Source organism: Ruegeria sp. YTSA168 (assembly GCF_059610045.1).
The window spans coordinates 339271-451829 of sequence record NZ_JBXWMW010000001.1 but is presented as its reverse complement, the minus strand read 5'-3'; the positions used below and the strand labels follow the sequence as shown (position 1 = coordinate 451829).

Here is a 112559-nt window from a genome sequence, read left to right as displayed (position 1 = left end):
AATTGATCCAAATTTCGTCAACGCCTTGTGCCCCGATGATCTGGACCGGGTGACAGATGTTTTGGAAGGGGCTTTTGCCCGGATGCCCGCCCTGATGGAGGTTGGGATTCATACTGTCGTTAACGGCCCGATCACCTACACGATAGACGGCGCGCCTTTGGTCGGGCCGATACCGGGCAAGCGCAATGCATTTTGTATTATCGGTCTGCGCGCCGGTCTGGGTGAGGGTGGCGGGCACGGCTGGCTGTTGGCTCAACAGATCGTGCATGGCGAGGCCTGCTATGACACCTGGTGTCTCGACCCGCGGCGCTTCACCGGTCATGCCAATGTCGAGCTTACGGCCCTGAAAGCGATCGAGGATTATCAGAACGAATTCCGGTTTCACTTTCCGCACGAACATCGCCCGGCTGGACGCCCGGCCAAAACCACGCCCTTAACCCCGGTTTTAGCGGCGGAAGGGGCGGAATTCACTGTGGTGAACGGGTGGGAACGTGTCGACTACATCAAACCCCATCCAGAGTTCGAACCGACCCTTGGTTTCGACTTTGACGAAAGCTTCGACATCGTCGCAACCGAGGTCCAGAACGTTCAGGCAAATGTTGGATTGGCCGAAGTCAACGGATTCAACCGGATCGAGATCACCGGCGCAGATCGCCATGCCTTTCTGGACCGCATGTTCTGCGGCGCTGTGATGAAACGCGAAAGCCGGGTGGGGCTGGGGTATCTTCTGAACCATCAGGGCATGATCAAAGCTGAGGCGACGGTTGCGAACCTGCCCGCCAGTGATCGCGGCCCTGCGCGGGTCTGGTACGGCTCGGCGGCGGCCAGCGAATATCATGACATGGATTGGCTCAACCAGCATCTGCGCGCGGACGAGGATGTGCAGCTCAAAAGCCTGACCAATGATCAGACGATCCTTGTTTTGGCAGGCCCCAACGCCCGCGCGGTTTTATCCGGTTGTGCCCGTGGCGATTGGTCGGCAGACGCGTTTCCTTGGCTCAGCGTGCGTGAGTGTTTTGTCGGCATTGCACCCGCGACAGTGATGAACTTGAGCTTTTCGGGCGAGCTTGCCTATGAAATCCATGTTCCCAATTCATCGCTCTATGCCGCATACTTAGCCTTGCGCCAGACGGGGGCCGCGTTTGATATGCGCTTGTTCGGCGCGCGCGCGGTTGAGTCGATGCGAATGGAGAAAGGTTTTCTGCATTGGAAAGCCGATCTGATCACCGAATTCGATCCTTATGAGACGGGTTTGGCCCGTTTTGTGAAACCCCTGAAAGGTGATTTTATCGGGCGAGAGGCCTTGGTGGAACGGTGCGATAAGGGGCCGTCCAAATGCCTTGTGACGTTTGCCGTGCAAACCAACCAAGCGCCAGCACATGGCGGGGCCTCCGTGATGCATGAGGGGCGTGTGGTCGGGACGGTGACGTCGGGCGAATGGGGGCATCGGACAAGGTTGAACCTGGCCTATGCCTTTGTCGAGCCTGACTGCGCCGACATCGGCACCAAACATGAGATCGACATGTGTGGAACGCGGGTTGAAGCAATAATCATCGCGCCATCACCCTATGATTCACAGTTTGAGCGAATGCGGAGCTAGGCGCTAAATCGCGCAATTTGGCTATTTAAGCCGCCTTCTCGGCCCCAAATCTAATTTCCGCATTGCTGTCTCTGCGATTCTCTGTTTCGGTTTTTCCGAAACAGTGAAGCGGGAGGAGACACGCGGATGTCGAAATCGCTAAGTTTGCGCTGGCTGGAGGTGTTCCAGTTGATCGCCAAGTCCGGATCCATCCAGCAAACGGCGTCTGAAACGGGTCTGTCGATCAGTACCGTTTCGAACCATCTGCGCAGTCTGGAAACCGCGCTGGGGATCGATCTGGTTGATCACGGGCGCCGCCCGATGGGTCTTACCCCTGCGGGCGAAGTGTTCGCGCGATATGTGCGCGAGGGGTTGACCGTGCTGAAACGGGGCGAGGCGGAAATCCGGTCTGGGAACTGGCTGCACGCCACATCACTGCGATTGGCGTTGGTTGATGATTTTGACAACCAAGTCGCGCCGGAACTGTTCCGCTATCTGGCGCAGACGCTTCCCCGGTGTAACTTTCGGCATTTCACCCGTCCGAGCCATGAAATCATTGTTAAGTTGCAGGAACATAAGCTGGACGCTGGTGTTGCCACACGCCCCCCGGGCCGCACAGAGGGGCTGATCGAATACCCGCTGCTGCGCGATCCGTTCCTGGTCATCTTGCCCAGGACCTATTCCGGCACGGTCGAAGATGTTCTGAAACCGGATGCTGATCTGCCGTTCCTGCGATATTCCCGCGACTACACGATCGGAAAGCAGATCGAAATTCAGCTGACGCGCAGCAAAATCAATCTGCCCAACCGGTTCGAGCTAGAGTGCAACCAGTCTATCGCCGGTCTGGTTGCCGAAGGCAGTGGATGGGCCGTGACCACCGCCGCCAGCTTTCGACGCGCGCGCCGGTTTCACGACAATATCAACGTGCAGCCCTTTCCCGGCAGAAACTTTGCACGCACCGTGTCTTTGTTCACGACCGAGGTCTATCCGTCCTCAACTTCGATGCTGATCCACCGTGTGCTGAGCAAGCTGATCAAGCAGAACTATTGCGACCCGATCTGCACCAGATATCGCTGGATCGAACAGGACTTTCGCGTTTTGCCGCTTGAATCCGCATAGCAAGCACGGGCGCAGATCAGAACAATCCCTTTGTCCAATGCGTGGATCGTGCCAGACTGACACGCATAAGCAGTGGGATCGTGTGGATGTCTGAATCGAAGTTAAAAGGCTGGAACCACATTCCAGAGGTTCCAATACAGGTTTCCCCCTTTTTCAGGTGGCCGCTCAGACCGCTTTCAATGTTGCGCTGGGTTTGGGAATCCTGGCTTCTGATTTCTGAAAAACTCATCATCCTTGCAATCTCCTACGCCTGCTACCTGTGGCTCAGCCCCAGCTTGGACGAGGCGGCACAGCTACAGGTTGGATGGATCGCGCAGATCTATGTTCGAAATCTGGTTCTGATCTTTTGCATCGCGGGGTTGCTGCATCTGTGGTTCTACAAGTATTCGGCGCAGGGGGACCAACTAAAGTATGATCCCCGGCCTTTGATGCTGAAGGGTAAGCAATTTACCCTGGGCGGGCAGGTGCGCGACAACATGTTCTGGACGTTAGGGTCAGGAGTGTTTTTCTGGTCTGCCTACGAAGTGTTGATGTATTGGTCGCTGGCAAATGGCTATGTCCCGCTGGTGACATGGGGGGCAAATCCGATCTGGTTTGTGGCGATCTTCCTGCTGATCCCGCTTTGGGAAAGCTTCTATTTCTATTGGATTCACAGGCTGATCCACATCCCGTTTCTGTACAAACACATCCATGCGGTCCACCACAGGAACGTCAATGTGGGGCCATGGTCCGGGCTGTCTATGCATCCGGCGGAACATGCGATCTATCTGGGCTCGGTGCTGATTCACTTTGTGGTTGGCGCGCATCCGCTGCACATCATCTTCCACCTGCAATACTACACGCTGACAGCGGTGACGACGCATACGGGCTTTCAGGGGTTGGTGATCAAAGACAAAAACAGGCTGGCCTTGGGCACGTTCCACCACCAAATGCACCATCGGTATTTCGAATGTAACTACGGCTCGCTTGAGATACCTTGGGATAAATGGTTCGGATCGTTCCATGACGGCACGGTTGAGGCCAATGAGCGTATGCAAGAACGCCGCAAGTCGATCATGGGCAAATAGTCAGACAGCCGGGCCCAATGACTCGCGGTTGATCACATTGGTTTCCAACCGCAGCGATTGGCCGGTTGAGCCTGTTTCGATCATATCAATCAGTTCGATTGCCGCTTTGCGACCCATTTCACGATGGGGGACATGCACGGTGGTCAAAGATGGGCTTATGATCCGCGCCAATTCGATGTCATCGAACCCGGTGATCGAGACTTCATCCGGTATAGAGATGCCCATCTTTTCTGCCTGACGTACTGCACCGACGGCCAGAACGTCATTGCCGCAAAGAACGGCGGTCGGGCGTTGGGGCAGGGACATCAGCTGTTCGAAAGCAGCAGCACCATTTTCGATTTCATAGGTGGTTTCGATCACGGACAACGACGCCTCGGGCAGGCCCTTTGCCCGCATTGCATCCCTTATCCCATCGATCCGGAACCGCGCACGGTCATTGCCTTGCGTAAACGCAGATATCGCCGCTAAGCGCGTGTGACCAAGTTTTATCACCTGTTCTGCGAGGGTTTGCATTGCCTCACGGTTGTCGAATCCAACCGATGGGGCGCTTTGGTTCGGGGCAAAAGACCAGGCGACAACGACCGGAATTTTCTGCCGATCCAGATAGTCGAATATGCGCGGATCACGATCATGGCCGATCAACAAGAGCCCATCTGCCCCGCGCGCGACGAGGGTGCGAATCTGCTCTTCTTCAGTCTCGGGCTGATAGGCCGAACTGGACACCAGAAGGGTATAGCCCCGGTTGTGAATTTCTTCCTGAAAAGCCTGTAACCCTCTGGCGAATATTGCGTTTTCCATCGTTGGGATGATAGCGCCGATGGTGAAAGATCGTTTTGCGGCCATCACTCGTGCTGCGAAATTCGGGGTATAGCCCAGTTCTGAAACCGCAGTCATCACCCGGGTGCGCGTCGCCTCAACCACGCGCTTTGGGTCGTTCAGGCATCGGGACACCGTGGCCGTAGAGACGCCTGCCTTTTTAGCGACGTCATCCAAGGTAGGCGCTGACCGGGTTTTTGGCATTTTCAAACTCAAGCTTCGATTTCTTTGAACTCTATCCTGTTCGCGGGGTAGGGGGAAGCACCAATGTAAGCGCTTGCATTTGCGATGTAAGCGCTTACAAATGAAGATGGGCCGATTCTATAGGGAGTCCCGGAAATGTATCTTGCAGCCTCAATCCTCGTGTTCGCCATCTATTTTGCGAACGTTGCCTTGGGGGCCTTCGCAAATGCTGCAGTTTTCGGAGATGTCGGAGAAATGTTGGTCCTGTTCGCGGCGTCGATCCTGTTCGTTGTCGCAATTCTGAAAAAAGAGGCTGACCGCGATACTGAAAACGGCGGCTGAATTTTCTGCTTGGGAGGGCACTTAATGCACAACGACAAAAACGAACTGGCGTCCGCGGAGCGCCGCAATTTCCTGAAACTGAGCGCCAGTGGCGCATTCACAGCCGCCCTAGTCGCGGGCGCTGGTGGGGTACTTTGGTCATCCGAGGCTGCAGCACAAACCGCTAAGGAAGAGAGCGAGCGTGAAAAGGCGGCCGATCATGTGATGACCGTTGCAACCGCCTATGTGCTGGGCGCGTCGCGCAGCTATCCGATCATGCAACTGGACCTGAAAGAAAACATCCAGAATGCCACAAACGGTAAGGTTTATGTCAAACTCGCGCCGGGCGGTCAGCTGGGCGCGGGTGGCTCACTTGTGCAGAAAGTGCAGGGTGGCACCATTCAGGCTGCGCAGCATTCACTATCGAATTTCGCGCCTTTTGCTTCGACCGTTGACCTGATCAACATGCCGTATCTCTGCGGTTCGAACCAGCGCTTCACCAACCTGGTCCACTCTGACACCTGGAAGAATGAGGTTCACCCAAAGGTCGAGGCCGCGGGTTTCAAGGCGCTGTTTTACGTTGTCATCGACCCCCGGGTCGTTGCGGTGCGTCAAGGCGGCGATGCTGTCATCACACCGGGCGATATGAGCGGGATCAAGTTCCGCGTACCGGGCTCGAAAATGCTGCAGCAGTACTACCGTATGGTCGGTGCCAATCCGACGCCTGTTGCTTGGGGTGAGACCCCCTCGGCCATCAAGCAGGGCGTTGCAGATGCGCTCGATCCCTCGGTCGGCGCGCTTTATGTCTTTGGCTTCAAGGACATCCTCAGCCATGTGACCTTTACCCAGGCGGTGCCGGACAGTCAGGTCTATTCCTGTAATCTGGAATGGTTCAACTCGATGCCCGCTGACGTGCAGGAAGGCATCATGTGGGGGTCAGAGATGACCAGCCACCAGAACCTGTCCAAAGTGCCGTCGGCCCGCGCCTATGCCATGGCCGAGCTTAACAAGGCGGGCGTGCAGTTCCACTCACTCAGCGACGATCAGTTGGCCGAGTGGCAGGACGCAGGCGGTTATCAGAACGCCGACTGGGATCCGTTCAAGACCGAGCTGGCCGGTTCGATGGACAACTTCGAGAAACTGGTCGAAGCGGCGGGTACGCAGGGCAAATACTACGTCCACGACGCCTAAAGCGATCTAGGCGGGTGCGCAGTGGCGCGCCCGTTTGCTCCACGACATGCAGCCTTTGGCAGCGGTTTTTGCAACCGCATTCAGAAGTGCTGCCAAGTATTTGGAACCGGACATGACTGTACTTCAGAAAATAGACCGGGATGCCGAGCGCTGGCTGTTGCTGGTGTTCTACGTGATGCTGGTCATCACCATGGCAATCGAGGTGCTGCGACGCGAGATTTTTGCCTATTCCTCGATCTGGGGCGAAGAGATCGTCCGGTATTCCTTTATCTACCTCGCATGGATCGGTGCCGCTGCCGCTGTGAAAGAGCGTGCGCATATCCGTATCGATGTGATCATGCATTACCTTGGGCCGCGCCCCAAGGCGCTGCTGTATATCTTTGGCGATCTGGTGATGTTCGTTGTCGCGATCATCGCGCTTTATTGGTCTTACGAGGCGGTGCATGTCTCGGCCAAGTTCGGCTCGGTCACCGATGGGCTGCGGATTTCGAAAGTCTGGTTCCTTATGGCAGTACCAACCGGATTTGCGTTGATGATCTGGCGCCTGATCCAATCCCTGATGCGCGACTTGAAATCACTTCGTGACGGCACGCCCGTTTTCGAAGGCGACAAGCTGTTTGACTGAGGAGACCCGCAATGCTTTGGAATTCCCTCAATCAAACAGTTGAACTGGGCTGGGATTTTTATCTACCGGTGATCCTGTTCGTAGGTCTGATCGCCATGGCGGTGCCCGTCTGGGCAGCGATCGGGTCGGCAGCGATCCTGATGCTGGTCATGTCCGGCGACCTGCCGCTGAGCTTGGTGGGCGAGAGCCTGTTCACCGGCATTGACGCGTTTGCCCTGACGGCTGTGCCTCTGTTCATCTTGACCGGAGACGTGCTGGTCCGCACTGGACTGTCCCGAAAGTTCCTGGACGTGGCCGAGGCGCTGACCTGTTTCGCCAAGGGTGGTTTTGGCTCAGCGACCGTTCTGGTCTGCGGTATGTTCGCGGCCATTTCGGGCTCGGACGCGGCGGGCGCTGCCGCGGTGGGGCGCATGACGATCAACCGTCTGGTCGAAAGCGGCTATCCGCGCCCCTATGCATGCGCGCTGGTTGCGGCGGGGGCCTGTACCGGCATCCTGATCCCGCCTTCCATTGCCTATATCATCATCGGGCTTGTGCTGGGAATTTCCGCCTCAACCCTGTTCTTGGCCGCGCTGATCCCGGGTCTGGCCATTCTGGTCTCGATCCTGATCACCAATATCATCATGAACCGCCTGTATTCTTACGAGGGCGGCGGCATGATGACGATGGGTGAGTGGCTGGCCAATCTGGGCAAGGCGCTGAAGTCCGGCTGGTACGCTTTCATTGTGCCGGGCATCATCTTCTACGGCATCTTCTCGGGTCGCCTGACCCCGACCGAGGCCGGTGCGACCGCCGTTGTTGTTACGATCATCATGGGTTTCATCATGCGCACGCTGTCGCTGGCCGATTTTCCATCGATGCTGGTCAGTTCAGCCAAGGTGAACGGGGTGATCCTGCCGATCATCGCCTTTTCGGCCCCGCTGGCCGAGGCGCTGGCGATCATGGGTGTGCCGCAGGGCTTTGTGACCTCGGTTACCAACCTGACCGATGACCCGTACCTGCTGATCCTCTTGATGATCGGCATTCTGATCGCGGCAGGCTGTGTGATGGAAACAACGCCGAACATCGTGATCCTTGCACCTATCCTGAAACCTCTGGCCGACAATATCGGCATGAACGAGATTCAGTTCTGCATTATGATGATCACTGCATTGGGTGTGGGCTTTATCACACCGCCGCTGGGCCTGAACCTGTTTGTTGTTTCCGGGATAACCGGAGAATCAATTCTAAAAATTGCAGCCCGCGCCGTTCCCTTTGTCTTGACCATGCTGATTGTGGTTTTGTTGATCGCGTATGTACCCGCAGTTTCAACCACATTGCTCCCTGAAATCTACCAATAGGATTTGCTGAATATGCCGCGTGACTATCTGAAAAAGGCAACCCTGACGGCGCAATCTCATGCGTCCGAGGTGCACGATACGGTCAAAACCATCCTGTCCGATATCGAGGCAGGGGGTGACGCCAAAGCGCTGGAATATGCCGCCAAATTCGACAAGTTCGAAGGCAATGTCCTTATGACTCAGGAAGAGATCGACGCAGCCATTGCCCTGGTGTCCGAGAAACTGAAGGCAGATATCCGCTTTGCACACGATAACGTGCGCCGCTTTGCCGAAACGCAAAAAGCCACCGTGTCGGATGTGCAGACCGAGATCGTGCCAGGTGTTGTCGCTGGTCAAAAGGCCATCCCCGTCGATGCAGCAGGGTGCTATGTGCCTGGTGGACGCTACAGCCATATCGCCAGTGCGATTATGACGGTAACCACAGCCAAGGTGGCCGGGTGTCGACACATCACGGCATGCTCGCCACCCCGTCCGGGTGAGGGCGTCGCACCTGCGATCGTCTACGCCGCGCATATCTGCGGGGCCGACAGCATTCTGGCGATGGGCGGTGTGCAGGGCGTGGCTGCCATGACCTATGGTCTGTTTGGTTTGCCGCGCGCAAACATACTTGTGGGTCCCGGCAACCAATTCGTGGCCGAGGCGAAGCGGATTCTATACGGCAAGGTCGGTATCGACATGATCGCGGGGCCGACGGACAGCCTGATCCTTGCCGACAGCAGCGCCGATGCGCATGTGGTTGCGACGGATTTGGTCAGTCAGGCGGAACACGGGTATAACTCTCCCGTCTGGTTGGTGACTGATGATCGGGAACTGGCGCAAAAGGTGATGGAGCTTGTGCCGGCCCTGATCGAGGATCTGCCCGAACTGAACCGCGAAAACGCATCTGCCGCGTGGCGCGACTATGCCGAGGTGATCGTCTGTGCAGATCGCGAGGAAATGGCGACCTGTTCTGACGATTACGCGCCCGAACACCTGACTGTTCAGGCCGAGGATCTGGATTGGTGGCTGGACCGGCTGACCTGCTATGGCTCGCTGTTTCTGGGTGAGGAAACCACCGTGTCCTACGGCGACAAGGCCACCGGCACCAACCACGTCCTGCCGACCTCGGGCGCGGCCAGCTATACCGGTGGCCTGAGTGTTCATAAATACATGAAGATCGTGACATGGCAGCGGGCAACGCGTGAAGGGTCCAAGCCCATTGCAGTGGCTACCGCCCGCATTTCGCGTCTGGAAGGGATGGAGGGTCACGCCCGCGCCGCCGATGTGCGTCTGGCCAAGTATTTCCCGGATGAGCAATTCGACTTGACCGCAGATGGATGACCCACGCGCGCTCTTTGATCTAACAGGGCGCGTGGCCTGCGTCACCGGCGCCAGCTCGGGATTGGGGCGGCGCGTGGCTTTGGTTCTGGCACAAGCCGGGGCCAAGGTTGTCGGCGTTGCGCGGCGGGGCGATGCCCTTTATCAAATGTGCGATGAGATCGGGCCAATGGCCGCCGCAGTAACAGGGAATGTTGCGGATCGTGAGAATGTGGGCGCACTGGTGAGAGAGGTCTCATCCCATTTCGGCGCGCCCGATATCATCGTCCACGCCGCTGGTGTGAATACCCGGGAGGCGGCGGATGATGTGACCGGGCAGGGGTGGGACACGACACTGGCCCTAAACCTGAGCGCGCCGTTCTTCCTGAGCCAGGCGATGGTGCCCGCGATGAAGGAAAAAGGCTGGGGTCGGATTGTGAATTTCGCCTCGCTTCAAACCACGCGCGCTTTTCCCGGCGGCATCGCCTATGGCGCGACCAAGGCTGGGATCGGGCAATTGACGCGCGCGATGGCCGAGGCATGGTCGCCTCACGGTATTACCGCCAACGCCATTGGGCCGGGGTTCTTCCCGACTGAGCTGACGCAGGCCGTGTTTGACGACCCAGATCGCGCGGCCCGTAATGCGGCGCAAACCTGCACTGGGCGCAATGGCCGGATGGAAGATATGGACGGGCCGATTCTGTTTCTGTGCTCGAAAGCCTCGGATTATGTCACCGGGCAGGTCCTTATGGTCGATGGGGGGTTCACCGCGAAATGAAAGCGCTTGTGTATGAGGGGATCGAAGAGGTTGCGTATCGGGATATGCCCGACGCTGTACCCGGCACGGATGAGCATCTGATCCGTGTCGAGGCGGCTGGCATCTGCGGCTCGGATATGCATGCCTATCTGGGGCATGATGCCCGGCGTCCGGCACCGCTGATCCTTGGCCACGAGGCGGCGGGTGTGATAATCGGTGGACCGCGCGACGGTACGCGCGTGACGATCAACCCGCTTGTGTCCTGCGGGCTGTGCTCGGCCTGCACCTCGGGGCGGGAAAACCTGTGCCCGCAGCGCCAGATCATCTCGATGCCTCCACGCGAAGGAGCTTTTGCGCAATATGTGTCGATGCCCGACCGCAATCTGGTCGAAGTGCCTGAGGGTGTACCGCTGGACAAAGCCGCCTTGGCGGAGCCTTTGGCGGTCAGTTGGCACACTGTGCGAATGGCCATCGAAACGCTGCATCCAGCCAGCGAGAAACGCGCCCTGGTTCTGGGCGGCGGTGCCATTGGTCTGGCTGCGTCACTGGCTTTGAGTGCGATGGGCGTCAATGATGTGACCCTCGCCGAGCCAAACCCCGGACGGCGCGCTTTTCTGAAAAAGCTTGGTCTGCGCGTTGCAGATGAGGCCACCGGAACCTATCCGATTGTGATTGATGCGGTCGGTTATGCAGCGACGCGCGCGACAGCTTCGGCCTGTGCAGAACCCGGTGGGATGATTGCGCATGTCGGTTTGGGTGAGGATACCGGCGGGCTGGATATCCGTCGCATGACCTTGCAGGAGATCACCTTTATCGGCACGTATACCTACACGGCTGAGGATTTCCGCCAAACGGCGCAGGCCATTTTCGATGGGCGTTTGGGTGCACTGGATTGGACCGAAACCCGACCCCTGTCTGAAGGGGCGCAGGCGTTTCGCGACCTGCGCTCTGGCGCGGTTGCCGCACCAAAGATTATCCTGGACCCGTGGGAATAGACCGGGCTGAAAAGGAGTTTGATATGTATAAGAAAGTTCTTGTTCCTATGGCGCTGGATCACGGCATATCGCAGCATACGCTCGAGGTTGCCCGCGCCCTGTCCGAAGATGGGGCGAAGATCATTGCCTTGCATGTCTATGAGATGCCTCAGGGCTCGGTCAGTGCCTATCTGGACAAAACTCTGGTTGCCGAAGGGTTCGAGCGTGCCCGCCGCCAGTTGTTGGATAAGGTCGAAGGGCTGGACGGCGTGACTGCTGAGATTGTCAAAGGGCACACGGCGCGCACGATCATCGACTATGCCGACAGCAACGGTATCGACTGCATCGTGATCGGCTCGCATAAGCCGGATCTGAGCGACTATTTTCTGGGATCGACCGCCTCGCGCGTCGTTCGCCACGCCCATTGCGCGGTGCATGTACACCGCCGAACCTAAACATCATCAATCGCGCATACCGCGCCCTAAACAGGACCAAAAGCTGGACCATGAACATAGACAAGAAAATCACTGACGATCTGGTGGCGAACGACATCTCGTTCGTGACGACCGTCCCCTGCAAACAATTGGCGGGAGTGATAGAAGAGATCGACCAACGCGACGAGATTTTTCACATCCCGTCGAACAAGGAAGACGAAGGTATGGGCCTGTGCGCCGGTGCGTGGATGGGTGGGAAACGCCCGGCGATTATCATGCAGAACACCGCCATCGGCGTGACGATCAACACGCTGGCAACGCTGATACAGTACTACCGGATGCCGCTGCCCATGCTGATCTCATATCGTGGGGAATTGCGTGAACCGGTGGCCTGTCAGGTCGAGATGGCTGTGCACACCAAGGCGCTACTGTCACAGATGAACATCCCTACCTACCACTTCCATAAACAATCCGATGTCGAAGAACTCGACATGATCCTGAAATACACATTCATGTGCAACAAACCGGTTGCCATTCTGACCGATGCGAACTTCTGGGGAGGCTATGGCGACCAATGATCCGATCCGAGATTCTGAAAGCAATCGCCCCGATCCTGCGCGACCAACTGGTGGTCTGCAACATTGGCATCCCCAGCCAGGAACTGCATGCCATCGACGACCAGCCGACGAATTTCTACATGCTGGGCACCATGGGTCTGGCTTCGTCCATTGGTCTGGGGCTTGCACTGGCACAGCCGAAACCGGTGATCGTGATTGATGGGGATGGCTCTGTCCTGACCAATCTGGGCACGCTTCCGACCATCGCCAATAACGTGGCGGATAACTATATCCTGCTGATCGTCGACAACGGTTCTTACGGCTCGACCGGAGACCAGCCAACCTATGCGGGCCAGAAAACCTCGCTGACGAAAATGGCGCAAGCTGCCGGGTGTGAGCGGGTAATCGAATGTGCCGCGGAAGATACCGGTCGCGTCTTACAAGAAGCGCTGGACAGCAAACAGATGACCATTATCGTCAGCAAATGTGAAAGCGGCAACGCCAAGATGCCAGTTATCACAATGGACCCGGTGGTGATCCGTGACCGCTTTATGAAAGCTGTTGAGGCCTGATGGCCGCAAGCGACATTCACAGCGCAGAAGACGCCCGCCGCCTCGCGCGGCGGCGTTTGCCGTGGATGGTATTCGACTATATCGATGGTGCCGCGGGGGATGAGGTCGGGGCCGTGCGCAATCGGGCCGCCTTGGATGCGATGACCCTTCGCCCGCGTATTCTGCGGGATGTGAGTGAGCGGTCATTGGCAAGCTCTGTTTTTGGCAAATCCACACAACGCCCCTTTGGCATAGCGCCAATGGGGATGTGCAACCTGTCCGGCCCGGGTGCTGATCTGATGCTGGCCCGTCTGTCTGCGTGCTATTCGGTACCGTTGGGCGTATCGACCGTGGCCTCAACCCCGATGGAAGAGATGCTGGAAATCTCCGAGGGCAATGCCTGGTTTCAGCTGTATTTCAGCGGGGATGGATCAGGAACCATTAAGCTCGTGGATCGAGCCAAGGCTGCGGGATACGACACCCTTGTTCTGACTGTCGATGTCCCGGAGGTTGGGCGCAGGCCCCGAGAGTTGCGGCACGGGTTCCGCATGCCGTTCCGGTTGGGTCCACGTCAGTTTCTGGACTTCGCGCTGCATCCGCGCTGGTCCTTGTCGACCCTCGCGCATGGTAAGCCGCAAATAGCCAATTTCCTTATGGACGGGTACGAGTTTGACCGAACCGAAAGCCGCGCCAAAGCAGATTGGGACACGCTGGCAAGGCTCAGGGATAAGTGGTCGGGGCATCTGGTGGTCAAAGGCGTGCTGGACGTTGAAGACGCAGTTGCGCTTAAGGCTGCCGGCGTGGATGCGATACAGGTCTCAAGCCACGGCGCTCGGCAACTTGAAAGCGCGCCAGCCTCATTTTCCGTCCTGCCCGAAATCCGTGCCGCAGTCGGAGAAACATTTCCGCTTTTCTATGATAGCGGCTTGCGTTCCGGCGAGGATGCGTTGAAAGCCCTTCTTACAGGCGCGAACTTCACCTTCTTCGGCCGTATCCTGCAATTCGCTATCGCAGCGGGGGGCGAAGAGGGGCTGCACCAGCTATGGCAGGTTCTGAGTGACGAGATGAGTATTGCCATGGCACAGATTGGCACGGTGGATGTGGCGTCTCTGGGGGGCATAAACACGCACTCTGCACATCAAATTTGAACGGCGGCCATTGTGCCAGGCTGGAATAGCGTGTCTGGTCAAGCGGAACGCCCCTGATCGGGTGGTCCGGTGGCAACGACAACAGGATACAGGTTTGGCGAACTCATCCGCAAACGAAGCGATTTTCCTGAACGGTAGCCTGATGCGCCATGTGACGCGCATGTCGCTGACCACCAGCATCGGATTGATGGCCATTTTCGCCGTTGATTTCGTAGATATGGTCTTCATTTCAATGCTGGGAAATGACGCCTTGGCAGCGGCCGTTGGGTATGCCGGTACGCTGCTGTTTTTTACCAACGCGATCAATATCGGGCTGTCGATTTCAGCTGGCGCTCTTGTCGCGCGAGAGCTTGGCGCTGGCCAGTCAGAACAGGCCCGCAACTATGCGTCCAGTGTGGCCGTGATTGGGTTGATCCTAGGTTTAGTTGTCTCTGCTTTGGTGCTGCTAAACATCAGTTTTTTGTTGTCCCTGCTTGGAGCCAAGGGTGAGGTTTTGCGGCTGGCAACCCGCTATGTCTCGATCATTCTGCCCACGATGTGGGTGATGTCGATTGCGATGGCGTCGATGGCGGTTCTTAGGGCCCATGGGGATGCGCGCCGGTCAATGATGGCGACGATCTATGGTGGCGTGGTGAACGCGGTTTTGGACCCGCTCCTGATTTTCGGGGTTGGGCTTGGGCTGGATGGTGCTGCGATTGCATCCGTGATCGCGCGCGTATGTATGCTGGCCGCCGCTCTGTGGCCCGCCTTGCGCGTGCATCAGGCCTTTGCGCGCCCCTCATTGAGACAAGTGGTACAGGATATCCGGCCTGTTCGGGCCATTGCGATCCCGGCAGTGTTGACCAACGTAGCCACACCAATTGGCAACGCCATTGTTGTGCGCGAGATTGCACAATACGGAACAGACGCCGTAGCCGGTATGGCAGTGATCGGACGGTTGTTACCCGTGGCATTTTCGGTGATTTTTGCGCTGTCGGGGGCCATTGGTCCCATTATCGGACAGAACTACGGGGCCGAGAGATTCGACCGTGTTCGCGCCGCATATCTGGCGGGCATCAAATTCACCGCGATCTATGTTCTGGGTATGGCCGCGATCCTGTTTCTGCTGCGTGCGCCAATCGCGGATTTATTTGCAGCCCAAGGCGAAACCCGCACCTTGATTTATCTGTTCTGCGGCCCATTGGCGTTAGCGTCTTTCTTCAATGGGGTTATCTTTGTCGCGAACGCAAGTTTCAACAATCTGGGTCATCCGATCTATTCAACCTGGATCAACTGGGGCCGTCACACGGTGGGCACCTGGATATTTGCGACGATCGGGTCAAGCTTTGCCGGGGCATCAGGGGTCCTGCTGGGTCAAGCGTTCGGAGGCGTCATTTTCGCCGCGATCAGCTGGGGTCTGGTCATGCGCGTGGTGTCCGGTTTGCAGCGGACGCAAACGGCTGAGCCCTTCGCGGATCAGAACCGCATCCATTCGCTGTTTGGTCGACGGGGCTGGTAGCTGCTTCAGTTCCCCTGATTGCGCGCTTGCAGGCGCTCAAGATTCACAACGGTCGACAGCATCAGCCGATCATGGCTCCAGTCGTGCCTTTGCTGAACAGAGGCAGAACCGATGGCCAGCAGGCTGGCAAAGATCAGCGTCAGACCCAGAAAGAACACGGGCAGGGGGGCTACGACCTGCGGCGCTTCGGTCAGGGCCAGAACCCTCTGACGCAGTACATGTTTGGCCTTGCCACCGGTGACCAGCGCAACGTTCAGAACGCGCGGGTGACCCATCGAGACGGTGCGTGCGCAATAGTCCAGCAAACAGGTTGTGTATTCGCGCGAGTCGATCCGTTTGCGTGCGACGACAGACTGATCGCAAGCCAGCTCGCGCAGGCGATCGAACTGGTATTTCAGGATCAGATAGGCCGGATTCCAAAACAGAAGCGGACGCAGCAGTTCGAACCCGAGCTCCCATTCCACATCGCCCGCGCGGATGTGCTGAAATTCGTGTGCCAGCGCAAAGCGTAACTCGCGCGGGGTATCCAAAAGATGGCTGGGCAATACCACGTGACGACGACGCAGGCCGCGCACGGCGAACGGAACGGTGATGCCATCAGACAGGCGGATATCCACCTTGTTTGACTGCCGCCAGAGAAAGCTGGTCTCGACCGTGGCGCGGATGGCAAGCGCGTCGCGCGCGACACGCAGCGCCAGCATAACGGCTACACAGGCCAATATGGCCAACATAAGAGTGATGGCGGTCGACTGACCGGACAGGACCTGATCCAACCAGCGTTCGCGGGTGTTCAGCAACGCTTCAAATTGGGTCGCGGGCATTGCAATCTCGCCGCGCAGATAGGCCGCGACTGCAATATCTCCAAGTGCTACAGCCCGATCCGGCCAGATCATGCTGGCCAGTGCGGACACACCAAGCGCCAGCAGCGGACTGACCAGAACGCAGAGACACAGCACTTTGAACGCGCGCAACTGAGCGATATAGCCGCCGCGCAGCGATGTGCGGTGCAATGCCGCCCGTGCGATCATCCAGATCACAGCGGACAGGCCCAAAACGATATTCATTTCCAGATAAGCGTCGAGTACCGGTTTAACCGCGGTCATGTTGCAGTCTCCTCTCTACCAGTGCTCGAATCTCCTCCAGATCGGTTTCGCTCAGACCTTCATCATCCACCAGCCGGGCGACCAGAGAGGCGGGCGTGTTGTCAAACAACGTCCGCGACAGGTTCTGAAGTGAGCGTGCCTGATACCTGTCCTTGTCCAGAAGCGGCCGATAGATCAGCGTCTTGCCGTCCTTGCGACTTTCGACAAATCCCTTTTCGTCGAGGATGCGCAGGATCGTGGCGCCTGATGTATAGGCCAGATTCCGTTCCGGGGGCAGGCGACCCAAAACATCACGCACCGAACCTTGCCCAAGTGCCCAGAGCTCGTTCATGAACTCCAGTTCAACTTCGGTCAGCAGGTTTGTCGTCTTTTTCTTACGCATTGATCTCGGTGTCGTCATGTTTGGTCTGCCTGTCAGACAAGCATCCTTTCGCTGTTTCGCAAAGCTTAAACTTTCCAGAAGACGAAGATGCCCCAACCGATGGAGAGGAAAAGCGGCGTCCAGACGGGCTGACCGACCAGCCCGAGCCAGGCGAGGAAGATATAGGCTGAACCCAGAAGGGTAATGAACAGCCGATCGCCCAGCGTGGTTGTCAGGCCCAACACGCCGCGCCGTTCGATTCCATCGCGGAACTTGAACCCTTCAAGCAGGCCAATTAGCGCGATGGCTGAGAATATACCGACGAACAAGGCCAGCGTGGCCGGGGTCCAGGCCATCCAGAAATCGGGCCATAGAGGATCAGTCCACGAAAAGCCTTTCTCTGGTTGCTGCCCAACACTGCCCCAACCGGCCTGTTGGGCAGAGGCCATCGAAGGAAGGAAGAGGAGGGTGAGAAGAAGTTTACGCATATCGAACCTCACACACGTCCCATCGCGAAACCACGCGCGATGTAGTTGCGGACAAACCAGATGACGATGGCGCCGGGGATGATGGTCAGGGTTCCGGCTGCTGCCAGCAGGCCCAGCTCATACCCCGCGCTCGATGCAGTGCGAGTCATCACCGCGGCGATGGGCTTGGCCTCGACCGCCGTGAGTGTCTTGGCCAACAGCATCTCGACCCACGAGAACATGAAACAGAAGAAGGCTGCTACACCCACGCCCGCTTTGATGTTGGGCAGGAAGATCGTCACGAAGAACCGCGGGAAGGAATAGCCATCGACATAGGCCGTCTCATCCAGTTCCTTCGGGATGCCGCGCATGAAACCTTCCAGGATCCAGACCGCAAGTGGCACGTTGAACAACGTGTGAGCCAGCGCTACGGCCAGATAGGTGTCGAACAGTTGGATCGATGAATAAAGCTGGAAGAAGGGCAGCGCGAAGACCGCCGCCGGGGCCATCCGGTTGGTCAGCAGCCAGAAGAACAACTGCTTATCGCCCAGAAACCGATAGCGTGAGAACGCATACGCCGCAGGCAGCGCCACGCAGACTGAAAGCACCGTGTTCAAAGTCACATAGATGATTGAGTTGATGTAGCCCCAGTACCATGTCGGGTCGGTGAAAATGGTGATGTAATTCTCCAGCGTAAAGGTCTGGGGAAACAGGGAAAAGCCCGACAGGATCTCGTTCGTGGTCTTGAAGGACATCGCCACCAGCCAATAGATCGGCAACATCAGGAACGCGATATAGAGGATCGGAATAAGAGACCGCTTCTTCATTGCGCGTCATCCTTTGTCATCAGAGTGTAGAAGACCCAAGAGACCAGCAGCGTAATGGCGAAGTAGATCAGGCTCATCGCCGCCGCAGGGCCAAGGTCGAACTGTCCCAGCGCGATCTTCACGAGGTCGATCGACAGCAGGGTGGTTGAGTTGCCGGGGCCACCACCGGTCAGCACGAAGGGCTCGGTATAGATGTTGAAACTGTCCATGAAGCGCAGCAGAACGGCGATGGTCAGAACGGTTTTCATCTTGGGCAGCTGGATATAGCGGAATACTGACCACGGGCTGGCTCCGTCAATCTTGGCCGCTTGGTAATAAGCGTCCGGTATAGACACGAGGCCCGCATAGCACAGCAGCACAACAAGCGACGTCCAGTGCCAGACATCCATAACGACAACTGTGATCCAGGCCGAAAGGGGCTGTTGCGTCATGTCATAGTTGATACCCAGAACGTCATTCAGGAAATAGCCTAGCAGGCCGATTTTGGGCAGAGTGAAGATGTTCCACATTGAGCCAACCACGTTCCACGGGATCAGCATCGGCAGCGCCATCAGGACCAGACAGACCGGCACCCAGAAGCCTTTGCGAGGCATGGACAGGGCCACGATGATGCCCAAAGGTACCTCGATCAGAAGGATCAGGAAGGTGAACAGGAACTGCCGTCCCAGCGCGGCCTGAAAGCGATCCGAGCGTAGGATTTGCTCGAACCAGCCCAGCCCTTCCCAGAAGAACTGGTTGTTGCCAAAGGTTTCCTGCACCGAATAGTTGACCACCGTCATCATCGGCACCAGCGCATTGAACGCGACCAGCGCCAGAACCGGCAGGACAAAGAACCATGCCTTTTGGTTTTCTGTTCTCATTGCGCGCGTCCCTCAGTTGCGATCCAGCCGTCGCGGTAAACGCGAGAGTGTTCTGGTTTGAATTGCAGGAACACTTGCGAGCCCGGATTGGGCGCATTGTGTTCGGTCACGGCTTTAAGGGCTGTGTTGCCGACCATGGCGCTGACCACGTAGTGGCGACCAATGTCGGACACTTTGGTCACCTGCGCCGGGATGCCAGTGTCGCCGAAGCCCACATATTCGGGGCGGATACCCAGATCGGTGCGCCCGCCGTCTCCATGGGTTGGACCTTCGAGTAGCACCTCATGGCCTTCGAACACGGCACGGTCACCTTTGGCCTCACACGGCAGAACGTTCATGCCGGGCGAGCCGATGAAATGGCCAACAAATGTGTGCTGAGGGCGTTCGAACAGGTCAACTGGCGTGCCGATCTGAACGACTTCACCTTCCTGCATCACGACCACTTCGTCGGCGAAGGTTAGCGCTTCGGTCTGGTCGTGGGTCACATAGATCATCGTCGCTTTAACGCGCTGGTGCAGTTCCTTCAGCTTCGACCGAAGCTTCCATTTCAGATGCGGGTCGATCACGGTCAGGGGTTCATCGAACATAACCGCGTTCACGTCGTCCCGCACCAATCCGCGCCCCATCGAGATCTTTTGCTTGTTATCCGGGCTCAGGCCGCTGGCGCGGGTGTCCAGCATGTCCGTGACGTCCAGCATTTCGGCAATCTCATCGACGCGGCGCTTGATCGTCGCGGCATCGACGCCGCGGTTCTTCAATGGAAACGCCAGGTTCTCGCCCACCGTCATCGTGTCGTAGATCACTGGGAACTGGAACACCTGCGCGATGTTGCGCTGATCGGGGGGCAGGGCAGTGACGTCCTGATCATCAAACAGAATCCGACCTTCCGAGGGGGTAAGAAGGCCGGATATGATGTTCAACAGCGTGGACTTGCCGCAGCCCGACGGCCCCAGCAAAGCATAGGCACCACCATCGCGCCACGTGACGTCGATTTCCTTCAGCGCATAATCCTCGGGGCCTTGGGGCGTGGGTATATAGCTGTGGCGCAGGTTTGAAAGCTTGATCTGTGCCATGTCAGGCCACCCTTTGGCCGTCTTGGCCGAAATACCGGCAATGGGCCGGGTTCATGTAGAAACTGTGATCTTCGCCGACCTCATAGGGGTGCACCCCTGCGGCCAAGGACACCCAGTCATCCGATCCATGCCGGAAATGTGCGCTGGAATCTGAGCCAGACAGCTCGGTCACGATCACGCGGCCCGTCAGTTCAACATCCGCATCCGATGTGCGGAATGGCGTTACACGATGAGGGCGCACGGCGACCATATAGTCACCATCTGCCATATCGCTGACCACCCAGCCTCCGCCGCCAGCCAGCTGCGCCTGAGCACCTGATACAGTGATATGGGCAACATTGATTGGAGGGTCTGAGAACACGCGAGCGGCCGCGATGTTTTCAGGATTGCGATAGATATCTGCGGTCGGTCCGAATTGCGTGACGCGACCGTCTTCCATCAACGCAGTGTAACCACCCAAAAGCAGCGCCTCTTCGGGCTCAGAAGTCGCGTAGACGACGACGGCGCCGCGCCCGGCGAATAGATCCGGCAACTGCTCACGCAGTTCTTCGCGCAGCTTGTAGTCGAGGTTTGCCAGCGGCTCATCCAAGAATACAGCGCGGCTCTCTTTCGCAATCGCACGCGCCAATGCGGTTCGTTGCTGTTGGCCACCCGAAAGCTCATGCGGGCGGCGGTGCAGCATCGGGCGCAGTTGCAAGAGGTCAGCAGCCTCTTCCACGCGGCCTTCGATCTCTGATTTTGCCATGCCGACCACGCGCAAAGGCGAGGCGATGTTGTCGAAAACGGTCATGTGGGGGTAGTTCACAAAGAACTGGTGCACGAGGCTGATCTGACGCTTTTGCGTGTTCAGCCGTGTGACGTCTTGCCCATCCATGAAGACCTTGCCCGAGGCAATAGGGTCCAGCCCCGCCATCATCTTGATCAGAGAGGTCTTGCCCGATCCGGTCGCCCCCAAAAGCACGTTGAAATGGCCAGTGCGCAAGGTCAGGGTCGTGGGTTTGATATGGATGGCGTTGCCAACCCGTTTGGTGGCATCTTGTAGTTCGATCATCGGGGAAACTCGTCGGGAAATCCGGTGGGTATTCATCGGCAGGCCGGGCTGAAGCCCGGCCTACGACGTTGCGTTTACTGAGACTGCCAGCGCTGAACCAGTTCGTCATAGTTGACGGTCTGGCCTTGCGGCTTTTCGTTCTCAAGCTTGGCCTTGGGCGAGCCCGGCTGTTCCAACCAGAAGGCTGCATCCTGCGGCTCGTTCAGGCGTGGACCACAACCGCCATAGACGTTGGCGGCTTCATCTGCGGCCTGCATGCGGGACATGGTGATGTCCATCTCTTCGGCCAGACGATCCATCGCCTCTTGCGGGGTGAACGCGCCCGAGTTCACATCACCGATTTGCTGCCACCAGATCTGGGCCAGCTTCGGATAATCCGGCACGTTGATGCCGGTCGGCGACCATGCCACACGGTCAGGCGAGCGGTAGAACTCGACCAGACCACCCAGCTTGGGTGCGCGTTCTGTGAACGACTCGTGATTGACCGAACTGTCGCGGATGAAGGTCAGACCCACATGGGACTTTTTCACATCAACAGTCTTGGACGTCACGAACTGGGCATAGAGCCAGGCTGCCTGAGCACGATCCGATGGGGTCGATTTCAGGAAGGTCCAGGACCCCACGTCCTGATAGCCAACCTTCTGACCTTCTTCCCAATAGGGGCCATGCGGGCTGGGCGCCATGCGCCAAAGTGGCGTGCCTTCGTCATCCACGGTGTTGTTGCCTTCGGACTTCGGCTTCACCATGTCGGCGGTAAAGGCGGTGTACCAGAAGATCTGCTGGGCCACGTTGCCTTGGCTGAGCGCTGGCAGCGACTGGTAGAAGTCATAAGACGCTGCACCCGGAGGCGCATAGTTCCGCAGCCATTCGTCCCATTTGCGGATCGCATAGACCGCAGCCGGACCGTTAGCCGCACCACCGCGCGAGACGGAGGCTCCAACCGGGTTACAGGTGCCCGCTTCCATCCGGATGCCCCATTCGTCGACGGGCACACCGTTCGGCTCACCCACGTCACCGGCACCGGCCATGGATAGCCAGGCGTCGGTCATACGCCAACCAAGGTCAGGCGCACGCTTGCCGTAATCCATGTGGCCATAGATCGCGACGCCATCGACTTCTTTCACATCGTTGGTGAAGAACTCGGCGATGTCCTCATAGGCCGACCAGTTGACCGGAACACCCAGATCATAGCCGTATTTCTCTTTGAACGCGGCCTTGTTGGCTTCGTCGTCAAACCAGTCCTTGCGGAACCAGTAGAGGTTCGCGAACTGCTGGTCGGGCAACTGATACAGTTTGCCATCCGGACCGGTGGTGAACTGAATGCCCATAAAGTCATCCAGATCCAGCGTCGGCGAGGTTGTCGCCGCCCAATCGCCGCCCATCATGTCCGTCAGCGGGTAGGCCAGCTGCAGGCGCGAGTGCGTGCCGATCAGGTCGCTGTCGTTGACATAGCCGTCATACAGGTTTCGACCCGTTTGCATCTGGGTCTGAACGGCCTGCACCACTTCACCTTCACCCAGGATCTGGTGGTTGACCTTGATGCCGGTGATTTCCTCGAACGCCTTGGTCAGAACCTCGGATTCATACGAGTGGGTGGGAATGCCTTCAGACAGGACGTTAATCTCCATGCCCGCATAGGGTTGTGCAGCTTCGATGAACCACTGCATCTCACCCATCTGTTCGTCTTTCGACAAGGTCGATGGCTGGAATTCGTCGTCAATCCAACGTTGTGCTGCGGCTTCGTCGGCCCACGCAGGACCGTGCCCCGCAATGACGGCAGCCGCCGCCACTGCGGAAAGTAGATGTCTCCGCATCTGTCTCCTCCCAAAGATTTTGGTTGTGTCCGGCGCAAACCGGATGAGGGGAAGCATCAGCGATTTCTTGCGTATGTGTCAAACTAAATTTTTAGTAATTGACCTTCGGGCATTCTGAAACGCTCGACGAGATGCGAAAATCTAATTAAAGAATGTAGGGTAACATTATGATATAAAATCATTAAATATATGGCCTTATACAGTGATCATTGGCGCTCGTGGCACGCTTCTACCATCTGGTTCTGCGCATTTGGCGTGCGCCATCCGCTGTTGCCTCCGTTGATCCTGCTGTTGCCAAAACAACCAAGGCCTGTGCCTGATATGACCGATTAAAGGCAAAGATGCTGGATTTACCGACCCTGGTTTGTAGTTTGTGAGCCAGTTCGATTCTCCGGAGCGGAATGTGAAAAAGCACGCACTCAACACCCATCGGGAGCTTGAATTGCTTGAGGCGCTGAAACGTCTTGGTGGCACAGCCCGAAATACCGAACTGGCCACAATGCTCGACGTCTCGGAAGAGACCGTGCGCCGCACCATCAAAGCCCTATCCAAAGCCGGGACCGTGGAACGTGTCCATGGCGGCGTGTTTTTGGCCGGTGCGCAGGGTGATCCGGGCTTCTTTCGCCGGATTTCGCAACACGCTGATGAAAAACGCGTTATCGCGCAGCATCTCGCGCCGATGATCAAGGATCAGATGACCGTTTTCCTGGACGTCGGATCAACGACCGCCTTTGTCGCGGAAGAGTTGCGTCAGGCCCAGAACCTGACAATTGTCACCAATTCAATCGTCGTGGCGCTTACATTGGTCGGGGTTAACGGCAATCGGGTGCATTTGCTGGGCGGTGAGATGCAAAGCGATGAACGCGGCACGTTTGGCCATGTCGCGCACAGGCAGTTGCAACGCTATGCCTTTGATCTGGCGGTTCTTAGCACTGATGCGATTTCGGATAGCAAAGGGTTTTTGTACCAAAGTGCGGCCGAGGCGGACTTAGCGTCCGCAGTTGTCCATCATGCCGATCACGTGGTGATGGCAGCTGATCAGCACAAATTTGATGCGTCTGCGCCTTATGTCGGGCCGGATCCTCGGATGGTTCATCTGCTGGTTACGGACAGGGCCCCAAAGGAGGCATTTGCCGACCAAATCACGAATTGGGGGATCAAGCTGCAGGTTACGTCGGAGTCTTAGCCAGCTTGGCTGGCAAAGTTCAGAACTACGGTATCCAAAGTCTAGCCAAATGGTAGCCCGTAGGGGAATCGAACCCCTCTTTCCAGGTTGAAAACCTGGCGTCCTAACCGATAGACGAACGGGCCATTTGGTATCTGGCGCAAGCACAAGTGGTAGCCCGTAGGGGAATCGAACCCCTCTTTCCAGGTTGAAAACCTGGCGTCCTAACCGATAGACGAACGGGCCACGCTGGCTTGTGGAGGGCCTTTTACGGTTTCGCCCCGACCCCCGCAAGCCGAAAAACGCAAGGATGTGAAAGTTTTTGAACGAAGGAAAAGGCGGTCAGAACCCCGATCAATTGGCGTCGGCGGCGTCTTCAAGCCGAAGCTGCACATTTTGTCGTCCACCCCAAGTGTTCACCTCAAGTCGACCGGCAAAGTGAAACCGTGCGCCGCCGTGGTTTGAAAGCCGTTCACCAAGCGGCCCGTCGAAGGCACCAAAGGCAATGGCATCCAGCCCGCCGCTCATTCCGTCCGACAAGGACAGTTTCAGATGTGTCTCACCTACGCGCTTGGCAAATCGCACCTGCAAATCGGGCAAGGCATAACGTGGGGCAGGGGCGCTGGCCCCGAAAGGCCCTGCCTTTTCAATCTGTTCAATCAATTCCACCGTAGCCGCGCCGGGCATCAGGGCACCATCCAGCCGAACATCCGCCGGCCCACCTTGGCCGGCGCCCTGCTTCTCCAGTAGTTCCGAGAGACGGGCCATTGCAGGCTCCAACTGATCCCGCATCACCGTCAGACCTGCCGCCATTTTGTGCCCGCCGCCTTTAACCAGCAACCCCTCGGCTGCCAGACGTTGGATAGAGGCTCCCAGATCGACGCCTGAGACTGATCGGCCCGAACCTTTGCCCTCATCTCCGTCAAATCCGATGACAATCGCTGGCCGGTTTGCCGCCTCTTTCAGGCGCGAGGCGACGATGCCGACAACACCGGGGTGCCAGCCTTCGCCAGCCGCCCAGACCAGGGGGGTATCAAGACCTCGATCCTCGGCCTGTTGCAAAGCGGCAGCGCGCACGGCGTTTTCGATGTCGCGCCGCTCGGTGTTCAGTGTGTCCAGCCGTTGCGCCAGAGCTTCGGCCTCCGAGCTCGAGTCGGTGCTGAGCAATCGGGCACCCAGATCGGCCTGACCAATGCGCCCCCCGGCATTGACGCGTGGACCCAGCAGAAATCCAAGATGGTAGCTGTTTGGCGCCGCATCCATGCGCGCGACATCGGATAGGGCGACCAGACCGGGGCGTTGTCGCCCGGCCATGACCTTTAACCCCTGCCGGACCAACGCTCGGTTGGCCTCGATTAGCGGGGCAACGTCGGCCACGGTGGCCAGCGCGACCAGATCAAGCAGAGAGAGCAAATCCGGCCCCTTAGCGCCTGCCTCGCGCATTTGACGCCCGGCCTCCACCAGCATCAAAAAGACCACACCCGCCGCACAGAAATAGCCCAGATCGCCGTTTTCATCCTGCCGGTTCGGGTTCACGACGGCGACGCATTCAGGCAGCGTTTCCGAGCCCAGATGGTGATCCAGCACGATCACATCCGCTGCCTTGGCGGCGGCGATGGGTTCGTGGCTGAGAGTGCCGCAGTCGACGCAGATGATCAGGTCATGCGTTACCGCCAGTTCCTGCATGGCAGGCACATTCGGCCCGTATCCTTCGTCGATCCGGTCCGGCACATAAAGCGTCGCTTGCAACCCCATCTGACGCAGCCAGACCAAAAGCAACGCCGCTGAACTGCCGCCATCCACGTCATAATCTGCAAAAATCGCGATCCGCTGCCTTTCGCGCACCGCTGTCAGAAAGCGCGCCGCCGCGACCTCCATGTCTTTTAGGTTGCGCGGGTCTGGCAAGAGCTCCTTGAGCTTTGGCTCTAGAAACCCAACTGCTTCCATCGGAGGCACGCCGCGTCGTGCCAGAACCTGGCACACTGCGCGCGGCAGGTCGGCCTGTTGCACCAGCATTTCGGTCGCGCGCTCTACCTCGGGCGAGGGGCCAACCCATCGCCGACCTGTCAATGAATGCTCAACCCCTAGAAAACTCATCCTGCCCCTCATATGCCAAGGCCGGACCCATGTGGATCCGGCCTCTTCATCTTTTGTAAATACTCTCGCCGAAGGTGGCGGCGCAAGCCGCTTAGGCGTCGGTGTGCGACCACATCGGCGTGCGGTAGGACATGCGGCGCACAGATCCGGTTTTGGACCGCATCAGCAAGGTTGTTGTCTCAAGCCAGCCGGGTTCGCGCTTGATGCGCGGCAGAAGCGATCCGCCGGTCACGCCGGTTGCGGCAAAGATCACATCCGCCGTCACCATCTCATCGCGGGTGTAGATGCGGTCCAGTTCCTTGATACCCGCCTTAGCGGCGCGCCCACGTTCGTCATCATTGCGGAACAGCAACCGGCCAAAGATCTGACCGCCCATACATTTCAGTGCCGCTGCGGCCAACACGCCCTCGGGCGCGCCACCCTGGCCCATATACATGTCGATCCCTGTGGTTTCGCTTTCGGCGCAATGCATCACACCAGCCACATCGCCATCGGTGATCAGGCGGATCGAAGCGCCGGTTTCGCGCACTTCGGCAATCATCGCTTCATGACGCGGGCGTTCCAGAATGCAGACGGTGATGTCGGCGGGCTCGCACCCCTTGGCCTTGGCCAGGGCTTCCACACGCTCGCGCGGGGACATGTCCAGCGAAACAACGCCGTCATCATAACCCGGACCCACGGCCAGCTTGTCCATGTAAACGTCGGGCGCGTGCAGCATCGAACCGCGCGGGCCCATGGCGATGACGGTCAGCGCGTTGGGCATGTCCTTGGCGGTCAAAGTGGTCCCTTCCAGCGGGTCCAGCGCGATGTCCACGCCGGGGCCATTCCCGGTGCCAACCTCTTCACCGATATACAGCATCGGAGCCTCATCGCGCTCACCTTCGCCGATGACGACGACGCCTGCGATGTCCAGCAGGTTCAACTGCTCACGCATCGCATTGACTGCGGCCTGATCTGCAGCTTTCTCATCCCCGCGCCCCACCAACGAGGCAGAGGCAAGCGCCGCCTGTTCTGCGACGCGCGCAAGCCCCAATGACAACAGGCGGTCGTTAAAATCGATCTTGGCAGCACTCATGCGATGTATTCCTTTGGTCGGCAATGACGTTACGTCTGGCATAGCCTGCACGGGGCGCAGGCTGCAAGGGGTCAGACCTGTTCGATCCGCAGCGCGACGGGCTCTCCCGCAACAACATCAGTTGCCCGGAACCCGTCCAGGGCCACATCCAGTGTCGCCCGTGTTGTCTTATGCGTTACGATCAGAACCGGTGCGGTGCTTTCGCTGTGTCCATACTGGCGCATCCGGTCGATCGAGACGCCCGCATCGCCCAGAATGGCGGCGATCTTGGCCAACGCACCGGGTTTGTCCAGCAAGGCCAGACGCAGATAGTAGGGCGCAGGCAGGCCAGTGACGGCGGGGGTTGCGACCTCAAGCGAGCTTGCGGGTCGGCCAAAGGTCGAAATCTGAAGGCCGCGTGCCAGATCGCAGACATCGCCCATCACCGCGCTGGCGGTGGGGCCTTCACCAGCACCGGGGCCACGCAGGACAACCTGATCCACTGCGTCGCCTTCGATCACCACCATATTGGTGCCGCCTTCCAATTGGCCCAGCGGCGAGTCGCTGGGGACCAGGCAGGGCTGCATGCGCTGTTCAAGACCGCGCGCGGTGCGTTGCGCCACACCCAGCAGTTTGATGCGGAAGCCCATGTCATGCGCCTGATCGATGTCATCCAGGCTGATCTGCTGAATACCTTCGATCTCGATCCCGTCGAAATTCGGTTTGGTGCCGAACGCAATTGACGACAGCAGCGCCAGTTTATGTGCTGCGTCGATGCCACCGACATCCAGGTTCGGATCGGCCTCAAGATATCCCAGTTCAGCGCATTCATCGAACAGCGCGTTATAGCCCTGACGTTGAGACTGCATCCGGGTCAGGATGTAGTTGCAGGTGCCATTCATGACGCCCATAACGCGCGTAATCTCATTGCCCGCCAGACCCTCGGTCAGGGATTTGATGACGGGAATTCCACCAGCAACAGCCGCTTCAAACCGGATCACCCGACCCGCGGCTTCGGCCTGTTCAGCAAGCGCCTGACCATGGATGGCCAGCAGGGCTTTGTTTGCGGTGACGACGTCTTTGCCACTGACCAAAGCGGCCTCGACCGACGCTTTCGCGGCGCCGTTTTCGCCGCCCATCAGCTCGACATAGACATCGACATCATCACGCTGGGCCAAGGCGACCGGATCGGTCTCCCATGCATAGTCGGACAGGTTCACGCCCCGGTCTTTGTTGGGGTCGCGTGCGCCCACAGCCACGATTTCGATCCGACGCCCCGTGCGCGCCTCAAGCAGATCGGCATGACGACGGATGATCTTGACGACACCCACGCCAACTGTTCCCAAGCCCGCAATTCCAAGCCGCAGCGCCTGTGTCATTCCGTGGGTTCCTTTCCGCATGACATACTCTGAAACCGGACTGTCATCCGGTCAGCGCTGCCTTAGCGGGTTCAGGCCGGGGGTGCAATCCGTCACAGGGTTGCCAAGGCGTCACGTGTCAGTTGGTTGGCGCGTTTTGAAGCGCTTCGGCCTTTTTCCTGAGCGCTTCGGCGCGCGCGTTTAAGTCTTCCTCGACCTCGGTTGCTTCGAGGGCCGGATCAACCGGTGTGCCAAGCGAGTCCTGCAGCGGGATCAGGGGCGGGTAAGCGGCCTTTTGCACCGAACGCGACTCAGAGCCGTCCAGCTCAGGAATATCCGCGCAGCCCGTTAGGGTCAGCGTCAGGATCAGCAGGGGCAGGGCTTTGGTTGGCATAGGCTCTCGCGGTCACAGTCTGGTTCCGTGATGCACGTTTTAACGCATTGTTTCAAGCGGGCTTCTATCTGAACATTTGTTCAGATACGGTATCTGTTATGGCACGTACCCAGGGTTCTCACTCCGACATCACAGGCCCGCGTATTCGCAGCGCGGCGCTCAGGCTTTTTGCCCGCCACGGCTATGCGGCGGTGTCGATGCGGCAGATCGCCAAAGAGGTCGGCGTGCAAGCCGGGGCGCTGTATAACTATACGCCGGATAAGCAGAGCCTGCTGTTCCGCCTGATGCGCGAGCATATGCACGACCTGTTGCAGGCCTATGCCGCGTTGAATACGTCCTCTGATCCGCAAGAGGCATTGCGCGGCTTTGTCGGCTTCCATATCCGTTTCCATCTGGAGCGCCCAGATGAGGTCTTTATTGCCTATATGGAGTTGCGCAACCTGACCCCTGAGAATTTTGCAGAGATCGAGGATTTGCGCCGAAGCTATGAGGACGCGGTGGAAAAGATCCTGCGTGATGGGCAGCGGTCCGGGCTTTTTGCCATTGCGGATACCAAGATCGCCACACTCGCTGTTATCGCCATGCTAAACGGCGTGATGACGTGGTATCGCGCTGGTGGGCGCTTGTCGCTGGATGAGGTCGAGCAGGTCTATTGGGACATGGTGCGCCGCGCGGTGACGGCCTGACGGGGATCAGGCCGCCCCATTGATCAATGCGCCGGACGAATGAAAGTGCCGTTGCGCAGTTCCTTGAAAGCCTGTTCCAGCTGGGCCCGCGTGTTCATCACAATAGGACCATGCCAGGCGACAGGCTCATCAATTGGCGCGCCTGATATCAGCAAAAAACGCACACCTTCAGGCCCGGCCTGAACGGTGACCTCGTCTCCTGTGCCAAAGCGCACCAGCGTACGATCCCCGGACATGTCGCGGATGTTTACCTCTTCCCCGGCAACCTCTTTCTCAAGCAGCACGCCGGTTGGCCGAGACGCATCGGCAAAGGCAGCTTGTCCTTGAAAGACATAGGCAAAAGCGCGGCGATACGTGTCTATGCGAAAGGTCTTTTTGACGCCGGCCGGTATCTGTATGTCCAGGTACTGAGGGTCCGCCGCGATGCCATCCACCGGGCCGGTTCTGCCCCAGAACTCTCCGACAATCACGCGCACGATTGTACCGTCATCATCAATGATCTCAGGGATATCCTTGCTTTGCACATCCTGATAGCGCGGCGCGGTCATTTTCTGGGCCGAGGGCAGATTCCCCCAAAGCTGGAAACCGTGCATCTGACCTGTACTGTTTCCGTGTGGCATCTCCTGATGCAGAATGCCAGAGCCAGCGGTCATCCACTGCACATCGCCAGCACCCAGCGAACCGCTATTGCCCAGCGAATCCGAATGCTCGACCGTTCCAGCCAGCACATAAGTGATGGTTTCGATCCCGCGATGAGGATGCCAGGGAAAACCGGCCTGGTAATCCTGTGGGCGTTCGTTGCGGAAGTCATCAAACAACAGAAACGGGTCCAGTTCGGACGGATCCTGAAAGCCGAACGCGCGATGCAGTTTGACGCCAGCGCCTTCCGTGGTGGGCATGGCTTTGCGGGTTTCCAATGTGGGTCTCAGGGACATGGGTGCCTCCTATTCCTTTGCCCAGCATGTAACCTTTGCTTGGTCGCGGTCAATTCGCACGGATTCACCGGCTTTGTGCGATTTTGCGCGTGTATCAGGCCCCTGTTGTTCTGCTGCGAATGCGGGTAAAGGAAGGCCCGAGCTTACAGGAGAACAGAATGCAGGACGAAGTACTGGCCACAATTGAGGCCTCAGCGCCAAGACGTTGGATCGGGGTTCTTATGCTTGGCACGGTTGGTGTTTTGGTTTTGTACGTCGCGCTGTCCACACCGCCCGAGCTGGTCTGGCAGGTGTTCTTGATTGTTGTCGGTGGTGTGGCGCTGTGGCTGGCCTATAGTGTCTGGCAGGCGACCCAAGACCGGATCGAGCTGACGCGCACGGAACTGCGCACCGGGGCAGGGCGTCTAATTGCGCGTGTCGATGAGATTGAGGCTGTCGACCGGGGCGTGTTCGCCTTCAAACCCTCCAATGGGTTTCTGGTGCGTACGCGGGCAAAAACCTCCAACAGTTGGGCGCCGGGACTTTGGTGGCGCCTCGGACGCCGCGTTGGCGTAGGCGGCATGACTGCCGCCTCTGAGGCGAAGTTTATGTCAGAGATACTCACGGCCCTATTGCTTGAAAGGGATGAGGCTTAGCAGTCGTCTGGGTCGGCCACTGTTATATTGGTGAGCCCACGCGGCTGAGTGAACATGAATTTGTTAATCGCAAAGGAATGGTCTCCATAGCCGATCTTGAACGGACGGGTGTACCAGTCTTTTGTTTCAACAAGGATCATCACCGCCCTGTCGGCCATGACAGGTATTCTGTCTTTGTATTCAGTCAGCAGTGTCGCGTTGTCCAGCTTCTCAAAGCTCTCGCCGCGCGGGCAGGTCCAAAGCACAAAGTGGCGATCTTGGTCCTGATCATACCGTACGAATGAGATACGCATCGATACTGCCGAGCGGTCGGAGATCATGAATTTTTGAAGTTCGTACAGGTTTGTAATGTACTGCTTCGTGATCTGCTGATCTTCACGCGAAATAATATCCGCAACAGCAAATGCAGCCTTAAGGTTGCTGGCGCTTTGCCGGTAGCTGTCGAAATAGGTGTATGACGTCCACATCGACCAGAACAGAAGCGGAAAGACCATTACCGCTTCAATACTGACGATGCCGTCTTCCTTACGCCAGAAGCGACCAAGCCAGCTGGCGGCGGTACGGGGAAGGGATGCGTTAAAACGGTTCATGGACAAACACCGTTGCTACATGCAGTTCATACTGGTCATCAATGGGATCATGGCGTGCCAGTCGGCCCAGAGTGGTCCCGAAGAACAGAGGATCAATCTCGGCACATGCCCGAATGATCATCAATTGGTTCGAAGTGCCTGGATCAAAAAATGGCTCATCCCCGTCGCCACCACGGATATCTTCAGGCGTGTCAACGCAGTAGGGTTGCTGAAAGCTACCGTTTAGAACCGTGCTGGCGGCGAATGGATTGATCGAGGTCATCTCGATTGCCAGGTTGTCAAAGCATTTCGGGATAGCTCCGGCCTTATCACAAACGACTTGCTTCAACAGCGTATGAGTCCACTGCGCACCGGGCGTTTGATCATAGACTTCGATCCTGTTCATACGGACATCTTGGATGGTTTCATCCAGAGCACGCTCAAGGTTTGCATGGTTGTAGGCCACGATTCCGATCTCGACGCCTGAATAGGTGGTGATCATGAAGATCGGGAACCAGAACACGAACTCGATCGTGGCCATGCCCTCTTCGTTGCGGCGAAACCGGCGCAGTTTTTGGGTCAGGCGTTTGATCATTGCGTCAACCTCAGATTCCGGATGCTCGATGTAATCGAAGCAAAGACATTAGGCAGATCGTCTGGGCTGGCCTCGTAGTAGGTCGCGTCGGTTGTTTTGCAGTGTTGCATGATAGCGCGGCCTGCGGATGGCGCTTCCAGCGAGATCGTAAAGATCACGACACCCATCTGCTGTTTAGCATAGTCGCACATCGATCTGACGCGCGGATCCTTGGTGCTACGGCCACTGGAAGAGACAGCATCATAGTAGAAGTCATACGCCCAGCTCGAGCCGTAGTAGTCACGGAACTGGTAGTACAGGTTTAGGCGTGTGGTTCGTTCCCAAAGATCGGGCCAGGTCAAGTGCACGGATGGTTCAACGTCCAGTTCTTGGTAGGTTTTGACACGTCGCGTATCTCGATCAACATTGTAGCAAGTGCCAGAAGAGAACGAGAGGCAGCGGTACTGAATGAACCCACGTACGTAGCTACCTGTCGGATCGTCTGCTTGTGCCTCTTCCAAGCTGCCGGCATCTTCATATGTCAGAGTCGAATTGTTCACGATCGTGTTGCCATAACCGCTGGGCTGAAGCCGATCTCTGACCCAATAACCGCCCCCATCTGACGAATCCCATTCGACTGTTTCGACGCCAGGCCAGATATAGTCGGTGCCAAACTCAATAGTGATCTCATCGCTTTCATCAAGATCAGCATAAGATACGTAGTCGTTAATCCGATCATTCCACCACACGCCTGACTTACCATCGCGATAGGGATCGTTAGTCAGGTATTGGGTTGTGTTCGCACCATCGGTCATCAGGATCAAGACCTTAAGGGTGTCGCCGCTTCTTGGATTGTCTGGACGGGTTGCAAATTCCGCAGGGACATCGCCAGCCGCGGCCATTTGCTGAATAACCGGTTGCATGTTATTGTCGAGCAGAGCCAGGCCCCACTTAACACCCAGGTCAATAGATGTGTTACCTGCCGCCTGGAACGACGCAATTTTGCCTTTCAGCAAATCCGCATCTTTTTGGAAAACCATCGCCTCGCGATTCTCATCGGTCTCACAGATTTCACTGTAGACAAGATTGTCGTTGTTGGGACGCTGGTCGTAGTTGCCCCATGCCGTGAAGTGCAGCGTGCGATCATAAACAAGGTTCAGATCAAACACGCCGCCCTGAAGCTGACTGCTGGTAAAGTTGATGCAGTTGGCATGCGGGTTCACACCAGACGTGTTGATATAGTCCATCATCGAGTCGGGCAGGGCGACTTGGGTCGCATAAGGAACGATAGAGATCGACATTTTGCCGTCTTCGGATTTGTCGACCATTTCCTGCACGAAATCTTGCGCCGCAAGCTTCAGTGTCGTCAGTCGGCTGTTGCTGTTCATCGAGCCTGACACATCGAGAACCATAGAGATTTCTACATTCCCAAGGGCTTCTTCTGCCGCGCTAAATACAGAAGTTGTGATGTAGTCAACATCCCACCACTGCATGAAATGCATCGCCACGTCCATCTCCGCACGCGCTTGTACGCGGCGGAAGCCTTCGATGGTCACGGCACTCGAACCACACAGATTGGCAGGTTCGATAACGATAGATTCTTCAACAAGAAACTGGCCCAGATTCTCTTTTTCGAGATAGTCTTTGATTACGACGGTTGGGCAAAGGTCCTGTCGAAGATCAGTGGCCGCAAGCACTGCGCGGTCCATGGAATATTGCAGGCGTGCGCGCTCGTGGTCGAAACGCTGAATATCAACTGCGAAGCCGCCGACGGCAAACACGATCATGATCAGGCCAAGTGTAAAGATGGTCATCGTTCCATCTTCGGACCGGGCAAAATCGCGCGACGGCAAACCACGCTCGTTTGCTCGCTTTGATTTCTCCAGAATCGACTTCCCTTTTAACATCTTCATCCCGCGTTCCTCTGCCGGCTAGGCACACTGCTTCCAGTCGTTCGCAACTTTAATTTTTTAGCCTTGGAACGTGGCGAGAATTGGGCACTTATGTCACTATGATGCTATTATTGAATGGAAAACAGCCTCAGTTTCGCGGTCGTGCGCAGCTTTGTTTCGCTGAGGTGGACAATTTGGTCAAAAGTCTTAACCGGGCGACTCAGGGAAGGTCTTGGTAATCCCGCGTTCATAAAGTGATGAAAAAAAGTGCAGTTGTTGATTGCAGCCCGCTGCAAGTGGTGCGACAAAACGTCATGACGTTTGTCAGTTCCCGGTATGGAGGATTTTATGACCGGTATCAAAGAGCCCAGCTTTCGTGAGAGTGTTGATCTGATGTTCAACAGGGCGGCGTCCCTGATGGATTTGCCCCCGGGGCTGGAAGAGAAGATACGGGTCTGTAACGCAACCTACACAGTTCGTTTTGGTGTGCGCCTGCGGGGCGACATTCATACCTTCACCGGCTATCGCTCGGTCCATTCCGAGCATATGGAGCCGGTGAAAGGCGGTATTCGCTATGCTTTGGCGGTGAATCAGGACGAGGTCGAGGCACTGGCAGCGCTGATGACGTACAAATGCGCGCTGGTCGAAACGCCGTTTGGTGGTTCGAAGGGCGGGCTTTGCATCGATCCCCGAAAATACGAAGAGCATGAGCTGGAGCAGATCACCCGTCGTTTCGCCTATGAACTGGCCAAGCGTGACTTGATCAACCCATCCCAGAACGTACCCGCGCCCGACATGGGCACGGGCGAGCGTGAGATGGCGTGGATGGCTGACCAATATGCGCGGATGAACACAACCGACATCAATGCGCGGGCTTGTGTGACAGGTAAGCCGTTGAATGCCGGCGGAATCGCCGGGCGGGTCGAGGCCACCGGGCGTGGCATCCAATATGCGCTGCGCGAATTCTTCCGCCATCCCGAAGATGTGGCCAAGGCCGGTCTGTCGGGCAAGTTGGATGGCAAGCGCGTTGTGGTTCAGGGGCTCGGCAATGTGGGCTACCACGCGGCCAAGTTCCTGAGCGAAGAAGACGGCTCGACTATCGTGGGTATCATCGAATGGGATGGGGCGCTCTATAACCCCGATGGCATCAATGTCGAAGCTGTGCGCCAATGGATCGTCAAACATGGTGGCGTGAAAGACTATCCGGATGCGACGCATTCGGCCGAAGGAGGCGCTGTGCTTGAGGCGGAGTGCGACATTCTGATCCCGGCTGCCTTGGAAGGTGTGATCAATCTGGAAAATGCCGAACGTATAAAGGCCCCGCTGATCATCGAGGCTGCGAACGGCCCGGTCACCGCTGGTGCGGATGAGATCTTGCGAAAGAAGGGTACGGTGATCATTCCGGATATGTATGCCAACGCCGGTGGTGTGACGGTGTCCTATTTCGAATGGGTCAAGAACCTCAGCCATATTCGCTTTGGCCGGATGCAGCGGCGTCAGGAAGAGGCGCGGCATGAGTTGATCGTCAGCGAGTTGGAGCGGCTGGATCGCTATCTTGGCGATGCCTGGACGATGTCTCCGGATTTCAAGTCGAAATATCTGAAAGGCGCGGATGAGTTGGAGCTTGTTCGGTCGGGCCTCGATGACACCATGCGCATTGCCTATCAGTCGATGCGTGAAGTCTGGCACAGCCGTGACGATGTCGAGGATCTGCGAACCGCAGCCTATATCGTTTCGATTGATCGTGTTGCAAACAGCTATCGGGCCAAGGGCCTTTGATTGCATATGGATGGGGCGTGCATCTCGCTCCATCCTGAACTGCCGGTCAGAAAATGGGCAATGGCAGGCCCGGCGCAGGGCGGCTAAGCTACCGCTAGTTCAACGATTCCCGGAGACCCCAATGTTGCGTATCGCCATCGCTGCCGCCGTTCTTGCCACACCTCTGGCCGCGGCAGAAACCAAGGAACAAAGCTGCCAGTATCAGGCGGATGTGGTGGCCGCGATCCAGCAAGCGCGATTGGATAAGGTGAAAGAGCGAGACGTTCCACAAGCGGTCGCGGATAGCAGCCCCACCTGGCCCGAAAACTACAATGCTGCGGTTCCATTGATCACGCCTTGGGTATACGAACAGAAGATGCGCGATGTCCGCAAAAAGGACCTAGGCGCGGCTTGGCTGGAGCTCTGCCTGCAGCAATAATCCACAATCGGATCATTTCGCTGTGGATAAGCGCGCCATCCCCTTGGCGCGCGTTTTCATTTCTGGCAGGTTTGATAGATGTCTTTGCCCCCCGGATTTCTGGATGAATTGCGCACCCGGCTCAGCCTGTCTCAGGTCGTCGGGCGCAAGGTCATGTGGGATCAGCGCAAGTCCAATCAGGGCAAAGGGGATATGTGGGCGCCATGCCCGTTCCATCATGAAAAAACCGCCTCATTCCATGTGGATGATCAGAAAGGGTTTTATTACTGCTTTGGCTGCCACGCCAAAGGGGATGCGATTAGCTTTGTGAAAGAGTCCGAGAATGTCTCGTTCATCGAAGCGGTTGAGATTTTGGCGCGTGAAGCCGGGATGCCGATGCCCGCGCGCGACCCCAAGGCGCAAGAGAAACAGGATCGCCGGTCTCAATTGGCTGAGGTGATGGAGCAGGCAGTGCAATTCTTCCGTCTGCAACTCAAAACCGGGGCGGGGGGTGCCGCACGCGATTACCTGACGCGCCGGGGTTTGGATGCGCAAGCATTGGACCGGTGGGAAATCGGCTTTGCCCCCGATGGTTGGCAAGCACTTTGGGATCACTTGCGCGGTAAGAACGTGGCAGAGGAATTGATCCTGGATGCCGGGCTGGCGAAACCGTCGAACAAGGGCAAAAAGCCCTATGATACGTTCCGCAACCGCATCATGTACCCGATCCGCGACCCGCGTGGGCGATGCATCGCCTTTGGCGGTCGGGCGCTGGACCCAAGTGACAACGCGAAATATCTGAACTCACCTGAAACGGCGCTATTCGACAAAGGCCGGAGCCTGTACAACCACGGCCCCGCACGGCAGGCGGCTGGGAAGGGCCAGCCGCTAATCGTGGCCGAGGGTTACATGGATGTTATCGCGCTGGCCGAGGCTGGTTTCGGGGCGTCTGTGGCCCCGCTGGGTACTGCGATAACCGAACATCAGTTGCAGCTGCTCTGGCGGATTTCTGATGAACCTATCATCGCTTTGGATGGCGATACGGCGGGCCTGCGTGCCGCGATGCGGGCGGTCGATTTGGCCCTTCCTTTGTTGGAGGCCGGAAAGTCCCTGCGCTTTGCGCTGATGCCCGAGGGCAAAGATCCAGACGACCTGCTGCGCGCCGAAGGGGCAGGGGCCGTACAAAAGGTGCTGGACGGGGCTATTCCGATGGTTAAGCTGCTGTGGCAGCGTGAAACCGAAGGCAAAGTCTTTGACAGCCCGGAACGCAAGGCCGCATTGGACAAGGTGCTGCGCGACAAGATCAAACTGATCCGCGATCCTTCGATACGCTCTCACTATGGGCAGGAAATCAAAGACTTGCGCTGGCAGCTGTTCCGCCCGCAGCGCCAGCCACAGAACCGAACATGGCAACCACGGGGCAAGTGGCAGCCCCCCAAACAGCCCGCGACTGCCGGGGCGAGGGCGTCATTCCTTGCGTCTGCGGACAATGCCGACATCCACATGCGTGAAGCAGCCATTCTGGCCATCGCTGTTCTGAACCCGCATGTGGTGGTGCAGTTCGAAACGCAGTTGGAGGATATGGATTGCCATGATCCCGATCACGCGGCGCTGCGCCACGCCATTCTGCGTCATGCGATCGATGATCCGGACAATCTGAAAGACCACATCATCGAAACTTTGGGGCCCGAGCCCCTTGAAAACCTGCTGAGCCTTCGCCATGTCGCTGTGATCCCTTGTGTGTTCAAACCAGGCGACGTTGAAAAGGCCCAGATGACGCTGGCCGAGGAACTCGCGAAAATCAAAGCGCTCCAGGGATTGGATGCAGAGATTGCTGAAGCGACCGAGGAGTTGTCCGACTTGGCTGACGAGTCATTGACGTATCGGGTGGGTCAGGCCGCCGAAGAGCGTAACCGCGCAAGCCGCAGCCAGAACGAGGACAAAGCCCTTTTCGACATCGCCGACAACGGCGCGCGAATCAACCGCGACGAGAAGGACGCGTTCGAAGCAATCATGTCTGGGATCAAATTCGAGCGGAAACGTCGATAAGTGATGTTTTCGTAAGGCACTAGAAAAGAAAAACAGGTAAACGGGTGGCCGAATCAGTTTCACGCGCTAATGATTCGGTTCCAACGAATCACCCATCCCTGCAGGAGCATTGAATGGCCGCCAAGGATACAAACGAAGATCGCAAATCCGACGAGCAGGAACAGGAAATCTCGCTGGACATGAGCCAGGCCAACGTCAAGAAGATGATCGCCGAGGCCCGCGAGAAAGGTTACATCACTTACGATCAGCTCAATCAGGTTCTGCCGCCTGATCAGGTCAGCTCGGAACAGATCGAAGACGTGATGTCGATGCTGTCCGAAATGGGCATCAACATCATCGAAGATGAAGAGGCCGAGGAAGAAGAAAACAAAGGCTCGACCGAACTGACCACGACAGACAGCAACCGTGAGGTCGCGCTGGCCGGTGCCGCCACCGAAAAACTGGACCGTACCGACGATCCCGTCCGCATGTATCTGCGTGAGATGGGCAGCGTCGAGTTGCTGAGCCGCGAGGGCGAGATTGCCATCGCTAAGCGGATCGAAGCGGGCCGGAACACGATGATCGCAGGGCTTTGCGAAAGCCCGTTGACCTTCCAGGCGATCACCATCTGGCATGACGAATTGCTGTCCGAAGACATTTTGCTGCGAGATGTTATCGATCTGGAAACCACCTTTGGGAACCAGATGGACGAGGACGGCGATGTTGAGGAACCCGTCGTTGATACCGCTGCGGTACAGGCTGCCAAGCCAAAAGAAGATACTGGCCCGGAATTGGATGCGGACGGTAACCCTATCGCCAATGACGATGATGATGACGAAGACGATCAGGCCAACATGTCGCTGGCCGCCATGGAAGCGGCGCTGAAAGATCAGGTTCTGACCACGCTTGAGCGCATCTCGACCGACTTTGCGATGTTGTCGGAAATGCAGGACAGCCGGATTTCGGCCACCCTGAACGAAGATGGCACGTTCAGCGCCAAGGACGAAGAGACTTATCAGAAGTTGCGGTCCGAAATTGTTGAGCTCGTGAATGGTCTTCACCTGCACAACAACCGGATCGAGGCGCTTATTGACCAGCTTTACGGTATCAACCGCCGCGTCATGTCGCTGGACAGCTCGATGGTGAAACTGGCGGATCAGGCGCGGATCAACCGTCGTGAATTCATCGACGCCTATCGTGGTCGCGAATTGGATCCGAACTGGATGGCGGATATGGCCGAAAAGCCAGGCCGGGGCTGGCAGATGTTCATAGAACGCTCGACCGACAAGGTAGAAGAACTGCGCAACGATATGGCTCAGGTCGGTCAGTATGTCGGTCTTGATATCTCAGAATTCCGCCGCATCGTACAGCAGGTTCAGAAAGGCGAGAAAGAAGCTCGGCAGGCCAAGAAGGAAATGGTCGAGGCCAACCTGCGTCTGGTGATTTCGATTGCCAAAAAATACACGAACCGTGGCCTGCAATTCCTTGATCTTATTCAGGAAGGGAACATCGGCCTGATGAAGGCGGTGGACAAGTTCGAATACCGCCGCGGCTATAAATTCTCGACCTATGCGACCTGGTGGATTCGCCAGGCCATCACCCGCTCGATTGCGGATCAGGCGCGGACTATCCGTATTCCGGTTCACATGATCGAAACGATCAACAAGCTGGTTCGGACTGGCCGTCAGATGCTGCATGAAATCGGCCGCGAGCCGACGCCGGAAGAACTGGCCGAAAAGCTGCAGATGCCGCTTGAGAAAGTGCGCAAGGTGATGAAAATCGCCAAAGAGCCGATCAGCCTTGAGACGCCGATTGGTGACGAGGAAGATAGTCAGCTGGGCGATTTCATTGAGGACAAGAATGCCGTGCTGCCGCTCGACAGCGCCATTCAGGAGAACCTCAAGGAAACGACGACCCGGGTTCTGGCCTCGCTCACCCCGCGTGAGGAACGGGTTCTGCGGATGCGTTTTGGCATTGGCATGAACACCGACCATACGCTGGAAGAGGTCGGCCAGCAGTTCAGCGTGACCCGCGAACGTATTCGTCAGATCGAGGCGAAGGCGCTGCGGAAACTGAAACATCCCAGCCGGTCGCGAAAACTGCGATCTTTCCTGGATCAGTAAAGTCAAAGGCGCCGAGCACACGGCGCCTTTTTTCTTTGTCCGTCAGATGCGTCCGGGCGGAATCTTCCGTTGTTCTTTCATGTCGCATTGCCCACCGCCAGGATGCATGACACCGTTGCCTTGCCGGGTTCGACCGAAAGAAACCACCCTATGCAAGGTTCTGAAATTTCAAAAGAATGGGATGTTGGAAACCTGATCGTGTTCGATGGGGAATGTGTTCTGTGTTCGGGCTTCTTTCGGTTCATGCTACGGCATGACCGGGCGCAAGTGTTTCAGTTTGCAACAGCGCAATCACCCTTGGGCCAAAAGCTATACCGACAGCTAAATCTGCCCACAGAAGACTTCGAAACCAACTTGGTGATCGTGAACCAAAAGGTACATCAGCGTCTGGATGCCTTTGCGGCTGCGATGGCGCAGCTGCCGGGCCCTTGGCGCGCCCTGTCGCTGTGCCGTTATTTGCCGCGCTTTGTAAAGGACCCACTTTATCACGCCATCGCGCGCAATCGCTATGCCATCTTTGGGCGGACCGACAGCTGCATGGTCCCGGATGCGGATGTCCAGTCGCGTTTTACAGCGTGCGGATTCTGAGGCGAATGGACCCGTTTCTGCAAGCGCTGCCGCCGCAATCGGATCTGCCGCAGGCGGTACGGCAGCTGCACAGTGCCGAAGGCGTTTACGAAGGGCGTTGTGATATCCAGCGGGGGCGTGGACGTTTGGCGAGCATTGTGCTGAACCTTGCTGGGTTTCCCCGGAATGGACGTGACGTGCCGGTTCGGGTGACGGTGATGCGCGACGGTCAACATTGGCTTTGGACCCGCGATTTTGCGGGCCATATCACGCGTTCTCGCTTGTGTTATGACCCCAATACGAGGTGCGTGCGAGAAAGGTTCGGCCATGTATCCATCTGGCTTAAGACCTTGATTGTAAAGGACAAGTTGCAGGTCGACATCCAGCGTTTGACTCTATTGGGGCTGCCGGTACCGACCATTCTTCTTCCGCGTTCTTCGACGTTCGAGATGCAGGACGATCAGGGAAGGTACGTCTTTGATGTGTCCGCTCGGGTTCCGTTTCTTGGGCGGCTGATCCGCTATCACGGCTGGCTGACGCCTGTTCACGCCGCCGATGAAATCGACTAAATTGATCGTGAACCCAGCAGCTATTGGACCACCGGGGCCTATCTTAGGCCTATAGGCAATAACGAAAAGACAAAACGATGAAACAGACGATCTTATGTGCACTGTCGGTGGCCGCAACCCTTGGCTTGGCGGCACAAACAAATGCGGCGCCGAACGGGTATCGAACCGAGCCGATCAATAGCACCGATTTTGAGGTCATACCGCGCGCTCAGCAGTTCACAGATGGCTATTGGTGCGCGGCGGCAGATTTTGCGCGCCGAAAGCTGGGCTTGGGCTGGCAAGACCGCATCTATGTCCTGCGCGGCTATGGACCTAGCGTCACCACCGGACGCAGAACAGCGGTACAGTTTACAATCAAAGAGCCATCAGAGACTCCAGTACAACCCAGTTTTGTCTTATCAAGCTTTGCCGCAGGCTCCAGCATATCAGTCCAAGGGGCAAATGCGAAATGCGATACCCGCCCGTTCTTTAGATAATAAGGTCTGAGCCAGAATAGATGCGCACTGAATTCGCGATCCAAACTCAGGGCGCGGGCCTGTATGAGTTCACCAATGATGTGCATCGCTGGCTTGGCCCATCTTTGAAGGATGGCGTTCTGACACTGTTCGTGCGCCATACTTCATGTTCGCTGCTGATACAGGAAAACGCCGACCCCGAGGTTCAGACTGATCTGAAGGCTTTTTTCGAAAGACTGGTGCCGCCATCGGATCATCCCGCGATGTCCTATCTGCGCCATACCTATGAAGGGCCGGATGATATGCCCGCGCATATCAAATCCGCGCTTATGCCCGTTTCGCTGTCGATCCCGGTCTCGGCGGGTCGCATGTGTCTTGGGACATGGCAGGGGATTTACCTGTTCGAACACCGCTCTGCACCGCATCGTCGTTTGATTGCGGCGCATCTTGGATAACCCTTTATCTAGGGGTTGAAAATTCCGACTACCCAAATCCTAGCGGCTGCCCTATAGTTGTGGATAAGTAAGCCAAAGTGCTTACAAAAAGAGGCCGAACTTGGGACGAGGAGACGGCGGATGCGCTGCCCGTTTTGCGGAAATATCGACACTCAGGTGAAAGATTCACGCCCGGCAGAGGATCACGTTGCGATCCGCCGACGCCGGTTTTGCCCGGCCTGCGGGGGCCGGTTCACCACATATGAACGCGTGCAACTGCGCGATCTTGTGGTGATCAAGACCAATGGAAAGCGCGAAGATTTCGACCGCGACAAGCTGGAGCGTTCGATCCGTATCTCGATGCAGAAACGGCCGGTCGATCCTGAACGGATCGATCAGATGATCTCGGGCATCGTGCGTCGGCTGGAAAGCATGGGCGACACGGATATCCCATCCAGCAAAATCGGCGAAATCGTCATGGAAGCTCTGGCGCGGATCGACACCGTTGCCTATGTTCGCTTTGCAAGCGTGTACAAGAATTTCCAGGCGGCCGATGATTTCGAGGAGTTTGTCCACGAGTTGCGACCGCCGCAACCTCTGACGGACGAGTGAGCGAAACAGATAGGCGATTTATGGCGCTGGCCCTGTCATTGGGGCAGCGTGGTCAAGGGTCGTGTTGGCCCAACCCGGCCGTCGGGTGTGTTATCGTGCGCGAAGGGCGCATTGTCGGGCGGGGCTGTACCCAGCCGGGTGGACGGCCTCACGCAGAACCTGTTGCGTTGGCGCAGGCTGGATCGGCGGCCAAGGGTGCCACGGCCTATGTGACGCTGGAACCTTGTGCGCATCACGGCCAGACCCCCCCCTGCGCAACCGCTTTGATCGAGGCCGGGGTGTCGCGCGTCGTGGCCGCGCTTGAAGACAGCGATCCGCGTGTGTCAGGGCAGGGTTTCGCGATGCTACGAGAGGCCGGGATTGAGGTCGAGACCGGTGTGCTGGCGGATCAGGCGGCGCAGGATTTGGCGGGGTTCTTCCTAAAAACAGAACAAAGCCGCCCCTTTGTCACCCTGAAACTGGCCAGCAGCTTTGATGGGCGGATCGCGACGCAAAGCGGCCATAGCCAGTGGATCACGGGCTCAACCGCCCGCCGCGCTGTGCACGCAATGCGCGCGCGCCATGATGCGGTGATGGTTGGGGCAGGGACGGCGCGTGCAGATGACCCCTCGCTGACCGTGCGGGATTTGGGCGTCTTACATCAGCCTGCACGGATTGTCGTATCGCGGCATTTGGATTTGCCTCTGATGAGCCAACTGGCACGCACGGCCAAGGATGTTCCCGTCTGGATATGCCATGGTCCAAGCCCCGATCCCGATCGCGCTCGCACGTGGGAAGGGCTCGGCGCCCGGCTGATCCCTTGCGCGCTGCGGGATCACCATATCGACGCCACAGATCTGTTACAGCAATTGGGTCAGGCTGGTTTGACACGGGTGTTCTGCGAGGGCGGTGCGGCCCTTGCCGCATCACTGCTTGAGGCGGATATGGTGGATGAACTGGTCGGTTTCACCGCTGGTTTGACCATTGGCGCCGAAGGGCTTGCTGCGGTCGGTCGATTGGGTCTTGAGACACTTGAGGCCGCGCCGAGGTTTGAGCTGATCGAAACACGCGCGATTGGTGCGGATATCCTGCACCGCTGGCGACGATCCACACAGTGACTTAGCGCCACAAGCGCGCATGCGTGGCAAGAGCCCCCTGCAGCTTTGACAGCAGGCGGTTCAGCAGGCCTGTTTTCGCTGGTACTCCGTTAGCCAGACGCTCAACCGCGACTTCGACGGGGCAGGGTTGACCCGTCAGCGGATCCATATAGCGCGGATAATCGATAAGTGTTGCGTGGACCAACCCCATCAACGATGGCCGTGCACCGCGACGCGCGGGAACTGTGCCCAGATCATGGGTCAGACCCCATCCGGCATAAAACGGAGCCCCCAAGGTCGTGACCTTGACCCCACGCAAGAGGGCCTCGAATCCAATCAGCGAGGTCATGGTCCAGACCTCTTGCACATGCGCCAGCACCGAGGCCGGATCGCAATCGTCCAGAACCAGATCGGCCAGACCTTCAGCCTCGACCTTCCCCTCTCGCAGCCCCGCCTGAACATCCGGGTGGGGTTTATAGACTAAAACGGCGTTCGGGTTCGCTTCCCTTGCGGCACGCAGCAGTTCGAGATTGGTGCGAATGTTGCTGGTGCCCAATAGGACTGAGGCGTCATCCTCCACCTGTCCCGGCACCAGAATGCAATGCCCCTCGGGCAAGGTCGGAGCAGGGTGTCCAATGTTGTACTTGCTGAGTCCACCCGACAAAAGGCGCGCCACCAAATGCTCCGCTCGCAGTTCCTGGTCTGGGCGCAAGGTCTCGCGTTGGGCAATCAGTTCTTCCAAGCGGCTTGGGCGCGTGGGGTCGTAGTAAATCCCCAGATCATCGGTCACCAGCGACAGGGGCGGGATTAACTCTGCACCCAACCCGCGTGAACGCAGAAAGCCGTCTTCGACACGAATGACCCCCTCGGCATCTCGCGACTGACTGGCCCACACCATATGCGGCCGATCGCGGGTGGTGGGCACAGTGCTTTTGAATTGAACCTTGCGATGTCTGCCAAACATTTGCTGCAGATGTTTTCGCTTCCAGAGCCGCATGCCTGAGGCTGTCCAACCTTGCCGATCCTGACGCCAAGCGCGCGTCGTGGCCTCCAGCGTGTCCAGAACAGTTTCCAACTCGCACAACCTGTCCCGATAAGGATCGTACCATGTGGGATACAGCAGCATGGCCGCTGCAAACAACTGCGCGCGCGTCAGGTTCCGGGTTCGGCGCGGGATCGGCACCTCATCTAGCGTCAAACCCCAACCGGCGTAAAAGGGCTGCCCGAAAACCCTGGGTTTGTGATCGGCCAGTATTGCCTCGAACCCCAGCTGCGAGGACAGCGTGTAAACACCAACCGCGCCATCCAACAGGGACCACGGGCTGAGCGCATCATGCAAAAACGAGACACGATCAGAGAGGTCCTGATCGCTGAAGTATCCCGGGCGATGGCCCGCTTGGGTTTCAGGATGGGCCTTGATCAGGACACGCGCGCCCGGGTTTTCCTCCTGCGCGATCACCAGCATTTCGCGGAACCGGGCATAGTCGCCTCCGCTCGCTGTCACGGCGGCGTCGCCTTGCGTTTGATCAATGACCAGAACATATCCGGGATCAGGCGGCGCGATGTCAGTGTCAAAAGCCGAGTATTTGCTGAGATGAAGGTCCTTTATCCGCGCAATAGCACCGCGCGCGCGGTTCAGCAGCGCGGTATCGTCCAGAGGATGTGTCGCCAGTAGCGTTTCAAGGTCTGACGGAGCGGACGGGTTGAAATGCAGCCCGGTTTGATCCAGTAGCAACCCCAAAGGTGGCTCGCCCGCGCGCCCGGGATTTAGAGAGCGTAGAAAGGCGTCTTCAACCCTCAGGACCGGGGAGCCGCATTTTTCGGCCATGCTCAGGCCGCGATGGGCGGTTGGGCTGTTGCCCCAGACCCCAACGGTATCGGCCTGTTTGGGTAGGCCAAGGCGAATGTCATAGCCGGTCAACGACAGGATGCGCCGTATGCGACGGTTGGTCAGAAACCCCCCATTATAAACAAACAGCCGGGTGCGATTTGCCCCGGCTGCGGTGTCCGTTTCTGGATACACGGGTTAGTTTCCGGTCAGTGTGGCGACGTTTGCGACCGGTGTCAGACCACCCGCGATCAGCGAGATCGACTTGCTCCACTGTGCATAGGGGGCTTCGGTCACATAGATCGTATCATCATCGCGGATGACAAAGTCGCGGGCGATGAACAGACCGTTGGGCGCGGTCAGATTCAGCAGGTAGATCATGCGCTGATCCCCTTGCAATTCCGCGCGACCTGTTACGCTGCGGGCGATGTCCTGACCTTCTTTCCGAAGGATGAAAATCCCCGTCGGATCTGAGGAGAGGCCCTGCAAACCACCCACCTGCGCCAGCGCTTCCAGCGCCGATAGATCTTGACTGTCAAACGCAATCCGCGACTGCCCACCCGTCGCACCCAGCGCGATGTAAGAGCGGCTGTCAGCCTCAACCAGGATGCGGTCACCACCGCGAAGCGCGACATCCAGATTGGGATTTTTAAACAGGTCTTCGTACCAAACAGTGCCTTTCTGGTCGCCTCGGATCAGCGTCACCAGTGCGATGTCCGATCCAACGGCTACTCCCCCTGCCTGGGACAACATACCCAGCAACGTGCGTGTCGGGCGTTCGATCGGGTAAATACCGGGCGCGCCGATTGTTCCGGTCAGAGACACGGTCGAACCGTCACCGGCAACGCGGCGCACTTCGACCTGTGGATCAGGGGTCTGTTCTTTCAGCTCGTTTGTGATCAGCACGCGCAATTGTTCAGGCGTATTGCCCGCCGCGCGCAGACGGCCCGCATAGGGGACGAATATGAACCCGTCACTGTCGACCTGCACCTCTTCCAGGGCGGTGGCGGCACCGGTTTCTCCTGACAGCAAGCCATCATCCACGTTTTCCCATACCGTCAAGCCCAGAACATCGCCCGGGCGCACGGTATCTGCTGCCACGTTCGATGCGCTGCGGAAGGATGAAGAAAACCCAAATTGCGGGATGCTGGAGGTGGCCTTGGTGACGCGGTCATCCACTTCGACCACAAAGGCGTTGCCGCCGTTTTCGACTGAGCCCGCCAAAATCTCTGATTTATTTGGGCCGGATTTGGGAAGCTGGCATGCGGCGACAAGGCCGCAAAGAACCAAAAGGGTAACCCCCCGTAGTGCTCGGGTAGAAAAGCGTTGCACTGCCTCTGATCCTCAAACTTCTTTTTGTTGGGGGCAAACTACCCGGATTGGGCAGCAACATCCAGCAGAGGATGCCTTATTTCACTCGACAAGTCGCAACTGTGGCGTGCGTGCCTCGTTGTTCCTCAGAACCGCCTGGTAGGGATCATGCGCGCGCAGGACCATATCCGCGGCACGGCGGAGCAATTGTCGGCGCCCCCGCCGCGAATAAAAGCCACCGGGAACCTGACTGGTTTCCAAAAGGAACTGACGGTAGATGCGATAGGCTTTTGCATCCGGCATTTCGGGGTCTGCAAAGAAGTCTTCAATCGGTTGTTGCGATACAAATTCAGGCTTGTCGTAAACCGATCTGCCGAAAATCCGCAGCGGAATGCCGCGCCACAGTACCTGCTGACCTGCAGTTGAATTGATGGTGACGGCCGAGTTTGCTTCATCCAGCAACTTGGCCAGCTTGCCTCCAGGCACGTAGTGAACGCGCCCCTCGATCCCGTGCTTGCGGGACAGATCGCGGACCCGACGGCGCAGCGGTTCACGATGGTTTTCCAGCGGGTGTTCCTTGATCACCAAACGGTGATGGCCCGGTGCGCCCTTGGCGAATCCTTCGATCATTTGTTCCAGAAACGCGCTCATGCTTGCGTAGTCGGAATGCGACTGGACCGAGCTGTCGTGCCCCAGTTGAAGCAGCACAAGATGGTAGGGGAACGCACCCCGGCGTACCCGCAAAGTGGACCAGCCGCGCTGGAGGCGGTGAAACGGCATCAGGGCCAAGCGCTTGAAATACAGTTTGAATTCCTTGGCGACCGAAAGGTCGCGATGCGGGCGGAAGTTGCGGTAGCGGCGGTTCATGAACAGAACGAACCAATGGTATAGCGCGCCATAGAAGATGTGCTGGCGCATATCTCCCCAATGCGAAGGTGGCGGCGGTGATGCCGTATCGGATTGCTCCAGCGCCTGATGCATATCCGCGACGTCCAGCGACATCAGTCTGGAGTTCCCGTTGGACCCCCAACGCTCATAAGTTACCCACCAGGGCCGCAGATACCCTTCCTCAAAGACATGGATCGTTATGCCACGGGATCGCGCGATTTCAACAGCACGGGCATGAACCGGGCGTGTATCGCCGTACAGAACGATATCGGTTACGTCCTTGCGGATGATCAGATCGATCAGGGTCTCGGGCCAAAGCTCTGGCTTGTAGCGGAACGGAATATAGGTAGATGTGTCAGACCAGAACGCCCGATCCCCGGCATTGAACCCGACCCGCCAGACCTGCGCGCCGGCATCTTGCAGCATGCGCCCAAGCGCGCTGAAGAACGGGCCATGTGGCCCCTGTAGAAGCAGAAAAACGCGGTCGCTTGATGAAGTGGCGGAGTGGGTCATCCCTGACATATTATCCAATCTTTTGGGCGAAACTATGCCTGATTGTCTCAGTTTTTTACTCATTTGTGCCTTAATTGAGCGGTCGGTCCTTGCCCGCGCTTGGTGAAGGTCGTACCTCAGCGACTAAAGTCAGGATCAGGTTAGGGATCGAGGGTTAACAGAATGTTTACAGGGATCGTCACGGATATCGGCACCGTTACCGAGTTAGAGCAGCAAGGCGATCTGCGGGCGCGCATTCAGACAGCCTATGAGACCGATGGCATTGATATCGGTGCTTCGATTGCCAGCGACGGTGTCTGCCTGACAGTGATTGCACTGGGCGATGACTGGTATGATGTGCAAGTCAGCGCCGAGACGGTGTCGAAAACAAATCTGGACAGCTGGACGCCTGGCAAACGTGTCAACCTGGAACGCGCTCTGAAGGTTGGCGACGAACTGGGTGGCCATATTGTTTCGGGCCATGTGGATGGTGTCGCCGAGGTTGTTGCGGTTAAGGATGAGGGCGACAGCACGCGGGTCACATTGCGCGCGCCAGAGGATTTGGCTCGTTTCATCGCCCCCAAAGGGTCGGTTGCGCTGAACGGAACATCCCTGACCGTGAACGATGTTGAGGGGTGCGATTTCGGCATCAACTTTATTCCTCATACCAAAGAAGTGACCACCTGGGGCGATGTCACCGTTGGGGATCAGGTCAACCTTGAGATCGACACGCTGGCCCGCTATGTCGCGCGCCTGGCCGAGATGTCCTGAGGCAAATATTCGTCGCGTCCTGACCCGTGCACGCCGTTTGCGCTCTGGCCTTTGGGCGCGGTGTGGTCTATCCCGCGTTGCAGAAATGCTCTTGTGAAAGGCTGCCCCATGAGCTTTGAAACCCCCGGTCCGGTCGAGGCCCAGCTGCGCGATGCGATCAGCCCGATTGAGGAGATCATCGAAGAGGCGCGCAAAGGCCGGATGTATATACTTGTCGATCACGAGGATCGCGAAAACGAAGGCGATTTGGTGATTGCCGCTGAATTCGCGGATGCCGAGGCGATCAATTTCATGGCCACCCATGGGCGCGGGCTGATCTGTCTGCCGATGACGGCGGAAAGGATCGACAATCTGGGCCTGCCGATGATGGCGGTGAACAATTCATCGCGTCACGAAACTGCGTTCACCGTCTCGATTGAAGCGCGCGAGGGAGTTTCGACGGGTATCTCTGCCGCCGACAGGGCGCTGACCGTGGCCACCGCGATCAACGAACAGAATACGATGGCCCATATTGCCACCCCGGGCCACATCTTCCCGCTGCGGGCCAAGCGGGGCGGGGTGCTGGTGCGCGCAGGCCATACTGAGGCTGCTGTCGATATCTCGCGCCTGGCGGGGCTGAACCCGTCGGGCGTGATCTGTGAGATCATGAAGGCTGACGGCACCATGGCGCGCCTGCCGGATCTGGTCGAATTCGCGCAAGAACATGATATGAAGATCGGCACCATCAGTGATCTGATCGCGTACCGGTCGCGCAATGATAATCTGGTGGTCGAAACCTCACGCGAGACAGTGACGTCGGAATATGGTGGCGAATGGGAAATGCGCCTTTTCACCGATCAGCTTCATGGCATCGAGCATGTCGTCATGATCAAAGGTGACATCACCACGCTAGAGCCTGTCCTGACCCGTACTCACGCCCTGCATGAAGCACCGGATATTCTGGGCCTCGGCCCCAAATCTTCGCGCGAATTGCCGCGTGCGATGGAGAAGATCGCGGAAGAGGGTCGGGGGGTCGTCTGCCTGTTCCGCCAGCCGCGCAATTCGCTCTACGCGGTTGAGGATGAAGGTCCACGGACAATCAAGCAAACGGGTCTCGGGTCTCAGATCCTGTCCAAGCTGGGCGTTCAGGAACTGGTTCTGCTGACAGATTCACCTGAAACCGTATATCTGGGGCTCGACGCGTTTGGCCTGTCCATCGTCGGCACCCGCTCGATCCTGAAGGAAGACTGATCATGGCTGCTCAAGACGAACATGGCATCCTGCCGACACCCAAATTTGACAAGCCGGTCAAACTTCTGATCGTGGCAGCCCCTTTCTACCGTGCGATTGCCGACAACCTGATCGCAGGCGCCATGGCCGAAATCGAAGCGGCTGGCGGGACCTGCGAGGTTGTCGAGGTTCCTGGTGCGCTGGAAATTCCTACCGCTATCGCCATGGCTGATCGCCACTGCAATTTCGATGGTTATGTTGCGCTGGGCTGTGTCATTCGAGGCGAGACCACGCATTACGAAACCGTTTGCAACGACTCTAGCCGTGCCATTCAGTTGATGGGCCTGCAAGGCCTGTGCATCGGCAACGGTATCCTGACGGTCGAGAATGACGAACAGGCCGAGGTGCGCGCCAATCCAGAAAAGATGAATAAAGGCGGTGGCGCGGCTGCTGCGGCCTTGCATCTGATCGCGCTCAGCCGTAAGTGGGGCTCTTCCAAAAAGGGCGTCGGATTCAAGCCGCCGTCCGAGTCCATCCTTGTGGCGGGCGACAGCAACGGACCCACGACAGCATGAACCAGACAAACGCGCCGAAACCGGCCAACCAGAAACGCCTGATGAAATCCGCGGCCCGGCTTTATGCCGTGCAGGCGCTGTTCCAGATGGAGCAATCGGGCCAGACCACTGAGGCGGTCGTGACCGAGTTTCTGGATCACCGGTTTGGCGCTGTCTATGAAGGGGATGAGATGCTGGATGGCGATATCAGCGTCTTCCGGTCGCTGGTCGACAATGCGGTGAACTATCAGGCCCAGATTGACCAGATGACCGACCGTGCGCTGGTCGCCAAATGGCCGATTGCGCGCATCGACCCGACCTTACGGGCCCTGTTCCGCGCCGCCGGGGCCGAGCTGACCCAAAGCGACACACCCCCCAAAGTGGTCATCACCGAATTCGTCGACGTTGCGCGCGCCTTTTTCCCAGACGGCAAAGAGCCCAAATTCGTCAACGCCGTATTGGATCACATGGCGCGCGAGGCCCAGCCCGAGGCGTTCTGACGCCTTTACGGCAGGCTGACAGGCGCTAGACTCATGTCCACAGCGCAAGGAGGTCTGCCATGCCCAAACTGATCCGTCTATATATCACGCAGGTTGTCTGGGGATTTGTCATCTCGGCGGTGTTTGTCGGGGTGTTGCTTGCATTCAATGTGGCCAATCTGCGGAGCCTGATGATTGGCTCAGATGTCGGCTTGATCGCCTTGCTGATGATCTGGTTTATGAACGGGATCGTCTTCGCGGGCGTCCAGTTTGGCTACAAGATCATGAGCATGGCCGAGAAGCCAAAAGGCCCACGCGGGGGCACGCCGGTTGTTCATGATTTGAAGCCGGTCGCGATCAAGCAAGAGGCGAGTGTTTCACGTTGAATCGGGTGTTAGGCCAGATCACCCGGAGTCCCTCGTGATCTTTCTGATCGAGAGGTGAACGGTGGCACTGGAATTGTCCGTTGTGAGCCCAAGATCACCAATGCTGCAAGTTGCATCAAGGTCCGCTGTCTGCGAGACTCGTGGGCATAGTGCAGGATGTAGTGCTCAGACAATCTGGCTGAACAGATTTTGTCGCATTCAAGCCATCGTATCGTGGAGAGTATCGTTGGGCGTCAAACAAAAAAAGTACAATGAGAGACTGAAGCTATCTGCTTCTTCGTTGAACACAATAGCTCTAACAGTGTTCGGACTAGGTATGGCTAGACCTGTGGTCAATTCATTTATTGACCCAGAAGGAACTTTTGATCCGTACACTTACATTGATGTGAAATTTCTGGCCATCGGCATCTTCGCCCTGGTATTGCACTTTGTGTCTCGCGCTCTTTTTTATCTACTTTTGGAGGAGTAGATGGCAGATGTTGACTGGTTCCTTATAATTGGTGGTCTCGGCGCCGCAGTTGCGATCTGCGCTCTGGTTTTGCTTGACTATCTGGCAACGCACTCGAAGACGCTGCCTGTACTAAGGTCCATATTCTCAAGGGCTCAGCCCGCCATGCAGGCGGCGGATTTTGCTGTTTTTGGCAACCCTAATCCTAGTGAGCTAAAGGAAGCCAAAGCTGTGCAACAGCTGTTGTCGGCTCTGGAAAAGACAGAAGGTGACGCAGTTGTTGATGCGGGTCCGTTTATTTTCATCAAGACTAAAAACCCTGCTGGCGACCCACAAGTATTTACCAAGCGGCTCACCATTTTCGAGAGAGCGCAGCTAAATGAAAACCCCTTGCTACTAAATGACCCCAAAAAATTGAGGCAGTTGCTTGGAGATGTTGGCCTTTCCAGACCTGATTTGGTCGAGGAAGTCAAATCCGCGCGAACAATACTGTCTTCTTTATCAGCGGGTTCAAAAGAGGGCACTAACAATTGACTTAATCGACAGTCACGGGATTCGGCTGACGAAACGGACATCCGACGTTCGTCGGTCCAAGTCCGATTTGTCCCGCAAAGCGGTTGTTGAGGTAGGAAGTACCAGGCTATCAGAGTAGACTCGTTGAACCTGTTGCTAATTCAGCCTGAAATTTGAGCCCTAAGAGGCGAACGTGAGTGGCGTTCTTAGCCAGTTCTGGAATGCGGCGGGACCACCAGTCAACCGTGCGGTTTGATTCCCGAGGACCTGTATGTACAGGTGGGCGCCAGGTAATCAGGCCAGGACCTGAACAGAGCCAGCCCCCTCGGAATTGCTTAAGGCCACCAGAATGCTACCAGTCACAAGAAGGGCAGAACCCGCCAAGCGCTTAGTTAGGGCGTCGGGCGGGTTCGTACAAGGGGTTTGTGCACAGATCAGGCGTCGACCGGCTCGTGCAGGGCAGCGCGCATCTTGCCGAAATGCTCGTCCCAGCCATTGTCCAGCGCCAGGATCAGGCCAAAGGCCTCGGCGGTTTGGGGCAGGCCTTCATGTAGCAGGCTCAAGCGTGTGCCACCCGCTACGGGTGTCAGGGTCCATTTGACTACGCTGACAGCGTCGCCCATCGGTTTGACGGTGAACGTGTATTCCAGATATTCTGGCGCGCGCGCTTCCCGGACTTCACCCCAGATCAGCAGATCGCCGCTGGTGGTTCCGAACATCTCAAGCTTCTGGCCTTTGGCCAGTTTTCGTTCGGGTTTGTGAAACCACTCGGCAAGCCGTTCGGGCTCGGTCAGGTAGGCCCAGACCGTGTCCGGCTCGGCCCGCAGGAAAATGGATTTTTGCAACACAGCATTGCTCATTTGTTTTTCCTTTCAATTGCTTCTTTAAGAGAGCTAAGGCGATCATCCCAGAACTGGTCAAAATAGCTGAACCAGTCCAGAACAGGCGCCATGCCCTGTGGTTCTATTCGGTTGATGCGTTCCCGGCCGCGAGCTTCCACCGTGATCAACCCGCCATCGGACAGGACTGTCAGGTGCTTCTTCACGGCGGCGCGGGTCATGTCGAACCGGTCGGTCAACTGGCCGATCGTCATGTCCTCGGACGCCAGCAGTTTGACGATGTCTCGACGGGTTGGATCGGCCAGCGCACGAAACGCGTTTTGAGTTAGGTTCTCCATCGGTGCCTCATAAGTAGTACCTTTCGGTGTCATATTAATTAAATACCAAAAGGTATCATGTCAAGCTTGGATCTGTGCTTTACATTTGTTCACTGATTGTTCACATTTTTTTCATGACTTTGGATTTGCAACCTGGACAGAAACTCGCACGCGGCGTCGCGCGCCACCTTGCGGCGCATGGGTTTGTTTCTGTTGAGGAATTCGTGCCAGCCCGTGGTCTTAGGGTCGATGTTATGGGGCTGGGTCCCAAAGGTGAACTTTGGGTGATCGAGTGCAAGTCCAGCCGCGCGGACTATCAGTCAGACGCAAAGTGGCAGGGGTATCTGGAGTGGTGTGATCGATTCTTTTGGGCCGTTGATACAGATTTTCCGACGGAACTATTGCCGGACGAAACTGGCCTGATCATTGCTGATGCCTATGACGCCGAAATCATTCGAATGGCGCCAGAAGACAAACTGGCCCCGGCGCGGCGTAAGAAGATGATCCAGAAATTTGCAACCGATGCGGCACGGCGTCTGCACATGCTGCGTGATCCGCGACTTTAGAAAGGTTCAGCCACCAACGGCGCGGGCGGCTTGCGCTGCGGCGCGGAGCTCCTCGGCGATTTCCTCAGCCTCTTCCGGGTCGAAATCCATGGGGACTTCAAGGCCATCGGCCTCGATGAACAGACGCACCATACCCTGATCGGTTGGACCGATCTGCAGGTTGGCCTGAATCTCGCGTTCGGTGTTGATACCCATACTCGCCTCCGGGACTGAGCATTTGTGCTAGCGCGCAAAGGGTTGAGAATCAAGCCGCCTTTGCGGTCAGATATGGAATGGAAGAAGTAGTTCTCAGATCGTTTCGGGCCGATGATGCGCCCTGGCTGGTCGAACGGCACGGCACGCTTTATGCGCGCGACGAAGGCTTCGACGACAGTTTTGCACCGCTGGTTGCAAGCATCCTTCGGGATTTCATTTCCAATCATGATCCATCCTGCGAAACTGGCTGGATCGCCGAACGCGCAGGTGAAAGGCTGGGCAGTATCTTCTGTGTCAGGCTGGACGCACAGACTGCGAAACTGCGGCTGTTCCTGCTGGTGCCAGAGGCGCGCGGGCTGGGTTTGGGCAAGCGGCTTCTGGAGACCTGTATGGGCTTTGCCAAGCGGGCCGGATACCAGCAAATGCAGCTATGGACCCATGAAAGCCACCGGGCTGCCTGTGCGCTGTATCAGGCCAATGGATGGCAGCTGACGGGCAGTAAACCGGTGCATTCTTTTGGGGTCGATCTTGTCGAACAAAGCTGGAAAATTCAGCTTTAATCCTCTTGCAATCCCCGGACGCGTTCGGTACATCGCCCTTCACGAGTGCCGCCTTAGCTCAGTTGGTTAGAGCGCTGGATTGTGGATCCAGAGGTCCCCTGTTCAAGCCAGGGAGGCGGTACCATCTTCCCCACATAGCAAGCAAATTGCTGCGTGATCAAACCTGTTTGATCTACAGAGTCCAGCGCGTTTGGTCAGCGCGCCAGATTTAATCTGAATTTCATCTTGCTCTGTCTTGCGACGGGCAGATGGCGGTTCAGGCGCTTGTTCACCTGTCCAAAGCCCCACACGATGACTAGTGTCAACAGGATGAAATAAAAGGCCAAAATCGGGTAGGGTACAAACGGGTTGAAGGTTTTGTCTGCGAAGTAGCTGGCATAGTACAAGGCGTCTCCACGCTGCTGCCAAGCCGGGAAGGCCGAGAAAAAGACCAGTGTTGTTGACTGGAACACAAAGATCGCTTCGTTTGTGTAGGCAGGCCATGCTAGCCGCAACATGGTCGGCCAGACGATGCGGCGGAACCGGGCCCAGCCGGACATGCCATAGGCATCGGCAGCCTCAAGATCGCCCTTTGGGATCGAGCGCAGCGCGCCATAGAAGATCTCACCCGAATAGGCGGAGGTGTTCAGGAACAGTACGATCAACGCCCCCAGCCAGGCCGAGGTGAACGCGTCGAACATCGGATAGGGTTTCTTCAGCGACAGGAAGAAGAAATAGGCGAAGAAGAACTGGATAAAGAGCGGTGAGCCCCGGAACAGAAAGATGAACCACTCGGACGGTTTGCGCAGCCACTTGTTGGGCGATGCTTTTCCGACCGCCAGCGCGGTCGCCAGAAAGAACCCCGTGACCATTGCCATGATGCCGAAATAGATATTCCAGATCATGCCTGAACCAATCAGGGTGAAGTGCTCACACAGGGTGAAATCGGTCTTGGGCAGCAGGCGTTCGCCATATCCAAGGGAACGCAGGCCATAGTCCTGAATGGTCTGGATGCAGCTCATGCTCGGGCTCCTTCAAAAGGAGACGGCGCGTGAGAAAACGATTGTAGCGCAATGGCGTGCGGCACCCGGTTGGTGTCTTGATACGCGAGTGTCATGCCGTGGTTTCCTTGCGCAGAAGCTCTCCGCCCGAGGTGGCCTGACCGTGGGACAGGCGGCGCATCAGTCTTTCGAGCCCGATTTCGGACACGCGGGTCATGCTAAGATAAAAGACCAGCAGGGCGAGGAAGTACCACATACGCCAGTCGCCATGGGGATAGTCGGTGAAGCGCGATGTTTTGGTGCCGCCCAGTTCGCGGGCCCAATAGACGATGTCTTCGACACCCAGTAAGAACAGAAGCGGCGTGGCCTTGATCAGAACCATCCACAGGTTTGACAGGCCGGGCAGCGCGTATACCCACATTTGCGGAACAAGGATGCGCCAAAAGGTCTGGCTGCGGGTCATGCCATAAGCCTCGGCCGTTTCAAGCTGCGCATGCGGCACAGCGCGCATTCCGCCGAACAGGACATTGGCAGCGAAAGCGCCGAACACGATGGAGAATGTGATTACCGCAAGGAAGAAGCCGTAAGTCTCATGCACCCATTCTGGCGAGGTCCCAAGCGGCAACTTGGCGGCCTGACACACCAGAAAGTCGTTGCCTTGACGGATCGGATCTGTCCAGTCGGGGCAGAGGATCTTGTGGCGGATCCATTCGAACCCCTGATCCAGCGCGATGACGAAGAACAGGAAAAAGGCAATGTCAGGCACACCGCGCACAATCGCGATATAGGCCTTGCCCAGCCAACTGAGAGGCGGAAAGTGAGACCGTGCGGCCATCGCGCCTGCAAAGCCAAATCCGAGCGCGACGGGTGCGGTCACAGCCAGCAAGGCCAGAACTTTGATGAATGAGACGTAGAACGACCAGTGGACGCCATTGGTCAGATAGCACGAGAACCAGCGGAACGTGCCCAGCGTGTCAGGATCAGCGCAGTAGGAGAACATAAGGCGTCTTTCGAACGTCTGGTCCGGCAAGGCCGGAATGGGCCCGGCGCAAGGACGCCGGGCCGTAACAGGTCAGTATCAGTTGGTGACGACCGAACCGTCAGCTCCGTATGTGGCGGTGCCTTCACCGAACCACTTGATTAGCATCTCGTTAAGTGTGCCGTCAGCTTTCATCGACGTGATGGCTTCGTCGAACTTGCCGCGCAGTTCACCGTCGCTTTCACGCAGGCCCATGCCGACGCCACCGCCCAGTGGAACCGGATCGCCGACAAAGACCAGCTCACCGCTCGATTCTTCGACCAGCGGCACCAGATAGTCGCGGTCGGCCAGAACGGCATCGGCTTCGCCGTTGCGGACGGCTGCGATGGTTTCTTCCGGGGTCGCGAATTCAACCAGAGTCGCGCCGGTTTCGGCGACGTGGCCCGCCTGAATGGTGGCGGTTTGCGCAGCAACAACACCGCCGGTCACATCGGCTGCGTCAGAGGTCGCGACATAGGCCGACGCGGTTGGCGGGTAATAGTCCTGTGTAAAGTCGATGACCTCATCGCGTTCGTCGGTGATCGACATACCCGCGATGATGGTGTCGTAGTTACCCGAAACCAGGTTTGGAATGATCGAATCCCAGTCATTCTTGACCCATTCGCAATCCAAACCGGCGCGCTTGCACAGCTCGTCGCCTACATCACGCTCGAACCCGTCGATCTCGCCGGCATCGTTGATGAAATTATACGGAGGGTAGGCGCCCTCGGTACCCATGCGCACAGTGTCGGCCATGGCGATACCGGCGGTCAGCGCCAGTGCTGCGGTGGACAGAATCAGGTTTTTCATTGGTTACTCCCCAGTTTGGTTCTGTTTTCGAAATTATGCCGCTTTGGTAGCAGACAGAAAACCCTGAAGTCGTTTGGATTCAGGGGCGGTAAAGATATCCTCGGGCGTGCCTTCTTCTTCGATCAGCCCTTGATGCAGGAATACCACGTGGCTTGAGATATCGGCAGCCATCTGCATGTCATGGGTTACGATGATCATGGTCCGGCCTTCGGCGGCCAGGTCTTTGATCACTTTGATCACTTCCTGTTCCAGTTCGGGGTCCAGGGCTGAAGTTGGCTCGTCAAACAGCAATGCCTCGGGTTCCATGCACAATCCGCGCGCGATTGCGGCACGCTGCTGCTGACCACCGGATAACTGTGCCGGGTAGACGTCGCATTTGTCACCGATGCCAACCTTATCAAGGTACCTTCGCGCACTGTCTTCGACTTCGGCCTTGTCACGGCCCAAAACGGTGACCGGGGCCTCCATGACATTTTGCAGGATGGTCATATGTGCCCAAAGATTGAACTGCTGGAACACCATGGACAGGTTGGTCCGAATACGCAGAACCTGCTTTGGGTCTGCGGGGTGGCGGGCATGGCCTTTGCCAGCCCATTGCACGGGTTCGCCTTTGAACAATATTTCGCCCTGCTGGCTGTCTTCCAATAGGTTGCAGCAACGCAACAGGGTTGATTTTCCCGATCCGGATGATCCGATGAGCGAGACTACATCCCCGCGCCTTGCGGTGATGTCGACACCCTTGAGCACCTCGAGATTGCCGAAGCTTTTATGAAGGTTCTTGATCTCGATGACGGCTGATGGGTCTGACACGAAGGATCCCGTTGTTGCTGGTATTGATGCGCTAATAGGACGGAAAATCCGGCACAATGCAATGCGCAAATCACAGAATCAGGGATCGAATCTGCCGAATTGACCAGAGGTTATTGTCAAAATGAGTAGAGACTGTGCAATCAGGCTGCAGGTGGAGGGGGTGTGGGAACGGCCAGATATTCTTCGGCGGGAATATTGATCAACCCACGGATGTGAAGGAGGCGCTGGTCTTCTTCTGAGAGAGCGATGATGGCTGCGCGAACGGCATCTGCAATCTGATCCGGGTCCTGGGTAAGCGATGTTATGTAGGGCAGCGCGGGGGTTGGTGATGTGTGGACAACGTCGCGCAGATACCGGCCCAGATCCGTATGCTTCTTCAACAGCGCCCATGTCAGTGCATCCAAGGCGGCAAAATCAGCGTCGTGGTCGGCAACGGCTTGGGCGGCCAGGGCGTGCCCGCCGGTTTGGATGAGCTCGGCGGGTTTCAAACCCAAATCATCCAGATGGGTGATCGGCGCAGCCCAACCGGATTGCGACAGCGCCTCGTTATAGGCGAAACGTCCCATCACTAGGTCGGCAAGGTCGCGCGGATCGTCGCATCGCGCCACAAAGACCGAGCAATAGTGACCAGCCGGACAGCCCGGCAATCCATAGTCCGGCGTTCCGACCAGTTGAACGTGGCCATGAAGGCGGGTGCGGTAGGGCATGCCGCAGGTCTGGGCGAATACCAGACCAGGGTCCTGCCAGATCTCCCAAACATCTCGATGCCGATCCAGTTGCGCCCAGCCAAATCCAAGATGGGTGCGGATCAGTGACCAGAATCGATCATTGGCGGCCTGCAGGGCAGGCATGTCATACATGCCCAGCATCGCTGTCACGATTGTGCAGCCTTTTGCCGGGCCAGCGCCGAATCCACATCGCTAACGCCCAGCAAGCTAACCACAAGGCGCAGCAGGGAATCTTCTTCGCCTGTGCGCTGCCCATCAGCCAAGGCGACTGACCACATGGCCTGCACGACGGCCAGCCGATCCTCGTAGGCAACGGCCTCCTTAATGGCACGGGTAAAGCGAACGGTATCGGGGGCTTCAGCCTCAAGATCTTCGGCACGTGCGCGCAGTCCGGCCGCTTCGAACGGGGACAGACCATAGCGTTGGGTCGAGATCCTATCGATCCGTGCCATCTCGGAATCGGCATAATCATTGTCGGACCGGGCGATGCGCACCAGCAAAGCCGTTAGCGCAAGACGGGCATCATGATCGGGAAGCGGGTCGGGAGCGGGCTGTGTCAGCCGGGACAGAAAATCACTAAACATGACATAGATATAGACGCGGGTTAGCTGGCTTCCAAGCGGCTTTGCACCCGTTCGCGTGCTGCCTTGCTGTCGTTGAAGCTAAGGCCCATCGCTGCGCGCGCTTCTTCTACGATCTTAATCTCACCCTCATCCGAATCTCCATCGGCCAGCACGACCTCCCACAACGCATCAAGCGCCGCGAGGCGTTCCTGCAGATCGGTAGTTTCGCGGATCAGTTTGCCAAACGTATCCGTTTCTGGCGCGGCGGCATGGAGTTTTTCGCAGGTGGCACGCACTTTGGCGGCCTCAATAGCATTATGTTCGTACAGGCGTGCCAGAATCCGGTCGATCAGGCTGATTTCTTCCAGCTTATAGTCCCGGTCCGCCTGAGCCACGCGCACCATCAAAGCGCCCAACGCCAATTCAGCATCAGGATCGGGCAAATGCTCGGTTTGGGGCGGTCGGAACGCCTGAAAGAACTTCTTCAACATAAGCGCAGATTATCCCATATTTTGTGGCACGCCAAGCGATGACTACCCGTCATAGCCCTGAATGATCACAAGATCGCCGTTCGACACCGGGTCACGCAGGCTTTTGGCGTATTGATACCCTTCGCTTTCATAACAGGCGAGCGCGTCTTCATAGCTGGGAAATTCGATTACTACAGTGCGGGCACGTGCGCCGCCTTCCTTGAGCTCGCGCGTGCCGCCGCGCACCAGAAATCGGGCGCCATAGGCGGCGAATGCCTCACCATTTGCTGCGATATAGTCTTTGTATCTCTCCATGTCGTCCACATCGACATGGGCCACCCAATAGCCTTTGCTCATCAAAGCCTCCTGCCCAGTTTCCCGGGAAAGGTGCTTAGAATTGACGAAAATAGCAATCCCGATCCGTAAGAGGGATCAGCCGTAGTTGATTGCCGCGCGCGCCTGTTCTGTCAGCCACGCAATCATCTGCCGGTAGGGCACAGGGCCATAGCTGACCCGCGCGACCCCAAGTTCTGCAAGGCGTGGGGTGTCCGGCGTGCCGGGCAGGGCGATGATGTTGACGGGCAGGTCGGTTGCTTCGCAAAGCTGTCTAATCATCGCCTCATCCTTCAGGCCGGGGGCAAAGAAACCGCTGGCCCCAGCGGATTGATACGCGGCGGCACGTGCGATTGCATCGTCCAGCATGGCTGCGTCATGGGTTTCAGCCGGGGCTTTCAGGAATATATCGGTGCGGGCGTTGATATAGGCCGGTATACCAGCCCCGTCGCAGGCTTTGCGTACAGCTTCGACCCGAGCGGTTTGGACTGCGATGGGGTAAAGACCATCTCCGCCAATGATTTGATCCTCGAAGTTGAACCCGACCACGCCGCAGTCCAGCGCGCGGGCAACGTTGTCTGAAATTGCTTCCGCATCAACGGCATAGCCGGATTCGAAATCCAGCGTCACGGGCAGGTCAACCGCATTGACAATGCGTCTGACATTATCCAAGGCAGCTTCCATAGGGAAATCCTGCCCATCGGAATAGCCTCGCGCCATGGCGACAGGTGCGCTACCTGTTGCGATCGCTTGCGCACCGGCGTCACGCACCGCACCGGCGCTGCCGGCATCCCAGATGTTGAACAGGATGACGGGATCACCCTTTTTGTGCAGGCTGGAAAAAGTTTCGGCGCGTTGGGATTGGGTGGTCATGGGGGTTCTCCTGTCGAAGCTTGTTCAACAGTTAACCCCATGCCGGGCAATCGCTAAGCGCTTAATTGTGTCAATACATCACTTTGCAACGGCCGCATCAGACCAGGCGTGAGGTGTCCTTGGCCGCGCGTACAAAGTCGCGGAACAGCGGATGCGGATCAAAGGGTTTGGATTTCAGTTCAGGGTGATATTGAACCCCGATGAACCACGGGTGATCTGTCCATTCAACGATTTCCGGCAGACGTCCATCCGGCGACATGCCCGAGAAGTTCAGGCCAGCACCTTCAAGCTGTTTGCGATATTTTATGTCCACCTCATAGCGGTGGCGGTGCCGCTCCTCGATCTGAGTGCCACCGTAAACCGCGGCCACTTTCGAACCTTCGGCCAAAACCGCGTTATACGCTCCCAGACGCATGGTGCCGCCCTTGTCGTCGCCGACTTTGCGTTCCACCTTATGGTTGCCCTGAACCCATTCCTTCAAGTGATAAACTACGGGTTCAAAACGCTTTTTACCGGCTTCGTGGTCGAATTCCTCAGAACCGGCCTCTGTGATGCCTGCTGCATTCCGCGCGGCTTCGATCACCGCCATCTGCATGCCGAGGCAGATACCCAGATACGGCACTTTGTGCTCGCGCGCATATTGCGCCGCCTTGATCTTGCCTTCGGTGCCACGCTCACCAAACCCGCCAGGCACGAGGATCGCGTGGAAGCCTTCCAGATGCGGGGCCGCATCTTCGGTATCGAAAATCTCGGCATCGACCCACTCGACTTTGACCCGAACCCGGTTGGCCATACCACCATGGGTCAGCGCCTCGGCAATCGACTTATAGGCATCTTCCAACTGGGTGTATTTGCCGACGATTGCGACCTTCACTTCACCTTCGGCGTTGTGGATGCGGTCGCTGACGTCCTCCCATTTCGCCAGATCGGGCTTAGGGGCGGGGCTGATCTGGAACGCGTCCAGAACCGCCTGATCCAAACCTTCACGGTGGTAGGCCAGCGGGGCGTCATAGATTGTGGACAGGTCTTGGGCCGCGATCACGCTATCGGGGCGCACGTTACAGAACAGCGCCAGCTTCTCGCGTTCCTTGGTCGGGATCGGCCCCTCGGACCGGCAAACCAGAATGTCGGGGGCCAGACCGATTGAGCGCAGCTCTTTCACCGAGTGTTGGGTTGGTTTGGTTTTTAACTCACCTGAGGCTTTGATGTAGGGCAGCAGCGTCAGGTGCATGAAAATACACTGGCCGCGCGGTTTGTCCTGGCTGAACTGACGGATGGCTTCAAAGAAAGGCAGGCCTTCGATGTCACCTACGGTGCCACCGATTTCGCACAGCATGAAATCAACCTCATCCTCACCGATGGCGATGAAATCCTTGATCTCATTGGTGACGTGGGGGATCACCTGAATGGTCTTGCCGAGGTAGTCTCCGCGGCGCTCTTTCTCCAGCACGTTGGAATAAATCCGCCCCGAACTGACCGAGTCGGTCTTGCGCGCGGCCACACCGGTGAAACGTTCGTAGTGACCAAGGTCCAGATCGGTTTCGGCCCCATCATCGGTGACAAAGACTTCGCCATGCTCGAACGGCGACATCGTGCCCGGGTCTACGTTCAGATAGGGGTCCAGCTTGCGCAGACGCACCGAATATCCCCGGGCTTGCAGCAAAGCACCCAAAGCCGCCGAAGCCAGCCCTTTGCCCAAGGATGAAACCACACCACCAGTGATGAAAATAAATCGCGCCATGTTTTTCGGCTGCTCCCGTGAGACGTCATTATCAGCTGCCCGGCGGCTTGAAAAAAACCGCAGCACCACGGGACTTCACATATAAAGGATTCGCGCCCATAGCGCAAGAGAACCGCAAGATGCTGTTGCAGTTCTCTTTAAGATTTCTAGGTTTTGTGTATCAGTCGGCTTGCGGGATCAGCGGTGCGTTGTCGCCCTGTGCGGGGGGCAGTAGGTCATCCGCCGACGGAACCGCCGGTGTGCTTTCTTCAGTCGCGGCCGGGGCCGGAACACCCAAACGGTCAATCACCGAACTGCCCGAAGACTTCTGCGCCGCCAGAATCGTCAGCGTGATCGAGGTCACGATAAAGCAGGCAGCCAAGATCCAGGTCAGCTTACCCAACGCGGTCGCCGCTGCACGCCCGGTCATGGCGCCACCACCGCCGCCACCCATCCCAAGGCCACCGCCTTCGGACCGCTGCATCAGCACAACGGCAATCAGGCCCAAAGCCAACAGAAGGTGGATGATGAGAACGACGTTTTCCATGGTGGTCCCGAACAGCGTAGCGTGTATCGCGTGGTACTTATGCAAGTTTGCCAGCGGGGGCAAGTCAGGAGTTCGCATCACCCTGCGTGATGTCTCATATCACGGCAAAGGGACTGGACAGAACGCTGGTACGTGACGCAGGCTGCGGCCCATGCCCCATGACGATCCTGACCACCCGCATGCCTTATTGCCGCCTGAACCCGCTTTGCGTGTCAAAGCGCTTGAAACGATTCTGACCCGCAAAGGGCTGATCGACCCGGCTGCGCTGGATGAGATCATTGATACTTATCAGAACAAGATCGGCCCACAGAACGGCGCGCATGTGATCGCAAAGGCCTGGAGCGATCCTGACTTCAAAACTGCGCTGTTGGAAAACGCCACCTCAGTAGTTGCGGATCTCGGCTATTACGGGCGGCAGGGCGAACATATCGTAGTGGTCGAGAATACGCCCGAACGGCACAACATGGTCGTGTGCACCCTATGCAGTTGTTATCCGTGGCCTCTGCTTGGCATTCCGCCGGGCTGGTACAAATCCGACGCTTATCGCGCCCGCGCCGTGCGCGAACCGCGCAAAGTGCTGGCTGAGTTTGGCGTTAAACTACCAGAAGGCACTGCGGTCCGGGTCTGGGATTCGACGGCCGAGATTCGCTATCTTGTTCTACCCATGCGGCCTGCGGGCTCGGAAGACTTGAACGAACAAGAATTGGCGGCACTGGTCACGCGTGACAGCATGGTCGGAACGGGGCTGGCAAAGGTGCCATCATGACCCGCGTTCACGATATGGGCGGGCGCTTCGGAGATGGGCCAATCCAGCCGGACGGCGAAAACACCCCGGTTTTTGCCGAAGACTGGCACGCCCGGGCTCTGGCGGTCACTTTGGCGGCAGGGTTTCTGGGGCAGTGGAACATAGATATCTCGCGCCACGCGCGTGAGCGTCTTTCGCCCAAGGACTACGCGCGGTTTTCTTACTATGAGAAATGGATATCCGGCCTCGCCGATCTGTTGGTTGAACAAGGCGTGCTGTCCTTGGACGATCTGAAAAGCGCTAGCGGGGACCAACCGCATCCTCTTTCCGTGAAATGCTTGCGGAAGGATGCGGTTGCAGCGGCACTGGCCAAAGGCGGGCCAGCAGATCGTCCTTCGACCATCGCCCCGCGCTTTGCGCCGGGGCAGAATGTTGTCACTGCACATCCATCAGCCAATCGTCTGGTTGAAGGCGGCCATACCCGCCTGCCTGTCTACGCTTCAGGAGCACGGGGACGAATCCTGCGCCTGCACGGGGCCCATGTCCTGCCCGATTCAAACGCGCATGGATTGGGTGAGGCACCAGAACCGCTCTATGCCGTTCTGTTTCCTTCGTCAGAACTTTGGGCCAACCTGGAACATCCCGAGGATGAAGTGGTGTTAGACCTTTGGCAAAGCTATCTGGAGCCCGCATGAACACATGCCTAGAAGTCACTGCTCCCGAACCGGTCTTTGCCGAACCGTGGCACGCACAGGTCTTTGCCGTGACCGTGGCGTTGAATGAAGCTGGCTGGTTTGATTGGCCCGACTGGGCAGGGCGCTTTTCGAATACGCTGAAACGCAACGGTCTGAGCCGCGAATTGGATGGTGGGGATGATTATTTTCACGCCTGGCTTGAAACACTCGAAGCTCTGCTGACAGAACGTGGCGCGGCGGTGCCTGATGATCTGTGGAGCCTTCAACGGGAGTGGGAACAGGCCTATCTGACCACGCCTCATGGGCAGCCGGTGCATTTGCGGCAAGATTAGAAAAGGGGGCGCTGCCCCCGCCGCCCGTTCCGGGCGACTCCCCCGGGATATTTCTGGCCAGATGAACAGGGGATCCAGTCTTCACCTGGCTAAAAATATCCCCGCCGGAGGCATCGCGCGTCAGCGAGATTTTCATCTGCGGCGAAATACCGGTTTCCCTGCCGCCAGAGCCCCGGTATACGAGCCGAGTTTGATTACTCAGCACGAAAAGGACCGGATATGGCCAACGTGGTTGTTGTCGGCGCTCAGTGGGGCGACGAGGGAAAAGGCAAGATTGTCGACTGGCTCAGCGAACGGGCGGACGTGATCGCGCGTTTTCAGGGCGGGCATAACGCCGGTCACACGCTGGTCATTGACGGAGAAGTCTACAAATTGAACGCGTTGCCTTCGGGAGTCGTGCGCGGCGGCAAGTTGAGCGTTATCGGCAACGGGGTTGTGTTGGACCCTTGGCATTTGATTGGAGAAATCGCTTCAATCCGTGAGCAGGGTGTCGAGATCACTCCCGAAACGCTGATGATCGCCGAAAACACCCCGCTGATTCTGCCCATTCACGGTGAGTTGGATCGTGCCCGCGAAGAAGCCGCTAGCAAAGGGACCAAAATCGGGACGACAGGGCGCGGCATTGGGCCCGCTTACGAAGACAAGGTTGGTCGCCGGTCTGTTCGTGTTGCTGATCTGGCTGACGAGGCGACGCTCGAGGCGCGGGTCGATCGCGCGTTGCAACACCATGACCCGCTGCGCAAAGGTCTCGGTATTGAACCGGTCGACCGCGACGCGCTGTTGGCGCAGCTGAAAGAGATCGCGCAGCAGATTTTGCCGTTTGCGGCACCCGTTTGGAAAGTGCTGAACGAGAAACGGAAGGCTGGCAAACGCATCCTGTTTGAAGGCGCGCAAGGTGCGTTGCTGGATATCGACTTCGGAACTTATCCGTTTGTAACCTCGTCGAATGTGATCGCCGGGCAGGCGGCGACGGGGGTGGGTATTGGTCCGGGATCTGTGGATTTCGTTCTGGGCATCGTCAAAGCCTACACCACCCGTGTTGGTGAGGGGCCGTTCCCAACTGAACTGGACGACGATGATGGTCTGCGTCTTGGAACCCGTGGGCATGAGTTTGGCACCGTTACGGGCCGCAAACGTCGCTGCGGTTGGTTCGACGCTTGCCTCGTTCGCCAGACCTGTGCCACCAGCGGCGTCAATGGTATCTCGCTGACCAAACTTGATGTTCTGGACGGATTTGAGACACTCAAGATCTGCACCGGCTATGACTTGGACGGGGACCGTTTGGATTATCTGCCCACCGCCGCCGATCAGCAGGCCCGCTGCAAGCCGATCTACGAAGAAATGCCGGGGTGGAGCGAATCCACCGAAGGTGCACGCAGCTGGGCGGATTTGCCTGCCAATGCGATTAAATATGTGCGTCGGGTCGAAGAGCTGATTGAATGTCCAGTGGCCCTTCTGTCCACCAGTCCGGAGCGGGATGACACCATTCTGGTGACCGACCCGTTTGCAGACTGATGAGCGACGACAAAGCCCCTGGCCTTAGCTACAAGGCTCGCCGCCGTTGGTCCTTGGTGATCTTGTTGGTGGGGCTGCCGCTTTACATCGTGGCGGTGGTAACAGTTGTGAACTGGCTGGACCGCCCGTCTATTCTGGTCGAGTTGCTGGTTTATGTCGTCCTGGGGATCGTCTGGGCCTTGCCCTTCAAATTTGTCTTCCGCGGGGTCGGCAAGGAAGACACGCAAGACCACTGATCCGAAACGAGAAAGGGCCGAGATATGTCTCGGCCCCTTGCGTTTAGGGGGGTGATCAGCCTACTGCGCGTTCATTGTTGGGTCGAAATCCGATCAGGTTCGAGGCGGCAAACCGACCGCCTCCGGCTTTCTGGATTTTACCATCGCGCAGCAATTGACCGAAAGAGCGAAGGCTTTCTTCGCGATTGAACTCATCCTGTTTCAACGAACGGACCTTGTTCATCAATTGTGGGCGCGAGAATTGTTCCTGACCCTCGATGAAGGACAGATAAGATGCCGCTGCTTCAAGCAGATCCAGCAAAGATTGTGCCCCTTGTTCGTGTGCGAACTGGGCGAACCCGCTTTCCTCTGCCGTGCTGCCCTCTTGATCAGTTTTGACCCGACGGGGGGCAACCGGGCCCGAAATCGCCTCGCTCTGATCGACGCGCTGTTCTGCAACTAGTTTCAAAGGCGCCGCTGCATCGGATTCGGGGCGCATGCTGGTGACCTGAATTTCGGGGCGGCGCGGGCTGACGGCCGAGGCCAGATCGCCGCGATAGGGTTGATCTGCCGCTGCCATATCGGTCTTGCCATCAACCTCGGCAGCCGCAACAGCATTGCGCAGGTGCGAATAGGTTTCGCGCGTGTCGCTGGCCGATGGAGTGCCCATCTGCTGGTCGGCTTTTTCCATCAGGCGAAGAACGTCCTGATCCAACGTGCTTTCTTCTTTGGATTTGGCATCTGTGCCGCCTGCCATTTCGGCTTCAACGCTTGAGATATCATCCAGAAGGTTTCTCTCATCCTCGGCGGACAGAACACCCTGGGCGGTGGTCTCTTCTGCTTGCTCTGCCGCGCTCTGATCTTTCATGATGTTCAGGATGTCATCGGTGACCGTGTCATCCTGGGTGGTGGTTTCGGGTTCAATTTGCAAAGCATCGCCGGGTTGGACATCCGCTACCGCTTCGTCTTCGAAGAACTCGGCAACGGCGGAAAGAGCATCTTCTTTCGCCGCAGGTTTCGCTGCTGCCGGTGCTGGCTCCAAATCCTCCTCGGTCAGAGCGCCGGCTTCAAACGCGGCTGCTACCGCATCGACAGGGGCCGGGTTTGCGCCAAGCAGAGAGTTATCATCGTCTTCGGCATCAGTCATCGGGGCTGTGTTCGAATGCGTGACCACAGCGCGGATGCGCTGCAACTTGGCTGAGATGCTGTCAGCCGCAAGGGGCTCAACGTCAGTTGCGGGGTGTTCAACCGAAGAGGGGGCGGCAACGGTCGAAGGCGATGGCGGGCGGGGCGAGGACATGGCTGCATCCTTTGTGGCAGTCTCGGGCGCGGTGTCCGGCGCGGTTTTTGTGGCGCGCAGAAGCAGGCCGGTTTCATCTTGCCGGGCCTCTACGTGTTGGGCTTTGTCGCCTTGGGCAATGCGCGACAGCATTTCAGCATCCAGTCGTGGGGGTTCCGAACCGAAGTACCGATCATCTGCTGCGATTTCGCGGAAGTAGTCTGCAATGGCTTTGAGTGTTTCAAACGAATTGTCGAACCCTTCTAAAGTGCAGGAAAAGGCCCCATAAGAAACAGTTAACACCTTCTTATTCTGTACCATCAGACACACGTCCTCTACAAACTAACAAAGCCAACTTACCCAGAATCGGGCGCACACATTGGCTTACAGCTCTACATGAACCTATCAATTTGTGGTCTCAATGTGTCCAAATCCGAAAAAAATGATCAATCTGAGAAAAAATAAGCCAATTGTGCGTTCAAACGGCCCAATTGGCCTGGTTGGAGGGGGGCAAATTGGGGTTTCCGACCTGAGTTTGGTGCTGAAACGTGTCAATTCAGTGGTCGCTGCGGATGGCGGCGCATCGATTCTGGTTGATTCGGGCGTTATGCCCGAGGCCGTGATCGGTGATTTTGATTCAATAAGCATGGCTACGCGCGGGCATATACCCGCGGACCGTCTGTTTCAGATTGATGAACAGGACAGCACGGATTTTGATAAAGCCCTGCGCAGCATCGACGCCCCGCTTGTGATTGGGGCTGGTTTTCTGGGCGGACGTCTGGATCACCAACTGGCGGTGCTCAATGCTCTGGTCACACGACCCAGCCCGGTTTGTATCTTGTTGGGGGAACATGAGGTGGTGTTTCACGCGCCTCCATCGATCATTCTGGATTTGACGCCGGGCGATGTTATCTCTCTGTTCCCGCTGCGCCGAGTGACGGGACAAAGCCAGGGTCTGGAATGGTCCATCGATAAGCTGGTTTTTGAGCCGGATGGGCAAGTTGGAACCTCGAACCAAGTGGTGTCGCAGGTTCAGCTGAGCCTGGATGGGCCCGGGCTGCTGGTCATGGTGCCGCGCGCCGCACTGGATCAGGTCATGCAGGTGTTTCTGTCGGGGCAGACCGGGCGGTGGCCCTCTCTCGCAGAATGACATACAGCCCGGCGGCCATGGTGATCAGGATGCCAAGCGCTGCGATCCCGTTGGGCAGATCGTAGAAGATCAGCCAACCAAACAGGGTTGCCACCGGGATTTCCAAATATTGCATTGGGGCCAGCGTTGCCGATGGCGCAAAGCGTAGCGACCATGTCATCAAAAGATGGGCGACGGTTCCTAGAATGCCGATGGCCAGCAACAACCAATGGGCGTTGCCGGTTGGCATGACCAAAGACAGCTCCCAAATTCCGGATTGGGTTCCCCACAGTATGAGGGGGAGCAGAAAGATCGTAGCCATCACTCCCGAAACCGCCTGCAAGGATACCGGATCGGTTTCCTTAGCGATCTGTCGGGTGACCAGCATGAACAGCGCAAAAACCACGGCAACGATCAGTGGTAGCAAGGCGGGCAATCCTACTTCGGCAAAGCTTGGCTGGATCACCAACAAAGTGCCAGCAAATCCGACAACACATGCGATCAGACGCCGGTGGCCGACCTCTTCATTCAACACATACTTTCCAAGCAGCAGCATGATGAAGGGCATCACGAATGCAATAGCGACCGCATCTGCCAGTGGCAGGAATTGCAGCGCGCTGAACATCGCTGTGATGCCGATGATATGAAGACCGGTGCGGAACACGGTCAGACGAAGCACGCGCCCCCGCATGCGCCAGGGTCGGCCCGTTGCGGCCACCAGCGGGATCAGGATCACCGCTTGAATCGCAAAGCGGACCAGCACCAGCAGCCCCAGCGGAGTGGATTCGCCCAGCAGCTTGGCGATTGAATCGCCAAGCGGTGCGAGCACGCAGAAACCAAGCATCAGAACGATGCCGAAAACGGGACGATCCTGTGTCATGGGCGCGACGCTAACCGTTTCGGATCACTGTGGAAAGCGTTGTTCTCAGGCGTCGGGCAGAGGTTGAACTTTTGTGTAATCCGGTCCGATGCAGGTGGGCAGACCATCACCAAGCTTGAGCCAGTTCAGCTTTTCCTCATGCGCCACATGCAGGGTCGGTTGCAACGCCTCGGGGTTGTCCAGGGTTGCAACATATAGATGCAGCACATCGGACATCTTGCGCGATCGAAATGAGATCGGGGTTCCGCAATGGGGGCAAAAGCTGCGCTCTGCTCCGGGAGAAGAGTTGAAGCGCTTGGGCTCTTCACCGGTCCAGCGCCACTGACCGTCGCGGATCCCGAAATATGTGGTCATCGGTGCGGCGCATTGACGGCGGCAGCTGTCGCAATGGCAAGTGACGCAGGACAGAACCGGAGGGTCGACGTGGTAGCTGATATTGCCACACAGGCACTGTCCGCGCATTACATCCCCTCCGTTATTCCGTCAGCAGTTTGGCACGTTGACGGCCAGACCGCCAAGCGATGTCTCCTTATACTTCTCGTGCATGTCCTGGCCGGTCTGGCGCATCGTTTCGATCACCGAATCCAGCGGCACGAAATGCTGCCCATCACCGCGCAGCGCCAGTGACGCGGCAGAGACCGCTTTGATCGCGCCCAACCCGTTCCGTTCGATGCAGGGAACCTGCACAAGGCCTGCAACGGGATCGCAGGTCATGCCCAGATGATGTTCCAGCGCGATTTCTGCCGCGTTTTCCACCTGCTCAGGCGTGCCTCCCATCACTGCGCACAATCCAGCAGCGGCCATGGCGGAGGCGCTGCCAACCTCGGCCTGACAGCCCGCTTCAGCGCCCGAGATCGAGGCGTTGAACTTGACCAATCCACCGATCGCGGCGGCGGTCAAAAGGAAATCTTCGACATGGCTTTCCGATGCACCCGGTACGTGGTCAAGATAGTAGCGTATGACCGCAGGCAGCACGCCTGCCGCACCATTGGTCGGCGAGGTTACAACCTGGCCACCAGCGGCGTTTTCCTCGTTAACAGCCATCGCGTAGACGCTCATCCAGTCATTGATCGTGTGGGGGGCGGTCAGGTTCATGCCACGCTCGGCTATCAGCGCATCATAGATGCCTTTGGCCCGTCTTCGTACCTTCAGGCCGCCGGGAAGAATGCCATCGGTCGCCAGGCCACGCTCGATGCAATCGTTCATGACCTGCCACAACCGGGCTGATCCCTTGGCGAAACTGTCTGCACAGCCGCGCACGACCTCGTTGTCGCGCTTCATCTGTGCGATGGATTTTCCGCTGGTTTTGGACATCTCCAACATCTCAGCGGCAGATTTGAAGGGGAACGGAACGGGCGGGGCGCCTTCATCCGTGGCTTTGCCATCGGCCAGTTCCTCTTCGGTCAAGACAAAGCCGCCGCCGATGGAATAAAACACCTGCCGCAAAATCACATCGCCTTGCGCGTCGGTTGCCATCAGGATCATCCCGTTGGCGTGACCGGGCAGGGTGTGGTCATAGTCAAAGACCAAATCAGCTTTGGGGTCGAAATTCAGGGTTGGCAGATTGTCAGGCGAAACCGTGTGGGTTTCGGCGATTGAAGCCAGCGCAGCCTCGGCTTTGTCTCGGTCGTAGGTTTCGGGCACAAATCCGGCGAGGCCCAGAATGGTGGCCCGGTCAGTGGCGTGACCAACCCCTGTAAAGGCCAGCGACCCGTGTAGCGACCCGCGCAGGCCAGCAAATTCGAATGGCGATGCGCGCATCATGTCCAGAAAACGCGCCGCAGCCACCATCGGGCCCATCGTGTGCGAGGAAGACGGGCCAATGCCCACCTTGAACATATCAAAAACCGAGAGGAACATGTCAGACAGCTGACCCTTCTGGAGGAGTGGCGTAAGTAGGCGAAGTAAACGGATTGGCCCCAAGCCCTTCGGCGGCGATGGCGGCACGGGTCGCAGGACGCGATTCCAGTTGCATCAGGATTCTCTGCAAATAGGGCGTATCTGCCAGTTGATACCAGCTACGATCGGCTTTCGCAGGATAGAGCGCCATCCAGCGCATCATGCATCCCAGGTAATACGTCAGGACCGAGGGTTGATCGGCATGCAGCCAATCGGGGGCTTGTTTTGCGACGACGTCGAGATTTTGCAGATGCGCCTGCAACCGGGGCCGTATGCCGGCGCGCAGGGCCTCGGCCTGTGATGGGGCGATGTATTTCTCGGCATAGAACAGAATGCGCAGATCGGCGTGCAGCGTGTTCGACGCAAAGAACAACCATTTCAAAAATGCCGCGCGATCCGGGTGATCGGCGGCTGGGGCAAGGTGTGCCTGCGTGTCGGCAAGCCACAGCAGGATGGCAGCGGTCTCGAAAATCGCTCCCTGCGGCGTTTCCAGAACCGGGATCAGACCGTTTGGGTTCAGCGCACGATAGGCGGCGCTGTCCTGTTCGTTCTGGCCGCGATCGACCAGCAGGGTTTCATAGGGCAAGCCCATCTCTTCCAACACCAGCCGGATCACCAGTGAGGCGTTGTCGGGGGCATAATGCAGGCGATAGGGCTGTGTCATGGCGCGTATCTATGGTGCAAAGCGAACAGGGGAACGCATGATTGCGACGTATCCGATGGGAAACGCGTAGTTCAGCAGACTTTCCTGGGGCTCTGGCATGAATTGGGTCTCGCAGTTGCGTTTTGCATTCCGTATAACTCAAAAAAAAACAATTCGGGAAAGCTGCCGATGACCGCTGAGATGTCGCCAATCGATACCGCAAAATATGTCGCGGCAAGGCGCGCGGCTGACATGGTCGAAGACGGAATGCGTGTCGGGCTGGGAACCGGTTCAACCGCAGCCTGGCTGGTGCGTCGGTTGGGCGAGCGGGTGGCGCAGGACGGTTTGCGGATCAAGGGTGTTCCTACCTCGACCCGAACGGCGCAGCTGGCGCGTGAGGTCGGGATCGAGGTCGTTTCTTTGGATCAGGCCGGGTGGCTGGATTTGACGATTGACGGAGCAGATGAGTTCGATGGCGATCTGAACCTTATCAAAGGTGGCGGCGGGGCACATCTTCAGGAAAAGATCGTGGCGACCGCCAGCGATCAAATGGTGGTGATTGCCGATGCAGGCAAAGAGGTCGAAACCCTCGGTGCGTTTCCCTTGCCAGTCGAGGTGATCCCTTTCGGCTGGCAGACTACGCGCACCCTGATCGAAGAAGTTCTGGATACGATGGATGTGCTGGGCACCAACTGTGCGCTGCGGATGAATGGCGAGGCCCCCTATGTGACGGACGAGGGTAACCATGTCCTGGACCTGCATCTGCAACGCATCGGCAACGCCCGCCAGATGGCGCTGGTGCTCAATCAGGTGCCTGGCGTGGTTGAGAATGGTCTGTTTATCGATATTTGCGACAAGGTCATCGTGGGCCATGGGGATGGTCGGGTCGAGTTGAGGGACATCAACGCAGGCACGATCGAGATGGATCAGCTGCTGAGCGGCGCGCGCGAGAACCTGTTTTCGGATCTGGCGGATTGATCCGGACCCTTTCGATACACGGCCCTATGGATGAAAAAACCAAGTTCTGCGCGGCAAGGGGTTGGCAGCTGACTTTTTGCGCCCAGATATCCAAAGACTTTTTGAAGACTGAACGAAGGAACCCGGCATGAGCTTTGACTATGATCTGTTTGTCATCGGAGGCGGCTCTGGCGGGGTGCGCGCGGCGCGCGTGGCGGCAGGAGAAAACGGTGCCAAGGTGGCGCTGGCCGAAGAGGACCGCTATGGTGGCACCTGCGTGATCCGGGGCTGTGTGCCGAAGAAGCTGATGGTCTTTGCCAGCGAGTATTCGGGCATTGTCGGGGATGCACAGGCTTATGGTTGGGACATCCAGCCCGGTGCCTTCGACTGGAATACCTTCCATGGCAAGCTGGTCACCGAACTGGACCGCCTGGAAGGCATCTATCGCAATATCCTAAAGAAAAACGGCGTCGAAAGCTTTGATCAGCGCGCCCATCTTGTCGATCCGCACACGATTGAGCTGGCCGATGGAACCCGCAAAACCGCCAAGCACATACTGATTGCAACAGGTGGCCGCCCAGTGGTTCCGGATTTCCCCGGTTCTGATTTGGCAATCACATCGAATGAGATTTTCCATCTGCCGAAACTACCCGAAAGCATTCTGATCGTCGGTGGCGGTTACATCGCAAGCGAGTTCGCAGGCATCATGAACGGATTGGGGGTCAAGACCACACAATTCTATCGCGGCGCACAAATCCTGCGTGGGTTCGACGAAGAAGCGCGCGGGCTGATCTGTGAAGAGATGCGCCAGAATGGGATTGATGTGCGTCTGGGGACCAATGTGCTGGAGATGACCAAACAGGGCGACAAGATCCGCGTCAAAGCCACGGACGGGACCGAGGATCAGTTTGACGTCGTGATGTACGCCACCGGTCGCGCACCGAATGCCGATAATCTGGGGCTGGAGGCCGTAGGCGTCGAACGTGGCCGTAAGGGTGAGATTGTCGTGGACGAATACAGCCAAACCGGCGTGCCTTCGATCTACGCTATTGGTGACGTGACAGACCGGGTGAACCTGACTCCGGTCGCCATCCGCGAGGGCATGGCTTTTGTCGAAACCGTGTTCAAAGGCAACCCAACACCCGTGGATCATGAGCTAATCCCAACCGCGATTTTCACACAGCCGGAATTCGGTACAGTTGGACTGAGCGAAGAAGAAGCGTCGGCTCAGGAACCAATTGAGGTCTATGCCACCTCGTTCAAACCCATGCAGAAGGCCTTCGCTGGTGGCACGCAGCGGGTTCTGATGAAGCTGATCGTCAGCCAGGCAACGCGCAAGGTGCTGGGTTGTCATATCGTAGCCCCCGGCGCGGGTGAGATGATTCAGTTGGCTGGGATCGCCGTGAAAATGGGCGCCACCAAGGAAGATTTTGACCGCACGGTTGCCGTTCATCCGGTGATGGCCGAGGAATTGGTGACAATGCGGCAACCTGTACGCACGGCTTGATTTGCAACTGCGCGCACACAAGTTACAAGGGACTCCGTGATCACACGGGCCAAGATAAAGGAATTGAGACATATGGCGGGCAACAGCGGTGGCCCCTGGGGGGGCGGAGGCTCTTCAGGTGGTGGAGGAAATCGGGGAAACAACGGGGATGGTCGAAAGCCACCCGAAGGCGACGGCCCGCAGATCCCCGAGATCGATGAGCTGATGAAAAAAGGCCAAGAGCAGCTGCGCGTTCTGATGGGCGGTCGTGGCGGCGGTGGCCGTGGCTCCAATGGTTCAGGCGGCGGTGGCGGTGGCCCGTTGTTTACCAAAGGGACTGTGGCGATTGGTGCATTGGTTGCCGTTGGCCTTTGGGCGGCTGCCAGTTTTTACACCGTGAAACCCGAAGAACAGTCTGTAGAGCTGTTTTTGGGTGAGTTTTCCGCTGTCGGGAATCCGGGTCTGAACTTTGCACCTTGGCCGCTTGTGACCGCCGAAGTCATTCCGGTCACACGCGAACAGAACGAAGACATGGGTGGTGCTCGCGGCAGCGACGATGGTTTGATGCTGACCGGCGATGAAAATGTCGTCGATATTGACTATCAGGTCGTGTGGAACATCAGTGACCCTGCCAAGTATCTCTTTAACCTGCGCGACCCACGCCAAACGATTCGCGCCGTTTCGGAATCGGCGATGCGTGAGATCATTGCACAAAGCGAGCTGGCACCGATTCTGAACCGGGATCGTGGTGTCATTGCCGACCGCCTGCAGGAGCTGATTCAGTCAACGATGGACAGCTATGATTCCGGTGTGAACATCGTCCGTGTGAACTTCGACAAGGCCGACCCGCCTCAGGACGTTATCGCAGCCTTCCGCGATGTTCAGGCCGCCGCGCAGGAGCGTGACCGTCTGCAAAACGTCGCTGACGCTTATGCCAACCGGGTTCTCGCTGAGGCGCGTGGTGAAGCCGCGCAGGTTCTGGAAGAGGCCGAAGGCTATCGCGCCCAGCAGATCAACAGCGCGCAGGGTGAAGCCAGCCGTTTCAGCGCGGTTTTGGAAGAATATAGCAAAGCCCCTGATGTGACACGAAAACGTCTGTATCTGGAACGTATGGAGCAGGTACTGGGCGATGTTGACAAGATCATCCTTGACGAGAACTCGACCGGCTCAGGGCAGGGCGTTGTGCCTTATCTGCCGCTGAACGAACTGCGTCGCAGCCCTGCAGGGGAGAGCAACTGATGCGTAAGTCACCTATAATCCTGATCATCGTTGCTATTCTGGCCGTTGCCGGTTTGTCATCGATTTTTATCGTGGACGAGCGTGAACGCGCGCTGGTTCTGCAATTCGGCCGCGTTGTTACGGTGAAAGAAGAGCCGGGCCTTGCGTTCAAAATCCCCCTTATTCAAGAAGTCGTGCGTTACGACAACCGCATCCTGTCGATCGACGTGCAACCGCTTGAAGTGACACCTCTGGATGACCGTCGTCTTGTTGTCGACGCTTTCGCGCGCTACCGGATTTCGGATCTGGAGCAGTTCCGTCAGGCCGTTGGTGTCGGTGGTATCCCCGTGGCCGAGGATCGTCTGGATCGCATCCTGCGGGCCGAAACCCGCGAAGTGCTGGGTTCGGTTTCGTCGCGTGATATCCTGAGTTCGGATCGTGCGGCACTGATGCTGCGTATCCGCAACAGCGCGATTGCCGAAGCGCAGGCGTTGGGTGTCAGCGTGATCGACGTCCGCTTGAAAGCCACCGATCTGCCGCAGGCCAACCTTGAGGCCACATTTGACCGGATGAAGGCCGAGCGGGAACGTGAAGCCACCGACGAACGTGCACGCGGTAACGAAGCGGCGCAGCGAGTTCGTGCGCAGGCCGACCGGACTGTGGTCGAATTGGTTTCGGACGCCAATCGTGAGGCCGAGATCATTCGCGGTGAAGCTGATGCCGAACGCAACGCGATCTTTGCCGAAGCGTATGGTGCGGACCCAGAGTTCTTTGAATTCTACCGCTCTCTGACCGCCTACGAGAACGCCTTGCAGGGCAGCAACAGCTCGTTGATCCTGAGCCCGGATTCCGAGTTCTTCAACTACCTGTCGTCGCCTACCGGGCGTCCGGCACCGGCTGCTCCGGCGTCTGAGTAATGGGGATGATCCTTCTGGCCCTTGGGCTGGTGCTGATCGTTGAGGGGCTGGCCTATGCGCTGGCCCCTTCGCTTATTGAACGGATGCTCGAGGCGCTCCGGTCCCTTCCGGAACAGGCGCGACGGCTGTCAGGATTGCTGTGCGTGGTCAGTGGACTGGCTCTGATCTGGGGTGCCTATCAGGTCGGGTTTTAACGTTAGGGCTTCACGCGCTGGTGATTTCCCCGCGATCCTGAGTTGCGAGCCGCAGCAAACCGACTACATTGGATGCCAAGAGGGCGGCCATAGGGCGGTTCGCCAAGAGTGACGACAAGGAGTTCCCAGGTGCAGGCACAAGCACGCAGTATGTCCGTTCGGCAGAACGAAGGGTTTGGTTTTATGCGGCTGATGTGGCTGGCATTTGCGGGAATGGTTCTGATCGCTGCGCAGACGGTGGCGGCGTATGCGCGTGGCGAAAGCCTGGCACCGCTTGCGGAACAGATCAGCCCGGCTGTGGTGAACATCACCACATCGACCCTGATCGAAGGACAAACCGGCCCGCAGGGCATTGTTCCCGAAGGATCACCGTTCGAGGATTTCTTTCGTGAGTTCCAGGACCGTGGGGACAATGGCGAAAACGTTCCGCGTCGCAGCAATGCGCTGGGCTCGGGGTTTGTGATCTCGGAAGACGGGTTCATCGTGACCAATAATCACGTCATTGCCGAAGCGGACGAAATCCTGGTGGAGTTCTTCCCGGGCGATGGTCAGCCTAAGAAAGAGCTACCCGCCAAAGTGATCGGCACCGATGAAAAAACCGACATTGCTCTGCTCAAAGTCGAAGCTTCTGGCCCGCTAAAATACGTCCAATTCGGCGACAGCGACATTGCGCGCGTCGGGGATTGGGTGATTGCCATGGGCAACCCGCTGGGGCAGGGATTCTCGGTCTCGGCTGGGATCGTATCTGCGCGCAACCGCGCACTGAGCGGGTCATATGATGACTACATCCAGACCGACGCGGCGATCAACCGGGGCAACTCGGGCGGTCCGCTGTTCAACATGGATGGCCAGGTGATCGGGGTGAACACCGCGATCCTTTCGCCCAATGGTGGGTCGATCGGGATTGGTTTTTCGATGGCTTCGAACGTAGTTGTCAAAGTTGTCGATCAGCTGCGCGAATTCGGGGAAACCCGCCGGGGTTGGCTGGGTGTCCGTATTCAGGACGTGACCGAAGATATGGCCGAAGCCATGGGCCTTGAAAAACCCGGTGGTGCGCTGATCAGTGATGTGCCCGAAGGTCCAGCGAAAGAGGCGGGCCTGCTGGCGGGTGACGTCATCCTCAGCTTTGACGGCGTCGATGTCGAGGATACGCGCGGCCTTGTCCGTCAGGTAGGTGAAACAACCGTGGGCAAAGCCGTCCGCGTCGTGGTGAGCCGGGATGGCAGCACACAGACCGTTTTGGTCACGCTGGGCCGCCGCGAAGATGCGGAACGTACCGAGAATGGCGAAGAAGAAGCCGAAGACACACCTGCCAATGAAAACACGGATGTTCTGGGGCTGACTATTTCTCCGCTCACCGATATGCTGCGCGAAGAACTGGGGCTGGACGCGGATGCCGAAGGGCTGGTGGTTTCAGATGTGGATCAGGCTTCGGAAGCCTATGCCAAGGGCTTGCGTGCCGGAGATCTGATCACCGAAGCGGGCCAGCAAAAGGTTGCCACAATCGAAGACCTGGAAGACCGGATGGAAGAGGCACAGGTGGCCGGACGCAAGTCTCTGCTGTTGCTGGTGCGTCGTGGCGGTGACCCACGGTTTGTGGCGCTCAGCCTGGAAGAATAACACCGGGTTTGATCTGCCAAGCAATGATTTAAGAGGCTCCGATCCGGGGCCTCTTTTTTGTCCGCTGAGCTTTGATCAGGCTCTCTGAACTGAGGCTGGAAACAATGTCAAACATCATGTCGCAAACAGAGCGGACCTGATCCGAAACCCATGTTACGGGCCGGGTGAAAGGGCAAATCGTGTCGAATAACAAGACTATACAAAACCCTACATTGGCTATCGTCTTTGTCCTGATCGGCATGCTTGGGATTTCCCTCAACGACATGCTGATCAAGTTTCTGTCTGGCGGGTATCCTTTGCACCAAATGGTATTCACCCGTTCACTGATTGGGATCGGCTTTAGCCTCGCCCTGGTTCAGTTGGAGGGTGGATGGAATATCCTGAAGACCGATCAGCCGGGCCTGCATGTTCTTCGAGCGACGTTCCTAGTGATTGCGAATCTGACCTTTTTTACCGCGCTTGCGGTTATGCCTCTGGCCGAGGCGACGGCTGTGTTCTTTGTGGCCCCATTGATGATCACCTTGCTCAGCATCCCGATCCTGGGCGAAAAGGTCGGACCGATGCGCATTGGCGCGGTTCTGGTTGGGTTTGCCGGGGTGATCATCATGACACGCCCCTGGGAAAGCGGGGCAGAGCGCACGATCAGCCTGTGGATCTATGTCCTGCCCATTGCCGCCGCTTTCACCTATGCGCTGAACAACGTAATGACGCGGTATCTGGGCGCCAAATCCAAGGCGTCTGCCATGGCGGTCTATATTCAATCCGCCTTCATTGTTGTCAGCATTGTCTTCTGGCTGGTCGCCGGAGATGGGCGATTTGCCGAGGGTGTCGAGAATGAAAGCCTGCTGTTCCTGTTCCGCGCTTGGGTCTTACCCGAAGGTCATGACCTTTGGTTGTTCGCAGGGTTGGGGCTGAACGCAGCCCTTATCGGATATTGCCTGGGACAGGCCTATCGCATCGCAGATGCGGCCACCGTGGCCCCGTTTGAATATGTGGGCCTGCCTTTGGCGATTTTTTGGGGCTGGGTGATCTGGGGCGAGCTACCGGGCCTACCGGTTGTTTTGGGGATACTCTTGATCCTGGGGTCGGGTTTGTTTGTCTTCCTGCGGGAAAAACAAAAGAACCGAATGGTTGTACGTGGCAAACACGTGCATCGCAGGTACTGACACGCTTGGGTATGCAGAGTCTGAGTTTGCAAAGAAAATGAGCCATATGCCGGGACGACATATGGCTCAGATACAGGGAGAGATCAGTGGACAGATATCGGGGATGATTCTCTGACCTCCTACGGTAACAAGCTCACCTTAGGTCAGGTTCGACCCGTCGTTCTGTGAACCAGATCACACCAAACTACGAAATCGTCAGATCAGATCGGATTCGGCCAATTCGCGCAGGGCTTCGAAATCCTGAATCAGCAAACCTCCGCGCGAGGCTTCGACCACATTGTCGCGTTTCCAGGTCGAGATGGTTTTTGACACCGCCTCGCGCGTGGCGCCGACAAATTCGGCTAATTCGCTTTGCGACAGCGTGATTCGTTCCGATGGGTCATCCTGCAGGTTGGACAGATGAAGCAGTTTGCGCGCCAGCCGGATCGGCATAGGCAGAAAGACCTGCTCGTTCAGCTGTGATCCCATCCAGCGCATGCGCAAACCGGCCAGACGGACCATATCAACGGCCAGATCGGGATGTTCGCGGATTTGGCCCATCACATCGCGGCGGCGCACACGCAGAACGCGCGACGGCTCAGCAGCGGCGACTGTCGCTGTGCGTGGGCCGCTGTCAAACAGGGCAATCTCGCCAAAAACTTCGCCGGGCCGCATGAGGGTCAGCGTCAGCTTTCGCCCGCTCATGGCCAGAAACGACACTTCGAGCGTGCCTGAGAGTATCGCGTAGAGCGCGTCGCCCTCGTCGCCCTGTTCAAACAGGGTTTCCCCCTGTTCAAGGGTCAGTTCGGACGCAAGATCAGAGAGCATCTCTCGAAGCTCGTCAGAGGCTTCTGATAGAAAGCCACTAGAAGGAAAGGCCGTCATACGGGCGGTGAACTCCGGATTTAGGTGCTGAGTGGTGCCTTAACCTTTCATAGCTTCGGGCTTAAGCCAAGTTCTTTTGCAGCTTACGGATTACTTACGCGGTGTGATGGTGGTGCATCAACGCAGCGTTGGCGCTCATTGCTGATCCGGATCTTCCATATAGTTTTGCAGCAGGCTGAATTGCAGCATCAAAAACGCCATCAGGGCGATCGGGAAAGCGAAGGTTTCGATCTTCACCCATAAATCGGTCGACATGGTGCGCCAGACGAGCTCATTGGCGATGGCCAGAACGGCAAAACAGGCGCAGAGCCGGCGTGTGAGGATCATCCAGCCTTCGTGTTTCATGGGTAGCATCTCATCCAGCACATAGGCCAGATAGGATTTCCCCTGAAGCAGACCGATCCCCAGGATGGTCGAAAAGACGCCGTAGACCAGAGTGGTCTTCATCTTGAAGAACCGCTCATCATTGAACCAGGCAGTCAAGCCACCGAAGAAGATGACCATGAACGCGGTGAATATCTGCAACCTGCTGAGTTTACCGGTCAGAAACCACAGGATGCCCATCGCGGCCAGCATCAGGGGCACAAAGATGATCGTGGCGATGATAAAGCCGGAATATTCTGTACCGGCGATCAGAAAGCTGTCATCGCGCAGGCGCAGGTAGATGAAGAAAAAGGCCAGCGGAGGGCCAAGCTCCAGCACCTGTTTCAGAAACGGGTTGATGTCTTTTTTGCCTGTCATTGTATCTTCCTGCTGCTTACCCGCCCATTTCAACGATTACGGCGCCCAATGCAATCAATGCCATCAAAGCAATGCGTCTGGGGCCGACGGTTTCTTTCAGAACAAGCCAACCGATCAGGGCCGCAAAGACCGTTGAGGTCTCGCGCAGAACGGCCGCTTCGCCCACTTTGTCGAGCCGTGTGGCCAACATAATGGCACCGAAGGACATGGGCGCGATGATGCCGCCGGCAAGCCCACGCAGCATGAGGGGACCAATGGCCGGGCGGTTGATCATGGCGCGCCATCTGAGGAAGGCGTAGATCGGCATGGCCGCGCCGTCGATCATGAAGAACCAGGCCAGAAAGGTGAATGGATCGGCAGTGGCGCGGATGCCGTAGGCGTCATACGTAGTGTAGAGCGCCACGAAGAGGCCGGTTGCAACCGCCAGCGCTAGTGCGATCCCAAGGGTTTCCCGGTTGGTTTCCAGAAAGCGTAGGTTGTAGAGGGCAAGGCCGAATATTCCCGCCAGCAGGACCGCGACGCCAAACCATTGCATGCCGCTGAAAATCTCGCCGAACAACAGATAGGCGCCGATCACAGTAAACAGCGGGCCGGTGCCCCGGACGACGGGATAAACAACCGTGTAGGATCCTTTGGTATAGGCCATCGCCTGAAGAGTCTTGTAGGCGATGTGGATCATCCAAACGACGGCGAAGATCGGCCACATATAGGGTTCGGGCCAGGGTACGACGAAGAACGCAAAAGGGGCGGCCATCAGGCAATAGCAGGCGTCTATCGCTCCGCGCGACAGCCAGGGATCATGGCGGCCTTTCTGAAGTGCCCCGAAGACCGCGTGCAGAAAAGCGGCCATGAGCGCCAGCCCAAGGGCAAGCTGGTGGCCCGCTTCGGTGCCTTCAAGTGAGATCAGCCAGTCGCTCAAGTATCAGATCTTTTTGCTGGAGGGAGAGGCTGGGGGTTTTCCACCCCCAGACCCCCGGAAGATATTTATGGCCAGATGAAGACTTGGATCAGCTTTGATCCAGGCCGGTCAGGGCGGCGGCGAATTCTTCGGGATCAAAGGGGGCCAGGTCGTCGATTTGTTCGCCGACGCCGATGGCGTGGATCGGCAGGCCGAACTTGTCCGCAAGCGCCACCAGAACACCGCCCTTGGCTGTGCCGTCGAGTTTTGTCATCACAAGGCCCGAAACATCGGCGAGGTTGCGGAAGGTTTCCACCTGGCTGAGCGCGTTTTGTCCGGTGGTGGCGTCGAGCACCAGCAGGGTGTTGTGTGGGGCGGTGTCGTCGACCTTACGGATCACTCGGACGATTTTGGCCAGTTCCTCCATCAGATCGGCGCGGTTTTGCAGGCGGCCTGCCGTGTCGATCATCAACAGGTCGGCGCCATCTTCCTGGGCTTTGGTTAGGGCATCAAAGGCGAGGCTCGCGGGGTCAGAGCCTTCCGGTGCGGTCAGGACCGGGACACCAGCGCGCTCGCCCCAGACCTGGAGTTGTTCGACGGCGGCGGCGCGGAACGTATCTCCGGCGGCGATGACGACCTGTTTGCCTGCTGATTTGAATTGGCTGGCGAGCTTGCCGATGGTCGTGGTTTTTCCTGATCCGTTCACGCCGACAACCAGAACCACCTGCGGGCGTTTTGGATAAATCGGTAGCGGGCGCGCCACAGGCTCCATTACGCGAGCGACTTCCTGCGCCAGCAATTGTTTGATTTCGCTTGTCGAAAGTTTGCGGCCAAAGCGGCCCTCTGCCATGTTTGCGGTGACGCGCAGGGCGGTATCGACGCCCATGTCCGAGGCGATCAGCAGCTCTTCGAGCTGTTCCAGCATGTCGTCATCCAGCGTGCGGCGGACAACGGTTTGGGCATCGCCGCGGCTGAACAATCGGCCTAGCAGACCTTTTGGCTCAGCGACCTCCGGCGGCGTTGGTGCAGGCGTGGGGTCTGTAGGTGCGGGAGCAGGAGGTTCGGATGGCACGGGGCTGGGGGTCGGGCCGGGTACTTCTGGGGCGGGGTGCGGTTCGGGCTCGGGCTGCGGGATCACCGGGTCAGGCGTGGTTTCCTTGCCGCCATCCTCGACAATGGCATCCAAACCCTCTTCTAGGCGTGAAGAGGATTTGAACAGCTTGTCCTTGAGCTTTGAGAAAAACGCCATTTTGGTCTCCGCAGGTGATCCTTTCACCTAATGCGGATTTACGGCAGTTGCAAAGGGTCAGGTGAAAGCGATCAAGAAGCCGGCTTGTGCACCCCAATAGAGCGGCCAGATCAGAAAGGGGGTCAGTTTCAGGGCCGGGTGGTTGGCAGGTAACAGGAACTTTTCAGTTGCGAGAATCAGATCTGAGGCGATGAAGGCCATCGCGGCGGGCAGGGCCCAGCGAAGAGCGCCTGTATCAGGTAGGGCGAGGACTGTAATGCCCATGCCGAGGATGATCGGGATATAGGCCAGAACCGGCACCTTGAGGTCTCCGGCGCGGGGGGCGAGGAGGGTGGCGGCGACAATGCCCAGCAAAATGAGGGGCCAGACATATTCGGGATGGTCGAATATAAGTGTCGCATTGCTGCTGGGATGAGACAGGAACAGGGCGATATAGGCAAGGTGGCCTGCCGCAAACGCGCCGATACCGGCCATGAAGCTGGTCTCGGATTCGCGCGAAAGCAGGGCGTCTCCCAAGGCGCAGAGCGCCAATGCCAGGATCAGCAGTGCCGCGCCGCCGCTGAGGGCGGCGTACAGGGCCAACAGGGCGACTGATGCGGTTTTGAGCATTGTACGCATTGTGCTGGCCGGGCGTGGGGACAGAGGCAGATAGGCTAAAGCACATGCTGCGGCGATCCATATCAGGCTGGTCACTCTGGTTTCCTCCCTATCTCCCGGCTTTACTGTCTTTCAAAATCCTCTTGCGGTACAACAGGTGACGTGGAGGCATGTGAACCCTCAGTGCGAATAGCTTTGGCCGCATGTATCTGACACTATGGCGTCATGTTGAGGTTCTTTGCGATTCTTCTTGTGTTTTCGGCCCAACCGGTGGGGGCGCAAACAGCGCTGTCGGGGGCGGAGTTTGATGACTATACGCGCGGAAAGACCCTGTTCTACGGGTACAGCGGCGAGGTTTACGGGGTAGAACGTTATTTGCCCAATCGCCGCGTGATCTGGTCGTTTCTTGATGGAAACTGCAAGGAAGGCGTGTGGTATCAGCGCGAAGATCAGATTTGTTTTGTCTATGAAGACAGGTCAGATCCGCAATGTTGGGTGTTTACGCGAATGGGCGGCGGATTGGTTGCTCAATTTGAAGGCGACCCGCAGGCGACGCAGCTGTATGAGGCCGAAGATCTGGGCGAGGAGATGATCTGCCTTGGGCCAGAGGTTGGGGTTTGATCTCAGCTTACCCGCAGCTCTTCGTAACTGATCATGACATTCTGCCTGAACGCAGGTCTCTCTGTAAGACGGTCGTAGTAGCGTTTGAGGTTTGGGAACTGCGCGCGCGAAATATCAATATCGTAGTATCGGTACAGGATGTGGCCGAACTGGATGTCAGCCAGGGTCAGGTCGGGGCCGGTGAGGAATTTGCGACTCTCAAAAAGTCGATCTGAAATTTCCAGCTTTGTTTCAAGCTGTTTAACGGCGTTCCTGATCTTGAACTTATCCCTATCGGCAGGTGCAGTTCGCACCACCTGCCAAAACACCGGAACCGTGAATGCCATTGCGACATTGATCTTCGCCCATTCGGCCCATTTGTCTATTTCGGCGCGTTGAATCGGGGCGTTGGGCCAAAACGTATCGGGTGCGTAGCGGTCGGCGAGATATCGCAGAATAGCTCCGGTCTCCCACAGGGGTGGGTTGATGCCATCCTGCAGGACAGGGATGGTATGGTTTGGATTCAGATCGGCAAAGGCTTGCGTGTCCAGCCCACCAAAGTGATGGCCGACATCATGGCGATGATACTCCAGCCCCAATTCGCCGACACACCACATCAGGGCCTGCACATTTGATGATGTTTTGCGCCCCCAGATCGTCAGCATAGCTTAGAACAGTGAGCCCTGATCGGGCGCATCTGTTTTGGTCTTTTTGGGGGGCGGTTTGCTGGAACCTCCGGTCGTCAGGCAGCCATCGGCAAATTCGATTTCCAGAACCGGGTGCTTGGCGGCTTGTGACTTGGTGGTGATCACGTCGCCCTCGGCCCGCACGACGGCATAGCCGCGTTCCAGCGTGGCTTTGTAGCTGAGCGTTTCGCGCAGGCGGTCTGTGGCATCCAGCTTTTGGCGCAAGCGGTCCAATCGGGTGCGTTGAGCGGCGTTTAGTCGCTCGGCCAGTCTGGCAGTGGCTTGGCGCTGCTGGTCGATCTCGCGTTGGATCGGGCGCATGGACAGGCGAGAAGACAGGTTGCGCAGGCTTTCCTGCCGAGATGCGACAACGGCGCGCAAGGTTGTCGGGCGCAGATGGGCCGACATCTCGACCAGTTGCAGGCGTCGGTTTTGTACGCCTCGGGTCAATGCGGGCGTCAGTCGTTCTGCAATCAGATCAAGCCGTTGCCGAGGAATGTTCAACAAACTGTCCGGGCGCGGCAACGCGCGGGCCACGTCGCGCAAGCGCTGGCTGCGGCGCTGGACCGCATCGCTGGCCGCACGGGAAAGTCGTGCGCCCTGTTCGTTGGTCCAAGCCAGCAGTTCCATCCGGACAGGGACAGCCAGTTCGGCGGCAGCGGTTGGCGTGGGTGCCCGGTGGTCCGAGACAAAATCGATCAGCGTTGTATCTGTTTCGTGACCCACGGCCGAGATCAATGGGATGTCTGAGGCGGCAGCGGCACGTGCCACGCTTTCTTCATTGAATCCCCACAGATCTTCGATCGACCCGCCGCCGCGCGCAACGATGATCAGGTCAGGGCGTGGCAACGCGCCGCCAGGTGTAAGCGCGTTGAACCCTTCGATAGCGCGGGTCACTTCGGGCGCGCAGTTGGCACCCTGCACGGCAACCGGCCAGATCAGAACTTTGCGGGGAAAGCGATCCCGCAGCCGATGCAGGATATCGCGGATCACCGCGCCGGAGGGTGAAGTCACAACACCGATGATCTGCGGCAGATAGGGCAGTGGCTTCTTGCGTTCGGCTGCGAACAGGCCCTCGGAGTCGAGCTGTTTCTTACGCTTCTCCAGTAGCGCCATTAAGGCGCCTTGGCCCGCGACAGCGACCTCATCCACGTTCATGTTGTATTTGGACTGTGCACCAAAAGCAGTCAGGCGGCCGGTCACGACAACCTCAAGCCCTTCTTCGGGCACAACCGACAAGCCCGAGATCTGACCTTTCCATGTCGTGCAGGCCAGCACGTTCCGATCATCCTTGATGTCGTAGTACAGATGCCCCGAGCGCGCTTTGAACACCCGACCGACTTCGCCGCGGACGCGGATTCGTCCGAACGTTCCTTCGAGCGTGCGTTTCACCTCGCCAGAAAGCTCGGAAACCGAATATTCGGGAGTGTTTTGGCCGGGAATCGGGTCGTCGAGCAGGTCGGACATTTCAGCGCCTTGTGTCAAATGCCCACCCAGCTTAGAACGCCGCGCAGGCAAGGCCAAGCAGATCGGAGAGCTTTCATGAACATCCTTATTCTCGGCAGCGGTGGGCGCGAGCACAGCCTGGCCTGGGCGGTGATGCAGAACCCCAAATGCGACCGCTTGATCGTTGCGCCGGGAAATGCCGGGATCGCTCAGATTGCCGATTGTGCTGCACTGGATATCGAGGATGGTGGCGCAGTGGTCAGCTTCGCCGAGGAAAACGCGATTGATTTCGTCATTGTCGGCCCCGAAGCGCCCTTGGCGGCAGGCGTTGCAGATCGTTTGCGAGAGGCTGGCGTGCTGGTCTTTGGCCCTTCGGCCGCCGCGGCACAGCTTGAGGCCTCAAAAAGCTTTACCAAAGAGATTTGTGACGCGGCCGCCGCACCGACAGCAGCCTATGCAAGGTTCACTGAGGCGGAACCGGCCAAAGCCTATATTCGCCAGCAGGGCGCGCCCATCGTGGTCAAGGCCGACGGGCTGGCCGCAGGCAAGGGTGTGATCGTAGCGATGGATGCGCAAACCGCGTTGGAGGCCATCGATGACATGTTCGGCGGCGCCTTTGGCGGTGCGGGCGCCGAAGTTGTGATCGAGGAGTTCATGGAGGGGGAGGAAGCCTCTCTCTTCGTGTTGTGCGACGGAGAGAACATCCTGTCCATCGGTACAGCACAGGACCACAAGCGTGTGGGTGAAGGCGATACCGGGCTGAACACCGGTGGCATGGGCGCCTATTCGCCCGCTCCGGTTCTGAGCGCTGAGGTTGAGGCCCGTGCGATGGCTGAAATCATCCGCCCGACCATGGCCGAGATGAAGCGGCGCGGGACGCCGTTTCAGGGGGTGCTCTATGCGGGTTTGATGATCAAGGACGGGCAACCACGTTTGGTGGAATACAATGTGCGGTTCGGCGACCCTGAATGTCAGGTGTTGATGATGCGGCTGGGCGCGCAAGCGATGGATTTGATGCATGCAGCGGCCGGGGGGCGGCTGGAGGATGCCCGTGTGAATTGGGCCGATGATCATGCGATGACAGTGGTCATGGCAGCGCAGGGGTATCCTGGAGTGTATGGGAAAGGCTCTGCCATCAAAGGTTTGGATGGTCTGCCCGAAGACAGCAGCAACATGGTGTTCCACGCGGGCACCAAGGCGGTTGAGGGCGAGATTCAGGCCTCAGGCGGGCGGGTGCTGAACGTCACTGCGCGGGGTGAGACGCTGCAGGAAGCGCGGGATCGGGCCTATGCAATGGTCGATGGGGTGGACTGGCCGGAGGGGTTCTATCGGCGCGATATTGGCTGGCGGGCGCTTTGAGCACTGGTGGGTGAGGGGGCTTTGCCCCCTCGGCCTGCGGCCTCACCCCCAGGATATTTTGGGCCAGATGAAGTTTGGATCAGCACGTCAGGGCTTGGGTAAGGCTTTGGGATCCATCGAAGGGGCCTAGATCGGTTTTGACCCAATCCGTTTGGTAAGAGACTGCAATGATCCGGGACCAGTTGGCGTTAATAACAATCAGCTCTGGTTGACCTTTACAGTCGCGCAGGCCGCCTGAGATAAAACCCTCACCGATCTTGTGATTGGTCAGGCCGGGGATTGCGGCGATCTCAGTTAGCCGGTCATCCTTGAAACGCCAGATACGCAGGGTTTTGGCCAGATGAGGGCGGTCGATATAGGCGATTTCGACATAGCCGTCGCCATCCAGATCTGCGGCTCCGATTGGGGCCAGCCAACGGAAGCGGGTACCTATGTAAGGAGTTGCAGCGATAAGGCCGCCACCGTTGTAGATTGCGAGCCTTGCACCTTTGTCGCGATGGCTTTCGACTACAAGTGCTTCTCGACGGTTATCATTGTCTATGTCGACAAGGCGCGGTTGGATGTCTTCGAAAACCCGTTCCTTGGGTAGCCGGATTGTATATTTTGCCCATGTAGGTGCGTATTGCAGAACCAACGCGCCGTACTCGATCTGATCGCCGAGAACGCCATGTGGATACCGCGAAGTGGGTTCGGCGTATTCCGCCGAGCCCAGTGGTTCATATTGCCATGGTTGCTGTGACCGAGCCTGAAACGGACAAACGCCAAATGCGATTGCGACGGCGGCCACCGGCCAAGATGACATCAGATCTGCTTTTCAGGCATCTGGACAATCAGGCCGTCCAGCGCATCGGTGACCTTGATCTGGCAGGTCAGGCGCGAGCGGGCCGGGTCGGGCTCATAGGCGAAATCCAGCATGTCCTCTTCCATGTCGTCCTTTGCCGGGATCTTCTCGACCCAGTCGGGGTGGACATACACATGGCAGGTCGAGCAGGCGCAGGCACCGCCGCAATCGGCCTCGATGCCTGGGATATTGTTGTCACGGGCCCCTTCCATGACGGTCAGTCCGTTGGCGACCTCGACTGTGTGTTCGGTACCGCCATGCTCGACATAGGTGATCTTTGCCATTGCGTGCGTCTTCCTTTTGCGATGTTCGGATTCTTCATTAGTCAAGGGAGCTAAGTGTTTCCAGTGGCAATTGCGACGCATCGCGCCGCGTCTGGGCTTTCTCGGTAGATGTTTGCCATTTGTTCGCGATTTTTTGATGCTTGTTTGCAGCGATATCGGGTCGAGGGTCCGGTGACGCAATTGGCGCGGTCGAGCGTGGTGAATCGAAGCTTCTCGGGCCGGGGCGCCTATTGTGCTGCAGGTGCGCGATTGGCCGGGTTCAATCTGTTTCTTCTGCTCGAAGGCGGCGTATTTGACCTAGTGCGGTGTGGATCTTGAGTTGGATCATTGCTTCACCGATTTTGGAGGTCGCAAGATCAGGGCGGCCGTCAAAACCTGTGTTCCATCCGGAGGGCGCAGATGTTTCTGTACGACCTGCAGCGTCCGGTTTGACGTATAGAAGTTCTGACGTGTCTCGCAGGGCAGCGTGATTTCCGATTTGTTCGACACTGAAGCCTTCGTTTTGCAGGTAAGTGATTTGCCCATTGTCTGCGTAGTAGTCGGAAACATGCCGCACAGATACGCCGGCAGGCGAAAGCTCAACGGTCATCGAGGCAGCAGCCCGGTCTTGTGCTGCCTGATTCCCACCGCTGTCTCCGATTAGCAGGATTTCTTTGAACCCATGTGTAGCCAGACTGCGGATCGTCGCGATAAGTAACTGTTCAAAAACCGGTTCGGGTACAGATATCGTTCCAGGCCACCGCATATGTCCCGTGGGATTTGGCGCTACCTCACCTTCAGGAACATATTGAATGACCGGAGCCACAAGGGCATCACCCAAGCGTTCGGCAATTTCTCGGCTGGTATATGTGACAACGAAATTGTGTTTTCCAAGCGCTGCATGGGGGCCATTCTGTTCGGTGCCGCCGGTTGGAATGATAACAGTTTTGTACCCGGCATTCAGCGCCGCATGAACTTCGGGCCAGGTCATATGTTCCAGAAACAGTTGGTTATGGGCACGGGCGGTGCCAGATGCGGTCCAGAGATAGCCCAGGGCGGCCAAACCCGTGCCAAGGATACAGGCTGCCCAGACTGATTTATGTCGCATGCGTATCCCCTGATGAATGGTTGTGGCGGCAGAGTGATCGACAAATACAGCGTAAGCTCACTTACCTTTTGAACAAAACGCTTTGCGCTGTCATGTCCCGGTGGTCGCCTCGCAGCTCTGCATGCAGGGCGCGGCCTGCCAGTACCGCCGGTCGGGCGCTGACTGCTTTGAGCCAACGGGTGAAATGTGGTTTGTCTTCGAGCATCTGTTGCTGGCCTTCCCACAGGCTGGCCCACCCCCAGATCGACATATCGGCGATGGAATAGAAATCGCCCGCGACGTATTCGTTTTCTGCCAGCCGTCTGTCGAGCACACCGTAGAGTCGCCCGACCTCGGTGCGGTAGCGATCCTTGGCATAGGGCAGGTCCTGGGGTGGGTCCATCTGCGGGGCATATTTCAAGAAGTGATGTGCTTGTCCTGCCATCGGACCGACACCGCCAATCTGCCACATCAGCCATTCTTCGACGGCGATGCGGTCCCGTTCGGATTCGCCATAGAAACGCCCGGTCTTGCGCGCCAGATACATGAGGATCGCGCCGCTTTCGAACACAGAAACGGGTGCGTCATCCGGGCCGTCAGGGTCGACGATGGCAGGCATACGATTGTTGGGTGAAAATTTCAGAAAGTCAGGATCAAACTGATCACCCTTGCCGATATTGATCAAATGGGTGGAGTAAGGCAGCTCCATCTCTTCCAAAGCGATAGAGACCTTCCAGCCATTTGGCGTGGGCCAGAAATACAGATCGATCATGATATCTCCTCAAGCTGAGGGGATCATGAAGCTTTCTGCGCAAACGGCAAGAGTGCCTGCGGCCGGGGCAGGGCAAAAAGCCGTGACCAGCGCCGGTGCGGCGTCTTGGGGATACCGCGCCTAAGCGTGTGCAGGCACAGGCGCTCGGGATCACGCAACAGGGCGTTGTAGACGCGCAGCACGCCGGGGCGTGTGTAGCTGGACCAATGACAGATGCGTCGCTCGGGCGCAGCGAGTGGGAAGATCAGCGCCGACAGGTGATCCACCGTGTCCGGACAATCGATCTGCAATGTAACAGCGTTTGGTGCCGTCAGGCCCGCGCCAATGCTAAGATCCCCGCGGCGGGGCGGCTGAATGGCGGTTTCATACAGAAAGTCGAACAGATCGTTCTCGCGGCTGATGATATTGATGAACTCGGCCGCGCGCCCGGCGGGTGTGATCAGGGCGGCAATGGTGCGGGATTGATATGCGGCCCCGGTGAGCGATACGATGCGACTGAGTGCACCCGTTGGAATGTGATGCAATGCCTCAAGCGCCAGTTCGGTGCCCATCGAATGGCCGATGAAATGAATCGGACGCTGGGGATTCAAATGATGTACTTGACGAATGACCTCCGCCAGAACCTTACCTGCTTCAACGGCGCGGCGCTGCGCTGACCAGAGCGGGCCGCGCGCGTCCCAGCCAAAGGCGATGGCCAACCCTTCGTCTTCAAACCCGCTGCCAAAGCCCAGATGTTGCGGCCAGCTGGGGCTGTACCAGGGCATCGCCTTGGGATGCAGCGACAGAATATGCCGGTGTGGGCAGGCATTGGCATCATCCGGCCGGTACTTGTACCCGTGGGTCATGATAATGACTGGACCGTCGGATTGCTGGGCCTCTTGCAAAGCCCGGAACAAGGGGCGGGAACTACCGTGCAATTCAGCACGCCCGTTGACAGCATTGATCCTGATCACTGGCATAGTTCTGCCTCATACAAGATGTTGTGGTGCCGCTTTGTCATGACGCTATGACGTTTCAATGAATGAACGATTACAGAACCGTGACGATGCAGGCGCCGGGCTTGACGAATTCGCAACTGCGGCGTATGGGCAACAACACCACGTGGCGATTTGTTACCGGATTGCGGGCCACGCTAAACAACACCGCTAAAAGGTCAGGATGAAAGGCCCCTTTCGCTTGACCGCGTCTGGGGTTTTTTTGATGCGCCTCGGGGATTGAGGCCGAAAGGAATGACATGAGCGAGAGCTGGAACAAACGCACGCAGGCCGTCCATGGCGGCATTCGTCGCAGTCAGTACAACGAGGTGAGCGAGGCGATCTTCCTGACCCAGGGCTTTGTTTACGACAGTGCCGAGCAGGCCGAGGCCCGGTTTCTGGAATGTGGCCCCGATGAGTTCATTTATGCCCGTTACGGTAATCCGACCGTGTCCATGTTCGAACAGCGCATCGCCGCGCTGGAAGGCGCCGAGGATGCCTTTGCCACCGCGTCTGGTATGGCTGCTGTCAATGGTGCGCTGACCTCGTTGCTGAAGGCCGGGGACCACATCGTATCGGCCAAGGCGCTATTTGGATCTTGCTTGTATATCGTCGAAAACATTCTGACCCGGTTCGGGGTTGAGGTGACATTTGTGGATGGCACCGATCTGGAGCAGTGGGAGGCCGCCATTCGGCCAGACACCAAGGCGGTATTCTTCGAATCCATGTCGAACCCAACGCTTGAAGTGATCGATATCGAGGCGGTTGCCAAGCTGGCCCATGCGGCAGGTGCCCTGGTCGTGGTGGATAATGTGTTCTCAACCCCTGTGTTTTCGCGTGCGGTAGAGCAGGGCGCGGATGTAGTTGTGTATTCGGCCACCAAACATATCGACGGGCAGGGGCGCGCACTGGGCGGTGTCATTATCGGCACGCGCGACTTCATTCGGGGCACGGTTGAGCCTTACCTAAAACACACCGGTGGTGCTTTGAGCCCATTCAATGCCTGGGTCATGCTGAAAGGTCTGGAAACCATGGCGTTGCGCGTGAATGCGCAAGCGGCCACGGCCCAGCATATCGCCGAAGCGCTGGAAGAACATCCTGCGCTGGAGCGGACGCTTTATCCGGGGCTGAAAACCCACGCGCAGAATGCTCTGGTACAGTCGCAACTGGGCGGAAAAGGCGGCACCGTTCTGTCGCTGGATATCAAAGGGGGCAAGGACGCTGCGTTTAAGTTTCTCAATGCCATGACGATTCCCGTGATTTCGAACAATCTGGGCGATGCGAAATCCATTGCGACCCATCCGGCGACGACCACACATCAGCGCCTGAGTGATGAGCAGAAGGATGAGCTGGGCATTACCCCCGGATTGATCCGGTTTTCTGTGGGGCTTGAGGACGCAGATGATCTGCTGACTGATATCCGAAACGCTTTGCAGGCGTCACAAACCTGAGGCGATTGGGGGCGGGAATGCCCCCATTATCATGATGAAACGCGGCGTATCCCTGTGCTCGCTGTCGGTATCGGCCTAAAAGCGCCGGTATTTTTCATTTCATTTCAATCCGGAATGGTATCGCATCCGTAAAACGCTACACTGGCAAATGAACTGCAGTCATCTATATCAAGGATGATCAATCAAGGACCCTAAGCCAATGAACGTTCATCCGCGCGATATTGATACTCCGGACCGTGATGAGGCCGCCGCCGCCCTGAAGCTGCTGCGCAAATGGGCCGAAACTGCATCATCGCTTGAGATTTCGCAGCTTGATCCTGCTGTGGCGCGGCTGATCCCGGGGTTCGATGCACAGAACTATCCGGCGCTTGCGCGGGAATATCCCGAGGAATTTGCGGTGGATGCCGCCTATCGCGCCTCGCTGCCCGATCTGCAAAATGGCCCGTCCAGCCTGATCCGTGGTGCAAAGCAGCAGATCCAGCATGTCGGGATTTCCAACTTCCGCCTGCCAATCCGCTTTCATCGCAAGGGCGGGGACGACCTGACGCTTGAGACCTCGATCACAGGCACCGTAAGCCTTGAGGCCGAGAAGAAGGGCATCAACATGTCCCGGATCATGCGCTCCTTCTATAAGCATGCGGAACGGACGTTCAGCTTTGAGGTGATTGAGGCCGCGCTGAGCGACTATCTGACCGATCTCGACAGTTTCGATGCCCGCATCCAGATGCGGTTTTCCTATCCGGCGAAGGTCAAAAGCCTGCGCTCGGGGCTGGAAGGATATCAGTATTATGACATCGCGCTGGAACTGGTCGAACAGAACGGTGTGCGTCAAAAGATCATGCATCTGGACTATGTTTATTCTTCGACCTGCCCCTGTTCACTGGAACTGAGCGAGCATGCCCGGTCGCAGCGGGGGCAGCTTGCAACGCCGCACTCTCAGCGTTCGGTCGCGCGGATTTCCGTTGTTGTGGATTGCGATGCAGATTGCCTGTGGTTCGAGGATTTGATCGAACTGTGCCGCCGAGCGGTGCCGACAGAAACGCAGGTCATGGTGAAACGTGAAGATGAACAGGCCTTTGCCGAACTGAACGCGGCCAATCCGATCTTTGTCGAAGATGCAGCACGGCTGTTCTGTGCTGAGCTGCTGGCCGATCACCATGTCGGAGATTTCCGTGTGATCGCAAGCCATCAAGAAAGTCTGCACAGTCATGACGCGGTTTCGGTTTTGACTGAGGGGCCCACCTTCGAGGCGGTCAGTCTGGACCCCAGACTATTCACAACCCTGTTCCACGTCGGGTAACGACAGCGCCTAAGCGCCTGGATTTTCATCACAAAGGGCGCGTATCAGCGCCCTATCGCCGCATTGCAGCAAAAATGCTGCAATCGCGTGATGTTTTGATGTAAGAGTAGTGGGGAATGCAGCTGCCGCATGATGGGCCCTGGCCTGCGTGCTGCCCCGGAAGGACACCGAGACGTGCCACGCCTTGGACTGCAATACCCAAGCCTCTGCCCTGATGATCTGGGCGGACAGGGACACTCACCCTCAGATTTTAAGCTGCTTCGCTGTTACAGGAGAGACATGTAATGAATCCAATTACCCAACCGCTGGAGTTTCAGGCAGCGGCATTTCGCGTGGCTGGTTACGCCATGGTGAGCCAAATCAAGATCATGCAAATCGTTGCCCGATCGGCGATGGAGTTACCATTTGCTCAGGTTCAGGCAGTGCAGGCGACGACCACGGGGTCGACCCCCGTTACGAAAACGCCTGCACCTGCAAAGCCTGTCGCAAAACGTGCCCAAGCAGCCCCGGCAAAAAAACCTGCTGCATCAAAGCCTAAGGCGGCAACTACAGCGAAGCCCAAAGCAGCAACAACAGCGAAATTCAAGGCTAAACCGCGCACGGCAGCTAAACCTGCACCTGCAGCAAAGCCCGCGCCGGTTGCTAAATCCGAGCCGGTGGCAAAGCCTACCGCTGTAGCCAAAGCACCTGTCAAAGTTGAAGCTGCCGTCACCAAACCCGCAACGCCCGTAGCAAAGACTGCAACACCAAAGCCCGCTGCTACGAAACCCGTCGCGGTGAAACCAGCGCCGAAAGCGCGGGCCTCAAAACCGGTTACTCCTAAGTCTGCGGTTGCAAACGCCACTGCAACAGCAGCAAAAACGACGGCTACTCCGAAAGCGGCGCCCAAGCCGCGGCAGGCGGCGGCTGAAAAGACAGCGCAGGCGGCTGAAGCACCGAAACCCCAAGCCCGCCGCACACGCGCGCCGTCAAAACCGCCCGTGATGCCCAAGGCAACCGAGAGTTCCGACGAATAATCACGGATCATCTGCTTGACACGGTCGGGTCGGCGCGCCAACGCTGCGCCTCATGATGGATCTTCGCCCGGTCGGATATGTGATTGGCTTGCTGGTCGCCATTCTTGGGGCGACCATGCTGCTGCCTATGATTGCCGACCTGATCGAAGGGCGCGGCGAATGGAATGTCTTTCTGGAAAGCGCCATCATTACCATGCTGGCGGGTTCGGTCCTGGCCATCAGCTGCTCGAACGGGGTGGGCGAGGGCCTGACCATTCGCCAGACCTTTTTGCTGACCACGGGCGTCTGGGTTGCCTTGCCAGTCTTCGGGGCGATCCCGTTTCTGTTTGGTGAAACCGAACTGCGTTTTGTCGATGCGTATTTCGAGGCGATGTCAGGGCTGACCACCACCGGTTCAACCGTCATTTCAGGGCTGGATGATCTGCCCCAAGGTTTGTTGCTTTGGCGTGGCATTCTGCAATGGTTGGGCGGCATTGGTATCATCGTTGTCGCCATGGTGTTCCTGCCCGAGCTACGCGTGGGCGGGATGCAAATCTTCCGTTCGGAAGGGTTTGAAACCATGGGGAAAATTCTGCCACGCGCGCAGGAGATCGCGGGCCAGATATCCTTGATCTACGTGTTCCTGACGGTTGTCTGCATGTTGGTCTACGCAGCACTGGGCATGGGTTTTTTTGATGCGTTGGTGCATGCGTTCACGACAATCTCGACCGGCGGGTTTTCGAACTACGATGCCTCATTCGGGACGTTTGCAGGGCCGACGGAATATGCCGCATCGGTTTTCATGATTTTGGCGGCACTGCCATTTGTGCGCTACGTGCAGCTTGCCAACGGTCATACGCTTTCACTGTGGCGTGACAGTCAGATCAGAGCATTCATAGCCACGATATTGGTTCTGGTCGTCGTCATGTCGGTGTTCCTGACATCTGTGTTTCCACACCATTGGGAACAGGCGTTCAGGGAATCCCTGTTCAACATTACCTCGATCATTTCGGGCACAGGTTACGCCAGTGTCGACTATATGAACTGGGGTAGCTTTGCGATCATGCTGTTCTTCCTGATCGGCCTGATTGGAGGTTGCGCGGGCTCGACCGCCTGTTCGATCAAAGTGTTCCGCTATCAACTGCTGTTTGCGTCGATCAAAACACAGATCCGGCGTATCAGATCACCAAATGGTGTCTTTGTACCCTTGTATGATGGCCGCCCCGTCAGCCGGGACGTTCTGACCTCAGTCATGAGCTTTTTCATGTTCTTTGTGCTGTCGATGGGCGTTCTGTCCTGGGCGCTGGCGCTGACCGGGCTGGATTTCATCACCTCGGTTTCCGGCGCGGCCACTGCGCTGGCCAATGTGGGCCCTGGGCTGGGCGATCAGATCGGACCGGCAGGCAACTTTTCCGGGCTGAACGACACGGCGAAATGGCTGCTGACCATCGGCATGTTGGTGGGGCGGCTTGAGCTGTTGGCCGTTTACGCAATCTTTACCGTTCAATTCTGGAGAAGCTGATGAAAAGACCCCTTGGCGCGCAACTCTCGCACATGCTCAGGGATCGAGGCGTGGATGTGATCTTTGGCATTCCGGGTGTGCATAATCAGGAACTGTACCGGGGAATCGAAGAGGCGGGGATCACCCATGTTCTGGCGCGACATGAACAAGGGGCGGGATTCATGGCGGATGGATATGCGCGTGCGACCGGTACACCGGGTGTGGCCTATGTGATCACCGGGCCGGGCTTGTGCAACATCATGACGCCCATGGGGCAAGCCTATAGCGACTCAGTGCCGATGCTGGTTCTTTCATCCTGTCTGAATGAGACGCAGGAGTATCGCGGCCAGTTGCATCAGATGAAAGATCAGCAAGCGGCGGCGGGGACCGTCGCAGACTGGTCTGCTCAGGCCAGCACTGCACAGGCTGCCTATGGGTTGGTCGAACGCGCATTTGAGGAGTTTGAGCTTAAACGCCCCCGACCCAAGCATATTCAGGTGCCAATCGCACAGCTGGAAGCAGATGCCGATCCGGCCCCGTTTCCGAACCAACCCGCGCTGCGCACCAAGGCGCAGGCTCCTGATGTGGCGCCGGTTGTGTCGCTGCTGAACCTCGCCAAACGGCCATTGTTCATCCTCGGGGGTGGTTGCCGGTCGAACGAATGGCGCCAAATCCTGACACAGTTGGGCGCGGCCTGTTTTACCACCTATGCCGGGCGCGGGTTGGTCGGGGCGAACTATCCACTGGATTTTGGCGCGATGCTGCCCCGACCCGGCAGCGCCGATGTCATCGCCTCGGCCGATCTGGTGATCGCGGTTGGTGCGGAACTGGGAGAGGTCGATCTGTGGCGGCGCGAGCTTGGGCACAAAGCCACCCTGATCCGCGTTGATCTGGACCCCGAGGTGCTTTCGGATCATCACCGGGCCGCCGTCAAAATTCAGGCGGATAGTGCAAGTTTCGCGCGGGCGCTATGGGCGGTCACCGAAGATGCCAAACCCGCCACGGGCTGGACCGCGGAAGAGGTTGCCGAAACGCGCGCCCGCTGGCGGGCTGAGGTGGATGCCGAACGGCCGGGCATCGTGCCGGTCGTCGACGCCCTGCGCGCTGCAATGCCTGCCGATACGATGATTTATTCCGACATGACGCAGTTCGCCTATGTCGCGAAAGAAGTCTGGGATATGGCCTATCCCCACCATTGGCACCACCCGACAGGCTTTGGCACGTTGGGATATGCGCTGCCTGCCGGGATCGGCGGGGCAATTGCGCGCAGGGGGAAACCAACGGCGGTGATCGCCGGTGACTATGGGTTTCACTACACGATGCAGGAACTGGGTGTAGCAGTCGAACTTGGCCTGCCTCTGCCCATCATTCTGTGGGACAATGGCAAGCTGAAAGAGATCGAGGACAGCATGATCCGCAGCCAGATCGCGCCAAACGCAGTTGAGGCGCGCAATCCCGTTTTTTGCAAACTGGCCGAGGCGTTTGGCGCGCGGTCTGCTGCGCCCTCTACGCTGGATGGGCTGCAGGATGCGGTACGCGCTGCGTTTCAGGCCGAAGGGCCAACGCTGATCCACGTCACGCCCGATATCCTGTGAAAAAAAAGCGCCGCAGGAAACCGCGGCGCTTTCAGATTTACCAATGCGGTAAGCTTAATCCCAGCAATGCACCAGAACGGTCATGCCCGTCGCCCTGCGGTTTAACTCGTTGGGCGAGATTTGCGTGCTTTCCTGACTGGGCTGTCCAGACACACCGGCCTGGGTCAACACATCCGTTAGGCGCGCGGCAGTTGCGGCCAGGCTGACCGAAGCGGGCAGGGTGCGCCCTTCGGTCGGAGTTGGCAGCAACATGCCCACCACATTACCGCTGTCGTTGAAGACAGGGCCGCCCGCGTCACCGGGCTGGGCGTTCAGGGCCAGACGTTTCACGCCTTCTTCTCCGTTTAGGCCACGGATATCCGCGATCTGCCCATAGGTCAGGGTCGGAGCGCCAAGCGCACCCTGATAGGAAAAGCCGGATACCGCGATCTCAGACTGAATGCGCGGGGTGTCTGCGCTGAAGGCGGCGACATTCATGGGCGCGAGATTTTGGCTGGGGCGCAGGACCGAAACGCCCAGATCGGCATCGGTCCAGGCCACTTGAACCTCTTGATCGCCGTCCAGTGTGATCCGGGTGCAGTTGTCTGCGGCTTCGGACACGGTCAGAACCGCCCCGCTGGAATCGGCAAAGAAACCCGACCGCGACAGGCGCGGTTTGCGCACCTGCAGGCCCGAGATCAGGTCGATCCGCTGGTCCGCCGATGCCCCGGCTGCTGAATCCAGAACCGCATCAGTGGTCGCAAAGCTTTGCACCATCGCGGCCAGAACGCGCAGGCGACGCGCCTCATCCCCTTCGGGCCAGACCAGAGTGAATCCTTTGATCTGCCCGTCTTTCAGCGTGGCCTGCGTAAACGAAACAATGCCGTTTCCGCGCCCCTCCAGCGAGAACCGATCACCGCGCAGCTCGCGCGCACCATCAAGTGGTACGATTTCCAGTGACTGCATCACTTCATACAGCGCGCGCAGGGTGGATTTGTCGCCTTCCTGCGAGATCAACAGCGCCAGAGCACCGATATCGGAGCTTGATTTGAAATGGACAAACGGGGCCTCGTAGCGGTCAAATTCCAACGCGCCCAGTGGCATGTCCAAAGATGCGCCCGCCTGGTCGTCGGTATAGGATGCCATCCCGACACTGATCAGCGGGGCATTATAGTCATCCATCAGCGCCTTACGCTGCAGCGTTGTCAGAACGCCGGTCGCCTCATAGCCATTGAAACGCTGCCAATCGCCCATCGACCGGCGGGTGCCCTGACCAAATGCGCCATCAATGGACGAGTTATAGAACCCTGCGGCCTGCAACGCAGTTTGCAGGTCTTTGCGTTCCTGTGCGGTCAGCAAACGCTCGGACTGCAGCGCTTCGGCGCGTGTTTCGTCTGTGTCCTGTGGGGCAACCTCTGACAGGTTCTGTTCTGGCTGTGGTTCCGGCTCAACCGGGGGTGCAACTATCCCTCGATCCAGAAGATTAACGCCTACGGGCCAAAATTGCTGACCCAGATCGTTGGAGAACGCAATGAAGCTGTCGCGCGGGATTTGCCCCTCGGCGCGATAGACCCGAAGAACCTGTTCCGCGTCGCTGCGGGCATAGGGGCCGATCACGATGGCGTACCAGCCGCTGTTCAGGCGGAACCCGTTTACATCGGGCAGAGCACTGGCATAGGCCTGCGCACGATCTTGCGCTTCACGCAGCGATGGTTGGGCTTCAACCTGCACCCAAACGCCTTGGTCTTGCTGTGCAGATGCGGTGTGCACTCCCAATAGAAGAAACAAAAGAAATGCCGTCAAAACTCGTGTCATATTCTGCCCGTTTTATGCAGTGTTGATCGTTTGGCGCAGAATACGCGATTTCGCGGTCCAAATACCATGGCGTGAATACGCGGATTTCACTGTGTGGCTGTGCAGATACAGGATGTGCCGATTGGCCCGTTGACGCCCCTTGGCCCCTTGCATAGGAAGGGCGAAACCGACCGGAACCGGGTGCATGTAGCGCCCAAAGGGAATGTCATGACCGAACAGTCCAGCGCACCGCGTTCTTTTCAGGAAATAATCCTGCGGCTTCAGACCTATTGGGCCTCGAAAGGCTGTGCGATTCTGCAGCCTTATGACATGGAGGTCGGGGCAGGGACGTTCCACCCGGCGACCACCTTGCGCGCGCTGGGGTCCAAAGCCTGGGCCGCGGCCTATGTTCAGCCCTCACGCCGTCCGACGGACGGGCGCTATGGAGAAAACCCGAACCGGTTGCAGCACTACTATCAGTATCAGGTGCTGATCAAACCCAGCCCGCCGGATTTGCAGGACCTGTATCTGGGCAGCTTGCAGGCCATCGGGATCGACATGGACCTGCATGATATTCGTTTTGTCGAGGATGACTGGGAAAGCCCAACGCTAGGCGCCTGGGGCTTAGGATGGGAGGTCTGGTGTGACGGGATGGAAGTCAGCCAGTTTACCTATTTCCAACAGGTCGGCGGCCATGATTGTGCTCCGGTCTCGGGCGAACTGACATATGGGCTGGAGCGTCTGGCGATGTATGTGCTGGGCATCGACCATGTGATGGACATGCCGTTCAATGACCCTCAGTCCCCCAGCCCGCTGACCTATGGGGATATCTTCAAGCAAACCGAAGAAGAATACGCCCGCTGGAACTTTGACGTGGCCAATACCGAGGTTCTGCTGCGTCATTTCGAAGAGGCCGAGGCAGAATGCGCCACCATTCTGGCGCAGGAACACGATGATCCCAAGACCGGCAAGCGCATCGTCATGGCGCATCCGGCCTATGACCAGTGCATCAAGGCCAGCCACATCTTCAACCTGCTCGATGCGCGCGGGGTGATCTCGGTCACCGAACGGCAGGCCTATATCGGCCGTGTTCGGGCCTTGGCAAAGCAATGTGCCGATGCCTTTGTCCAGACCGAGGCCGCCGGGTTCGGGGCCTGATGCGCAGCTCAGGCCAATCCGGGCAGCAACACCTTCAGGCCGTCGGCGATCATGCTGATGGCGATGGCCGACAGGATCATGCCCATGAAACGGCTCATGATCACCCGGGCATTTTCGGACAGGCGCTTGGCCAGCGCCGATGCGTTCCAAAACGTAATGAACAACATCGCGACGACGACCAGAAATACACCAGCATAAGCAATGGCTTCAACGGGTTTCTTGATGTGGCTTGCATACAGGATCAGCGTGGTGATCGTGCCTGGGCCAACCAGAATTGGAAAGGCCAGCGGATAAAACGCCACCGTCTCGGGCGCCGGGTAGGACTTTTTCTCCCCTTCGGTTCCGTGATGCGAGCTGCTTTCGTTCCCATTCAGCATGTTCAGCCCGATCATCAGAACAACCAGACCACCTGCCACCCGCAGGTCATCGACGCTGATGCCAAACAGTCCCAGCGCCTGATTGCCGATCAGCGCAAAGGCCGACCCAAGGATCAGGCAGTAGGTCGCTGTTTTCACGGCGACTTTGCGCTGATCCGCAACGGGAAGATCCTGTGTGACACTCAGAAACACGGGCAGATTTGTGACCGGGTTCATGATCGCAAACAGCGCGCCAAAAAATCCGACGGCAAGGGTGGTATCCATGCGTATTGCCTCGTTTCATCCTGTACAGCTGCGGACCCTGTCCTATTTTCTGCCAATATGAAAGAGGCGTCATAGATGACCGGAAAATTGCTCGCTCTGATCCTGTTGTTGTCGGCCGTTTTGGCGGGCGGAGGGATGTATTATCTGCAGGTCTATGGCTTCTATTACGAGGTTGAGCCGCAGCCCGGGCAGGATGTGCTGTTGCTGGCGACGGGGGCGGATCAGCCCCAAGCGATTACCTATACTGCGTTTCAGGCAATCGATGCCGATAGCTCTCCGATTCGCTATCGGGCGTGTTTCGAGACGGACCTGATGCTAGATCAGATGACCGCTTTCACTCCGGTAGAAGACCCCGAGCCCCTGACTGCGCCAGGTTGGTTCGATTGCTATGACGCGCCCGCCTTGGCGGATGCGCTAAAAGGCGGGCAGGCGCAGGCGTTCATGGGCACCAAGAATATTCACTATGGCGTTGATCGCATCGTGGCCGTGACGCAGGACGGCAAGGGCTATGTCTGGCACGCGCTCAACAATTGCGGCGAAAAGGCTTATGACGGTACCGTGGTGGGTGAAGAATGCCCGCCCCGACCGCAGGAATAGGAGAACGCGGTGAGCCATGTCGTCGAAATCCCCGATTTTCTGACGGCCACGCTGGGCTTTGCCGTCTATCTGATCGGGGCCGAGATCAACGCACGGGTTTCTGCGTTGCGCAGCTTCAACATCCCTGAGCCGGTGACAGGGGGGCTGCTGGCATCAATTGTCGTTCTGCTGCTCTACCTGCTGTTTGGCATTGAGCTGTCATTTGGCCTGACAGCCCGTGATTTCCTGCTGGTTCTGTTTTTCGCCGGGATTGGTCTGAACGCGCGCCTGTCGGATCTGATCGCGGGGGGCAAGCCTTTGCTTTTGTTGTTGATCCTGACATTGGCGACCATCGTGTTTCAGAACGTTATCGGTGCTGCGGGTGCGGCGCTGTTTGGTTATCCTGCGCAGGCGGGGGTTCTGTTCGGTTCCGCCGCGCTGATCGGTGGGCATGGAACCGCGATTGCCTGGGCGCCCGAAGTGGCCGCGGCGACAGGGCTGGACGGTGCGACCGAACTAGGCGTTGCTGTTGCGACTTTGGGCTTGGTTCTGGCCGCACTTGTGGGTGGCCCCATTGCACGCCTGCTGATCGAAGGTCGCAACCTCAGCCCCAGTAGGCCCGAGGAAGAACACAGCGTCGGCCTTCCCGAAGACACCACGGAAGCAAAAACCCAGATCAACCACCTGACGATCATGCGGGTATTGCTGTATCTGAACTTGGCAATCATCACGGGATATGGGCTGGATCAGGTGATCAGTGCTACGGGTCTGAAACTGCCCCTGTTCGTGCCCTGCCTGATCATGGGCATTCTCATTTCTAATCTTCGCACGGCCGTCTTTCCGGGCGCGCCCAAAGTGTCACGGACCCCGTCGCTGGCACTGATCTCGGAATTCGCGCTGGGGGCCTTTCTGGCCATGTCGCTCATGAGCCTGCAACTCTGGACAATCGCCGAACTGGGGTTGGCCATTGCAGTGATCATGACGGCGCAGACCCTGTTTGCGGTTCTCTTCGTGCTTTGGGTTCTGTTCCCGGTGATGGGCTCGAACTACCGCGCCGCAGTTCTGGCCGCGGGGTTCGGTGGCTTCGCCCTGGGCGCAACCCCGACCGCAATTGCAAATATGACAGCCGTAACCAAGCGATATGGTCCGTCGCCTATTGCCTTTATCGTGCTGCCCCTTGTATCCGCCTTCTTTGTGGATATCGCCAATGCCATCGTCATTCAGACGATTGTGAATTTCTAAGGACCGACTATGCCCGACCTGTTGATCGAACTGTTCTCTGAAGAGATCCCCGCGCGCATGCAGACCCGCGCTGGAGAGGAGCTGAAAAAGCGGATCACCGATGGTTTGGTCGAGGCCGGTTTGACTTATGCCGGGGCCGCTGCCCTGACCACGCCGCGCCGCCTGACACTGGCGGTCGAAGGGGTACTGTCTGAGAGCCCGACGATCCGTGAGGAACGCAAAGGCCCCAAGGTCGGCGCACCCGACAAAGCCATTGAAGGCTTCTTGCGTGGCGCAGGTCTGACCCGCGACCAGTTGGAAGAACGCGACACGCCCAAAGGCGCTGTTTATTTCGCCTCCATCGAAAAGCCTGGACGCCCGGCGGCTGAGATCGTGGCCGAAGTGCTTGAGGCCACCATTCGCAACTTCCCATGGCCCAAGTCGATGCGCTGGGGCAGTGGCCCGATGCGCTGGGTGCGGCCCTTGCACTCGATCCTGTGCATCCTCAGCGATGAGACGGGCGCGCAGGTTGTGCCATTGGAGGTCGAGGGGATCAAAGCCGGAGACACCACTGAAGGCCACCGTTTCATGGCGCCGAACCGGTTTTCGGTCACATCGTACGAGGATTATGCAGCCCAGCTGAAACGCGCCTTTGTGGTGCTGTCGCCTGAGGAACGCGCCAAACATATCTGGAACGACGCGCAGAACATGGGTTTTGCCGCCGGTCTGGAGGTAGTCGAGGACAAGGGCTTGCTGGCCGAGGTCGCCGGTCTTGTCGAATGGCCTGTGGTGCTGATGGGGCAGATCGACGAGGAGTTTCTGGAACTGCCACCCGAGGTGCTGCAGACGTCGATGAAAGAGCATCAGAAGTTCTTTTCCGTGAAGAACCCTAAAACGGGCCGGATCGAACGCTTCATCACTGTCGCCAACCGTGAAACCGCCGACAACGGCGCGACCATTCTGGCGGGGAACCAAAAGGTGCTGTCGGCCCGTCTGGCCGACGCCAAGTTCTTTTGGGAGAATGACCTGCGCGTTGCCAAGTCAGACATCGCCCAATGGACCCGCGCGTTGGAGAATGTGACTTTCCACAACAAGCTCGGCACGCAGGCGGAACGGATCGATCGCATCGCCGCATTGACCCGCGAACTGGCCCCGGTGGTCGGAGCGGATGCGGATCAGGCCGAGAAAGCCGCACGTCTGGCCAAGGCCGATCTGAGTTCCGAGATGGTCTATGAATTCCCCGAACTTCAGGGGCTTATGGGCCGATATTACATCGAAGCCGCGGGCGAAGATGCCGCCGTGGCCGCCGTGGCGCAGGAGCATTACTCGCCATTGGGGCCGTCGGATGACGTGCCCGCTGCGCCGCTTTCGGTGACCGTGGCGCTGGCAGATAAGTTGGACACGCTGACCGGGTTCTGGGCGATTGATGAGAAGCCGACCGGGTCGAAAGACCCGTTTGCGCTGCGCCGTGCGGCGTTAGGTGCTATTCGACTGATCTTGGATAACAATCTGCGTATCAGATTGGACCGCTTCTTTGATAGCCAGTTGGTTCGCGCGGAGAGCGCTGTTAATGAGGCGCTTCCGGATGCGAGTGTCCGCGACCTTTTGGAGGAAATCGCGGATCATGGCGTCTTTGGCGCTGCATTCCAGACTGTTAAGGACAAAATTGTAGGATTGCCTGCGGCTGCTTTTCTGGAGCTCGAGAATAAGGTTCCTGACGCATCCGACGATCTCCTCTCGTTCTTCCACGACCGCCTTAAGGTCTTCCTCCGCGATGAGGGCATCCGGCATGACATCATCGACGCCTGTATCGCGATGGACGGCAATGATGACCTTAACCTGCTCGTCAAACGCGCCCGTGCTCTGAATGCGGTGATCTCGACCGAGGATGGGGAAAACCTTGTGCAAGGGTTCAAGCGGGCCAACAACATTCTGACGCAGGCCGAGGAGAAAGACGGGGTCGAATACTCCTACGGCGCGGATGTAAAATTTGCCGAGACGGATAGCGAAAAGGCGCTATTTGCCGCCTTGGATCAGGCGCAGGCGCAGATTGATCCGGCGTTGAAAGCCGAGGATTTCCCGACCGCCATGGCCGCCATGGCAAGCTTGCGCGGGCCGGTGGATGCGTTCTTTGAGGATGTGCAGGTCAACACCGACAATGACATCCTGCGCCGCAACCGCCTGAACCTGCTGAGCCAAATCCGCACGATCTGTTCCAGCGTTGCTGATCTGACCAAGATCGAAGGATAAGCCAGATCGCCCTTGCGCCGTTGGTGCAAGGGCTTATGCTGCGGCGAAGCTAAAAGGTGCCGCAGTGCAGAATAACCCGCATACCACGCTCATCACGTCCCAAGCACCCGTTGCCGCCAGTACCCATGGCGGGCGGGCCAAATGTTTGCAACGCCTTGTCCGGCTGGACCTACCAGTGCCGCGCACTGTGGCGCTGTCCTTTGATCTTGTGCAACAGATTGCCGATGGTCAGGTGCCGGATATTACCGCGATTTTGGAACAGTTTGACGACACGGCGCTGCTGTGCGTGCGGCCCAGTTCCGAAGACCCTGATTGGGGCGGTCCGGGTGCGGTTCTGAACATCGGGATGAACGATGCGCGCTATGTGGACCTGTCTGATCAGATGGGGGCCGAAGCCGCCGCCGCGCTATATCTGAGATTTGTTCAAAGCTACGCCATCCATGTCGCGCGGCTGGATGCGGATGTGTTTGATGACATCGAAGCTGATGGCAGCGAAGGGCTAAAGCTGTCTCTGCGTGCCTATGAAGATGAGACCGACGAGGCCTTTCCGCAGGATCGCGGAGAGCAGTTGGTCGGCGTCTTACGATCCATGGCGCGGGCGTGGGATGGCACGTCGGCCCGGTTGCTGCGTCAGGCGAAAGGGGCCCCGGCGGATGCAGGGCTTGGGCTGGTCATTCAGGAAATGATCCCCGGTGTCGGGCAGGGTGAATGCGGCTCGGGCGTGCTGCAACTGGTTGATATCACAACCGGAATGCCACAGATTACCGGGCGGTATCTAAGCCAGAGCCAGGGACGCGATGCTTTGGGCGAAGGTGTTGCGGCGCTGTACTTGGAAAAAGACCCGCGCGGGCAGTCGCTGGAAGAACTGGCGCCCAAAGCCTTTGCCGATCTCAAAGCGCAAGCCGCGCTGATGCGCGAGAAACTGCGCGAGGAAATGCAGGTCGAGTTCGTGATCGAAAACGGTCATGTGCATATTTTGGATGGTGTGCGTGTGCAGCGATCCGCCCGTGCAGCGATGCGCATTGCTGTAAGGCTTGCCGAAGACGGGATCATCCCGCCGCAAGAGGCGGTGATGCGTGTCGATCCGCACGCGCTGAACGAGCTGTTGCACCGTCAGGTCCATCCCGACGCAAAACGCGATATCCTGACAACCGGAATTGCGGCCAGCCCAGGTGCCTCGACCGGTAAGATCGTGTTCACTGCGCCAGAGGCGCAGGCCAGTGCGGCACGGGGGGAAGCCTGTATTCTGGTCCGCCGCGAAACCTCGCCTGAGGATGTGCGGGGGATGCATGCGGCAGTCGCGGTTCTGACCGAAAAGGGCGGCATGACCAGCCACGCGGCGGTGATCGGGCGCGGGCTGGGCCTGCCTTGCATCGTCGGGGCGTCGGGGATGCGCTTCCAGACCAAGAAAAAGCTTCTGACTGCGCCGGATGGACGGACGTTCAAAACCGGGGATGTTCTAACCATCGACGGGACGTCAGGGCAGGTTCTGGCGGGGCAGCCCGCGATGCTGGAAGCCGCTTTGGACGATTGTTTTCAAACACTTATGGGCTGGGCAGACGCCGAGCGGGATATTGCGATCCGGGCCAATGCGGACACACCGGCAGACGCCCAAACCGCGCGCAATTTCGAGGCGCAAGGCATCGGACTGTGCCGGACCGAACATATGTTCTTTGACCCCGGCCGCCTGATCGTAATGCGCGAGATGATCTTTGCTCAGACGCCGTCGGGGCGGTCTGCAGTGCTGGAACGGCTGCTGCCCATGCAGCGCGAGGATTTCATCCAGCTGTTCCGGATCATGGAGGGTCAGCCGGTCTGTATCCGCCTGTTTGATCCACCGTTGCATGAGTTTTTGCCGACCACACGCAGTGGCCAGCGCGAACTGGCCGAAGCCTTGGATTTACCTGTTTCTGACGTCGAACGCCGAGTCGAGGAGATGTCGGAATACAATCCGATGCTGGGCATGCGCGGTGTGCGGCTTGGCGTCACCGTTCCCGAAATATACGACATGCAGGCGCGCGCGATCTTTGAGGCCACGTTGGAGGCCCGCAAAAACGGCGCGCCGGTTGTACCCGAGGTTATGATCCCGCTGGTCTCGGCCAAGCGTGAGGTTGAGCTGGTCAAATCCCGCATCGACTCGGTGGCTGCGGCAGTCGCGTCGGAGCAGGGGCAGGAATTTGAATATCGGCTTGGCGTCATGGTTGAAACACCGCGCGCCTGTCTGCGGGCCGAGGAGATTGCACCACATACCTCTTTCCTGAGCTTCGGGACCAATGACCTGACGCAGATGACGTATGGCCTATCGCGCGATGATGCGGGTCGGTTCATGTCGGCCTATGTCCGGCAGGGGGTGTTTACCGAAGATCCGTTCCATGTACTGGACCCGGATGGGGTGGGGGAGTTGCTGAAACTTGGCGCGGAACGCGGACGTTTGGCCAAGCCCGATGTCACCCTGTCGGTCTGTGGTGAACATGGGGGTAACCCCGAATCAATCGCCATTTGCCGTGATCTTGGGTTTGACTATGTTTCCTGCTCCCCGTTCCGGGTGCCTGTCGCTCGGCTGGCTGCCGCTCAACTGGCGATTTCGTCCAGACTTGGGGGTTGACAGTGGCCTGAAACCCAAGAAATAGTGGGTTACAGGCAGTCTTGTGGAGAATTTTTTCTTCTCCACGAGCAATTTTCCACTTGCTTTTTCTTCTGATCTGGACGTTTGCGCCAGACTGCGCTAAATGCCTCGTCGCGCCCGCCGGGGGAGGGTTTGGCGCGTTAAGTGCCTGTGCGAGGTTATCTGATGCTACGTTACATAATGGCTGTTGCCACATTGGCAGCAACCATGCTGCCAACTGCTTCCTTCGCCGAGAGGGAAGCAACCGATTCTGCTAAGCAAGAACTTGTCGCCCGCAATGAACTGCCGGCGCAAAGTTTCCGTGACTATTTTAAATTGTTCAAGCCGCGCAAATCGGCTGAACCCATTCAAGTCTCCTACTCCAAGGACTGGCTGGACCAGCAACCGAAGGCCACCGGGGATGAAAACTGGCGCTGCCTCGCGGAGGCGCTGTATTTCGAAGCCCGTGGTGAGAGTGTGCGCGGTCAGTTTGCCGTGGCCGAAGTGATCCTGAACCGGGTCAAAAGCAGCCGCTTTCCTGACAGCCTGTGTGGGGTGATCCGTCAGGGTACTGGCAAGAAGTATCAATGTCAGTTCACCTATACCTGCGATGGCCGCAAAGAGGTGATCCACGAACAGAAAGCGTTCGAACGCGTATCAAAAGTGGCGCGCGCGGCGATCGACGGGGTGTCCAAGGAATTGACCGAAGGGGCGACCCACTATCACACGACGGCTGTGAGCCCGTCCTGGTCGCGGGTCTACAAGCAGACCGCCAAGATCGGTGTGCATGTTTTCTATCGTCACAACTACCGGACGGCGAGCAACTGATTGACGCACCCGCGCTGGAAGCTTGATGGCGCGAGGCGAATTGCCGTCTATATTGCGGGTCAGGAGGCCCGCAATGCCAATCAATCGAAGACAACTCCTGAAAGCCGCAGCAGCAGCGTCGCTGCTGCCGGGTGCGGTGAAGGCTGAGTTCCCACAGCTCGAAGCGCGCGTTGCCCGTCAGCGCCTAGCGCCAGAGGGATTTCCTGAAACGGAAATCTGGGGATTTGAGGGTACGGTTCCGGGCCAGACACTGAAGTTTCGGCAAGGGGATCGTGTTCAGCGCCGCTTAATAAACAAGCTTCCTCAGCCAACATCGATCCATTGGCATGGCATTCGTATCGACAATGCGATGGACGGGGTTCCGGGCCTGACGCAACAAGCCGTCGCACCAGATGGGACCTTCGATTATGACTTTGTCGTCCCTGATGCGGGCACTTATTGGTATCATGCTCATAATCGCTCGGTCGAACAGGTCGCGCGCGGGCTCTATGGGCCCTTGATTGTCGAAGAAGCCGCCGCCGCCGACGTAGATCAGGACTTGACCCTGATGCTGGATGACTGGCGTCTGGACCCGGAAACAGCTCAGATTTCCGATGATTTCAACAATGGCCATGATCTGAGCCATGCGGGTCGCCTTGGGAATATCGTCACCGTCAATGGCGTATTTGATCCAGCCTTCCGGGTGCGCCGAAACCAGCGTCTCAGGCTCCGCCTGATCAATGCATCAAACGCCCGGATATACGACCTGGACCTCGACGGCCTGACTGGGTGGATTGTCG

The 112559-nt window shown here is 57.9% G+C and carries 116 protein-coding genes, 3 tRNA genes and 1 riboswitch (2 of these 120 only partly in view); of the genes, 63 read left to right on the top strand and 56 right to left on the bottom strand.

Annotated elements, in window-relative coordinates:
• From AC2FFE_RS02305 to AC2FFE_RS02295, 3 genes are all read left to right on the top strand, one after another.
• Positions 1-1600 carry the 3' portion of a GcvT family protein gene (locus AC2FFE_RS02305; RefSeq protein ID WP_496845736.1) on the top strand. Its footprint begins 836 nt before the window's first position, so the window shows 1600 of its 2436 coding nt (coding positions 837-2436); the start codon falls outside the window, past its left edge; its stop codon occupies positions 1598-1600.
• Between the two features lie 126 nt (positions 1601-1726).
• Positions 1727-2698 (top strand): LysR family transcriptional regulator, encoded by a 972-nt coding sequence (locus tag AC2FFE_RS02300; protein ID WP_480498802.1) that lies wholly within the window; start codon positions 1727-1729, stop codon positions 2696-2698.
• 86 nt (positions 2699-2784) lie between these two features.
• Positions 2785-3765 (top strand): sterol desaturase family protein, encoded by a 981-nt coding sequence (locus AC2FFE_RS02295; protein WP_496845735.1) that lies wholly within the window; start codon positions 2785-2787, stop codon positions 3763-3765.
• Here the strand turns inward: AC2FFE_RS02295 and AC2FFE_RS02290 are convergent, their stop codons facing one another.
• Positions 3766-4785 carry a LacI family DNA-binding transcriptional regulator gene (locus tag AC2FFE_RS02290; protein ID WP_496845734.1) on the bottom strand — a complete coding sequence of 340 codons (1020 nt, stop codon included), beginning with the start codon at positions 4783-4785 and terminating at the stop codon, positions 3766-3768.
• A 135-nt stretch (positions 4786-4920) separates the two neighbouring features.
• Here AC2FFE_RS02290 and AC2FFE_RS02285 point away from each other — a divergent pair, with 135 nt between their 5' ends.
• The 12 genes from AC2FFE_RS02285 to AC2FFE_RS02230 all read left to right on the top strand — a co-directional run bounded on the left by AC2FFE_RS02285 (position 4921) and on the right by AC2FFE_RS02230 (position 15456).
• Positions 4921-5106 (top strand): hypothetical protein, encoded by a 186-nt coding sequence (locus tag AC2FFE_RS02285; RefSeq protein ID WP_496818726.1) that lies wholly within the window; start codon positions 4921-4923, stop codon positions 5104-5106.
• Positions 5107-5130: 24 nt separating this feature from the next.
• On the top strand, positions 5131-6276 hold the full coding sequence (locus AC2FFE_RS02280; RefSeq protein ID WP_496818725.1) for a TRAP transporter substrate-binding protein: 1146 nt from the start codon (positions 5131-5133) through the stop codon (positions 6274-6276).
• A gap of 112 nt (positions 6277-6388) precedes the next feature.
• A complete protein-coding gene (locus AC2FFE_RS02275; RefSeq protein ID WP_170532422.1) occupies positions 6389-6901 on the top strand; it encodes a TRAP transporter small permease in 513 nt (170 codons plus the stop codon).
• 11 nt (positions 6902-6912) lie between these two features.
• On the top strand, positions 6913-8241 hold the full coding sequence (locus tag AC2FFE_RS02270) for a TRAP transporter large permease (RefSeq protein ID WP_480827610.1): 1329 nt from the start codon (positions 6913-6915) through the stop codon (positions 8239-8241).
• 12 nt (positions 8242-8253) lie between these two features.
• Positions 8254-9561 (top strand): histidinol dehydrogenase, encoded by a 1308-nt coding sequence (gene hisD / locus AC2FFE_RS02265; RefSeq protein ID WP_496845733.1) that lies wholly within the window; start codon positions 8254-8256, stop codon positions 9559-9561.
• Positions 9554-10315, top strand: coding sequence for an SDR family NAD(P)-dependent oxidoreductase (locus tag AC2FFE_RS02260; RefSeq protein WP_496845732.1), 762 nt, complete (start codon positions 9554-9556; stop codon positions 10313-10315). Before hisD ends, AC2FFE_RS02260 begins: the two co-directional genes overlap by 8 nt.
• Positions 10312-11289: a zinc-dependent alcohol dehydrogenase gene (locus AC2FFE_RS02255; protein ID WP_496845731.1), complete on the top strand. Its 978-nt coding sequence runs from the start codon at positions 10312-10314 to the stop codon at positions 11287-11289. The genes AC2FFE_RS02260 and AC2FFE_RS02255 overlap by 4 nt, the downstream gene beginning before the upstream one ends.
• A gap of 23 nt (positions 11290-11312) precedes the next feature.
• Positions 11313-11723, top strand: coding sequence for a universal stress protein (locus AC2FFE_RS02250; protein WP_496845730.1), 411 nt, complete (start codon positions 11313-11315; stop codon positions 11721-11723).
• Between the two features lie 50 nt (positions 11724-11773).
• The gene (gene comD, locus AC2FFE_RS02245; RefSeq protein WP_496818719.1) at positions 11774-12280 is read left to right on the top strand and encodes a sulfopyruvate decarboxylase subunit alpha; all 507 of its coding nucleotides are present in this window, start codon (positions 11774-11776) and stop codon (positions 12278-12280) included.
• Positions 12277-12831 (top strand): sulfopyruvate decarboxylase subunit beta, encoded by a 555-nt coding sequence (gene comE / locus AC2FFE_RS02240; protein ID WP_496845729.1) that lies wholly within the window; start codon positions 12277-12279, stop codon positions 12829-12831. Before comD ends, comE begins: the two co-directional genes overlap by 4 nt.
• Positions 12831-13958 (top strand): alpha-hydroxy acid oxidase, encoded by a 1128-nt coding sequence (locus AC2FFE_RS02235; protein ID WP_496845728.1) that lies wholly within the window; start codon positions 12831-12833, stop codon positions 13956-13958. The genes comE and AC2FFE_RS02235 overlap by 1 nt, the downstream gene beginning before the upstream one ends.
• 94 nt (positions 13959-14052) lie before the next feature.
• The gene (locus AC2FFE_RS02230; RefSeq protein ID WP_496818716.1) at positions 14053-15456 is read left to right on the top strand and encodes an MATE family efflux transporter; all 1404 of its coding nucleotides are present in this window, start codon (positions 14053-14055) and stop codon (positions 15454-15456) included.
• A 5-nt stretch (positions 15457-15461) separates the two neighbouring features.
• Here AC2FFE_RS02230 and AC2FFE_RS02225 read toward each other — a convergent pair whose 3' ends face one another.
• The 8 genes from AC2FFE_RS02225 to AC2FFE_RS02190 form a co-directional block, all read right to left on the bottom strand.
• Entirely contained in the window at positions 15462-16559 is a 1098-nt protein-coding gene (locus AC2FFE_RS02225) for a M56 family metallopeptidase (RefSeq protein WP_496845727.1), read from the bottom strand.
• Positions 16546-16941, bottom strand: a complete 396-nt coding sequence (locus tag AC2FFE_RS02220; RefSeq protein ID WP_170533094.1) for a BlaI/MecI/CopY family transcriptional regulator — start codon at positions 16939-16941, stop codon at positions 16546-16548. The genes AC2FFE_RS02225 and AC2FFE_RS02220 overlap by 14 nt, the downstream gene beginning before the upstream one ends.
• A 65-nt stretch (positions 16942-17006) precedes the next feature.
• The gene (locus AC2FFE_RS02215) at positions 17007-17408 is read right to left on the bottom strand and encodes a DUF2160 domain-containing protein (protein WP_496818714.1); all 402 of its coding nucleotides are present in this window, start codon (positions 17406-17408) and stop codon (positions 17007-17009) included.
• An 8-nt stretch (positions 17409-17416) separates the two neighbouring features.
• Positions 17417-18214 (bottom strand): carbohydrate ABC transporter permease, encoded by a 798-nt coding sequence (locus tag AC2FFE_RS02210; RefSeq protein WP_496818713.1) that lies wholly within the window; start codon positions 18212-18214, stop codon positions 17417-17419.
• Positions 18211-19074, bottom strand: coding sequence for a carbohydrate ABC transporter permease (locus AC2FFE_RS02205; protein WP_085807799.1), 864 nt, complete (start codon positions 19072-19074; stop codon positions 18211-18213). The genes AC2FFE_RS02210 and AC2FFE_RS02205 overlap by 4 nt, the downstream gene beginning before the upstream one ends.
• Complete coding sequence (locus AC2FFE_RS02200; protein ID WP_496818712.1) at positions 19071-20147, bottom strand: ABC transporter ATP-binding protein; 1077 nt, start codon at positions 20145-20147, stop codon at positions 19071-19073. Before AC2FFE_RS02200 ends, AC2FFE_RS02205 begins: the two co-directional genes overlap by 4 nt.
• Position 20148: 1 nt before the next feature.
• The gene (locus AC2FFE_RS02195) at positions 20149-21198 is read right to left on the bottom strand and encodes an ABC transporter ATP-binding protein (RefSeq protein WP_496818711.1); all 1050 of its coding nucleotides are present in this window, start codon (positions 21196-21198) and stop codon (positions 20149-20151) included.
• A gap of 74 nt (positions 21199-21272) precedes the next feature.
• A complete protein-coding gene (locus AC2FFE_RS02190) occupies positions 21273-23012 on the bottom strand; it encodes an ABC transporter substrate-binding protein (RefSeq protein WP_496818710.1) in 1740 nt (579 codons plus the stop codon).
• Between the two features lie 403 nt (positions 23013-23415).
• Here AC2FFE_RS02190 and AC2FFE_RS02185 point away from each other — a divergent pair, with 403 nt between their 5' ends.
• Positions 23416-24198, top strand: coding sequence for a DeoR/GlpR family DNA-binding transcription regulator (locus tag AC2FFE_RS02185; RefSeq protein WP_496818709.1), 783 nt, complete (start codon positions 23416-23418; stop codon positions 24196-24198).
• Between the two features lie 50 nt (positions 24199-24248).
• Here AC2FFE_RS02185 and AC2FFE_RS02180 read toward each other — a convergent pair.
• The 6 genes from AC2FFE_RS02180 to AC2FFE_RS02155 form a co-directional block, all read right to left on the bottom strand.
• Positions 24249-24323: transfer RNA gene (locus AC2FFE_RS02180), tRNA-Glu, on the bottom strand.
• A 25-nt stretch (positions 24324-24348) separates the two neighbouring features.
• Positions 24349-24423: transfer RNA gene (locus tag AC2FFE_RS02175), tRNA-Glu, on the bottom strand.
• Positions 24424-24531: 108 nt separating this feature from the next.
• On the bottom strand, positions 24532-26274 hold the full coding sequence (gene recJ, locus AC2FFE_RS02170) for a single-stranded-DNA-specific exonuclease RecJ (protein ID WP_496845726.1): 1743 nt from the start codon (positions 26272-26274) through the stop codon (positions 24532-24534).
• A 91-nt stretch (positions 26275-26365) separates the two neighbouring features.
• Positions 26366-27349 carry a class II fructose-bisphosphatase gene (gene glpX / locus AC2FFE_RS02165; protein ID WP_496818707.1) on the bottom strand — a complete coding sequence of 328 codons (984 nt, stop codon included), beginning with the start codon at positions 27347-27349 and terminating at the stop codon, positions 26366-26368.
• A 71-nt stretch (positions 27350-27420) separates the two neighbouring features.
• The gene (locus tag AC2FFE_RS02160) at positions 27421-28707 is read right to left on the bottom strand and encodes a homoserine dehydrogenase (RefSeq protein WP_496818706.1); all 1287 of its coding nucleotides are present in this window, start codon (positions 28705-28707) and stop codon (positions 27421-27423) included.
• A gap of 118 nt (positions 28708-28825) precedes the next feature.
• Positions 28826-29080 carry a hypothetical protein gene (locus tag AC2FFE_RS02155; protein WP_496818705.1) on the bottom strand — a complete coding sequence of 85 codons (255 nt, stop codon included), beginning with the start codon at positions 29078-29080 and terminating at the stop codon, positions 28826-28828.
• Between the two features lie 98 nt (positions 29081-29178).
• Here AC2FFE_RS02155 and AC2FFE_RS02150 point away from each other — a divergent pair, with 98 nt between their 5' ends.
• The gene (locus tag AC2FFE_RS02150) at positions 29179-29766 is read left to right on the top strand and encodes a TetR/AcrR family transcriptional regulator (protein ID WP_496818704.1); all 588 of its coding nucleotides are present in this window, start codon (positions 29179-29181) and stop codon (positions 29764-29766) included.
• 23 nt (positions 29767-29789) lie between these two features.
• Here AC2FFE_RS02150 and AC2FFE_RS02145 read toward each other — a convergent pair whose 3' ends face one another.
• Entirely contained in the window at positions 29790-30701 is a 912-nt protein-coding gene (locus AC2FFE_RS02145; protein WP_496818703.1) for a pirin family protein, read from the bottom strand.
• A gap of 158 nt (positions 30702-30859) precedes the next feature.
• Between AC2FFE_RS02145 and AC2FFE_RS02140 the strand changes: the two genes are divergently transcribed.
• A complete protein-coding gene (locus AC2FFE_RS02140; RefSeq protein ID WP_496845725.1) occupies positions 30860-31336 on the top strand; it encodes a hypothetical protein in 477 nt (158 codons plus the stop codon).
• Here AC2FFE_RS02140 and AC2FFE_RS02135 read toward each other — a convergent pair.
• Genes AC2FFE_RS02135 through AC2FFE_RS02125 form a run of 3 tightly spaced genes read right to left on the bottom strand, consistent with a single transcriptional unit; the run spans position 31333 to position 34392 of the window.
• Positions 31333-31926: a TadE/TadG family type IV pilus assembly protein gene (locus AC2FFE_RS02135; protein WP_496845724.1), complete on the bottom strand. Its 594-nt coding sequence runs from the start codon at positions 31924-31926 to the stop codon at positions 31333-31335. The two genes, AC2FFE_RS02140 and AC2FFE_RS02135, sit on opposite strands and share 4 nt — an antisense overlap.
• Positions 31913-32500 (bottom strand): TadE/TadG family type IV pilus assembly protein, encoded by a 588-nt coding sequence (locus tag AC2FFE_RS02130; protein WP_496845723.1) that lies wholly within the window; start codon positions 32498-32500, stop codon positions 31913-31915. The genes AC2FFE_RS02135 and AC2FFE_RS02130 overlap by 14 nt, the downstream gene beginning before the upstream one ends.
• Positions 32497-34392, bottom strand: coding sequence for a Tad domain-containing protein (locus tag AC2FFE_RS02125; RefSeq protein ID WP_496845722.1), 1896 nt, complete (start codon positions 34390-34392; stop codon positions 32497-32499). The genes AC2FFE_RS02130 and AC2FFE_RS02125 overlap by 4 nt, the downstream gene beginning before the upstream one ends.
• A gap of 327 nt (positions 34393-34719) precedes the next feature.
• Between AC2FFE_RS02125 and AC2FFE_RS02120 the strand changes: the two genes are divergently transcribed.
• The 10 genes from AC2FFE_RS02120 to ribD all read left to right on the top strand — a co-directional run bounded on the left by AC2FFE_RS02120 (position 34720) and on the right by ribD (position 44432).
• Positions 34720-36150, top strand: a complete 1431-nt coding sequence (locus AC2FFE_RS02120; protein ID WP_496818697.1) for a Glu/Leu/Phe/Val family dehydrogenase — start codon at positions 34720-34722, stop codon at positions 36148-36150.
• Between the two features lie 121 nt (positions 36151-36271).
• Positions 36272-36568 (top strand): hypothetical protein, encoded by a 297-nt coding sequence (locus AC2FFE_RS02115; RefSeq protein WP_496818696.1) that lies wholly within the window; start codon positions 36272-36274, stop codon positions 36566-36568.
• A 78-nt stretch (positions 36569-36646) separates the two neighbouring features.
• Positions 36647-38596: a DNA primase gene (gene dnaG, locus AC2FFE_RS02110; protein WP_496845721.1), complete on the top strand. Its 1950-nt coding sequence runs from the start codon at positions 36647-36649 to the stop codon at positions 38594-38596.
• A gap of 113 nt (positions 38597-38709) precedes the next feature.
• The gene (gene rpoD, locus AC2FFE_RS02105) at positions 38710-40698 is read left to right on the top strand and encodes an RNA polymerase sigma factor RpoD (protein WP_496845720.1); all 1989 of its coding nucleotides are present in this window, start codon (positions 38710-38712) and stop codon (positions 40696-40698) included.
• Between the two features lie 150 nt (positions 40699-40848).
• Positions 40849-41286, top strand: a complete 438-nt coding sequence (locus AC2FFE_RS02100) for a thiol-disulfide oxidoreductase DCC family protein (protein WP_496845719.1) — start codon at positions 40849-40851, stop codon at positions 41284-41286.
• 5 nt (positions 41287-41291) lie between these two features.
• The gene (locus tag AC2FFE_RS02095; protein WP_496845718.1) at positions 41292-41834 is read left to right on the top strand and encodes a DUF4166 domain-containing protein; all 543 of its coding nucleotides are present in this window, start codon (positions 41292-41294) and stop codon (positions 41832-41834) included.
• A gap of 77 nt (positions 41835-41911) precedes the next feature.
• Positions 41912-42310 carry a hypothetical protein gene (locus AC2FFE_RS02090; RefSeq protein WP_496818691.1) on the top strand — a complete coding sequence of 133 codons (399 nt, stop codon included), beginning with the start codon at positions 41912-41914 and terminating at the stop codon, positions 42308-42310.
• 20 nt (positions 42311-42330) lie between these two features.
• Positions 42331-42744, top strand: coding sequence for a secondary thiamine-phosphate synthase enzyme YjbQ (locus AC2FFE_RS02085; RefSeq protein WP_496818690.1), 414 nt, complete (start codon positions 42331-42333; stop codon positions 42742-42744).
• 120 nt (positions 42745-42864) lie between these two features.
• The gene (gene nrdR, locus AC2FFE_RS02080) at positions 42865-43335 is read left to right on the top strand and encodes a transcriptional regulator NrdR (protein WP_496818689.1); all 471 of its coding nucleotides are present in this window, start codon (positions 42865-42867) and stop codon (positions 43333-43335) included.
• Entirely contained in the window at positions 43332-44432 is a 1101-nt protein-coding gene (gene ribD / locus AC2FFE_RS02075) for a bifunctional diaminohydroxyphosphoribosylaminopyrimidine deaminase/5-amino-6-(5-phosphoribosylamino)uracil reductase RibD (protein WP_496818688.1), read from the top strand. Before nrdR ends, ribD begins: the two co-directional genes overlap by 4 nt.
• A gap of 1 nt (position 44433) precedes the next feature.
• On the opposite strand, the gene AC2FFE_RS02070 is transcribed toward ribD, so the two are convergent.
• The 3 genes from AC2FFE_RS02070 to AC2FFE_RS02060 all read right to left on the bottom strand — a co-directional run bounded on the left by AC2FFE_RS02070 (position 44434) and on the right by AC2FFE_RS02060 (position 48951).
• A complete protein-coding gene (locus AC2FFE_RS02070; protein WP_496845717.1) occupies positions 44434-46434 on the bottom strand; it encodes a capsule polysaccharide biogenesis protein in 2001 nt (666 codons plus the stop codon).
• A 3-nt stretch (positions 46435-46437) separates the two neighbouring features.
• Positions 46438-47571, bottom strand: a complete 1134-nt coding sequence (locus AC2FFE_RS02065; RefSeq protein ID WP_496818686.1) for a polysaccharide biosynthesis/export family protein — start codon at positions 47569-47571, stop codon at positions 46438-46440.
• A gap of 81 nt (positions 47572-47652) precedes the next feature.
• Positions 47653-48951 (bottom strand): capsule polysaccharide biogenesis protein, encoded by a 1299-nt coding sequence (locus tag AC2FFE_RS02060; RefSeq protein WP_496845716.1) that lies wholly within the window; start codon positions 48949-48951, stop codon positions 47653-47655.
• 162 nt (positions 48952-49113) lie between these two features.
• Here AC2FFE_RS02060 and AC2FFE_RS02055 point away from each other — a divergent pair, with 162 nt between their 5' ends.
• From AC2FFE_RS02055 to AC2FFE_RS02030, 6 genes are all read left to right on the top strand, one after another.
• A complete protein-coding gene (locus AC2FFE_RS02055; RefSeq protein WP_496845715.1) occupies positions 49114-49701 on the top strand; it encodes a riboflavin synthase in 588 nt (195 codons plus the stop codon).
• Between the two features lie 108 nt (positions 49702-49809).
• Entirely contained in the window at positions 49810-50931 is a 1122-nt protein-coding gene (gene ribB / locus AC2FFE_RS02050; RefSeq protein WP_496845714.1) for a 3,4-dihydroxy-2-butanone-4-phosphate synthase, read from the top strand.
• Between the two features lie 2 nt (positions 50932-50933).
• Positions 50934-51485 carry a 6,7-dimethyl-8-ribityllumazine synthase gene (locus AC2FFE_RS02045; protein WP_496818683.1) on the top strand — a complete coding sequence of 184 codons (552 nt, stop codon included), beginning with the start codon at positions 50934-50936 and terminating at the stop codon, positions 51483-51485.
• Positions 51482-51964, top strand: a complete 483-nt coding sequence (nusB, locus tag AC2FFE_RS02040; RefSeq protein ID WP_496845713.1) for a transcription antitermination factor NusB — start codon at positions 51482-51484, stop codon at positions 51962-51964. The genes AC2FFE_RS02045 and nusB overlap by 4 nt, the downstream gene beginning before the upstream one ends.
• A gap of 59 nt (positions 51965-52023) precedes the next feature.
• On the top strand, positions 52024-52329 hold the full coding sequence (locus AC2FFE_RS02035) for a hypothetical protein (protein WP_496845712.1): 306 nt from the start codon (positions 52024-52026) through the stop codon (positions 52327-52329).
• Positions 52330-52798: 469 nt separating this feature from the next.
• Complete coding sequence (locus tag AC2FFE_RS02030) at positions 52799-53311, top strand: hypothetical protein (RefSeq protein WP_496845711.1); 513 nt, start codon at positions 52799-52801, stop codon at positions 53309-53311.
• Positions 53312-53724: 413 nt separating this feature from the next.
• Here the strand turns inward: AC2FFE_RS02030 and AC2FFE_RS02025 are convergent, their stop codons facing one another.
• Together AC2FFE_RS02025 and AC2FFE_RS02020 are read right to left on the bottom strand one after the other, a co-directional pair.
• Positions 53725-54150, bottom strand: coding sequence for an SRPBCC family protein (locus AC2FFE_RS02025; RefSeq protein ID WP_480547844.1), 426 nt, complete (start codon positions 54148-54150; stop codon positions 53725-53727).
• Positions 54147-54467 carry an ArsR/SmtB family transcription factor gene (locus tag AC2FFE_RS02020; RefSeq protein ID WP_480547845.1) on the bottom strand — a complete coding sequence of 107 codons (321 nt, stop codon included), beginning with the start codon at positions 54465-54467 and terminating at the stop codon, positions 54147-54149. Before AC2FFE_RS02020 ends, AC2FFE_RS02025 begins: the two co-directional genes overlap by 4 nt.
• Before the next feature lie 113 nt (positions 54468-54580).
• Between AC2FFE_RS02020 and AC2FFE_RS02015 the strand changes: the two genes are divergently transcribed.
• Positions 54581-55012 (top strand): MmcB family DNA repair protein, encoded by a 432-nt coding sequence (locus AC2FFE_RS02015; protein WP_496818676.1) that lies wholly within the window; start codon positions 54581-54583, stop codon positions 55010-55012.
• Between the two features lie 6 nt (positions 55013-55018).
• On the opposite strand, the gene AC2FFE_RS02010 is transcribed toward AC2FFE_RS02015, so the two are convergent.
• Positions 55019-55207 carry a DUF6324 family protein gene (locus AC2FFE_RS02010; RefSeq protein WP_496818675.1) on the bottom strand — a complete coding sequence of 63 codons (189 nt, stop codon included), beginning with the start codon at positions 55205-55207 and terminating at the stop codon, positions 55019-55021.
• 77 nt (positions 55208-55284) lie between these two features.
• On the opposite strand from AC2FFE_RS02010, the gene AC2FFE_RS02005 reads away from it, so the two are divergent.
• Entirely contained in the window at positions 55285-55767 is a 483-nt protein-coding gene (locus AC2FFE_RS02005; RefSeq protein ID WP_496845710.1) for a GNAT family N-acetyltransferase, read from the top strand.
• A gap of 47 nt (positions 55768-55814) precedes the next feature.
• Positions 55815-55891: transfer RNA gene (locus AC2FFE_RS02000), tRNA-His, on the top strand.
• Positions 55892-55961: 70 nt separating this feature from the next.
• Here the strand turns inward: AC2FFE_RS02000 and AC2FFE_RS01995 are convergent.
• From AC2FFE_RS01995 to secG, 11 genes are all read right to left on the bottom strand, one after another.
• Positions 55962-56768: an ABC transporter permease gene (locus AC2FFE_RS01995; protein WP_496818673.1), complete on the bottom strand. Its 807-nt coding sequence runs from the start codon at positions 56766-56768 to the stop codon at positions 55962-55964.
• Positions 56769-56859: 91 nt separating this feature from the next.
• Complete coding sequence (locus AC2FFE_RS01990; RefSeq protein ID WP_496818672.1) at positions 56860-57747, bottom strand: ABC transporter permease; 888 nt, start codon at positions 57745-57747, stop codon at positions 56860-56862.
• A 78-nt stretch (positions 57748-57825) separates the two neighbouring features.
• Positions 57826-58575: a transporter substrate-binding domain-containing protein gene (locus AC2FFE_RS01985; protein ID WP_496818671.1), complete on the bottom strand. Its 750-nt coding sequence runs from the start codon at positions 58573-58575 to the stop codon at positions 57826-57828.
• 33 nt (positions 58576-58608) lie between these two features.
• Positions 58609-59385, bottom strand: a complete 777-nt coding sequence (locus AC2FFE_RS01980; protein ID WP_496818670.1) for an ABC transporter ATP-binding protein — start codon at positions 59383-59385, stop codon at positions 58609-58611.
• Between the two features lie 140 nt (positions 59386-59525).
• Positions 59526-60254, bottom strand: coding sequence for a phosphate/phosphite/phosphonate ABC transporter substrate-binding protein (locus AC2FFE_RS01975; protein WP_496845888.1), 729 nt, complete (start codon positions 60252-60254; stop codon positions 59526-59528).
• A gap of 5 nt (positions 60255-60259) precedes the next feature.
• The gene (locus AC2FFE_RS01970; RefSeq protein WP_496845709.1) at positions 60260-60697 is read right to left on the bottom strand and encodes a tellurite resistance TerB family protein; all 438 of its coding nucleotides are present in this window, start codon (positions 60695-60697) and stop codon (positions 60260-60262) included.
• A gap of 20 nt (positions 60698-60717) precedes the next feature.
• Positions 60718-61167, bottom strand: a complete 450-nt coding sequence (locus AC2FFE_RS01965) for a tellurite resistance TerB family protein (protein ID WP_170532523.1) — start codon at positions 61165-61167, stop codon at positions 60718-60720.
• 42 nt (positions 61168-61209) lie between these two features.
• Positions 61210-61503, bottom strand: a complete 294-nt coding sequence (locus AC2FFE_RS01960; protein WP_496818668.1) for a DUF1330 domain-containing protein — start codon at positions 61501-61503, stop codon at positions 61210-61212.
• A 75-nt stretch (positions 61504-61578) separates the two neighbouring features.
• Complete coding sequence (locus AC2FFE_RS01955) at positions 61579-62352, bottom strand: isocitrate lyase/PEP mutase family protein (RefSeq protein ID WP_496818667.1); 774 nt, start codon at positions 62350-62352, stop codon at positions 61579-61581.
• 97 nt (positions 62353-62449) lie between these two features.
• A complete protein-coding gene (gene pyrG, locus AC2FFE_RS01950; protein WP_496818666.1) occupies positions 62450-64093 on the bottom strand; it encodes a CTP synthase in 1644 nt (547 codons plus the stop codon).
• 160 nt (positions 64094-64253) lie between these two features.
• Positions 64254-64619, bottom strand: a complete 366-nt coding sequence (secG, locus tag AC2FFE_RS01945; RefSeq protein ID WP_170533101.1) for a preprotein translocase subunit SecG — start codon at positions 64617-64619, stop codon at positions 64254-64256.
• Between the two features lie 151 nt (positions 64620-64770).
• Between secG and nthA the strand changes: the two genes are divergently transcribed.
• From nthA to AC2FFE_RS01920, 5 genes are all read left to right on the top strand, one after another.
• Positions 64771-65385 (top strand): nitrile hydratase subunit alpha, encoded by a 615-nt coding sequence (gene nthA / locus AC2FFE_RS01940; protein ID WP_496845708.1) that lies wholly within the window; start codon positions 64771-64773, stop codon positions 65383-65385.
• A complete protein-coding gene (gene nthB / locus AC2FFE_RS01935) occupies positions 65382-66059 on the top strand; it encodes a nitrile hydratase subunit beta (RefSeq protein ID WP_496818664.1) in 678 nt (225 codons plus the stop codon). The genes nthA and nthB overlap by 4 nt, the downstream gene beginning before the upstream one ends.
• A complete protein-coding gene (locus tag AC2FFE_RS01930) occupies positions 66056-66391 on the top strand; it encodes a nitrile hydratase accessory protein (RefSeq protein WP_496845707.1) in 336 nt (111 codons plus the stop codon). Before nthB ends, AC2FFE_RS01930 begins: the two co-directional genes overlap by 4 nt.
• Positions 66392-66610: 219 nt before the next feature.
• Positions 66611-67906: an adenylosuccinate synthase gene (locus AC2FFE_RS01925; protein ID WP_496845706.1), complete on the top strand. Its 1296-nt coding sequence runs from the start codon at positions 66611-66613 to the stop codon at positions 67904-67906.
• Positions 67906-68142, top strand: coding sequence for a DUF2842 domain-containing protein (locus tag AC2FFE_RS01920; RefSeq protein ID WP_496845705.1), 237 nt, complete (start codon positions 67906-67908; stop codon positions 68140-68142). The genes AC2FFE_RS01925 and AC2FFE_RS01920 overlap by 1 nt, the downstream gene beginning before the upstream one ends.
• Before the next feature lie 55 nt (positions 68143-68197).
• On the opposite strand, the gene AC2FFE_RS01915 is transcribed toward AC2FFE_RS01920, so the two are convergent.
• A complete protein-coding gene (locus AC2FFE_RS01915; protein ID WP_496818660.1) occupies positions 68198-69721 on the bottom strand; it encodes a hypothetical protein in 1524 nt (507 codons plus the stop codon).
• 100 nt (positions 69722-69821) lie between these two features.
• On the opposite strand from AC2FFE_RS01915, the gene AC2FFE_RS01910 reads away from it, so the two are divergent.
• Positions 69822-70550, top strand: coding sequence for a thiamine diphosphokinase (locus AC2FFE_RS01910; RefSeq protein ID WP_496845704.1), 729 nt, complete (start codon positions 69822-69824; stop codon positions 70548-70550).
• Here AC2FFE_RS01910 and AC2FFE_RS01905 read toward each other — a convergent pair.
• From AC2FFE_RS01905 to AC2FFE_RS01890, 4 genes are read right to left on the bottom strand one after another with little or no spacing between them, the layout of a single operon-like run.
• Positions 70495-71409: a DMT family transporter gene (locus AC2FFE_RS01905; RefSeq protein ID WP_480547856.1), complete on the bottom strand. Its 915-nt coding sequence runs from the start codon at positions 71407-71409 to the stop codon at positions 70495-70497. The two genes, AC2FFE_RS01910 and AC2FFE_RS01905, sit on opposite strands and share 56 nt — an antisense overlap.
• 45 nt (positions 71410-71454) lie before the next feature.
• Positions 71455-71871: a GFA family protein gene (locus AC2FFE_RS01900; protein WP_496818658.1), complete on the bottom strand. Its 417-nt coding sequence runs from the start codon at positions 71869-71871 to the stop codon at positions 71455-71457.
• Positions 71872-71892: 21 nt separating this feature from the next.
• Positions 71893-73269: an L-serine ammonia-lyase gene (locus AC2FFE_RS01895; RefSeq protein ID WP_496818657.1), complete on the bottom strand. Its 1377-nt coding sequence runs from the start codon at positions 73267-73269 to the stop codon at positions 71893-71895.
• Position 73270: 1 nt separating this feature from the next.
• Complete coding sequence (locus tag AC2FFE_RS01890) at positions 73271-73972, bottom strand: glutathione S-transferase family protein (RefSeq protein WP_496845703.1); 702 nt, start codon at positions 73970-73972, stop codon at positions 73271-73273.
• 168 nt (positions 73973-74140) lie between these two features.
• Here AC2FFE_RS01890 and rpiA point away from each other — a divergent pair, with 168 nt between their 5' ends.
• The 7 genes from rpiA (at position 74141) to AC2FFE_RS01855 (ending at position 81509) form a co-directional block, all read left to right on the top strand.
• On the top strand, positions 74141-74929 hold the full coding sequence (rpiA, locus tag AC2FFE_RS01885) for a ribose-5-phosphate isomerase RpiA (protein ID WP_496845702.1): 789 nt from the start codon (positions 74141-74143) through the stop codon (positions 74927-74929).
• Between the two features lie 127 nt (positions 74930-75056).
• Complete coding sequence (gene gor, locus AC2FFE_RS01880) at positions 75057-76415, top strand: glutathione-disulfide reductase (protein ID WP_496845701.1); 1359 nt, start codon at positions 75057-75059, stop codon at positions 76413-76415.
• A gap of 72 nt (positions 76416-76487) precedes the next feature.
• Positions 76488-77633, top strand: a complete 1146-nt coding sequence (gene hflK, locus AC2FFE_RS01875; protein ID WP_480547862.1) for an FtsH protease activity modulator HflK — start codon at positions 76488-76490, stop codon at positions 77631-77633.
• A complete protein-coding gene (gene hflC, locus AC2FFE_RS01870; protein ID WP_480547863.1) occupies positions 77633-78529 on the top strand; it encodes a protease modulator HflC in 897 nt (298 codons plus the stop codon). The genes hflK and hflC overlap by 1 nt, the downstream gene beginning before the upstream one ends.
• The gene (locus AC2FFE_RS01865; protein ID WP_496818650.1) at positions 78529-78723 is read left to right on the top strand and encodes a DUF2065 domain-containing protein; all 195 of its coding nucleotides are present in this window, start codon (positions 78529-78531) and stop codon (positions 78721-78723) included. The genes hflC and AC2FFE_RS01865 overlap by 1 nt, the downstream gene beginning before the upstream one ends.
• Positions 78724-78873: 150 nt before the next feature.
• Positions 78874-80343 (top strand): Do family serine endopeptidase, encoded by a 1470-nt coding sequence (locus AC2FFE_RS01860; RefSeq protein ID WP_496845887.1) that lies wholly within the window; start codon positions 78874-78876, stop codon positions 80341-80343.
• Positions 80344-80522: 179 nt separating this feature from the next.
• The gene (locus tag AC2FFE_RS01855) at positions 80523-81509 is read left to right on the top strand and encodes a DMT family transporter (protein ID WP_496845700.1); all 987 of its coding nucleotides are present in this window, start codon (positions 80523-80525) and stop codon (positions 81507-81509) included.
• A 195-nt stretch (positions 81510-81704) separates the two neighbouring features.
• On the opposite strand, the gene AC2FFE_RS01850 is transcribed toward AC2FFE_RS01855, so the two are convergent.
• The 5 genes from AC2FFE_RS01850 to AC2FFE_RS01830 all read right to left on the bottom strand — a co-directional run bounded on the left by AC2FFE_RS01850 (position 81705) and on the right by AC2FFE_RS01830 (position 85954).
• Positions 81705-82373, bottom strand: a complete 669-nt coding sequence (locus tag AC2FFE_RS01850) for a Crp/Fnr family transcriptional regulator (RefSeq protein WP_480827580.1) — start codon at positions 82371-82373, stop codon at positions 81705-81707.
• 135 nt (positions 82374-82508) lie between these two features.
• Positions 82509-83114: an inner membrane-spanning protein YciB gene (locus tag AC2FFE_RS01845; protein ID WP_480827579.1), complete on the bottom strand. Its 606-nt coding sequence runs from the start codon at positions 83112-83114 to the stop codon at positions 82509-82511.
• 16 nt (positions 83115-83130) lie between these two features.
• Positions 83131-84033 carry an EamA family transporter gene (locus AC2FFE_RS01840; protein WP_496818648.1) on the bottom strand — a complete coding sequence of 301 codons (903 nt, stop codon included), beginning with the start codon at positions 84031-84033 and terminating at the stop codon, positions 83131-83133.
• Positions 84034-84121: 88 nt separating this feature from the next.
• Positions 84122-85261 (bottom strand): signal recognition particle-docking protein FtsY, encoded by a 1140-nt coding sequence (gene ftsY / locus AC2FFE_RS01835; protein WP_496845699.1) that lies wholly within the window; start codon positions 85259-85261, stop codon positions 84122-84124.
• 57 nt (positions 85262-85318) lie between these two features.
• On the bottom strand, positions 85319-85954 hold the full coding sequence (locus AC2FFE_RS01830) for a lysoplasmalogenase (RefSeq protein WP_496845698.1): 636 nt from the start codon (positions 85952-85954) through the stop codon (positions 85319-85321).
• A gap of 129 nt (positions 85955-86083) precedes the next feature.
• Between AC2FFE_RS01830 and AC2FFE_RS01825 the strand changes: the two genes are divergently transcribed.
• A complete protein-coding gene (locus tag AC2FFE_RS01825) occupies positions 86084-86479 on the top strand; it encodes a hypothetical protein (protein WP_496845697.1) in 396 nt (131 codons plus the stop codon).
• Positions 86480-86481: 2 nt separating this feature from the next.
• On the opposite strand, the gene AC2FFE_RS01820 is transcribed toward AC2FFE_RS01825, so the two are convergent.
• Positions 86482-87123, bottom strand: a complete 642-nt coding sequence (locus tag AC2FFE_RS01820) for a glutathione S-transferase family protein (RefSeq protein ID WP_496845696.1) — start codon at positions 87121-87123, stop codon at positions 86482-86484.
• A gap of 3 nt (positions 87124-87126) precedes the next feature.
• Positions 87127-88611, bottom strand: coding sequence for an exodeoxyribonuclease VII large subunit (xseA, locus tag AC2FFE_RS01815; protein ID WP_496845695.1), 1485 nt, complete (start codon positions 88609-88611; stop codon positions 87127-87129).
• Positions 88612-88686: 75 nt separating this feature from the next.
• On the opposite strand from xseA, the gene purD reads away from it, so the two are divergent.
• The gene (gene purD / locus AC2FFE_RS01810) at positions 88687-89949 is read left to right on the top strand and encodes a phosphoribosylamine--glycine ligase (protein WP_496845694.1); all 1263 of its coding nucleotides are present in this window, start codon (positions 88687-88689) and stop codon (positions 89947-89949) included.
• Positions 89950-90028: 79 nt separating this feature from the next.
• On the opposite strand, the gene AC2FFE_RS01805 is transcribed toward purD, so the two are convergent.
• From AC2FFE_RS01805 to AC2FFE_RS01785, 5 genes are all read right to left on the bottom strand, one after another.
• Entirely contained in the window at positions 90029-90751 is a 723-nt protein-coding gene (locus AC2FFE_RS01805; protein ID WP_496845693.1) for an FG-GAP repeat domain-containing protein, read from the bottom strand.
• Positions 90751-91074, bottom strand: coding sequence for a 2Fe-2S iron-sulfur cluster-binding protein (locus tag AC2FFE_RS01800; RefSeq protein ID WP_209504265.1), 324 nt, complete (start codon positions 91072-91074; stop codon positions 90751-90753). Before AC2FFE_RS01800 ends, AC2FFE_RS01805 begins: the two co-directional genes overlap by 1 nt.
• A gap of 259 nt (positions 91075-91333) precedes the next feature.
• The gene (locus tag AC2FFE_RS01795; RefSeq protein ID WP_496845692.1) at positions 91334-92161 is read right to left on the bottom strand and encodes a creatininase family protein; all 828 of its coding nucleotides are present in this window, start codon (positions 92159-92161) and stop codon (positions 91334-91336) included.
• Between the two features lie 61 nt (positions 92162-92222).
• The gene (locus AC2FFE_RS01790) at positions 92223-92912 is read right to left on the bottom strand and encodes a glutathione S-transferase N-terminal domain-containing protein (protein ID WP_496845691.1); all 690 of its coding nucleotides are present in this window, start codon (positions 92910-92912) and stop codon (positions 92223-92225) included.
• Between the two features lie 23 nt (positions 92913-92935).
• Positions 92936-93871: an alpha/beta hydrolase gene (locus AC2FFE_RS01785; protein ID WP_496845690.1), complete on the bottom strand. Its 936-nt coding sequence runs from the start codon at positions 93869-93871 to the stop codon at positions 92936-92938.
• A gap of 132 nt (positions 93872-94003) precedes the next feature.
• Positions 94004-94081, top strand: a riboswitch (SAM riboswitch).
• Positions 94082-94146: 65 nt separating this feature from the next.
• Here AC2FFE_RS01785 and metZ point away from each other — a divergent pair.
• Both metZ and folE2 read left to right on the top strand, forming a co-directional pair.
• Entirely contained in the window at positions 94147-95337 is a 1191-nt protein-coding gene (gene metZ / locus AC2FFE_RS01780) for an O-succinylhomoserine sulfhydrylase (RefSeq protein WP_496845689.1), read from the top strand.
• A gap of 199 nt (positions 95338-95536) precedes the next feature.
• Positions 95537-96637, top strand: a complete 1101-nt coding sequence (gene folE2, locus AC2FFE_RS01775; RefSeq protein ID WP_496818637.1) for a GTP cyclohydrolase FolE2 — start codon at positions 95537-95539, stop codon at positions 96635-96637.
• Positions 96638-97052: 415 nt separating this feature from the next.
• On the opposite strand, the gene AC2FFE_RS01770 is transcribed toward folE2, so the two are convergent.
• Positions 97053-97694 carry a hypothetical protein gene (locus tag AC2FFE_RS01770; RefSeq protein ID WP_496818636.1) on the bottom strand — a complete coding sequence of 214 codons (642 nt, stop codon included), beginning with the start codon at positions 97692-97694 and terminating at the stop codon, positions 97053-97055.
• Between the two features lie 11 nt (positions 97695-97705).
• Between AC2FFE_RS01770 and AC2FFE_RS01765 the strand changes: the two genes are divergently transcribed.
• The gene (locus AC2FFE_RS01765; RefSeq protein WP_496845688.1) at positions 97706-99154 is read left to right on the top strand and encodes a TrkH family potassium uptake protein; all 1449 of its coding nucleotides are present in this window, start codon (positions 97706-97708) and stop codon (positions 99152-99154) included.
• A complete protein-coding gene (locus AC2FFE_RS01760; RefSeq protein ID WP_496845687.1) occupies positions 99154-100728 on the top strand; it encodes a 5-guanidino-2-oxopentanoate decarboxylase in 1575 nt (524 codons plus the stop codon). Before AC2FFE_RS01765 ends, AC2FFE_RS01760 begins: the two co-directional genes overlap by 1 nt.
• A 54-nt stretch (positions 100729-100782) precedes the next feature.
• Here the strand turns inward: AC2FFE_RS01760 and AC2FFE_RS01755 are convergent, their stop codons facing one another.
• Positions 100783-102522, bottom strand: coding sequence for a serine protease (locus AC2FFE_RS01755; RefSeq protein ID WP_496818633.1), 1740 nt, complete (start codon positions 102520-102522; stop codon positions 100783-100785).
• A 207-nt stretch (positions 102523-102729) separates the two neighbouring features.
• Here AC2FFE_RS01755 and AC2FFE_RS01750 point away from each other — a divergent pair, with 207 nt between their 5' ends.
• Complete coding sequence (locus AC2FFE_RS01750) at positions 102730-103659, top strand: glycine--tRNA ligase subunit alpha (protein WP_496818778.1); 930 nt, start codon at positions 102730-102732, stop codon at positions 103657-103659.
• Between the two features lie 8 nt (positions 103660-103667).
• Here AC2FFE_RS01750 and AC2FFE_RS01745 read toward each other — a convergent pair whose 3' ends face one another.
• A complete protein-coding gene (locus AC2FFE_RS01745; protein ID WP_496818632.1) occupies positions 103668-104300 on the bottom strand; it encodes a MarC family protein in 633 nt (210 codons plus the stop codon).
• A 75-nt stretch (positions 104301-104375) separates the two neighbouring features.
• Between AC2FFE_RS01745 and AC2FFE_RS01740 the strand changes: the two genes are divergently transcribed.
• From AC2FFE_RS01740 to AC2FFE_RS01715, 6 genes are all read left to right on the top strand, one after another.
• Positions 104376-104897: a DUF6446 family protein gene (locus AC2FFE_RS01740; protein ID WP_496845686.1), complete on the top strand. Its 522-nt coding sequence runs from the start codon at positions 104376-104378 to the stop codon at positions 104895-104897.
• Between the two features lie 9 nt (positions 104898-104906).
• On the top strand, positions 104907-106118 hold the full coding sequence (gene gltS, locus AC2FFE_RS01735; RefSeq protein ID WP_480827560.1) for a sodium/glutamate symporter: 1212 nt from the start codon (positions 104907-104909) through the stop codon (positions 106116-106118).
• Positions 106119-106127: 9 nt separating this feature from the next.
• Positions 106128-108347, top strand: coding sequence for a glycine--tRNA ligase subunit beta (glyS, locus tag AC2FFE_RS01730; RefSeq protein ID WP_496818629.1), 2220 nt, complete (start codon positions 106128-106130; stop codon positions 108345-108347).
• 64 nt (positions 108348-108411) lie between these two features.
• Positions 108412-110952 (top strand): putative PEP-binding protein, encoded by a 2541-nt coding sequence (locus AC2FFE_RS01725; protein ID WP_496818628.1) that lies wholly within the window; start codon positions 108412-108414, stop codon positions 110950-110952.
• A 186-nt stretch (positions 110953-111138) separates the two neighbouring features.
• Positions 111139-111780: a cell wall hydrolase gene (locus AC2FFE_RS01720; protein WP_496818777.1), complete on the top strand. Its 642-nt coding sequence runs from the start codon at positions 111139-111141 to the stop codon at positions 111778-111780.
• Positions 111781-111853: 73 nt separating this feature from the next.
• A protein-coding gene (locus AC2FFE_RS01715) for a multicopper oxidase family protein (protein WP_496845685.1) crosses the window boundary here: on the top strand, positions 111854-112559 show its 5' portion. It continues 665 nt past the right edge of the window; 706 of the gene's 1371 nt are visible here — the first part of the coding sequence; the start codon lies at positions 111854-111856; its stop codon lies beyond the right edge, outside the window.

Bases quoted from the DNA above. Each gene is read 5' to 3' on its own strand.
- AC2FFE_RS02210 (WP_496818713.1), bottom strand. From the start codon at position 18,214: ATGAAGAAGCGGTCTCTTATTCCGATCCTCTATATCGCGTTCCTGATG.
- AC2FFE_RS02205 (WP_085807799.1), bottom strand. From the start codon at position 19,074: ATGAGAACAGAAAACCAAAAGGCATGGTTCTTTGTCCTGCCGGTTCTG.
- AC2FFE_RS01995 (WP_496818673.1), bottom strand. From the start codon at position 56,768: ATGAGCTGCATCCAGACCATTCAGGACTATGGCCTGCGTTCCCTTGGA.
- AC2FFE_RS01790 (WP_496845691.1), bottom strand. From the start codon at position 92,912: ATGATCGATCTGTATTTCTGGCCCACGCCAAATGGCTGGAAGGTCTCT.
- dnaG (WP_496845721.1), top strand. From the start codon at position 36,647: ATGTCTTTGCCCCCCGGATTTCTGGATGAATTGCGCACCCGGCTCAGC.
- rpoD (WP_496845720.1), top strand. From the start codon at position 38,710: ATGGCCGCCAAGGATACAAACGAAGATCGCAAATCCGACGAGCAGGAA.
- AC2FFE_RS01820 (WP_496845696.1), bottom strand. From the start codon at position 87,123: ATGCTGACGATCTGGGGGCGCAAAACATCATCAAATGTGCAGGCCCTG.
- AC2FFE_RS01720 (WP_496818777.1), top strand. From the start codon at position 111,139: ATGCTACGTTACATAATGGCTGTTGCCACATTGGCAGCAACCATGCTG.
- AC2FFE_RS01795 (WP_496845692.1), bottom strand. From the start codon at position 92,161: ATGCGACATAAATCAGTCTGGGCAGCCTGTATCCTTGGCACGGGTTTG.
- AC2FFE_RS01740 (WP_496845686.1), top strand. From the start codon at position 104,376: ATGACCGGAAAATTGCTCGCTCTGATCCTGTTGTTGTCGGCCGTTTTG.
- ftsY (WP_496845699.1), bottom strand. From the start codon at position 85,261: ATGGCGTTTTTCTCAAAGCTCAAGGACAAGCTGTTCAAATCCTCTTCA.
- comE (WP_496845729.1), top strand. From the start codon at position 12,277: ATGATCCGATCCGAGATTCTGAAAGCAATCGCCCCGATCCTGCGCGAC.
- AC2FFE_RS02025 (WP_480547844.1), bottom strand. From the start codon at position 54,150: ATGAGCAATGCTGTGTTGCAAAAATCCATTTTCCTGCGGGCCGAGCCG.
- secG (WP_170533101.1), bottom strand. From the start codon at position 64,619: ATGGAAAACGTCGTTCTCATCATCCACCTTCTGTTGGCTTTGGGCCTG.
- AC2FFE_RS01925 (WP_496845706.1), top strand. From the start codon at position 66,611: ATGGCCAACGTGGTTGTTGTCGGCGCTCAGTGGGGCGACGAGGGAAAA.
- gor (WP_496845701.1), top strand. From the start codon at position 75,057: ATGAGCTTTGACTATGATCTGTTTGTCATCGGAGGCGGCTCTGGCGGG.
- AC2FFE_RS02045 (WP_496818683.1), top strand. From the start codon at position 50,934: ATGGCTGCTCAAGACGAACATGGCATCCTGCCGACACCCAAATTTGAC.
- AC2FFE_RS01930 (WP_496845707.1), top strand. From the start codon at position 66,056: ATGAACACATGCCTAGAAGTCACTGCTCCCGAACCGGTCTTTGCCGAA.
- AC2FFE_RS02290 (WP_496845734.1), bottom strand. From the start codon at position 4,785: ATGCCAAAAACCCGGTCAGCGCCTACCTTGGATGACGTCGCTAAAAAG.
- AC2FFE_RS02090 (WP_496818691.1), top strand. From the start codon at position 41,912: ATGAAACAGACGATCTTATGTGCACTGTCGGTGGCCGCAACCCTTGGC.
- AC2FFE_RS02145 (WP_496818703.1), bottom strand. From the start codon at position 30,701: ATGTCCCTGAGACCCACATTGGAAACCCGCAAAGCCATGCCCACCACG.
- AC2FFE_RS01800 (WP_209504265.1), bottom strand. From the start codon at position 91,074: ATGGCAAAGATCACCTATGTCGAGCATGGCGGTACCGAACACACAGTC.
- AC2FFE_RS02225 (WP_496845727.1), bottom strand. From the start codon at position 16,559: ATGACCGCGGTTAAACCGGTACTCGACGCTTATCTGGAAATGAATATC.
- AC2FFE_RS02250 (WP_496845730.1), top strand. From the start codon at position 11,313: ATGTATAAGAAAGTTCTTGTTCCTATGGCGCTGGATCACGGCATATCG.
- ribB (WP_496845714.1), top strand. From the start codon at position 49,810: ATGAGCTTTGAAACCCCCGGTCCGGTCGAGGCCCAGCTGCGCGATGCG.
- metZ (WP_496845689.1), top strand. From the start codon at position 94,147: ATGAGCGAGAGCTGGAACAAACGCACGCAGGCCGTCCATGGCGGCATT.
- AC2FFE_RS02215 (WP_496818714.1), bottom strand. From the start codon at position 17,408: ATGCGTAAACTTCTTCTCACCCTCCTCTTCCTTCCTTCGATGGCCTCT.
- AC2FFE_RS01750 (WP_496818778.1), top strand. From the start codon at position 102,730: ATGACCGAACAGTCCAGCGCACCGCGTTCTTTTCAGGAAATAATCCTG.
- AC2FFE_RS01890 (WP_496845703.1), bottom strand. From the start codon at position 73,972: ATGACACAGCCCTATCGCCTGCATTATGCCCCCGACAACGCCTCACTG.
- AC2FFE_RS02095 (WP_496845718.1), top strand. From the start codon at position 41,292: ATGGACCCGTTTCTGCAAGCGCTGCCGCCGCAATCGGATCTGCCGCAG.
- AC2FFE_RS02085 (WP_496818690.1), top strand. From the start codon at position 42,331: ATGCGCACTGAATTCGCGATCCAAACTCAGGGCGCGGGCCTGTATGAG.
- AC2FFE_RS02295 (WP_496845735.1), top strand. From the start codon at position 2,785: ATGTCTGAATCGAAGTTAAAAGGCTGGAACCACATTCCAGAGGTTCCA.
- nusB (WP_496845713.1), top strand. From the start codon at position 51,482: ATGAACCAGACAAACGCGCCGAAACCGGCCAACCAGAAACGCCTGATG.
- AC2FFE_RS01985 (WP_496818671.1), bottom strand. From the start codon at position 58,575: ATGAAAAACCTGATTCTGTCCACCGCAGCACTGGCGCTGACCGCCGGT.
- AC2FFE_RS01860 (WP_496845887.1), top strand. From the start codon at position 78,874: ATGTCCGTTCGGCAGAACGAAGGGTTTGGTTTTATGCGGCTGATGTGG.
- AC2FFE_RS02015 (WP_496818676.1), top strand. From the start codon at position 54,581: ATGACTTTGGATTTGCAACCTGGACAGAAACTCGCACGCGGCGTCGCG.
- rpiA (WP_496845702.1), top strand. From the start codon at position 74,141: ATGACCGCTGAGATGTCGCCAATCGATACCGCAAAATATGTCGCGGCA.
- AC2FFE_RS02005 (WP_496845710.1), top strand. From the start codon at position 55,285: ATGGAAGAAGTAGTTCTCAGATCGTTTCGGGCCGATGATGCGCCCTGG.
- AC2FFE_RS02260 (WP_496845732.1), top strand. From the start codon at position 9,554: ATGGATGACCCACGCGCGCTCTTTGATCTAACAGGGCGCGTGGCCTGC.
- AC2FFE_RS01990 (WP_496818672.1), bottom strand. From the start codon at position 57,747: ATGTTCTCCTACTGCGCTGATCCTGACACGCTGGGCACGTTCCGCTGG.
- AC2FFE_RS01760 (WP_496845687.1), top strand. From the start codon at position 99,154: ATGAAAAGACCCCTTGGCGCGCAACTCTCGCACATGCTCAGGGATCGA.
- AC2FFE_RS02140 (WP_496845725.1), top strand. From the start codon at position 30,860: ATGCAGGACGAAGTACTGGCCACAATTGAGGCCTCAGCGCCAAGACGT.
- AC2FFE_RS02035 (WP_496845712.1), top strand. From the start codon at position 52,024: ATGCCCAAACTGATCCGTCTATATATCACGCAGGTTGTCTGGGGATTT.
- AC2FFE_RS02275 (WP_170532422.1), top strand. From the start codon at position 6,389: ATGACTGTACTTCAGAAAATAGACCGGGATGCCGAGCGCTGGCTGTTG.
- AC2FFE_RS01905 (WP_480547856.1), bottom strand. From the start codon at position 71,409: ATGACACAGGATCGTCCCGTTTTCGGCATCGTTCTGATGCTTGGTTTC.
- AC2FFE_RS01975 (WP_496845888.1), bottom strand. From the start codon at position 60,254: ATGCTGGGCATGTATGACATGCCTGCCCTGCAGGCCGCCAATGATCGA.
- AC2FFE_RS02060 (WP_496845716.1), bottom strand. From the start codon at position 48,951: ATGACCCACTCCGCCACTTCATCAAGCGACCGCGTTTTTCTGCTTCTA.
- AC2FFE_RS01965 (WP_170532523.1), bottom strand. From the start codon at position 61,167: ATGTTGAAGAAGTTCTTTCAGGCGTTCCGACCGCCCCAAACCGAGCAT.
- AC2FFE_RS01910 (WP_496845704.1), top strand. From the start codon at position 69,822: ATGTGTCCAAATCCGAAAAAAATGATCAATCTGAGAAAAAATAAGCCA.
- purD (WP_496845694.1), top strand. From the start codon at position 88,687: ATGAACATCCTTATTCTCGGCAGCGGTGGGCGCGAGCACAGCCTGGCC.
- AC2FFE_RS02220 (WP_170533094.1), bottom strand. From the start codon at position 16,941: ATGCGTAAGAAAAAGACGACAAACCTGCTGACCGAAGTTGAACTGGAG.
- AC2FFE_RS01850 (WP_480827580.1), bottom strand. From the start codon at position 82,373: ATGACGGCCTTTCCTTCTAGTGGCTTTCTATCAGAAGCCTCTGACGAG.
- AC2FFE_RS01900 (WP_496818658.1), bottom strand. From the start codon at position 71,871: ATGCGCGGACAGTGCCTGTGTGGCAATATCAGCTACCACGTCGACCCT.
- recJ (WP_496845726.1), bottom strand. From the start codon at position 26,274: ATGAGTTTTCTAGGGGTTGAGCATTCATTGACAGGTCGGCGATGGGTT.
- AC2FFE_RS02125 (WP_496845722.1), bottom strand. From the start codon at position 34,392: ATGAAGATGTTAAAAGGGAAGTCGATTCTGGAGAAATCAAAGCGAGCA.
- hisD (WP_496845733.1), top strand. From the start codon at position 8,254: ATGCCGCGTGACTATCTGAAAAAGGCAACCCTGACGGCGCAATCTCAT.
- AC2FFE_RS01915 (WP_496818660.1), bottom strand. From the start codon at position 69,721: ATGGTACAGAATAAGAAGGTGTTAACTGTTTCTTATGGGGCCTTTTCC.
- AC2FFE_RS02120 (WP_496818697.1), top strand. From the start codon at position 34,720: ATGACCGGTATCAAAGAGCCCAGCTTTCGTGAGAGTGTTGATCTGATG.
- AC2FFE_RS01955 (WP_496818667.1), bottom strand. From the start codon at position 62,352: ATGACCACCCAATCCCAACGCGCCGAAACTTTTTCCAGCCTGCACAAA.
- AC2FFE_RS02270 (WP_480827610.1), top strand. From the start codon at position 6,913: ATGCTTTGGAATTCCCTCAATCAAACAGTTGAACTGGGCTGGGATTTT.
- nthB (WP_496818664.1), top strand. From the start codon at position 65,382: ATGACCCGCGTTCACGATATGGGCGGGCGCTTCGGAGATGGGCCAATC.
- AC2FFE_RS01970 (WP_496845709.1), bottom strand. From the start codon at position 60,697: ATGTTTAGTGATTTTCTGTCCCGGCTGACACAGCCCGCTCCCGACCCG.
- AC2FFE_RS02100 (WP_496845719.1), top strand. From the start codon at position 40,849: ATGCAAGGTTCTGAAATTTCAAAAGAATGGGATGTTGGAAACCTGATC.
- nthA (WP_496845708.1), top strand. From the start codon at position 64,771: ATGCCCCATGACGATCCTGACCACCCGCATGCCTTATTGCCGCCTGAA.
- AC2FFE_RS02010 (WP_496818675.1), bottom strand. From the start codon at position 55,207: ATGGGTATCAACACCGAACGCGAGATTCAGGCCAACCTGCAGATCGGT.
- comD (WP_496818719.1), top strand. From the start codon at position 11,774: ATGAACATAGACAAGAAAATCACTGACGATCTGGTGGCGAACGACATC.
- glpX (WP_496818707.1), bottom strand. From the start codon at position 27,349: ATGAGTGCTGCCAAGATCGATTTTAACGACCGCCTGTTGTCATTGGGG.
- AC2FFE_RS02160 (WP_496818706.1), bottom strand. From the start codon at position 28,707: ATGACACAGGCGCTGCGGCTTGGAATTGCGGGCTTGGGAACAGTTGGC.
- folE2 (WP_496818637.1), top strand. From the start codon at position 95,537: ATGAACGTTCATCCGCGCGATATTGATACTCCGGACCGTGATGAGGCC.
- AC2FFE_RS02280 (WP_496818725.1), top strand. From the start codon at position 5,131: ATGCACAACGACAAAAACGAACTGGCGTCCGCGGAGCGCCGCAATTTC.
- AC2FFE_RS01895 (WP_496818657.1), bottom strand. From the start codon at position 73,269: ATGTTCCTCTCGGTTTTTGATATGTTCAAGGTGGGCATTGGCCCGTCT.
- AC2FFE_RS01960 (WP_496818668.1), bottom strand. From the start codon at position 61,503: ATGAGCAAAGGCTATTGGGTGGCCCATGTCGATGTGGACGACATGGAG.
- AC2FFE_RS02030 (WP_496845711.1), top strand. From the start codon at position 52,799: ATGGCAGATGTTGACTGGTTCCTTATAATTGGTGGTCTCGGCGCCGCA.
- AC2FFE_RS02150 (WP_496818704.1), top strand. From the start codon at position 29,179: ATGGCACGTACCCAGGGTTCTCACTCCGACATCACAGGCCCGCGTATT.
- nrdR (WP_496818689.1), top strand. From the start codon at position 42,865: ATGCGCTGCCCGTTTTGCGGAAATATCGACACTCAGGTGAAAGATTCA.
- AC2FFE_RS02195 (WP_496818711.1), bottom strand. From the start codon at position 21,198: ATGATCGAACTACAAGATGCCACCAAACGGGTTGGCAACGCCATCCAT.
- glyS (WP_496818629.1), top strand. From the start codon at position 106,128: ATGCCCGACCTGTTGATCGAACTGTTCTCTGAAGAGATCCCCGCGCGC.
- AC2FFE_RS01745 (WP_496818632.1), bottom strand. From the start codon at position 104,300: ATGGATACCACCCTTGCCGTCGGATTTTTTGGCGCGCTGTTTGCGATC.
- AC2FFE_RS02190 (WP_496818710.1), bottom strand. From the start codon at position 23,012: ATGCGGAGACATCTACTTTCCGCAGTGGCGGCGGCTGCCGTCATTGCG.
- AC2FFE_RS02235 (WP_496845728.1), top strand. From the start codon at position 12,831: ATGGCCGCAAGCGACATTCACAGCGCAGAAGACGCCCGCCGCCTCGCG.
- AC2FFE_RS01785 (WP_496845690.1), bottom strand. From the start codon at position 93,871: ATGCCAGTGATCAGGATCAATGCTGTCAACGGGCGTGCTGAATTGCAC.
- AC2FFE_RS02255 (WP_496845731.1), top strand. From the start codon at position 10,312: ATGAAAGCGCTTGTGTATGAGGGGATCGAAGAGGTTGCGTATCGGGAT.
- hflK (WP_480547862.1), top strand. From the start codon at position 76,488: ATGGCGGGCAACAGCGGTGGCCCCTGGGGGGGCGGAGGCTCTTCAGGT.
- AC2FFE_RS02020 (WP_480547845.1), bottom strand. From the start codon at position 54,467: ATGGAGAACCTAACTCAAAACGCGTTTCGTGCGCTGGCCGATCCAACC.
- AC2FFE_RS02135 (WP_496845724.1), bottom strand. From the start codon at position 31,926: ATGAACCGTTTTAACGCATCCCTTCCCCGTACCGCCGCCAGCTGGCTT.
- AC2FFE_RS01825 (WP_496845697.1), top strand. From the start codon at position 86,084: ATGTTGAGGTTCTTTGCGATTCTTCTTGTGTTTTCGGCCCAACCGGTG.
- AC2FFE_RS01805 (WP_496845693.1), bottom strand. From the start codon at position 90,751: ATGTCATCTTGGCCGGTGGCCGCCGTCGCAATCGCATTTGGCGTTTGT.
- AC2FFE_RS01755 (WP_496818633.1), bottom strand. From the start codon at position 102,522: ATGACACGAGTTTTGACGGCATTTCTTTTGTTTCTTCTATTGGGAGTG.
- AC2FFE_RS02155 (WP_496818705.1), bottom strand. From the start codon at position 29,080: ATGCCAACCAAAGCCCTGCCCCTGCTGATCCTGACGCTGACCCTAACG.
- AC2FFE_RS02300 (WP_480498802.1), top strand. From the start codon at position 1,727: ATGTCGAAATCGCTAAGTTTGCGCTGGCTGGAGGTGTTCCAGTTGATC.
- AC2FFE_RS02115 (WP_496818696.1), top strand. From the start codon at position 36,272: ATGTTGCGTATCGCCATCGCTGCCGCCGTTCTTGCCACACCTCTGGCC.
- AC2FFE_RS01920 (WP_496845705.1), top strand. From the start codon at position 67,906: ATGAGCGACGACAAAGCCCCTGGCCTTAGCTACAAGGCTCGCCGCCGT.
- pyrG (WP_496818666.1), bottom strand. From the start codon at position 64,093: ATGGCGCGATTTATTTTCATCACTGGTGGTGTGGTTTCATCCTTGGGC.
- AC2FFE_RS02055 (WP_496845715.1), top strand. From the start codon at position 49,114: ATGTTTACAGGGATCGTCACGGATATCGGCACCGTTACCGAGTTAGAG.
- hflC (WP_480547863.1), top strand. From the start codon at position 77,633: ATGCGTAAGTCACCTATAATCCTGATCATCGTTGCTATTCTGGCCGTT.
- AC2FFE_RS02130 (WP_496845723.1), bottom strand. From the start codon at position 32,500: ATGATCAAACGCCTGACCCAAAAACTGCGCCGGTTTCGCCGCAACGAA.
- AC2FFE_RS02285 (WP_496818726.1), top strand. From the start codon at position 4,921: ATGTATCTTGCAGCCTCAATCCTCGTGTTCGCCATCTATTTTGCGAAC.
- AC2FFE_RS01765 (WP_496845688.1), top strand. From the start codon at position 97,706: ATGATGGATCTTCGCCCGGTCGGATATGTGATTGGCTTGCTGGTCGCC.
- xseA (WP_496845695.1), bottom strand. From the start codon at position 88,611: ATGTCCGACCTGCTCGACGACCCGATTCCCGGCCAAAACACTCCCGAA.
- AC2FFE_RS02200 (WP_496818712.1), bottom strand. From the start codon at position 20,147: ATGGCACAGATCAAGCTTTCAAACCTGCGCCACAGCTATATACCCACG.
- AC2FFE_RS01845 (WP_480827579.1), bottom strand. From the start codon at position 83,114: ATGACAGGCAAAAAAGACATCAACCCGTTTCTGAAACAGGTGCTGGAG.
- AC2FFE_RS01865 (WP_496818650.1), top strand. From the start codon at position 78,529: ATGGGGATGATCCTTCTGGCCCTTGGGCTGGTGCTGATCGTTGAGGGG.